Raw genomic sequence first — 115343 nt, 5'->3', positions numbered from 1 at the left:
CCGGTTCTGCGCATCAGCATCCGATATGCCATCAAGCACATTGTAGAAATAGCGCGTATGCGCGTCATATAGGAGCAAAGCGGCCTCTACGGCCGCGCTCCCGGCTGTTGTTGTTTGCATTACAGTCTGTTTTTGTGATGAAATAAATTACCAGGTTTGGATCACCGAAAGAATATTCCCTCCCGGATCCTTGAACCAGGCTTGCGCCACCCGCATCTCCTCGGAGCGCATAATATTGTTCTCATCGGTATGAAGATAAGGATAGCTTTCAAATACAATCCCAGCCTGCTTCAATCCGGCAACGGCCTTCTGTATGTCGGTGACCTGGAAGTTCAAGACGGTAAATGTAGCCGGCTGATGATCGGGCTTGGGATAGATCAGTATCTTTCCCGCGCCACTTAGCTCCAGGTGCAGCATACCCTGGTCTTCCGTTACCGGAACTTTAAGCCGGTCGGCATAAAACGCCCGCGTTCCGGCAATATCATCGGTGGAAAAGCTGCTGAATGCAGCGGTGTTCTCTAGCATCGTCTGTCGTTATTGGCGGTTAAACAAGAGGCAGGGTCCAAACACTCCGGAGCTGTGGGCTGGCCATCAGCAGCAACACTGCCGGTATTCATCGGTAGTGTAAAGGTAGCAGTACTTGCCTGGAACGACAGGGGGCATATCGGTCAAATCGCAGGGGTATTTGCGACATTACGAAAGCTTTAGCATTAGACGGAATCCATACCCCTTCCCGGGTTATGCCTTTCCGTAGATGTTGTAGTAGTTATAATCGGTCATCGGCGCATCGGTCAGGTCCAGGTTACGGCCAATAGTAATGACCTGTCCGCGATGGTAAGTACCATGATTCACAAACTGGATCAGGTATTCGAAGTTGTTGAAATTGCACTCAAACCAGGGACTGGTCACCAGCGTTTTGTCTTGCAGATCCTCTTCCGTCATCTCTTTTATATAAGTAGCTACGGTTGCCGAGTGATCCAGCAATCCCTGGAATGCCGCTTCGGTAGTGGCCTCGGTGTCGAAGGGCTGAAATTCCGTTTTGCTGATCACGGAAAACCAATACTGCTGGGTTTGCAGGATATGTATCAGGGTACGCCTGATGGTAGGGAAGCTGGAAGGCACTTCAGCATCCATCAACGATGCTGGTTTTGTCCTTAGCCAATTGATCAGGGTCGTATTGGCCCAGAAGTTGTAGGCGGCAAAGTTCTTCATCGCATAGGCGATGGCATTTTCCTGCGTTGCGGTAGCTGATTGTTCGGGAAGCATATCGTTTTGTTTTTGATGATACAGCAAAGTAAAGACCTGTTACTGACAACCCTATGGCAGTACTCCGTAAAGAAAATCTTTTTTTCTGAAAATTCCCTGAAACGCGACATCAAATATGCTTTTTACAGGAAACGGGCCCTAAGTTCGGGAGTAGGAAGCCAGCACTCGTCCTGACGTCCCCACCAGCGATAACGGTTCCTGGCGATCCAGCGATACACCGGATCCCGCAACCATGACGGTAAAAAAATGAGGGGATAAAACAGGCGGTACCCACCGTTAAGCTTACCTGCAATACGCAAGGCTGCCGCAGAATATTGCCAGGCTTTGCCTTTTTCGATCAGCACCAGGCTTTCCGGGGATTGAAGTACAGGAAGGCTATATTGCTGCAGGAGCGCCTGTCCCTGTTCCGATTGGAGCGAAGCAAAGCGGAAATAATCGCCGGGATCATGGCGGATGATCAGCTTTACCGCGGCGCTGCAGAGATTGCAGACCCCGTCGAAGAGCACGATCGCTTTTCCTGCTTCCTGCATGGTACTGGATTTAATTAAACATGACCTTCTGCGCTGTTTTTGCCAGCTGCTGCTCCCATTTCCAGGCAGTATCCATCATCGCATCCATATCGTAACCGGGAACCCAGCCCAGTACCTTGCAGGCCTTTTGATTGTCGGCATATACGGCCACAACGTCGCCTTCCCTGCGGCCACCTACCTTGTAATTGAGCTTGCGGCCCGATACTTTTTCAAATGCGCTGATCAGTTCCAATACGCTCACTCCTTCTCCGGTACCCAGGTTAAATATCTCGCAGTCCGAACCCAGGGCATCGGCAATCGATTGTGACATGGCCAGGGTATGTGCGTGGGCTATATCCATCACATGAATATAGTCGCGGATACAGGAGCCATCGCGGGTATCGTAATCACTACCGAATACGGTCATACTGTTGCGTTTGCCGATAGCGGTTTGCGTGATCACGGGCACCAGGTTCTCCGGTGTTTCGTTCAGCTCACCTATCAGCGAAGAAGTATGCGCCCCTACAGGGTTGAAATACCGGAGGAGGATCGCTTTAAAGCCAGGATTGGCTTTCACAAAGTCGGCACAAATCTCTTCACCCATCTGCTTGGTGCGGGCGTAAGGCGATTGGGCAGCCTTCATAGGCTCCTGTTCGGTCACAGGCAAGGTATCGGCATTGCCGTATACGGAGCAGGAAGAAGAAAACACAAAATTATCGACGTCAAATTCTCTTGCGCATTGCAAAATATTGAGCAGAGAAGTGATATTGTTACGAAAATATTCGAGCGGCTTGTTTACCGATTCCGGAACCGACTTATAGGCCGCGAAATGGATAATGCCGGCGATATCCTGGTTTTCCTCAAACACGGCCCTTACATCCTCAAGATGGCAAAGATCCACCATATAGTTCTTCACCGGCTTACCTACAATAGCCGCAACCCCGTTGATGGTCTGCTGGAATCCTCTGGAAAGATTATCGATCGAGATCACTTCATAACCATTGGCGATAAGGTCGACAATGGTATGGCTGCCAATATAGCCGCAACCGCCTGTAACCAGTATTTTCTTCATATCAATTCGGCACGTTTAAACCTCAAAGATACGCCGATCCCTCCAATTTACGTCAGTCCCTTCCACCTGGAACAGATTCTATGCCGGGCCGGCGCAATGGCTGCTGCACAGCACCTATTGTACCTGTTGCGCAGTGATCCACCAGGTCACGCCAGCGGGATCTTTCACGCCACAGGTACGGCCGTAATCCTGGTCCGACAAGGGCATGACTACAGTAGCACCCGCCTGCTGCGCTTTTTCAAAAGAGTTATCGGCATCGGGCACGTAAATAAACAGGCCGGCGGCTTCGGCCTTCCATTCATCCACGGCATCGGCGCACATGATCACACTGTTGCCTATTCTTAGCTGGGCATGCATGATCAGCGTCTCATTTTCCGGCCTCCGGTGTTCGCGTTCCACCGCCGCGTCAAATACCTGCCGGGCAAAGTCAAGAAAACGGGTCGCACCATCGACGATCAGGTAAGGTGTTACCGTCTGGGTTGTTGGTTCATTGCTCATTTTTCGTTATTGTTTATATGGCAAAAATAGAGGGTTTCCATTGAGAAAAATTGGAGAAATGCGACATGATTCAGGGCAATACCAGGGCGGTAGTGTCCGTACATTTTCCTTTAAAGAAAAAGCCGGGATGATGCCCTGAAAAAGCCTTAAAATCGTATATGAAATGGGATTGATCGGCATAGCCGCAGGCATAAGCCACTTCGGTAAGCGAACGCCCGCTGCCGGCTGTACGTAAGGCCTCCTGGAAGCGAAGGATGCGCAGGTATTTTTTGGGACTAAAACCCGAAGCCTGCTTGAATTGCCGCTCAAACTGGCGCACGGAAAGGAACTGTTCACCGGCCAGCTGTGCTACCCGGCAAGGCGTACAGCCCTTCTGCAACGACCGGATCAATGCCGGCATATGATCTGCGCCGTCCGGCTTACGCCGGCTCACCCTGGCTTCCAGGAAGCGCACAATATGCTGCAAGCGCTGCCTGTTGCCGGCAGCAGTGATCATTTGAGCTTCCAGGTCACGCCCTTCAATCCCCAGAAGGGCGTCGAGCGACACCATTTCGTCGGATACCAGGCTTGCCGGCAGACCAAACAAGGCCGGTAAAGCAAATGGGTAAAGGTATGCGCCAAAGATGCCGAAGCTCCCGGCAATGCTGAACCGGCGGCTCTTGCCCGATTGCCCATGTATACCACTATTGAAGGAAGGAAGACTGCCTTTGGCCGTCAGCTCGTCGAAACAGCCCCGGTAATGGAACAGCAGCTCGGTACAACCGTCAGCCATCGAGCGGTAAACAAAAGGCTGTTCGCGCGTACCCCCTCCCTCCATGATCCAGAAAAACCGGACATAGGCACTTAAGGAGGCGGGCGGCGGCAATGTTTCGTAACGCATACCGCTTAGCTTAAGGCGATCTTCATCAGGATGTCGGTCTGCTTATCCTCACCCAGGTAAAACGCATGTGTATCAAAAGGCGCCAGGCCCAGCTTACGATAAAAAGCTATGGCAGCTTCGTTGTGCTCCCAAACGCCCAGCCATAGCAGGTTATGGCCTTGCTCCTTAGCCAGTGCAAAGGCTTTATCCATCAGCAGGCGGCCGAGTCCCAGGCCTTTATGGTCTTTAGCAATATAGATCCGTTCCACTTCAAGGCTGCTGTCGCCCAGCGCTTCAGTTTGTGCCGCGCCGGTATTCACTTTGAGATAGCCGGCAAGGGTTCCCTCGACCAGGATGAAGAAAAAAGCCGAGCCCGGAACCGCCAACTCCTGCTGCAGCCGGGCGGCAGTCAGATTCCCGTCGAGATACCGCTGCATATTTTCGGGCGTATTGCTGGCGGCAAAAGTGTCCAGGAAGGTACTGATGCTGATGCGTAACAAATCGTCCAGATCTTCCGGCGTCACCGCACGGATCACAGGCGCTGAGAGGGACATAGGTTTTTTTATTGGTCCCTGTAAAAATAAGCTTTCATGGATAAATCCGGGTGCTTAATGATTATTAAGCTGTCTTAATGCCTGTTGGATATGACGCTCGTCGTGCGCCACCACAAAGCGGAACACATCGCCCAGCTTGAGCTTAATCCAGCGCGCGATAGAAATGGGGATACGCACTTTGTCCATATCAATCTCCTGTGCTTTACGCAAACAGGCCAGGAGGGTCTCCTGCTGCCCTATGAAGGTAGCGACCACTGTAGCGGCATCCAGTTCCGGAGCAGGCCGGTGATCCTTGGGCGCTTTATATTTTTTTACCCCGGGCTCCATCATGCGGGTAAAATAATCGCCCAGCCAGGTGCTCGTAAAGGTATCTTTGGTGGCCGGTGCAGCTTGCCGCAACCCTTTTTCAATTGCCGGCAGGTAATAGCGGCCGTAGCTATTCAGGTGTTCCAGGCATTGCGCAATGCTCCATCCGCCGTCCTGCCTCTGCTGCAGCAAACGTTTTGTTTCGAGATTTTGCAGCTGTGCGGTAGTGGTCAGTAAATGTTGCTCAACGCGCTGTTCCAGGCGCTGTAGCAGCGCTGTCTTTTTAGTCGGTTTCATAAAAGCTAATTGTACGATACAGGGCAAAGGTCAGCTACCTGAGATCGTACATTCTTGGTAAAAACCAAGATTTTTTCAGATGCGGATGCTATTGAGCAGTTTGCTGAAATTGGAGGGATCGATGCCCAGGTAATTGGCCAGGTACCGGTGCGGCACCAATTGCAGGATGTGGGGACTGCGTTCCAGCAGCTTCCTGAATTTATCGGCCGATGAATAGCATTGCACCTCGGCCAGTCGCTCCAGCAGCCCCGATAAAGCTGCCGCCAGACCAATGCGCACCATATTTGCCACGGACAGGCTCGATTGCATCAGCTGTGCCACATCCCGGTACGAAGCCCTTAGAAAAGCGGAAGCAGTGAGTGTTTCATAAGCATAGCGTGATGGCTGATGCAGCATCATGGCATCCAGCACGCCGCCAAAAGACGGCGCATAGGTAAAGACAAGCGTCGCTTCCCTGCCTTCATCATCAAAATAATAAACGCGTTGCACCCCCTCCGTCACAAAATACAGGTACGGCTCCTGTCCGCCGATGCGCGTGAGCACTTCCTTACGTCCGGCACGAAAGGGTTGCCACAGACCGGCAAACGCCGCCCAATCATTTGCCGGTAAAGGATAAACCGCATCGGTAAGCGCCTTCAGGCGCGCCAGATCCTCTTCCATACAGGTTCAGGATTCTTCTTCGAAATAGATCTTATAAAATTTACGGCCGTCATCATCCATCCCCTGCTCGATCAGCTCACGGTCGCCATGGATATAAATATGAAAATTCTTATCCAGCTTTAATACACTCTTGAAAATACGCTCTTGTTTCTTCACGGCCATAGGCGAAATGTCAAAACGGTCGGAGAGCTGCAGATCGTGATCCTGGCGATAACTCTCATCGTAGGTATTGAACGATTGTATGATGCCTTTGTCCTGGAATACGGCCTCCACAAAATCTTCCTTATCGAAAGTCTCATTATGCTTGAAATAATTGACCGACCGGTTAAGAAAATCGATCTGGTCGGCCTTTGACACTTCGAAGTCTTCGGCCAGCTGTTTGGTCACATAGTTCTTGGCAATGCTAAGGAAATCTTTGGTATTATGGTAGTCGTTGCTGATGGGTGTAATGTTGAGAAAGTTATCCTTCCAGTATTGGGCATCGCCCGAGCGCTGTGCATCGATCATACACAAGCGATAGCCTTCTTCCCGTTCGTCGTCGAAGATAAGACAGCCCTTTTCCAGCTTATTGACATTGATACCGTCTTCATGACGAATCTTAAAATCGTCGCTGGCAGCATCGATCTTCAGGAAGGTATCTTTATTTTCCGATTTAAAAATGCCGATGGCTCTTACAGTCCGTTCTTCCATTATCAGGTCGGTGAAATAGCAGACGCATAGCTCGCCGGCGCTCACCTTGGGATGTACCGATTGTTCGTACAGGTGCTTGGCAATCTCTATGGACTGCTGATGTAGTGCTTCCGGCCGGTCAAATATCTTGGTCACATAAGTATACACCTCGTTCAACGAGAGATCGGTAGGGTGGCTGAACCGGTACAGCTCGCTGGTATTGAACGGATGAATGAAATATTTCAGCAGAATAGTCGGCGTATATTCATCTTCAAATTGCACCGGGTCCTTCGACAAATGCATCCCGTCGTCGGTAAGTTTGTTACCCACTTTATGCACGGCAATACTCTTGATGCCGACGTTTTCGTAATCGATCATGCGCGAAAAATAGGAAATGGAAAGGGCAACAAAAATAAGGCAAAACCAGCAATAAGCTTGCGCTCCATCAGGGTACCAGGCTGTGCCGGTATGAAAAAAATTGCCCGGAGAGCGGTTCTCCGGGCAATTGGTTATTTATTCAGCTTATCGTGCTTACGCGCCGATCAGCTCTACGCTCCTGTTCACAAAATCGGTAAGGTCGGCGCCGGTAAGCATTCCCTGCGATAGCAGGGCCAGGTCGAAGGCCTGGCGCGCCAGGCGGCTCCGGATCTCGCTGTCGGTTTCTTCCAGCATCCTGCGGATGAGCTTATGATTGCCGTTCACCGATACTTTGTAGTTATCGGGAAGGTTACCATAGAAGCCCATCATGCCGCCGCCGCCAGTACGGGCCATATCTTTCATCCGGCGCATGAACTCATCCATGGTTACGGTTACCGGCAACTCATCGGGATGCAGGCCCGTCACTTCCACGTTCATCGAGGATTTGTTGATCGCTTTTTCAAACAATTCTTTTACTTCTTTGCTCTGGTCTTCGCTCAATACACTCTCTATCTTCTCATCTTTACCAATCAGGTTATCGACCACATCGGCATCAACGCGCTTCAGGGAAGTCTTTTCGAGCTTCTGCTCCAGCTGCGAGATAAAGTGATTATCAATGGGCGAATTCATTTCCAGCACATCATAACCTTTCTTCTCAGCGGTATGGATAAAAGTATGCTGCTTGCCGGCATCGGTACTGTACAGGTACACCACCGTATCGTTCTTATCGGTTTGCAGGCCTTGTACTTTTTCCTTGTATTCGGGCAGCGTAAAAAATTCCTTCTGTACGTTCGTCAACAGCACAAAGTCTTTGGCGCGATCGTAGAATTTCTCGTCGGTGATCATGCCATATTTTACAAACAAGCCGATGTCGCTCCACTTCTCCTCGTAAGCCTTACGATCTGCTTTGAACAGCTCATTCAGCTTATCGGCCACCTTCCTGGTAATATAATTGTTGATCTTTTTCACATTACCATCGGCTTGCAGGAAGCTGCGGGATACATTCAATGGAATATCGGGGCTGTCGATCACACCATGCAGCAGCATCAGGAACTCGGGTACAATGTCCTTTACCTCGTCGGTAATAAATACCTGGCGGCTGAACAGCTTGATCTTGTTGCGTTGCAGCTCAAAGTCGTTCTTTACTTTAGGAAAGTACAGCACACCCGTCAGGTTGAAGGGATAGTCCACGTTCAGATGGATCCAGAACAAAGGCTCCTCTGACATGGGGTACAGCTCGCGATAGAAGTTCAGATAATCTTCATCCTTCAGTTCTGAAGGCGCTTTGGTCCATATGGGTGCCGTATTGTTGATGATGTCGTCAACCTCTGTTTCTTTGAACTTCGGTTTGCCTTCCTCATCTTCTCCATCGGGCTCTCTTTCGGTGCGGGTACCAAACTTAATGGGTACGGGCAGGAAACGGCAATATTTATCGAGAATGCTCCGCAAACGGTATTCATCCAGGAACTCTTCCGACTCTTCATTGATGTGTAGGATAATATCGGTGCCCCTTTCGGTACGGTCGCCATCGACGATCTCAAATTCAGTACTGCCATCACAGATCCAGCGGGCCGGCTCAGCACCTTCCTGGTACGACAGGGTGTTGATCTCTACTTTGTGGGCAACCATAAAGGCAGAGTAGAAGCCCAGGCCGAATTTACCAATGATCTCATTGGCATCTTTGGCTTCCTTGAACTTCTCCATAAATTCCGTAGCGCCCGAGAAAGCTACCTGGTTAATGTATTTCTTGATCTCTTCAGCAGTCATACCGATACCACGGTCGCTGATGGTTATGGTCTTCTGATCCTTGTCCAGCTTCACTTCGACAAATAATTCGCCGGCGTCGCCCTTCAGCTCGCCCATCGAAGCCAGACGCTTCAGCTTTTGGGTAGCATCTACCGCATTAGACACCAGTTCACGGAGGAAGATCTCGTTGTCGGAGTACAAGAACTTTTTAATGATCGGAAAAATGTTTTCCGTGTGTATGGATATATTTCCTTTTTCCTGCATAAGGCTTATAATTTTAAAAGATTTACTTACCGGAGATTAAGTACAAAGGTTATTCCAAAGACCGGCAAATTGCCAAATTGACATTTTCTATTCCGTTTACGTGACGGGGGCGTCCTTTTTTCAGTATCAGCCTTGGTATATCCTGACAATAAATCTCTCGCCTTTCATATCTACAACTATTTACACTGAAAAATAAAATAAATATAAAAAATGCCCTGACCCTTACCTAAGGTCATAGGCTATGTTTGCAGAAAGACAATACAAACAGGAATGAAAACCTATTCTGTAGCCCGATTAGCCGCGCTGGCCGGCGTAAGTGTGCGCACCTTGCACCTCTACGATCAGATCGATTTGCTGAAACCCGCCGCACGCTCCGGGGCAGGCTACCGGAGCTACGGCGAGCCCGAGCTGCTTCGCCTGCAGCAAATCCTTTTTTACAAAGAGCTCGGCCTTTCGCTGCAGGAGATCGCCGCTGTGCTGGACAACCCTGATTTTGATTTGATTCTGGCCCTGGAAGGACACAAAGCAGCTTTGCAGCAAAAGCAGCGGCAGCTGGACACTCTGCTGATAACCGTTGAAAAAACCATTACGAACCTTAAAGAAAAGCGACAAATGAAACACGAAGAATTGTATGAGGGCCTCGGCCGCGAAGAAGCACAGGCATACCGCCGGCAGGCGATAACCCAATATGGCCAGCATGCCGTAGAGCGCTCGGAGCAAGCCCTGCTGCAAAGGGCACCCGAAGCGCTGGCATCGCTTAAAGCGGAGCAACTGGCCATTGCAGCGCGCTTGCGCAGCCTGCAGGACACGGATCCCGAAAGCGGGACTGTACAAGAAGCGATCGCCTTACATTACCGTAATATACGTCGGTTCTGGGGCACGGATGGCGATCCCGATACCCAAGCTGAAGCCTATAAAGGGCTTGCCGATCTGTACCTGAACGATGACCGTTTTCTGCAAACTGACGGCAGGCCACAACCGGCCTTCGCCGCCTTTATGAAGCAGGCCATGCACTATTTTGTCCGGCAGCAACTGTAGGGCCACCGCGTTCTTTATTTTCAAGACCCGTCGCTTTGCTGCATTGGGAAATTCTTGCCGGTTTGAACGCCGCCCTTTATTAGCAAATTATTAATTGGCCTGGTTAAACGAAAGCCATAACTGCCGATCAAAGTAGTAAATCAGGAACATTATGAAAAAGGTAATGATAGCGCTCCTGCTACTGGGAGCAACAGCGATGAGCAAAGAGGCAACAGCACAGATCAACGTGAGCATCAATATCGGCAGCCAACCGGGCTGGGGACCTACCGGTTACAACCATGCCGATTACTATTATCTCCCCGACATCAACTGCTATTATGATGTGGGCAGATCGCAGTTCATCTACCCCAACGGCAGCAGCTGGGCATATGCCCAAAGCCTTCCCGGAAGGTACCGGAATGTGAATCTTTACAATACTTATAAAGTGGTGGTGAACCGGCCCGATCCCTACCGTTACAACCGTGATGACATCAGCCGATACGCACGATACAAGGGAGTACATAACCAGCCGGTGATCCGCGATAGCCGCGACAGCCGGTATTATGCGAGCAAAGGACATCCGATGCACAGCCAATGGGAGAAGAACCGTGGCGGTGTGGATGCAGGTCCCCGGGGAGACAGGGGTCGCCATTACGGACGCCGGTAAGCATAGGAACACAGTAACAAAAAACAAAGACGAATAAGGACCAATAGCGAGGAGTAGAGGTGTAGCGAAAGGAGCCGTTCCGTAATGGGACGGCTCTTTATTTTAAAAGAAAACAGTAAAGATGTAAACGATTTAAGGCTTAACTTTGTTAAGGTATTTACTTATGGACCTGATCTCGAAATTCACTAAGGAAATTACCCTGGTTAACTTGGCGTTCAAACAATTCCTGCAGGCTAAGTTGCGCGAGAACAATATCGATCTCACGTTTGAAATGATGCAGATATTGTATTGCCTCTGGGGCAAGGATGGCATCAACCAGCAGGAGATTGCCAATGTTACGGCCAAGGACAAGGCCAGCGTGACCTACGTGCTGGACAACCTGGTCAAACGCGACCTGGTATACCGCCAGGAAGGTATAGACCGGCGCAACAAGATCATTTACCTGACACCCGGTGGAAAGGCCATGAAGAAAAAAGTGCAGCCCTGGATCCGCTCGCTGAACCATACAGCCAAACAAAATGTGGCTATAGAGCAGCTGGAGGACCTGATAAGGGTAATGACCCGCATACGGAAAAACCTGGATGTAACCTGATATTTTTTTATATAATTAGTATAGTTCTATACTGTTTACAATTTATCCTATTCGTTTTCGATCACTTTCAAATATTGGTTGTATGAAACCTGAAATACTGGTATTTACCGCTTTTACCGAAACGTCCCGCAATGCCTTACAATACGCCTGCGCCATGGCAAAAGACCGGGATTATTCTCTGGTGCTGACCCATACTTACGATCCCCCGCTCAATTATGCCGCCGACGCCCTTGCTTTTTCCAGCATTCACCTTAGTATGGAGCATACCGAAGAGAAGCTGAAGGCAGAGGCCGACTGGGCCAGGGAGCAATACCCCGGTCTGCAGATTGCCGCCAAGCTCACCTTCGGCAACCCGGTCGATTGCCTTAACGAGTTGCTGGGCGAGTACCATATCGATTTCCTCATAGTGGGCGCTCCGCAGAGCCAGGGCGAATTCTGGGGATGGAACGACGTATTTGTCGACATCATCAACCAGCTTCCGATACCGGTGCTCATCATACCGCGCTCCGTAACCTACCAGGGCATTACCCATATCGGCTTTGCCAGCGATTACGCCAATCCCCTGCAGCAGCAACAGCTGGATTTTATTAAACGTGTGCTGGATGCCGGTCCCGCGCAGCTGCACATTATCCATGTGAGCGTACCGGATAAAAGGAACGATCAGAAAAGACAGGAACACCGCAATATTCTGGAACAGCGGCTACGGGATTATAGCCCTGTCTACGCTTCTATTGAGAATACCGATGTTGTCGCTACTATTATTCGATATATCCGCGCTCACGATATACAGCTATTGATCGTGATCCCGCACCGCCACGGTATCTGGTACAGCATTTTTAACCAGCGGCATAGCCGCAGGCTTACCCGCATCAACCACCTTCCGATCCTGGCGCTACACGACTAAGCACCCAACTTCGGAGTTGTTGTAAGCAGTCTTTTACAATAAACCGGAAAAAATTTATTGACTATCCGGATAAAGGAAACAAAGTTTTGCACGTCTATAAATACTAGCTGACACGCTTTGCTTTAACAGCATTTTTATTTGGTGTTGTTATCTTTTTCTTTTTTGCTCCGCCAAAAAAGAAAGAAAAAAGGCGGCAAAAAACAATGCTCCGCTGTTTTTTTGTGGCCAGCGCACCCAGGCTTAAAAACAGATATCAACTTTAATGCAGCATTGCCGGACAGATAACCATATATCAACATTTTAATAATTAACCAAAAGGATCATTTTTTCATTGCGCCTATTTGGGAACTGGTTTCCTATATACGGACAGACACTAAAATTTTTTTTCATCTTTCTAAGATTTGCTTTATCTCTGCCGTCCTAATAGGTGGGGATAAAGCATATTTGTATTTTCACTATCGTGGTTATTTAGACGCAGATGATCCTGTGTTGCTATTTTGAAGATGGGAAACGGACAGACACAACTACAAGACATTGAAAAGCAGCAGATAAATGAAGCGGGTATCTTATAATAAGAAAGGGGCATGGATAATAGGACTGATATTACTGGTTTCCTGCAGTAAAGCAAACAACAGGGAAATGACCCTGATCAGGGATTGCACCGGAACCTATCTTCGTTTTGACGGAAAAGATTACCATGTATGCAATATCACCAGGACAAACGGCTACCCGGACAGCGCCACGGTAAAGGTTTCTTTTAAAATGACACGCGATTGCAGTGAAACACCCGGCGCAATATGCACGATGGACCATGAAAATGAAGGCTGGGTAACCATAACAGATATAAAATAACAAAGCCAGGGACTCACATTTTTTGATGGCGTTAGACGAACAGAGATTACATATTGTAATTGAAGGATGTATCATGGGCAAGCCTGCGATGCAAAAGGAGTTCTATTATGCCTGGTACAATACGCTGATGAAAGTGGCGATCCGCTACGCCGGCAACCGCGAGGATGCGGAACAATGGGTCCACGACGGGTTCATTAAGATCTTTGCGCACCTGAAACACTTCCGGAACGAGGGTTCCTTTGAAGGTTGGATCAAAAAGATCATGACGCGTATCTGTATCGATCAGCTGCGCAGCAGTAACGCCCTGAAGTTTGAAGTGGACAACAATACCATTTATAGCAATTATGAACTGCCGACGCATGAGGGGTTCATTGATAATGAAGTGCTGCAGAAATTCTCGGCCCGCGACGTACTCCACCTGCTCAATATATTACCCGAAAAACAAAAAGTAGTGTTCAACCTTCATGTTTTCGAAGGTTATAACCATAAAGAGATCGCAGAAATGCTGCGTATTACAGAAAATCATTCTTATTGGTTGCTGCACCAGGCCCGGAAAACCCTCAGGGAACGATGCAGCAACATAACCTCTAATCAAACGAGCGTATGAATCCCAGCGAACTGGAACACCGGATGCGGGAAGTACTGGACGAACAGGAATATGTTCCCCGCGACGCCGCATGGGAACAATTGAAGCAGGAATTGCATCCCGGGGCCAATGCTTCCCGGAGCCTGTTCCTGTTCCCTGCCTGGAAAGCTGCAGCCGCGGTGGCCCTGGTACTGGCGACGGCCTTCCTGGTTTATTTCCTGCAACCCCATACGCAACCTGATGTTCCCGCTACCGTAGCGCACAAAACAACCGTACCGCCGGCAACGCAAAATAATTCAATACTTCAAAAAACAGGGCCTTCACGAGCCATCGCATCGCCGGGAAAAAGCATGATCGCCGCGTCCCGGCCTGTGGGCCCTGCGAAGACGGTGATACCTTCATCACCTCAGCCGGTTGTTGCCCCGGCATACGAAAACGAGCAGCCGGCAACAACGCAGGAAGCAGTGAAAGAAGTAATGCCTTCCTCTCCTGCGCCGTCTGCAATGCTTGCCGGCAGCCAGCAAAGAACAGTAAGAAGCAATGATCATTCTTTTCCCGCATACGCAGCACCCTCCCCGACTACGAGGGAAGAAAGGCTGAAGCTGGGTATCGCCGCTAATGTAGGCAAACCTAATCTCGGCAATTTCGGCTATAACGTGGGCCTTGTCGCCCGCCGGCAGCTTGGCGAGCGATTCTTTGCGGAAGCGACAGTAGCCCTGGCCTCTACCCAGGTAAACTATTCGGAGCGGGTCCCCGGCGGCGACAAGACAGGCGCCGGTGTAGGTAACGGCGACGGAGGGCTTAGTGCCATTAACGGCATGGGCGTCGAGGCCCGTTATGTCAACAATATCCTGGCTATCGGCGTGGCGCCGGCTATTGGCGTGAAAGCAACCCGTAATATTTCGGTTTCTGTGGGCGGCGATCTGTACAAGAGCCTGAACCGCACACTAGCTTTGCAGCAGGACAAGAACCAAAGCGCGGAAAGCTACAGTAATGTTTCCCCCGATAAAAATGTGAGCGACTGGGATGCCGGTATCAAAGCGCAGCTGGATTATCGCGTATGGCGCAAACTCTCGCTCAACATGCAATACCGGCAAGGCCTTACCCCTTTTATCGAGGCAAATGGAAAGTCCATTACCAATTCTGCCTTTAACCTGGGGCTGAAATATTATATCGGGCACTAAGGAGTGGCGCCGGTGCTATCAGGCGACGGCGGGTGCGGTCGCGCCGGCCTTTCCAACTCATCAAAGGATTTTAAAAATGCCTTTTCCTGCTCCGGCGACGAATGAAACCCGCAACTGGTGATCTCAGCTGCCCTGTTGCCATCAGGCAATACAAAAGCACTTACCAGGGCAATGCCGATTGTGGCAAAAAATAACGGTTTCATATCCCCAAGATACTATTTCTGCAATCACCATCGCCGTTTCTTCTTATCTTCGCGGCGCTTTTTGGTTTCTTCCACTGAAGAATTAAAAGGGAACCCCGTTCAAACCGGGGGCTGTTCCCGCAACTGTAAAGTCCGTAAACGCATGTCAACAAGCCACTGTCTGCAGGAAGATGGGAAGGCGATATGTAATGGGCTGAGCCAGGAGACCTGCCGGTAAGCATATTGTATTTGGTTTTCGGAGAAAAAACGTAAATGCAGCTGCTTCCTTCCCGGGTAAGTTCCCTGCAATTCATTTTCCGTTATTGTTTATCGTTTAAATCCTGGAAAGGAGATGAAAAAATGTTTACTGGGCATAGCGGCCTTATGCTGTGCACAAGCGCTCACGGCGCAAACCAAGAATTTTGATCTTTATGTGATCGCAGAAGGTAATTTCGGAACCCCCAACGGCGACGTCTATAAGGTTTCCCGTACGTCGCCGGCATCGATCAATGCCTCGGGGCCACTGTACCAAACAGCCAACAGCACCGTAGGCATCGATGTGCTGCAGGATTTCGAGGTCTTTGGCAACAAAGCGGTGCTCTGCGGCAAAGGCGCTGCGCCGGTCAAGCTGGCGATCGCCGCCTACCCCTCTTTCGACAGCATCAAGACCTTCACCACTATCGGCGGTATCCAATGCGTAGGGAAAGCCAGCGATACCAAAGGCTATATAAGCCCCGCCAACGGCGGGCTGCAGTTGCTCGATCTTACCAGCAACAGCCTGAGTCCGGTGAACGATCCTTCTTCGCTGATCGGCTCCTATGCCAGCTATATGGTGCAGGCCAATGGCTTTATGTATGTGGCCATGAACAACAGGCTGATCAAAGTGGATACCTTGACCAGTACCGCTACGGCTGCGATACTGCCCAATATAGGCGCCATTGCCGGCATGCAATACGATGCCGTAAGCAATTGCATATGGTTGCTGGGCAAAGTTTCGGGCACTTCGGCGCTGGTAAAGCTGGAACCTGCCAACGGCGACCTGCTGCAACCGCCCGTAATGCTGACCGGTGTAAGCAATGCCGCACAGCTGCGTCTCTCGCAGCAAAAGCTGTACTTCCTCTCGGGCAAAAGCGTACATATCTATAACATCGCTGCGCCCGTGATACCGACCACCGCTGTATATACCAGCCAGCTGAGCGGCAGTACCTTCTCTTTTGCCTATGGCAAGTCCTTTACGGTAGACCCGGCCACCGGCGACTTTGCGCTGGCCAGCGCGACCAATTTTGCCAGCCCTTCGATCTACGAAGTAGTAGATGGCGCCACCTTCCAGAGGTTGGATAGTGGCAGCGTGAACGGCCGCATCGCCAACGAGCTCATCCTTCGTACCTATGGCGTACCACAGCCCGATACCCTGCCCCTGCCCAACGTTTATGCCGCCTGCGATACTACGCTCACGCCTCCTGTAGCCCATGCCGGCGGCAATGTGATCACCGGTATTACTACCGACCCGCTCAGCTACGATCAGCAAGGCGACTATACGGTGACCTGGACCTTTATCAACGGCTACGACACTGCAGTACATACCCAATTGGTAATCATTGACGACACCACCGCTCCCATTCCGGCTATCGCTACACTGCCTGCTTTGCAGGGCAACTGCCCCTATACCCTTATACCGCCGGTTGCAGCCGACAACTGCGCCGGCGCTATCACCGGCACTACCGACTCCCTGCTGTTCACTACTGCAGGCAGCTATACCGTTACCTGGCGTTACAACGACGGGCACGGCAATACCAGCACCCAAACCCAGCAATTGACGGTACAGTGTACTACGGGTATCGACGATAAGGACGCGCCATTACCTTTTGCCCTTTACCCCAATCCGGCCAGGGCTGCGGTAACATTGCACCTTTCAGCCGGTGGCCGCTATGTGAATTGCGAGATGGTGCTGAGCGATGTGCTGGGTCGTACAATCGGTGTTCAGCCGATTAAGGCCGGCGATAACCGCATCAGCCTGGCTAACTGTATGCCCGGCATCTATTTTATCGCCCTCAAAAAAGATGGCGTGCAGCAGGGACAAACCCAAAAGATCGTGGTGCAATAAGCTTCATCCTGAATCCGGCATATAAGAAAGAAGGCTACCCAAATGTTAGGGTAGCCTTCTTTCTTATATGCGTGTATCGTTTATTATTTATGCCTGCGGACCGGCGCCACCGGGCGCACGGCCCTGGCCCTTCGGCTTGGACTTCTTGTAATATTTACCACCGCCGCTACCCTTTTTCCCGGCTTTGTCACCACCCGGCTTCGACTGGCTGTGACTGCCGGCGCCTTGAGGGCGTGGCCGCGGTGCATGATAGGCGGGCCCTTTCCCCAGGCTTTCGGGCAAGGGTACCTGCTCTATTTCCCTGCCGATCAGCTTTTCAATCGAATGAAAACGGCGCAGGTCTTTTTCATTAACAAAGGTAATGGCGGTACCGGTGCTGGCCGCTCTTGCCGTACGCCCGATGCGGTGCACGTAATCTTCAGGATCGGGTGGCACATCGTAATTGACCACGAGATCGATGCCTTCCACGTGAATACCTCTCGACAACACATCGGTCCCTACCAGCACATCGATCTTCTGGTTTTTGAAGTCCAGCATCAGTTTCTCCCGCTCTTCCTGTACCAGGTCGGAGTGGAAGGCCCTGGCGTTGATCTTTGCCCGGCGAAATTCGCCTTCAAGCCTTTTCACCTTTTCTTTGCTGGAAGAGAAAATGATCACCGATTTGTATTGTCCTTCCAGCAGCACCTGCAGCAGCAGCTTGTGCTTCTGCTCATCGTGCGCCATATAGGCCAACTGGCGAATACCTTCGGCGGGCTTGGATATGGCGATATTGATCTGCAGGGGATCTTTCTGGATCTGCTGTGTCAGCTTCCGGATGCGGGGTGGCATGGTGGCGCTGAAGCAAAGGGTCTGCCGCTCTTTGGGCAAGGTACTCACAATCTTGATAATATCCTCGTAAAAACCCATATCGAGCATGCGGTCGGCTTCGTCCAGCACCAGGTGCTCGATCTTGGAAAAGTCCATACCGCCCATCTGCATCTGGGCGATCAGGCGACCCGGGGTAGCGATAATAATATCGGCGCCCTTGGTGAGCGCCTGCTTTTGCTGTACCCAGCTTTGTCCGCTGCCGCCGCCATATACCGCAAGCGACTTTACGTTGAGGTAATAGCCCATAGCCTCTACCTGGTGATCGATCTGTATGGCCAGCTCACGGGTGGGTACCAGGATAAGCGTATTGATCCCATCGGCAGGCAGCTGCAGTATTTTGTGCAGCAGTGGCAGCATAAAGGCTGCGGTTTTGCCGGTACCGGTCTGGGCACAGGCGATCAGGTCTTTGCCCTCCAGGATAAGCGGAATGGCTTGTTCTTGTATAGGGGTAGGTGTACGGTAACCCATGGCATGGATGCCATCCAGTACATCGTCGTCTAGCTGAAAATCTTCAAATGTCAAAATATAAACTGAATTTTAATTAATTGTGCCTGAAAAGGCATCTTGTTACATTCAGGGCCCGAAATTAGACTAATTATTTCATTCCCGGCTGTTCATGGCTTTTTCCGGCGCTTCTATGGCCCAAAATAAGCTATCCTGCCCATATTCCGAAACGCTGCATACCTTATTTGAGCCATTCATACCAATGTCGTTTGGTTATGCCTTTTTCAAAGGAAAAAGCCATGCCGTTAACCCCTAAGGACGCTAAGTTGTACGCAAAGGGCGCCTACAATTGAAAAATCTTTTTTAGTCCCTTTCCCCACCGGCGAGGATAATGGGCAACAGTACCAGTAACAATTTCCACAGCACCTTCGGGGAGGCCGGAACCAATCTGTTGATAATGAATCCCAGCCTTCCCTGGTACATTTTTTGCCTTTAATAAGGATAAAAGAGAAGTATATTCTTCCCTACCAAAACCAAAAACAAATGCATATGAAAAAGCTCGTGCTCATCGCCGCAATAGGCATATTGGCTAATACGGCGGCAAAATCGCAGGAAAACCAGCAGCAACCCCAGCAAAAAGATCAGAACAAGACGGAGATGCAAAAAGATGATATGAAAAAAGAGAAAAAAGACAGCACCCGGAAAATGAAAAAGGACAAGAAACAGGACCATGACAAAATGAATCATGACAAAATGGATCATTCTGGTCACAACAATAACAGCGATACAGCCCGTACCCGCTAATAAGCCATTATTTAACCGATACAAACCGCTCCTCCTATGACACAGCTCCTGCATTGTACGCTATACTATTCGACCATAGGCGAATCGTTCAACATTTACGAACGCAATACCGACCCCAACCTCGTACGGACGCAGGCGCTTGTCCATTTCGGGGTGAATAAGTATGCTTGCGTGCCCGCAATGGGTGGCACTGATACGGACATAGACCCGCACTACGAAGAAGTGACCCGCTTAATGATACCGCATGGGGTCAAAGGGGGCGGCCCTTTTTACAGTTCCGACACCTTATGCATTATTGTGAATGGAAAAAACCAGATCCTGAAGCTTGGCGGGCAATACCGGTTTGGCATCAGGATGTATCGCGACCTGGACAACCCGGAGCAGTTCTCGGTTATCTTCAAGGACAACGAGTTTACGGCCCCGCCCCATTGGGTCAGCTTTTAAGCTATTCAGCCCCTACGGCTTCCATATATATACCCGGAGTAAAAAAAACGGCGGGCGCGAAAATATTATCGCGCCCGCCGTTTTCATAAAGGTCAGGTATATTACAGTTTGGCTGTCTGTATACGCAATATTTTGCGGTTCTTCTTCTGAACGCGCATTTTTTCCGGCACCAATTTCAGTATCTCGTCCATCAGTGTCTGTAACACGGTCAGCCGTACAAAGTGGTCGTTGGTTACCAGGGAGATCTCGCGTACGGGCTCCTCGCCGTCGAAGTAACGGACGTTCTCGCTTTGGTCTTCGGTAAATTCGAATGTAGCCAGTTCGGGCAGTACGGTCATACCGCCATTCTTATCCACCATTTTACGCAGGGTTTCCACGTTACCCGATTCGTATTGATAGGGCCGGCTTTCCTGCAGCTTCTCTACATGCTCGCTGCAGAGATTGATGATCTGGTTGCGCAGGCAATTGCCTTCGTTGAGCATCCAGATGCGTTTCATATCGATATCGTCGGGCGTAACAGTCCTTTTTTTCAGGGCCTTTTCTTCTTTACCGAAATAAGCAACCAGGGATTCGTAGAAAAGGGGATATTCTTTAATATGATTGTCTTCCAGCGGGGTGCTCAGCAAACCACAGTCGATCTCATCATCTTTAAGTTTACGGATAATATCCTTTGTTTGCATTTCAGTAACTACCAGCCGCAGCTCGGGATGTGCTTTGGCATGGTTTTCGAGCAATTGCGGCAGGATGAAGGGCGCCAGCGTGGGAATAATACCGATCCTGAAGCTACCGGCAACCGTGCCCTGACGGTGTTGGATCAGCTCCTGGATCTTTGCCGCCTCGGCCAGGATCACCTTGGCCTGCTTGACAATCTCCTCCCCTACTTCGGTGGTAGCGATCGGGTGCTTGTTGCGGTCGAAGAGCCTTACGTTCAGCTCCTCTTCCAGTTTATGTATCTGCATACTCAAAGTAGGCTGCGTCACGAAGCTCTTTTCGGCCGCGGCAACGAAGCTTTTATAGGTAGCAACAGATACAACATATTCTAATTGGGTGATTGTCATATAATCTGTGATTTTTTCGAGAAAACAAAGATAATAGATTGTAGCTTTGCGCGTTTTAAAAATTTATTTAATTACGAATGATAGCGAAAGCACTGGAGGTGATCCAAGGGATGATCGGCATGGAAATAGATCAGTCCCGGTCGCCCGCCGGCAACTGGCTGCGGCCAAGGCTCGAAGCCGCCGAAAGAGGTAAAGTAAAGCTGTCGGTGCTCATCCGGCGGGAGATGTGCAACCCCTTCGGCAATATCCATGGCGGCATGATGTCGCTGATCGTTGATGAATGCATCGGATGGGCTATCGTATCGCTGGAAGCACCATCGCACTATACCAGTGTATCGCTGAATCTCGACTTCCTTTACGCCGCCGCAGAGGGTGAAAGGATCACGGCAGAGGCGGAGATCGTGAGACATGGAAAAAAAATTATTCATGCTACGGTACAGGTTATCAACGAAAAGGGTATCTTACTCTGCAAAGCCAGCAGCAATCTGGTCGCGACAGGTATGAAGATCAAGGAACCATCATAATTATTATCACAGAAGACACTAATCAGAAGACCTACAGAATTTAATGCTTAACGGAAAAAAAATTGTCGTTGTCCTTCCTGCGTACAATGCGGCGCTTACCCTTGAACGCACTTACAATGAAATACCCTTCGATATCGTAGACGAAGTGGTGCTTGTAGACGACCACAGCAAGGACAACACGGCCGACGAAGGCCGCCGGCTGGGGATCAAACATGTGATCCGCCATGAAGAGAATAAAGGCTATGGCGGCAACCAAAAGACCTGTTACAACAAAGCGCTCGAGTTGGGCGCCGACATTGTGATTATGCTGCATCCCGATTACCAGTACACACCCAAGCTGATCCCTTCCATGTGCCATATCATCGCCGGTGGCTTGTATCCTGTCGTGCTGGGATCCCGCATCCTGGGCAAAGGGGCACGCAAAGGCGGTATGCCGATGTACAAATATATCTTCAACCGTTTCCTCACGCTTTTTGAAAATATCCTGATCGGCCAAAAGCTGAGCGAGTACCATACCGGTTACCGGGCTTTCTCCGGCGAAGTGTTGCGCAACATCAATTTCAACGCCAATAACGACGATTTTGTATTTGACAATGAAATGCTTTCGCAGATCTTTATGAAAGGCTATGAGATCGCCGAGATCACCTGCCCTACCAAATATTTTGAGGAAGCATCCAGCATTAACTTCAGCCGGAGTATGAAATACGGCCGGGGCGTATTGCGTGTATCGCTGCAGCACCGGATGCAGCTGTGGAAGCTGGCCAAATACAAGATCTATCAATAGCCTGACCTTAAGCCCGTTTGCCCGATGCGTTTTGCTCTTTCCCTTCTTTTGCTATACTTGCTGCCCGCCACGCTGCATGCCCAGGAAAACAAGGCATGGAGCGGCTTCGGAGTCGAAAGCAATGTAATGATCGGCAAGATGATACGGCACAGCGCCCGGTTTACAGGCCCCCTGCCCGGTCATTCCTATTCCATGGAGCTCAACTTCGTCAAGCAGACCTATGGGCAAAAAGACTGGCAGCAGCGCCGTAACTATCCGCTGATAGGTGTAGGACTTTACTACAACAACTATAACATGCCGGATGTTTATGGCCAGGCGATCGGCATTTTTCCCAACATCCAGCTACCGCTTATCCGCAGGGGACGTTTTGAATGGACCTTGAGGGCAGGCATGGGCATATGCTATTATACCAAGCCTTATGAGCGCCTGCCTTCGCCCAATACAGAAAACGTAGCCATTGGCGGGCACTGGAACAATATAAGCCCGTTCTCGACCGATGTCCGGTGGCGGCTCGACGACCATTGGGACCTGCAGGCCGGCGCCAATTTTTCGCATGTGTCCAACGCAGCCTTCCAGCAGCCCAACCTGGGGATCAATATGTACGGCGCCCATATCGGGCTGCGTTATTTCCCCGTAACCGCCAACCCGGTTAAGCTACGACGCGAGCTGACGCCGCTGAAAAACCGTTGGCTGGTGCAGGCCCGCGCCAGCATTGCTTTTATCGAAGCTATGCCCGCCGACGGGCCGCTTAATCCTGTATACATGGGCGCGCTTTACCTAAGCAGGCGCTACTGGAGCAAGAACAAAGTATATGCCGGCTTCGACTATTACTACAATACGGCCAAATACGCCAGGCTAAAAAGCATCGAGCATTTTGAGGGCTCGGAGTACAGCCATTCTACCCAGGCGGCCGTATTCCTGGGTAACGAGTTCCTGCTCGGGCGAGTCGGCATCCTGATCCAGGCGGGCTATTACCTGCACCGCATGGATGAGCAGAACCAAAAGATCTACGAAAAACTGGGGGGTAACTTCTATTTTCTTAAAAAAGAGAAAGGGCCGGTAAAGGAAGCCTTCTTTTCTGCTATTCTTAAAACCCATGGGACCACTGCCGAGCTTTTTGAAATGGGCGTGGGTATCGGCCTTTAAGACATTGAACCCTTTTGTTCCTGTAATTGTATAGCATCCGTGAATCTCAACGATAAATTAACTGCGATCGTTCCCCGGCTCAGCCCGGTGCCTGGCGCCGGTCCCCTGGATGCGAACACCGTGCTCCAGGCACATGAGCTGCCCGCCACCATATCGGTAAGGCTTAATCCGCATAAGCCCTCCGCAGCATTTAAAGAGCATACCGTTGTGCCCTGGCTGCCGGACACGGGGCGCTATCTCGACCACCGGCCGGTATTTACGCTGGACCCGCTGTTCCATAGCGGCGCCTACTATGTGCAGGAGGCCTCTTCCATGTTTGTAGGACAAGCCTTTCAACACCTCGTACACCGTAATGCGCCGCTGCGTGTGCTGGACCTTTGCGCTGCTCCGGGTGGCAAAAGCACCTTGCTGGCCTCTCTGATGCAGCACGACGACCTCCTGATCGCCAACGAGGTGATACAGCCCCGCGCAGCGATCCTTGCAGAGAACCTGACCCGGTGGGGGCAAATGAATACCTGGGTATCCAACAACGATCCTAAGGACTTTGCACGCCTTAACGGGTACTTTGATTTGATACTGATCGACGCGCCCTGCACAGGCTCGGGCCTGTGGCGCAAAGATGCTGAAGCTATAAACGAGTGGTCGGTTGAGCATGTGAAGCTCTGCAGCGAAAGGCAGAAGCGCATAGTGGCCGACGCGTTGCCGGCCCTGAAGGAGGGCGGTATTTTATTCTATGCCACCTGCTCCTACTCCGCCGAAGAAAATGAAGATATCTGCGACTGGCTTTGCGATAACCTGTCCCTGGAATCGTTGCCGGTACCTGTAGCCGATTCATGGCATATCACAGCTACCCGCTCAGCCCGTCACCAGGCCTTTGGCTATCGTTTTTATCCCTGGCAACTGAAAGGAGAAGGCTTTTTTCTCGCTGCCTTTCGTAAGCAAACGGCTACGACGGAAGCGCCCCGCAGGGAAAAACAAAAAAACAAAGGACAGATGCAAGGAAAAAGCAAGGATGAGACTGCCCGCTGGCAAGCCTTCCTGGATCACGATTTCCGCGCTATTGAACGCAACGGCGAGTACTACGGCGTTGCATCGACGCATACGGCCGACCTGGAATTACTGCAAACGATGCTGCGGATCAGGAAAACCGGCACAGCCCTGGGCAAGATCGCCGGCAAGGACGCGATCCCCGATCATGAGCTGGCGCTGAGCATACATTTATCGCCCGCAGTGGCACGACTTCCCCTGGGCAGGGAAGAAGCCCTGCTCTTTCTTAAAAAGGAAGAGATACGGAAAGATAATCCTTCCAAGGGCTGGCAGGTGGCCACCTACGAAGGATGGGGACTGGGCTGGGGCAAATGGCTGCCCAACCGTATGAACAATTACTTTCCCAAGAACTGGCGCATCCGTATGGACATTAAGTAAGCACCCAGCTACACATAAAACACCTTAAGCCGGTCCGGAGCGCATTCACCATCCAGACGGCTGTGCATTCCAGCCGTAAGATCAGCATTCGCTTAACCCGAGCGGGATATTGATCGCGAGGCCGCCGTCGGCAGTCTCTTTGTATTTGGTATTCATATCCAGCGCTGTTTCCCACATGGTCTTCACGACGGCATCCAGCGATACCCTCGCCTGGTAGGGATTGCTTTGGAGGGCCAGCTGCGCCGCTGTAATAGCCTTGATCGCTCCCATGGTATTCCGTTCGATGCAGGGCACCTGCACCAGGCCAGCTACCGGATCGCAGGTAAGCCCGAGGTGGTGTTCCATGGCTATTTCCGAAGCCATCAGGCATTGCCTTACGCTACCGCCCATACATTCGGTGAGCGCTGCCGCGGCCATGGCCGACGATACGCCGATCTCGGCCTGGCAGCCGCCCATAGCAGCGGAAATGGTAGCGCCTTTCTTGAAAATGCTGCCGATCTCGGATGCGCACAGCAGGAACTGGATGATCTTATTCTCGTCGTGGCCATCGCAAAAGGCGACGTAGTATTGCAACACGGCGGGTATTACACCGGCTGCACCATTGGTAGGCGCTGTTACCACCCGGCTGAAAGAGGCGTTTTCTTCGTTAACGGCCAGGGCAAAGCAGCTTACCCAATCCAGGATATACTTGAAATCGCTGCCGCCTTCCCGCAACGCCTGCAGCCACTCTTCGTAATTATCATATGGCCTGCCTTTCATCAGGCGCTTATTGAGTGGTGCGGCCCTGCGTGAAACATCAAGACCGCCCGGCAACTTGCCTTCCCGGTGACAACCGCGGTAAATGCAATCCTTCATGGTATGCCATATGCGCATAAGCCCGGTCCGGGTATCCTGCTCCGGCCGCCAGGCGATCTCATTTTCCATGACCACCTCCGAGATGCTGAGCCCTGTTTTGATGCACCAATGCAACAGGTCCTGGGCATTATCGATGGGAAAATACAAGTCGGCCGAACCGGCCCCGCCATGCTGATCGCCTTCCTTTTCCACAAAACCTCCGCCGATGGAATAATAGGTCTCGGCTATGGAATTGCCATCGGTAAAGGTGCAAAGAAAGGTAAGCGCGTTGGGATGATAAGGCAACGATTCTTTCATCAGGAATTCGATATCTTCCTGCGGATTAAACGATATCCGGTGACTGCCATCGAGCAGCATCAACCGGTCGCGGTTCATCAACGCGATCGTGCTGTCTATCTTATTCACATCAAACGTAACCGGGTCTTCGCCGCAAAGACCAAGCATCACAGCAACATCGGTACCGTGTCCATGACCGGTCTTGGCCAGCGAACCATACAGCAGCACTTTTACCTGAGTCACCTGCTCCAGGCTATATTGCCGTTTAAGGCTGTCGAGGAATTGAAGAGCAGCCTTCCAGGGTCCCAGTGTATGCGAGCTGCTGGGGCCCACACCGATCTTGAAGATATCGAATACGGAAATACGTTCGTTGCTTTGCACAAAAATGGCTTAAGGAAATAAAAAAAGAGCGGCTGAAACCGCTCTTCAAAATTACGTCATAAATCGGGAAAACAATCCGGTCCCTGTAAAGCTTAGCTTTACCGCAACAGCACCTTATCTACGTTGTACACAAGCCCGTTCTGCTCGGCTACGGGCGTAGCCAGCATCGATTTGAATCCGTGCTGGTCTTTCACCATAACCTTCCCGCTTTCGATAACGAACGAGAGCTTGCCCGGAGGACCGATGGTCGGCATAAAAAACTCTCCTCCCGCTTCTTTGATCTTTTGCTGCAGATCGGTCAAAGGCCAGTTGCCTGCCACCACATGATAGCTTAGCACTTTTTGCAGCGAATCCATCATTTCCGGTTTCAGCCAGTTATCGACCGTGCCTGCAGGCAGGATAGCAAAGGCCCGGTTGGCCGGTGCAAATAAGGTCATCGGGCCAGGCCCTTCCATTGTTTCAGCGAGCCGCGCAGCATTGATCGCTTTTACCAGGGTAGCATACTCGGGCGACATGTCGACCAGGTATTTCATGATGGTAGGCGGCATTTTTTCCTTCAGCACGCTTTGCGCATGAGCCCGGACAGAGGTCCCGCACAATAGCGCGGCGAAGATCCAAATGAATATACGTTTCATAAACAGTAGCTTATTTATGCATCAAACAGCTAATTGGCGAAAGAGGTTGCCTTTTAGTACTTTTTTAACACGTTTATAGTTCCAATTTTACAACTGCACTGCCATAAGGTTGTCAGCGATCCGCCGGTATTTTGTATCCTACCAAAAACTATTTCTTCAATGGAACAGATCATCAGCAAGGGCCTTCCTATCAGCTACAATCGTTACGGAGACGGCCCGGTCACTTTATTATTCGTGCACGGCGCTTTTATCGACCAAACGTACTGGGTACAGCAGGTCGCTTGTTTTGCTCCCCGGTATACGGTAGTGACCATGGACCTGGCGGGCCACGGCGCATCGGGCAGGGAAAGGGAACAATGGGACATCAGGGATATGGCCGATGATGTGGTGAACCTGATCAAAGCGCTGAAATTGCAGCAGGTGATCCTGATCGGTCATTCGCTGGGCGCCGACATCATCCTACTTGCCGCTACCAGCTATCCCGATCCTGTGACCGGCTTCATAGTGATCGACAACTTTAAGAATGTGGCCACGCCGCTACCTCCGGAATATGAAAGCCAGGTAGAAGGCATTATTGCGCAATCAAAGCAGGACTTCGCCGGCACCAACGAACGATATGCACGCATGGTGCTCGTTACACCTGCTACCCCGCAATGGATCACCGATAAAATTGTGGCGGCTTACCGTAACGCCTACGAGCCTATGGGCCAGCAAACGCTACCGCAATTCTTTACTATGGATAAGATCGAAAGGGAAAGAGTGCCCCGCTTAGCGCCGGTGTTGCACCTGGTCAACGTCAATTATATGCCCACCAACAGGGAGCCGCTTGAGCAACATGCGGTAAACGGCTACAACCTGGTAGAAATAGAAGGCACATCGCATTATCCTATGCTGGAACATCCCGACGCGCTGAATCACGCGCTGGAGCAAATCATTGAAGAGATCAAGACGCAGTAAGCTTAGCGGTCGCCCGCCGGCTGCTCCCTGCGGAACAAGCCGAGCAGGAGCCAGGATACCAGGTAGGTGACTATACTTAAAGTAATGGCCAGCACGGCGCCGCCCAGGAAGAAGGCGATACCGGCTTCTTTGAATTGCTGCAGCGAAATATCCCGCCAGCGGAAGCTGAGATCGTGATAGCCCAACAACCATTTGCCGGTATAAACACTCAGCGCCCAGAAAACAGGAGTGAAGGGGAAGATGCTGATATTGGCGGCCAGCAGGAATAAGGCTTTGTTGAGCCGGAAATAGATCGCCAGCGGGATGCCGATGGCCAATTGGAACCCCCATACGGGAAAGATACCCATAAAGACACCGAAAGCAATACTGGCTGCCTTGCGTTGGTTGCTCTCTTCACGGCGCACCACGATTTGCTGCCATAGCGCCGCCCATCCTTTTCTGCTCGTAAGCTTTACCACCAGGTTGCGTGGATGGATCCACAACAGGGCGGTAAATGTGAGAAAAGTATTGAGAATGCTGATGCGGGTAAAATCCTTGAAAGGCCTGAAGTGACTGATCCGTTCGCCGGCCGGCGGGTAATATACCGATACCGGCACGCTGATGACCGGAACGCCTTTCCAGGCAATACGGACGGGCGTTTCGATCTCGAACTCATATTTGCGGGTAAAGAATTTCATCTTGCGCATCGGCGCCAGGGGGTACAGCCGGTAGCCCGATTGTGTATCGGGTAACCGGATGCCGGTCTCGACCCAGAACCAGAAATTGGAGAAGCGGTTGCCAAAGCTGCTCTTTCCCGGTATATGCGCCTGGTCCATATTGCGTGCGCCAATGATAAGGCAACCCGGGCGTTGCTCAATCGCCTCCAGGAAGGTGGGCAGGTCATGCGCATAGTGCTGCCCGTCGCTGTCGATAGAGATCGCATAACGGTAATGCTGCTGCAACGCATAACGGAATCCCTGCCTGAGCGCATTGCCCTTGCCACGGTTGGGCGTATAGCTGATCTGGTGAATGAAAGGGAAACGTTCCAGTATTTGCCCTGTCCCATCGGTCGAGCCATCGTTGACCACGATGATCTGGTGAGTATAGGCCGCTACCGAGCGAATGACGGCTTCCAGTGTTTGTGCATTATTGTAGGTAGGGATCAATACACAGGCTGCCAGGTTCCTGAAGCGGCTTTCATGAGAGGGCAATGGTGTGTCGGGCATCTGTAGCATCGGGCTGCAAAGATTATTTCTTTTTTTTTTGCAGCGAAATGAAAATTTTATTTACCTTTGCCACCCCAACACAAACCCCAGGGAACATTGTTCGGGACGTAGCGCAGCCCGGTAGCGCACTTGCATGGGGTGCAAGGGGTCGCTAGTTCGAATCTAGTCGTCCCGACGAACAAAGAAAAAGCCTTTAGCTTCGTGCTGAAGGTTTTTTTATGCCTAAAACTTCAAATCCCGGATCAAGCGGAAATAGGATCAAGCGGAATTGCTGGGGATGATAAATAGGTAACTGACTATCCGGATAAAGGAAACAAACTTTTGTACGTCTATAAACACTAGCCAGCACGCTTCGATTTACTTGTATTTTTATTGGGTGTCACTATCTTTTTCTTTTTTATTCGCTTCTATGTTCATTGCTTGTTATGGTGCTCATGAGAAAAGTTGCTCCGCCAAAAAAGAAAGAAAAAAGGCGGCAAAAAAAACAATGCTCCGCTGTTTTTTTGTGGCCAGCGCACCCGGGCTTGAAAACAGGTATCGGCTTTAAGGCAGCATTGCCAGGCATAGGGTCATAGATCAACATTTTAATCAACTGTTGTGCGTTCGTATTTTTAAAATTGTTTATCAAATGATTTTCCATTAAATTTATAAGCACCATTTTCGTGTGTTCCAAGCCAAAGCTCGCCATTGTTGTCTTTGTAAATACTGAATAATTTAATGTTTTTTGATTGTTCTTGAACTTGATAGCGTGTAATTTTTGTTCCATCATATTTCCAAACCCCATCACGATACGTTACAAACCACAAATTATTATCGTTGTCTCTTACCGTTGAAAGATACTCATTTAGACCTCTCGTATTCTTTCCATCTAAACTGCCTATGCTTTCGTGCCTTGTATAAAACTGATTGCTTTTTAAAGTTGTGATGTCGTAAATACTATACCGTTTTTCAGTATTGAACCAAAAGTCGCCATTTTTGTCTTCCGTAATTGAACGCACTCCATTTGCCCCTTCATTGCGAAATTCTGTCACATCTTCTTCTGTAATCCACTCGAATGATTTTCCATCGTAACGACACACTCCAACGGGATTTGTGCCAAGCCAAATGTTGCCTTTTCTGTCTTTGCAAATGCTATAAACTTCAAATGGATTGTTAAGTCCGGGTGGGTTTGGAAGTGTCAATTCATAAAGTGTATTTCCGTCAAAGCGGTAAACTTTTTGTTTGTTTTGATGAGGATTTAATAACCACAAATCATTCGCTTCCAGTTTCCACTCATTACTTGGGGTTGCTCTGATATTGGTAAATGAATTTCCGTCAAATTTTGTAATTGTAGAGTTTGGGTTCATACCTGAGAAATAGATGTTTCCCGATTGATCTTCTTTTATATCATCAACTCTCTCTGTATACAAACCGTGTTTTGTTGTATAATTGATCAAAGTTTTACCATCATATTTGTACACTCCTGTTTTCCAACTACCAAACCAATAGTTGTTTTTCTTGTCTTGGTAAATTACCATAATGCTGCTTCCAAGTTTTTTTACAGTGTCGCCCTTTACGTTTGTGTCTTTCAAAGGAACAGAATGGTTTTTCGAATTGGAAGTCTGCCCATTGCACGAAGTCAAAATGGATAGAATACTAAAAATTAAGAGTATTGTTAATTTCATCTCTGTTTGTTTATTGTTTAGTGCTGTCTGTTATAGAATAGCCGATAACGGGTCGCAGCTTGGCGGAGTGGCGGAAATTGAAAGCACAAATCTTCAATTCCGTACTAAAGTTTCAATCGAAGAACTAAACTTGAATGTAGCAGAAAACCGCCATTTAGCTTCGCTGATTTTCAATTTGCCAAGCTGCTGCTGTGCGTTCGTATTTTCAAAATTGTTTATCAAATGTTTTACCGTTGAATTTATAAACACCACCTTCTGCCATTCCAAAAAGCAAGCTTTTGTTTTGGTCTTCATAAATGCTCCAAATCATTTGGGCGTTCAATTTTGAGTCAATTTTGTAGTTCGTCAACGCTTTACCGTCATATTTCCAAGCTCCGGTATCTCGATCTCCAAACCAAATATTGCCTTCCGAATCTTCTTCAATGGCAAAAACGTGTTCAAGCGTACCTGGTTGTGATTTATCTCCTCTTTTTGTGCTTGTGGGATGGATTAAATTATTTTTTTCAGAAAAATTTATGATTGAATTACCTTCCATTAGTAAAACGCCTATTCCATTATTTCCTATCCAAATGCGACCTTTTGAATCTGCCAATACACTTCTGATATGCAACAGCTCATTATCTTTAAGTTTTAAAGTTTTATGGTCAAAAATAGTTACCATTTTACCATCATAGTTGAATATTGCCGCATAAGTTGCCATCCAAACTTTACCGTATTTGTCTTTTGAGATACCCGTAACACCATAAGAATTATCCGGGTTTTCATTTTTAGGTTTTGGAAAAATCAGATAGTTCATGTTCTTTCCGTCAAAACGGTTTATTCCGTCTTCTTCGCCTGCATAAAACCATAAATCCCCAATGGTTTTATGCCATTCATGTTTTGGTTCGTTGGTTTTTGTCGAATAATTAGTAAACGTTCCTTTGTCATACATACTTACTCCTTTTGACGTTCCAATCCACATTTTGCCATTATTGTCTTCCTGAATGGAACGGATTTGATTGTCTGACAAGCCTTCATTGGTTGTAAAGTATTCAAATGACTTTCCATTATACACACTTACACCTTCATTATGACTTCCAAACCAATAATTACCTTTACTGTCTTGAAATATAGCACGTATTCCCGAAATAAATTTCAAGGTGTCGGTTTTTGAAGTCGCTACCAATTCTGGCTTGTTTGTTTCCTTTTCTGTTGATTTATTTTCAAAACAAGAAAAGTTCAGTGTCAATGTGAGTACTAAGAAAATCAATTTCATTCCTTTGTTCTTTCGGGTTTTCATAATATGATGCACAACTCAAAAATAGGCTTCATGAAATTAAATATTTTATAGACCGAAAACGCGGAAAGCTCCCATGCAAGCGTTCCATTCAAATCTCATGACATGATTCAATCAGACATTGGACTTTAATTAAACCATCAATCAAAAAGTTCGAACGTTGACACGTTCTCCCGACGAACAAAGAAAAGCGCAGCATTTTTGCTGGTTTTTTTCATTTGTAAAAGCCCGGCATCTGACTCCGGGCGATATCTCTTATGTAACGCCATCATGGTTTCAGCGCTTATCGAAATATCATCTTCGTCCTTTCGGACAAAACTCAAGGAGCGGCTTTGTTTTCTATATCCCGATAGTCTGTATAAAATAAATACTCCGTGGTCAAATCGTTAGATATGCTTATACTTACAGCCAGGTTCTAAATATTTTGTAATCTTTTAAACATAACCGGATTCAGGAATGTTTTAGTGCGATATGAATAACGAGCCAGGTAAACTCAAAACAGACCGTAGCATTATCTGGCCGCTGCAGCTGCTCAACTTCTTTATGGCAGATATGCAGGCAGGGATAGGACCATTTCTGGGTATTTTCTTATTGGTGCATGGGTGGAAAAGCGGCCATATAGGTACAGTAATGACTATAGGCGGCGTAGCGGGAATGCTGATGACGATACCCGCGGGTGCCATGATCGATGCGACCAAACGTAAGCGGTTGTATGTACTCATCCCCGGCATAGCAACCATCCTGGCATCAGCGATCATCCTCTTTTCCCAGAATTTCTGGATTGTCAGCGTATCACAGATTGCAACTGCTATTGCCGGTGCTGCTATAGGCCCTGCAGTCGTCGGCATTACCCTTGGCATTGTAAAACAGGCGGGCTTTAACCGGCAAAACGGGTATAATCAGGCCTTCAACCACGCCGGTAATGTTGCAGGCGCCGCCTTATCGGGTTACCTGGGCATGAAATTTGGCATGCCGGCAATCTTCTATCTGGCAGCCCTTTTTGGCGCCCTTGCGATCCTGTCTGTATTGATGATTCCCGCTAAAGCCATAGATGACCGGGCGGCACGCGGATTAAAAGAGCATGGCGAGCAGGAAAAGGCAAGCGGGTTCAAAGTGTTGCTGGAATGCAAGCCACTACTGATACTGGCGGCTGCCCTGGCCTGCTTCCATTTAGGCAATGGGGCCATGTTGCCATTATACGGATTGGCCGCTGCCGCAAAGAATACGGGTAATCCAACGATATTTGTATCCTTGACCATCATCATTGCACAAGTGGTGATGATTGTGGTATCCATTATTGCAATGCGTATGGCTGAAAAAAGCGGCTACTGGCTGGTACTGTTCCTTTCTTTTCTGGCACTTCCTGTTCGTGGGCTGATCGCCGCGCATATGATCAACCATATAGGCTTGTACCCTGTGCAGATCCTCGATGGCATTGGTGCAGGCCTGCAGAGCGTGGCCGTTCCTGGCCTGGTTGCCCATATCCTAAATGGTACCGGGCGGGTAAATATTGGCCAGGGCGCTGTGATGACGGTACAAGGCCTGGGGGCATCGTTAAGCCCGGCCATAGGCGGCTGGATCGCAGAGGGATTCGGTTACAATTCTGCCTTCCTTATCCTGGGCGGCTTCGCTATAGTTTCCATTGTAATATGGTTGCTACATGCCCGGACGCTAAAGGGCGCCTGCGGTACCAAATAAATATAGATAACTGAACAAAAACACTTCATAAGATAAATGCACCCATCTGCTGTCTGGATTATTTCATTGCTGTCCATTGCCTGCGTTATTATCCGGCCTTTTAAGATTGCGGAAGCAATCTATGCTGTGTCCGGAGCCCTTGCACTACTTGCCTTTCAGCTGATCAAGCCCGGTGAGGCGTTAACAGGCGTACTGAAAGGATTGGATGTGTATTTTTTCTTAACCGGTATGATGCTGCTTGCAGAGACCGCCCGCGAAGAAAAACTTTTTGATTGGCTGGCCGCCCACGCCACCGTTATGGCTAAAGGATCGCCGGGCAGGTTGTTTTTGCTGATCTACCTGGTGGGTATTGTCGTAACGACCTTTTTGTCCAATGACGCAACCGCTATTGTGTTAACGCCTGCTGTGGCTGCCGCAATAAAGGCGGCTAAAGTACAAAAACCACTACCCTATTTGCTAATTTGTGCATTTATAGCCAATGCGGCTTCCTTCGTACTTCCTATCTCCAATCCGGCCAACCTGGTAATTTACGGCAGTCATATGCCGCCGTTATCGAGCTGGCTTGCCCAGTATAGTTTACCATCTATTGCTTCGATCCTGGTCACCTACATTGCGCTCCGTTTTACCCAAAGGAATAGTCTTAAATCAACAATTAAAACAGACATCGCCATTCCGGAATTAACACATGGTGGTAAAACAGCTTTGACCGGTATCCTTGCAACTGCTATAATCTTGTTGATTTCTTCTGCATTGGATGTAGAATTGGGTTTACCGACGGCCATAACGGGTGTACTTACTTCAGCTATTGTCATTATCAGTTCCAGAAAGAATCCGCTGACCGTTATCAAGGGTGTATCCTGGTCGGTGCTTCCCTTGGTAGCGGGCCTGTTTGTGATCGTTGAATCCCTGGCCCGAACAGGTTTAACGCAACAGCTTACAGCTAAATTGAACAATATCGTCTCCGCATCGGTAACAGGAGCGGTATGGCTAAGCGGCAGTTTGGTTGCCGTGGCTTGTAACCTGATGAATAATTTGCCGGCTGGCCTCATTGCAGGAAACGTTATTCAAGCCGGCCATATTCCTGAAAGGGTTAAAAGCGCCATACTGATCGGGGTTGATCTGGGTCCTAACCTTTCCATAACAGGGTCACTGGCTACTATCCTGTGGCTGGTAGCGCTGAGACGCGAGGGCATCACGATTAGCGCCTGGACTTTTCTAAAACTGGGTAGCGTTATTATGATGATGGCACTTATCGCAGCCTTAGCAACGCTTTGGATATAAATTCCGACACAAGCGTATTCACATACAATACCCTAACCGACCATAAGGCAGGCACCTTCATACACCATTCACCAATAGATCCGGGAATGACATGCACCACACCGGCATTCATCACCCGGCTTATTTGCAATCAACGTCTGAAATAGCAGGGGCATCAAATACCTAAGGTCCGTGCCGCAAAGACAGTGTCAACATTTCCTTATGGCATATTATCAACCCTGTCTTTTTTTTATCATTAATTTTACAGTAAGAACAAATCAAAAAAAAGAGCAGAGCCAGATTGAACCCAGACGAACAAATATATGCTAGTTACAGGCTACCGGTTCCCCAGGAATTTGAAGCGGTGTTTTCGCATTTTTATTTTGCAGAGAACAATTCGGCAGATCCGCTGACCAAAACGTTATTGCCGTCTTTCCAAACCATTATGGTATTTAATTTCGGCGCCAAAGCCATGATGGTCTCCAAACAGAAGACCGAAATTGAAGTGGACAAATGTATCGTGCTTGGCCCCATAAAAGCTGCATTTGAATATATCCTTAGCCCCGGAGCGCAGATATTAGTCGCCAATTTCAAAGACGATGCGTTTTATCGCTTTTTTGGCAAGCCATTCCTTTCCGATCACCTGCCGATGAATCCTGATGAGGCCATGGCGGACAACTGCTTTACCTATTTATGGCATCAATTAAACAAGACTACCATTGTAACAGATAAAGTAAATTGTATTCTCGATTTTTGCAGACCCTATCTGAAGCTGCAAAACAATACTGTTGCTTTGCTGGCCAATTTCAAAGCTGATGTGCTAAATCCGATTAAGTCCGTTGCCGATACCACCGGGCAGAGCGAAAGGAATATCCAATTGATGCACAAAAAATATTTTGGGTATAGTGCCAAAGAGGTCAACCGATACCAACGTTTTATAAAAGCGGTCGGGCTGGTGCAACAGGCTCTTTTATCTCAGCATGCCATTGACTGGTTTGAAATTATAGACGAATGTGGCTATTATGATCAAAGCCAGCTTATCCATGATTTTAAGCATTTCATCAACCTCACTCCTAAAAGCTTCGTGAAGTTTCAGCAGGACATCTGTCAGGCTTCAGCTGAATAGCTGGTTTCGTTTTCTTACAATTTTTCCGCTTACCGTCATTCTACTTTTGTTGTGTCAATTACATAAAACAAAAAGAATGAAACATCTTATTATTTATGCCCATCCGAATGCGGCAAGTTTAAACAATCTCTTTAAGCAGACAGTAGAAGAAACACTCCTGCAGCAAAACCATGAAGTGGTGGTCAGGGATCTGTACCAACTTAATTTCGATCCTGTGTTATCGCTCGAAGACATAGCCGGGCAACACAGCGGGAAGGTTAGCAAAGAAATCGAAAAAGAGCAGGAGTACATTACCTGGGCCGAGGTCATTACTTTTATTTACCCCATATGGTGGACGGGTATGCCCGGCATCATGAAAGGGTACATCGACCGCGTATTCAGCTATGGCTTTGCCTACCGGTACGACCTGGGAGTACAAAAAGGGTTATTAACCGGCAAGTCGGCCTACATCATTAATTCGCACGGAAAATCAAAAACAGAGTATCAGGAAATAGGAATGGATAATGCGTTGCGGCTCACTTCTGATAAAGGTATCTATACTTATTGCGGTTTCGATATTAAGCAACATTTTTTCTTTGACCGTGCAGACAGAGCAACAACAGAGACCGTTGAAACATGGAAAGCTGCAATCATTGATGCCTACACTATAAACGAGCCGGCAGAGCAAGAGAGGCTCTCTAAAAAGGGGTCATTTTTATCATATTAAGCGTAGTCGAAATAACACAAAATTATGTCTCAAGCCTGTTACATTTCGACTCCGCTCAATGTGACAGGCTTGAGACCTTTGGAGACAGCCTCTTTCCATTAACAAGCATTAAAAATCGGACCAATCGCTACCTTCTTTATAGTCCACAACCGGCAAGGGCTTGTGTTTTGATCCAAAAGCAGCAAACAAGCCGGCTACATCCTGGCGCAGCACTAAGATCGCCATATCAATCAAATCCTTCCGGTATCCTTTATGATCAAGCTCCATGACATATCCGGCAGCTATTATGCGCGCTATGATCCCGCCAAGGTCCACTTTCTTTCGCTGAGGGAGCGAAAAGTCCATGACAAAGTCCAGGTCGTTTTGAAACAGCCCGGACGATGTTATCGTCGACTGATGCTGCTGCAGGTAGGCCAAAAGATTCCTCTGCCCGGTTATCTTCATGCCGCGTAATATGGTTTCCGCAATCTGACTGTACAATACGTCGTTGGGACCTTCGAATATCCGGAACGGGCGGCTGTCGATAAGCGCACGACCTGCGAATGCGCTTAACCGGTAACCTTGCGCTCCGGACAGTTGCAACAGTATCTGTGCCGATTCATGCATCAGGTCCGTTACTAATGTTTTCATGCTGTTGGCATCCAGTCCCAAACCAGATGCATCGCAGGCTACACTATTGAACGCACAGGATTTTACACACATGGCGGAACAAATGGTATACGCAGCCTGGATCCGGCTGATCTGGTATTGCACATGATCGTAAGTCAGCAAGCTAAGGCCACCGATGTGCCGCTTTGTGCAATAAGCAACAGCTTCATCCAGCATGCGTTGTATAAAGCCCATCGCCATTCCCGGAAATTGCAGCCGGCTGTTGTGCAAGATATCCAGCATCATCGTGATGCCCGTCGAGCCGCCATGTAATCTTTGCTCCCTGGGTACAGACACGTCTATCTTGCTCAAACCATAAGGCAGCATGTGCAGACCAAGACTGTCGTAATATTTCAACACTTCTGTCCGCTGCTCCTCCTGATTTCCATCGGCAATAAAAAAATCGATATCGCGTGACAGCTCACCGGAAAGGTTCTTTTTCCGGGAAGCTATCAACCAATAGGTGGCATGCCCTGTAAGACCTTGCCAATGCTTTGTACCTGAGATATGGTAATGCGTACCGGTATCGACATGCGCTGTGGCAAGATTAAGCACATCGCTGCCATAATCAGGCTCGGTGAGCATAAACCCACCCATTTGCCCCTCATCCAGGAAACGATGAAAGATATCGGATTTTATTGCTGTGCCGGCATACTTGATCACCGGCTGCAGGAACAGGAACATGTTAATCCCGAAGATCATCGACATCTCCAATGACTCATAGGAAGTGGCAGAGAGCAGCTGCAAGCACTCCTTTATGGCTCCTCCACGGCCACCAGCCTGTTCTGGCATGGATACGGCAAGCGGACGTAGCGCCATAATGCTGTGCAACAGCGCCGGGGGCATCCTTTTTTCTGCCGGAGCCTTTGCACTATTGACCGGATCGTTCATCCAGCACCTGAGTATACCTGTTATACCGGCCAGCAGGCTATCAAGATCAGAGACCGGTTCTGCAAGCATTTCATTTTGATACCTGGTCATACTTTATTGAAGTTTGGTTTGCCAATAGCGGATCCGCTCATTAAGGAGGTTCGCGGTTTCTGTCATTATCTTTGCGGCCATTTCATCCACATGCCTGTTTCGCCAGTTCTCCAGGGGCGTATGCTTCACCCAACGGTTAAATGCTCCCAAGGCAGGCCCACAATGAATCTGAAAATCGGGCCGGCCGGCTTCGTTGCCATTCAGCGCAAGCGCATTGGCGTAACCGAAATACCAGCGGAAGATATAAGCCATTTTTTGTTTCGGGTTGCGCTCCGCGACGGCAATTTCATCCGGTGAATAATACGCTTTCACATCTTCATAAACTTCCTCGAATGACCGTTTAAAATAGCGTTGCTGAATCTGCGAACGGGTATCAGCGTCTATCTCTTCCAGCGAATTATGATTACGATATAGCTCATACAGCTTATTTACTCTTCCCGGGAAAAAAGTCCCCTTACGCAATACCTGCACTTTCGCGCCGATCTCGAACATATCTCCGGCGGGTGCATATTGCGTATCCTGCACCTCGGCTTCCTGCAGCATATCTTTTACCACAGCGCTCATCCCCGATTCCACCGTGCATTGGTTAATGGAACCCGTCAATATAAAATCCGCCCCCATAACAAATGCAGCGGCAGCGGCTTCCGGCGTGCCGATACCGCCTGCGGCGCCAATCCTCACCATTCTCGTATAGCCATGCTGTGTCATCATGTCATCGCGCAGCCGCATAATGCCCGGCAATAAAGTAAAGGCTACGCCACCGTCGGTATGTCCTCCGGAATCTGCTTCTACACAGATATCGTCGGCCATAGGGATCAAGGCTGCCCATGAGACTTCTTCTGCCGTCAGGACACCGACAGCCAGTAGCTGTTTTAATATGGTGGCAGGCGGAGGACTCAAAAAAACAGTGGCCACTTCCGGACGGGATATTTTCGCCATGATCCGCGTCTTCGTTTCTACTACGCCATCTTGTTTCCTCTGAATCCCTTTAACGCGTAGCTGCACCAGCTCGGGTGTAATATTCATGAAGGCGGAGGCCTCAATATTCCGTATACCGTGTTTCATAAACAGCGCTGCGGTCTCTGCCTGCCGCGAGCCATTGAGCAAATTCATCCCGAATGGCTCTCCCTGACCAAGCTTTGCTTTGATCTCAATAATTGCTGATTCTATATCATGAAGTTTCAGTCCTCCGGTACCGAAATAGCTGAGCATACCTGCCTTCCCCATCTTCACCACCAGCTCCCGGGAAGCGATCCCGTGTACCATTGCCCCGGTCACATAGGCATATCTGACACCATAGTCACTCTTAAAAGTCGCTGCGCCTAAAGATTCAGGGGTGACCATTTGCAGACCATTTGCCGTTGCAGCAATTGCCGACCCATGTTGCACTGGCTTATCTGCAGGGACAGGCATCGGGTGCTTTTGAATGTGCACGAGCATTTTCTTAAGCACATCGCCGGGGCCTATCTCGAAAAACTGCATGTCGCCTTTTCCCAGCAGGTAGCTGATGCTTTCATACCATCTTACCTGCCCCACGATCTGTTCCTTTAAAAGCGCAACTATCCGGTTGTCCTGGTAAGGTCGCGCCGTAACGTTCGCGATCACGGGTATCTGCAGGGGCTCAAACGTACAGGTTGCTGCAAATCTTCCGAATGCTTCGGCCGCGTCTTTCATATACCTGGAATGAAAGGCGCCGCTTACATTAAGCGGAAAATAGAGCCTGATATCCTCCGTTTCAAATGCCTGCTGCGCCGAAATAATATCTTCAGTGGGGCCGGTGATCACGATCTGCTCATAGGAATTATGATTGGCGATGTCAATGCCATCATACCCATGCTTATCCAGCACCGCCTTCACCTGATCTATGTTCATGCCTAACAGCGCAGCCATACTGCCTCCCCTGCTGTTACTCATCAGCTCTGCCCTTTTCTTTACCAGCATCAGTCCCGTCTCGAAGGAAAATGCGCCTGCGGCAAATAAGGCTACATACTCGCCAAAGCTGTGCCCCAGCAAGTAGTCGGGTTTGCCTTCGGTGCCGATGCTATCCAGATAGGACAGCGCGCTCACCACATATAAAGCCGGCTGCGTAAACTGTGTTTTATTTAAACACCGGTCCGGATCGCGCAGGCAAAGGCTCACTACATCGTAGCCTAATATGCGGTTTGCAGCTGCGACCAGCCCGGGGTATTTGGGGAAGAGCTGCTCACCCATCCCGCGTATCTGCGACCCCTGTCCGGGAAATAAGAAGACCTTCATATACCGAAACTGAGTTTATAAAAACAATGACTTTCTTCATCTATGCCATATACTTCCATGGCTATTTTATAGGATAGACCCAACTCATCGTTGATGCCCTGTGCAAACGCGTCGATGGGTGAGGACAACCAGGTATGAATATCGAGTTCGCGGGCAATTTTATGGTAGCGATCGATCCCCCTCATCAACATTTCCACACGATCTTCATCGTACCGGATCACTTCAAAGCTGTACTCAGGACTGGCGTTGAATATCGCAGACATGGCTACTTTGGCTATCCCGATAGCATTGCGCTCCAATCCGGGTTTACGCTGGAGCAGCCTCCTGGTGGTCCTTCTTCCCAAAGCGTATACCGTAGCCTTTGAAATGCGCTCCATGGCCTCTGATCCAAACCTGTTTCCGATTTCCTGCAGCATCAGTCCATAGAATGCAGAAGTAGTATTGGAAAGCCCTTGTGCCACCTGGGAAACCGTTTCAGGAAAGAAGTCTGCCACAAGCTCTTCCCAGTTCATATCGGGAAGATATATATCATTTGCTCTGAAATGCTGTAACTCAGCATAAGTTGCGGGCAATTTTGCTATAGATGTTTTCATTAAAGATTCTTTTGAGATTTTATGAGGTTGCGTATTCAAATTGGACATTGTGCTGCCGGGAAGCATACAGCGCTTTACAATGGTCGATAACCGGCCTGAGCAGGTTGCGATCGTTCATAAGCGTTACATGATCTGTAACCGGAAGCTCCGTCTTCCGGAAGTGCAAAAGCTGCTTTTCCCAGGCCGCCCAATAATCTACCTGTTCCAGAGGTACATTATCCTTTTCATTTAGTATAAAGTAAGGAGCCAGCGCACCATAAAAAGATTGCGTGCCGTTGACAAAATAATCACAACGAACAGCGGCAGGATCGATCAGCGGCAATACCTTGTAATCGGCAAATTCCGAAGCGTCCCTTACCTTAAGCCCCTTTGCTACTATAGCATTCAGGTAGGCTACAGGATAGGCAAAGCCACGTTGCTGCGCGCACTGCATCACCTGATCCAGGAAAGCATCGTTGGAGAGGCCAGTGTCCAGTTCCCTGCGATGAATAAGCCTGGCGGTTCTTTCTATCCCTTCTTTCGAAGACGATGACATCAATAACAGGTTTACCGTTTGCAGCAGCATCGTTTTGTAGTCGAGCAGGAATTTACCCATCAATTCCGGAACGTACACTGAATCAATCATGGTAATGGTAGACACCCGTTGCCCCTCCAATTGCAGCTGGCGGGTTGCTTCATAAGCCAACGCACCACCTAGAGAAAATCCACCCAGGTCATAAGGACCTTCCGGCTGTATGGACCGGATCATACGGAGATATTCAGCTGCCATTTCCGGAATACCCCGGATATGCTTTCGTTCCCGGATCCATTGATCGGCGACAATTCCGTAGAATGGCCGCTCACTGGCTTCGGCAAAATACTGGTACCCATCAATACCGTCGCCACCCGGGTGGAACCAAAATACCGGTTTGCCCTTACCGCCTTCGTTGAGCAACAGCATGCTATTTCCTGAGCAATAGCTTTCTTCTTTTGGCGCAACAGTATCGCCCAGCAGCTTTCGCAGACCTTCTTGCTCGTGACCGACTAGGTATGCAACCAGCTCGGCAATTGTCGGATGCTCAAACACCACGCTATTCGTCACCTTAGGCATTACGCTTTTCATCTTCACCAGCAGTCTGCTGATAGCGATGGAATCTACGCCGTAATGGATCAGCATTTCCGTCTCCCGGATTTCCGATACCGGAATCTTCACAAGCCCGGCAATTGTGTGTTTAAAATAGGCAATGGCGCGTGCATCCAGGTTATGATCTGTAGCCGGGCTAAGCGCTTGGTCGTTCTGTGCCGATTCTTCCGGCTCTTTGTGATCAGGATCGAGAGGCCAGAATCGTTTACGCTCAAACGGATAGGTGGGCAAGCTCATCCGCATCGGCTTTTCGTCGCCATATAAACTGCGCCAATCTACGTCTTCGCCTTGTACCCACGCGGCAGCCATCTTTGATAAAAGAGCTGAAGCTCCGGATGCATTTGTCCCAGCCTTTTGCCGGGTACTGCCCAAATAGCCTGTACCACTAAAAGCATCACCGGAAATAAATTCATGTAACGCGGTCCGCAATTGCGACAGGGAATCGACCACCATAGCAAGCCGCTCTTCCATAGCCTCCCTACCGGTCTGCAAGGTATAGGCAAGGCTTGCCATGTCACTGTCTTTTACTTGCTTCTTTTCAATGGCATTGCGCAGATGCTCCGCATACTCGGACAGCCTGCCCCTGTTTTTTGCCGACAAGACCACTACATACTGCCCCGGATCTGCGTCAGGCTTTTGTTTCGGGATGTACTCCTCCAATACGATATGCGCGCTTACGCCACCAAATCCGAACGAGCTTACACCGGCGCGTCTTGGCAATGCTTCGCCGGATGGGCTACACAACGCTTTCCATTCTTCCGTTGCATTGACGACATAAAAAGGTCCGTCATTAAAATCGATGTACGGATTCAACCGTTCGCAATGGAGACTTTTGACCAGCTTTTTATGTTTCATCTGCAACAGCACTTTAGCTACCCCGGCAATACCTGCGGCCACTTCCAGGTGACCGATATTGGCCTTCACGGAACCAATGCCACAGTGTTTTTCACCATTGAAAGTCGTGCTGTTATCTTCGTATAATTGACCAAAAGCTTTCCTCAGCGCGCCAACCTCAATAGGATCTCCCAATTCGGTACCGGTACCGTGCGTTTCGATATAGCCCACCGTACGGGGATCGATGCCCGCCTTGCGGTAGGCGGTATGCAGTAAAGCAGCCTGTGCCTTGGGATTAGGTGATGTCAACGTATTGGCGCGTCCGCCATGATTTTCGGTAGTACTCCTGACTACGGCGTAAATATGATCGCCGTCGCGTTCTGCGTCTTCGAGCCGCTTTAAGAAAACCACGCCGGTGCCCTCGCCCCGCACATACCCCTTGGCCTGATCGGAAAAAGGCCTGCAGACACCATCAGGGCTTAAGGTACCCGCCTCGTCGAGGCTTACAAAAACATCTGGCGACAACAGCGTATTTACGCCTCCGGCCAGCGCTGTATCACAGGCACCGGACCTGATGGCCTCCACGGCCCGGTGAATAGCAACCAATGAACTGGAACAGGCGGTTTCAATAGCTTCGCTGGGCCCATGAATGTCCAGGAAATAGCTAATGCGGTTGGGTCCCATAGAACCGACCATACCCATCAATGAATGGCTTGCAATCGGAACATCTGCCTTTGCCAGCAGCTTGCTGTATTCGTAGCAAAGAACACCCGCAAAAACACCTGTGTTGGAACCAGAGAGTGAATGCGGATCGTACCCGGCATCTTCGATTGCCTTCCAGGCATGCTGCATCAGCAAACGTTGCTGGGGATCCATCTGCAATGCTTCCGCCGGAGATATTTTGAAGAAAAGCGGATCGAACGTTGCCATATCATCCATAAAGCCGCCCCATTTTATCTTTAGTTCAGGGTAATCGCGCCAATCCCACCGATCGGCGGGTATCTCAGCGATACAATGCTTTTCCTCAACCAGGTTATCCCAGAACTGGCCGGCATCTTTTGCCATGGGAAATTGGATACTCAACCCGACTATGGCCACTGCAGACGGATCTTTCTTTTCGCTCGAAGCGAATGGCGCCGGTTGGCTATCTGCCCCTTTCAATGGCTCGTTTCCTTGGGAAACATCAGCCCGTGGATCAGACGGCGCCTTTGAAAAAAAACCGGTATAGTTATCCTGCAGGTAGACACTTAGCGCATTCAGGTTCTGACATCCGAAAATGATATTGGGCGTCAGCTCGATATTAAATGCTTCATTCAGCTCGCTGGTCAATTGCGTTACGATGATCGAATCCAGACCGTATTCATTCAGGTCTGCATGCGGGTCGATCAGGTCCTCACTGAATTTCAATATCTGCGCGACCTTGCCGGTAAGCATTTGGAGCATTTCCACCGGAGCAGTAGCACCATGGCTAACGCTATCAACTCCTGTCCCCGGCAAAGATGGTGCTTCTATGGTGTGACCCGACGTATTAAACGTTGCCGGGTATTCGCCGGACAGGTAAGCGGATAGCTGTTCGATATCGGGATACCGGAAAAATATGGCCGGCGTCAAATCCCAACCGAATTGTTCGTTCAATTCAATGGAAAACTGCGTATACAAAACCGAATCAAAGCCGTATTCATCGAGGTTTTCATCAAGCATTATATGTCGGGCATCCATATTCAGCAAACGGGCAATATTGGCCACCAGTACCTCCTGTATCTGCTTTCGCGGCTTTTCTGTTACCGTACTTCCTGCTTCCGGCACCGGTTGAGCCATTGGCATTACAGTCTTAGCCACCAGGGTATATTCCGCATTCAGCGTGAAAACATCTTTAGAGAAGGGGTAAGTCGGCAGGCTCAAACGACGGGGCTTAGTCCCTGTATATAAAAGCGCCCAGGGTACCGCATAGCCATCTATCCACAATTGAGCCAGGCCACGATAATCGTGCGTGCTAATAGCTGCTACCACCTTTTTGTCTACCGGTACGTTGTCTATCGTGCCGCTACCCGGTTTTACCCTTTTCACCTGGCCTATCCATAAGCCATCTCCCTGCGTTCCCTGTTTCAGGAAACGCTCCAATTTACCGGCCAGCTCGCTAAAAGTATCTGCCAATATGCAAAGGCGCTCTTCCATAGCATTGCGGCCAACCTGGAGCGTATAGGCTACATCCCTAAACATATCTCCGGTATACCTTCCGGATTGAATTGCCTCTAATAACTGCTGCACCTGCACCTTAAGCTGCTCTGCCTTTTTTGCCGACAGAACAAAGATGGCAGGATGACTACGAGAGACATCAGCAACACTTTGGGGCAATCGCTTATCGATGTACTCTTCAAGAATAACGTGGGCATTAACACCGCCAAAGCCAAAAGAGCTTACGCCTGCTCTTCTCGGCAATTCCTTTCCAAGATCATCCCGCAAAGCCTTCCAGGGCTGCGTTTCCCTGACAATAAAGAAGGGACTGCCTTTCAGGTCGATGTATGGGTTAACGGTATCGCAATGTAAGGTCTTGACCAAAGTCCGGTGTTTCATCTGCAGCAATACCTTAATAACACCTGCAATTCCGGCAGCGTACTCGGAATGACCGATATTGGTTTTCAGCGAGCCTAATCCGCAATGCGTCGTATCAACGGCCGTATTACCAGTCTCGCCATACAATTCTTTAAAAGCCGCTTTCAAGGCATCGACCTCGATAGGATCGCCGATCCTGGTGCCGGTGCCATGTGCTTCGATGTAGCCTACTGTGCGGGGATCAATGCCTGCCTTCGAATAGGCCGCTTTCAGCAAAGCGGCTTGTGCCCGCATATTCGGCGCCTGGAGCGAATTGGCCCGCCCGCCATGATTTACTGCCGATCCTTTGATGACGCCGTAAATATGGTCGCCATCGCGCTCTGCAGCATCCAAACGTTTTAACAGAACTACTCCAATGCCTTCACCACGCGCGTAACCATCGGCCTGGTCTGAGAATGTTTTGCTGCGACCAGTCCTCGAAAGCATACCGGCCTTATCGAAGCTGATGTAGGAGGGCAAAGACGAAAGCACTGTTACGCCACCTGCAATGGCCATTTCCGAATCGCCCGACCTGATCTCACGCACTGCGCGGTGAATGGCAACAAGCGAACTGGAACAAGCTGTATCTACCGGCTCACTGGTGCCGTGCAGGTTCAGGAAATAGCTCACGCGGTTAGGTCCGATGCAGGAAATAATACTCGCCTGATGATAGCCCTCTGTTTTGACATTCATCCTGGAAACCCGGGCACTATACTCATGACTTGTAATCCCGGTAAACAACGCTGTATTGCTGCCATAGAAATCCTGCGGTGCATAACCCGCATCTTCCAGCGTCTTCCAGACATGCATCAGCAACAGGCGCTGCTGCGGATCGATATAAGCGGCCTCACCCGGCGAGATATTGAAAAACGCTGCATCAAATGCATTCAGGTCTTTCATAAAGCCACCCCATTTCACAGAAGTCTTGCCTTGTTCAGATACAGCATTACCAAAATGACTTTGCCAGTCCCAACGGTCGGCGGGAATTTCGCTGATACAATCTCTTTCTTCAATCAGGTTTTTCCATAATGCTTCGAGATCTTCCGACATCGCAAAACTGCCGCTAACACCAATAATGGCAATAAGCGAATCCGATGGATCAGCGTCTGGAGGACCTGCGTCTTCCTTCCCATTGGCAATACGTCTTTGTTCCATTTGCAGGGATTCGCCGGGTAATTCCTGATCAGGGGCCTTTGAAGAAAATTTCTCTTCAAAGACAGAAGGCCAACGGTCCAGTAAATGTGCTGCCAATGCACTTAATGTGGCATGCTCAAAAAATAAAGTAGGCGCGAGCTGAAGACCGAAGGCGTCGTTTAGCCTGATCGCAAACTCGGTGTAGGCGATGGAATCGTAACTATATTTGTCCATGCCGGCACCCGGGTCAATATCGGTTGCCGGGACCTTTAACACTGCTGCCGCGTAACCGCACAACGCCCCGGTCAGCCACTGCAGCATATCCTCCTTGATTGCCCGCACGGGATGCCGGTTGCCGGGACGGCCGGTATCTTCAGCAGGCTGCGGTCCGGCTGCACCTGCATCGATCAGATAAGCCGCTAACGCAGCAATCGTATCATATTGAAAAAACAATGTGGGTGCAACTTCTGTTTGGAATGTTTCGTTTAGCCTGAGCGCAAACTCCGTATACAGGATCGAATCAAAGCCGTATTCATCTAACGGCGCTTTGGGATCGATGTCAGCAGCAGACGATTTCAGAATACCCGCTGCCATGTATATGAGCTGCTGTATCAGCTCCTTGATTTGTTCATTTTCGTAGGGATTCATTTTCAGTTCGTTTATTTGTTCAAGAAAACCGGATGCCGGTCTTGTATTTTCTTCCGGATCACACTGAAGTCTTTTGAGCAGTAATTCCCTGTCGCCTTGCATCACCATAACATGATCCTGCTCCGATTGCAGCACGGTGTAAAATGCATTTATGCCTTTTTCCGTCTCCATGGGTACCATTCCTGCATACCGGTATAAAGCGGTAATACCCGTTTCCGTAAGCCGCATGCCGCCATCCTTCCAGAACGGCCAACTGATAGCAATGCATCTTCCGCTTCGCAATCCCTGCGATCGAAGTGTATTGCGATAGCATGCGTATTCGTCCATAAAGTTATTTGCGGCGCTGTAATCGGACTGGCCAATATTGCCGAGTGCACCGCTGGTAGAAGAGAACAGCACAAAAAGATCAAGCTTCATTCCGGCGCTTGCCTCATCCAGATTGATCAGCCCCGCAACCTTTGGCGCCAATACACCTTCCAGCTCGTCCCGTGTTTTGCGAATGATGTAATTATCATTGATGATGCCCGCCGCGTGTACAATGCCATGCAGTCCGCCAAAAGTATCCCTGATCCAATCCATCGTTTCCCTTACGGCGTGGGCATCCGTAACATCAAGCTGCCTGTAGCGTATCGTGTTGCCTTGGGTTCGTAAGGCCTGCAATCGCGCTTCATTTTCCCGGGATAGCGGGCTACGGCCGGAAAGAATGATGGTTGCGCGAGTAGTCCTCCCGGCGATCTCTGTGGCAAAAATCAAGCCCAAGCCGCCTGCGCCGCCGGTAATGAGATAAACACCCTTGTTACGCCACGGATTTTCAACAGATGTTTGTTCCGGTACATATCGCCAGCTTTTCACCCATCGCTTACCGCTCCTGTACCTGACATGGCGATCAGCCGCAGATGCTTTGTTGGCCAAAAGCATCGATAAGAGCTGTTTGCTTTCCGCTTTCGGATATTCAATGATCTGCGTCTGAAACTTAGTGTATTCGGTAGATACGGTTTTCAGCAGGCCACTCAATCCGGCTAAAAGCCGTCCTGGGCCTTCGTGATCAACGACAACCTGCATCAACGTTTTTCCCCGATGGCGCGCGAACAGATCCTGAACAAGTTCCATTAGTTTCCAGCAATAATCGGCGAACCTGTTCTCCATGTCCACCGCTTCACTTTTCAGCGTAAAACGCGTGATATTTTGCCAACGGACGTCTGTATCGTCAGTCGCTGAAGACCTACTGTCGCACAGCACAACAATGTGATTGTCGAATGACTGTACGTCGGCATGGCTCGTCGTTTGCCGTTCTGACCAGAGACTTTCCAATTTACAGACATCATCATCCGGCACAATATCGATCGTTGAGATGGACTCGCGGACCATAATTCTTCCGCTATATCCCTTCATCTGCACACACACTTTTCCGGAAGCATCGCAGAGATCAATATCCAGTAAACCGGCCTTATCCATTACCTTATGTACTATGGCCCATTCTACTTCTCTGCTGGAAGCATATACCTTCACCTCCTGCATGGCAAAGGGCAAGGGGACCATAACAGGCGCACCATTTGCTGCATCCATCGCCAGCCAACCCATGGTCGCCTGCAATGCCGCATCCATATAGCCCGGGTGCAAAGTATATGCAAGCGTTTCCGGGTGCGTGGGCGCACCGGCTTTCAACCTGGCGAAGACCTTGTCTTTATAAACGAAGAGCCGTTCGACCATCTGATGAGATGGCCCATAGTGAAATCCCGCGTCCTCAAGTAAGCTATAAAAATGTTTGCCTTCCAATGGGCCCGGAGCACCATTAACCATGAGCTGAGCTATGTCAGCTACGGGTATTTCAGGCACCTGCGCCAGATAGGCCGTTCCGCAGCTATGTACTTTTTTTTGCTGCAACAGATCTTCCGAAAAAGCCTCATAGTACAGGCTGCCGTTTTCCCTTTGCTCCATGTCTATCTGGAGTGTGGCTGCTTCCTGATCCACGATAAACGGCGACATCCAAACCAGGTTCTTTAAGCAGACCACATCGTTCCCGGACATCTGCGTAGCCAGTAATTGCTGCACACGACTATGTACTAGTTCCATATAGACAACTGCGGGCAGTATCTTCCGGCCGTTAAAAACGTGATCCTCCAGGAAACACTCATTGCCGGTAAAAAGGGATTCCCGCAACGCAGCTGGTGCTGCAGGCTCCTGGTATGAAAAAGATTTCACATAAGCCGGCGCTCCGGTTTCCTGCAACCAATACCTGGCCCGTTGAAAGGGGTAAGCCGGCATAGCGATCCGTTTTACTTCGTCATCGCCGAACAGTAATGACCAGTTGCCGTTGTAACCCTTGGTGTACGAAGCCGCCAGGCGCTCCAGTCTATCGATATAATCGGTGGCCGTGGGTATAGGCAGTATATCGCTACCGTCTATATCCAATAAAATCGGGTCTGAGACCTCCGCTTGCATGACCGGGAGTATCGCTTCTGTTTCCTGCTGCGACTCCAGGGCACGCCGCAGTAAAGCTGATAAGCTTCCCATATTCGCTGCCACAAAAGCTTTGCGGTATTGAAAATGATCTCTTCCCAGAAGCAGCGTATAGCTGATATCTGCAAGATGAGCATGTCTTCCACCAGCATCGACCCATGCCGCCAGCGCCGCTATTTTCTGCTGCAACGCCTCTCTATTTTTTGCCGAAAGACAGATCAGATAAGCAGGTCGTGCCGTCCGTGTCACAGGCTTAGCATAAGGCGCTTCTTCCAGCACAACGTGCGCATTGGTACCGCCAAAGCCAAATGAGCTTACGCCGGCCCTGCGCGGATAAGGATGATCATCCTTATCTAAAACGGGCGCCCAGTCGTGATGCCGGTCAATGATATAGAAAGGGGTATCATTTAGTGAAATGCGACTGTTTAACTTCCCGAAGTGTAATACACCCGGCAGCTTTCGGTATTTCATAGCCAGCAATACCTTTATCATACCCGCTACTCCGGCGGTAGATTCCAGGTGGCCGATGCTTGCCTTTACAGAGCCCACGCCGCAGTAATTGTGTTTCGTACTACCGGGTTGCACCTGCATTGCGAAAGCTTTAACCAGGCCTTCAAATTCAATAGGGTCCCCTTTAGGTGTTCCGGTACCATGCGCTTCTATATGGTTGATTGTCTCTACCGGAATGCCCGCACGCTTTACAGCCATCGCTATGACCTCGGCCTGCGCAGCCGGACTCGGATAAGTAATGGTATACGTCTTTCCGCAATGATTTGCGGCACTTCCACGCAATACCCCATAAATAATATCACCGTCGGCCTGTGCCTTATCCAGCGATTTTAACAGCAAGATGCCCGCCCCCTCGCCACGTACATAGCCATCGGCGCTATCATCAAAACTCTTACAGCTTCCTGTAGGCGACAACATACCTGCCTTCGCAAATGCAATATGCCTGGCCGGCGTAAGCAATAAGCTCACGCCACCTGCTAAAGCCATATCGCATTCACCCACCTGTATAGACTGTGCTGCCATGTGTATGGCCTGCAACGAGCTGGAACAGGCCGTATCGATGGGAACGCTGGGTCCCTTCAGATTATAGTAATAGGATAAGCGGTTCGCTACCAGAGCCGCGGAAGTCCCTGTGCCGTAATGCGCTTCGACTGAACCGCCACGCTCCGCCAGCTCCTTATAATCATAATTGAATACACCGACAAAAACACCTGTATGGGTACCGGAAAGCCTTGAAGGAGGCAGACCCGCATCCTCCAGGCAAGACCAGGTCAATTCCAGCATGATACGCTGTTGTGGATCCATCAGCTCCGCTTCCTTACCGGAGATCTGAAAGAAAGATGCATCGAAACGATCCACATCTTTGATAAAACCGCCCCATTTCCCCGATGAACCATTTCCCGGAAAGGCGTCCTGGTATTGCTTCCAGCGCCACCTTTCCTGTGGTATCTCGGAAATGCCGGATCTTCCATCCATTAAATTCTGCCAGAATTCCTCATAATGCTCCGCTCCCGGAAAGCGGCAAGCCATTCCGATAATTGCTACGGGCTGTTGTACTAAAGGCACTTTTTGGGTGTTCATAGTATTGTGTTTGGAGCAGATGAATAAAAACGGCATTGGCATGCAGCATCAGCCGTCCCTGCTATTGCACGGCGTATGCAGTTTTTCCGCACGTGCAACAACAAGTAAGGCTCATAACAAATACCGACCGTCCGTGTGATTTCACGGCAGTGTATTTCTGCTGCATGACGCAGCCCAATAAGTGAAGATGATTACCGGGCCAGGTATCCTCCATCTACGGAGTAATGGGAGCCGGTAACAAAAGAAGCTTTATCGGAAGATAGCCACAATACCAGTTCGGCAACTTCTTCCGGTTTGCCAACCCGCATTACCGGCTGCAGGCCTTCCACGGCTTTCCGCTGTTCGTCAGAGAGGACGTCGAGGATAGGCGTTTCAATGTAGGCGGGACAAACGGTATTGATCCGGATACCCTTAGTTGCATTCTCCAGTGCGGCGCTTTTGGTAAGCCCGATGATAGCGTGCTTGGAAGCGACATAAGCCGATAAGCCCATTTCCCCGGCCAGACCCAGCACGGATGACATGTTGATGATCACACCCGGTGCATTTTGCTTACCCATAGCTTCCAGCTCATACTTCATACAATAGAAGACACTGTTCAGATTGGTGTCCAGCACTTCTTTCCAGGATTCGACCTCATAGTCGACAACCAGGCTGAGACCACCTGATACGCCGGCATTGTTACAAGCGACATCAATGCGGCCGAAAGTTGAAACAACGTTTTCAATCAGGGAACGGCATTGTTCCGGATCAGAAACATCGGCTTTAAAGAATGCCGCTTCGCCGCCTTTGCTTTGGATTTCCCGGACCACATCCTGTCCGTTTTTTTCATTACGGCCGGAGACCATAACTTTTGCACCGTGCGATGCATACAACAGGGCAATGGATTTGCCAATGCCGGACGTGGCGCCGGTTACGAGCGCCACTTTGCCTTTTAAATAGTTCATAAAATCGGGGTGTTTGGTTTGGTGTTGTTATTACGATTACCGTATAACGCGGACAAACATAGAGAATCGGCAAACACAGCCCTGTAGAAATATAGCCACAAGACGGCTATTAATTAAATGAGGTTTTATAAGAGGAAGATTAGCAGAATGAACTACCTTGCAATTGTAAAATAAAAAGAGCAAATTAATATTTACATAATCAGGATAAAGGCCGCCAGGCATGAAATCCGTCAGTCAATTATGGTCCTGGTATTGTATACTTTTTTCTCGGATGCAGCAGAAGATGATATTGCTTTTGAGCGCCTTCTCTTAACGCTGCCTGTTACGTTTCACGAGGTAGCTTCCCGATATAAAAGATCGAAAAACCGTTGGGCCTTCTTATTGGGTAAATTATTGATCCAGCGCGGTTTTGCGGCGCTTGGCCTATCCGGCAGCTATACTCTCTCCGATCTGGCGTATACGGCGTACAATAAACCATTTATCCCCGGTGGTGTTGTCGACTTCAACATTGCCCACTCAGAATATTGTGTCGTTTGCGCCTTAAGCACAACCTGTAGATTGGGAATAGACATTGAGTGTATTCATCCGGTAGAGACAGATGCCTATTACAGTATCATGACTGATGAGGAACGGCTTGACATAAAACGATCAGACGATAAGCTAACTCATTTCTATCGATACTGGACCGCCAAGGAAAGTGTGCTTAAGGCAAACGGAAAAGGATTAAATATCCCCCTGCAAAGCTTTTCGATAAAAGATAAACAGACTCAGCTGGAGCATACCCATTGGTTCCTAAACGAGATCCCGATACCCGGAAACTACATTTGCCACCTTGCAACAAATGATCAGATGGCAGCCTCAACAATCTCGCTACATAAGGAAGTATTCTGAAGGGCGAATGACCTATAAATGGCAAACCATACTAACCCTCTGTCAGAAAGAACAACTGTCTTCACGGGATCAAGCGAAGAAATGGGAGACGGCCATGCTGCCATCACTCAATTTTTGCTACCGGATAAGGCCCAGCTGTATCGCCACTTTCAGCAGACCAACCGTATTCTTCACATTCAGCTTACGCATCAGATTATTACGGTGGCTCTCCACTGTATGATAGCTGATGAATAGCTTCTCCGCTATTTCGCTGGTAGTATGCTCTTCGGCTATCATACCCAATACTTCCTTTTCCCGCTGCGTCAGCTTCACAGACAAAGCGTTGCCCTGTATCCGGGTCTTAAAGTGAAGAACATTCTGCAACAATTGCTCTTTAAGGACAGGGTCAATATATTCTTCCTTTTTATACACCGTCTCGATAGCTTCTACCAGCGTACCAGGCCCGGCGCCTTTTAGCAGATAGCCGTTACAGCCGTGACGAAGCATATTGGTAACCATAGATGGTGTATCCAGGCTCGTCAACACCAGTATTCGCATGCCAGGATATTGTTTACGAATAAGGGGTAGCAGCTCTTTACCGGACTGATCCGGTAGCATAAGGTCAAGCAGCAGCACATCGGGGCTATAATACTGCAGGCCTTGAAGCAGTTGCGCGGCATTGTTATAAGTGCCATGGATCACTATATGCGGAAAGGGCTGCAGCAAAGTAGTAAGCCCACTGATAACCATGGGATGGTCGTCTACCAACGAAATATTTATGTAGTCCATAAGTTTACTTTAAAGCCTGTCGTGTTCAGGCACACTACGATTCATAGTATTTTATTAGTTGACCGGTCTCTAATAACATGGCCAATGTCATAAAACCAATGTCAGGTTTACAGAGGTACCGTGGGGCTCGCATGCATGAATATCCAGGGCGCCGTTCAATGCTTTCAGTCTTGTTTGTATGCTCTTTAAGCCCATCTTATCCTCGCTTCCGCTCTGGCTTGGGTTAAAGCCTATGCCATCATCTTCCACGGTTATACTCAGCAAACGGTCTACATAATACAGCTGTACCAGTATATTGGCCGCCGACGCATGTTTGATCACGTTCTGCACCAATTCCTGTATCATACGGTATATGCTTATTTCGGTATCGATCGGCAGCTGTATCACATCACCGTCATGCTGAAAATTTACCGGCAATCCGGTCATTTTGGTGATATTGGTGCAAAAGTAACCTACGGCAGGCAACAGGCCCTCTGCCAAAAGGCTGTCGGGCATCAGGTTATGCGCCGTTTGCCGTATATTTTGACTGGTATAGTCGAGCTGCTGCAACAGGTTTTTGTACTCCTCTCCCTGCTTAAAGCCGGGATTCTTTATAGCCAGGGCATCCAGTCCCATTTTTACTATTGAAAGCTGTACCATTACATCGTCATGCAGCTGACGGCCGATACGGCTTCTTTCCTTTTCTTCCCCATCAATAACAGCCTTCAATTGTGCTACCCTTTGCTGCTGCTTGCCCAGGTTGGCCCTTTGCAGTTGCAATCGTTGCTTCTGATAGATAATGACCATAAGAACAGACAAAATAACGCTGCCGGCCGCTATGGCTATGAACCAGGTGTTTTTGGCGCGCAGACGGCTTTGCGCCAGCACCAGCTGTTTATCTTTCTCCGCCGTTCTGTATTTTATCTCCAGCTGGTTCATAATCGCGTCCTTCTCTTTACGAGCCAGGCTGTCTATCAGCGTCAGACGGGTATGTTCAAACGAATAGGCCTTTCTGTAATTGCCGAGGCGCTGGTATAAGTTAGCTAATGTCATATACACGTCCAGCACGGGGGCCGAGGCGTGATCCCGGGAAAGGGACAAACATCGCTCCAGATAAGGAATCGCTTTTTGATCGTTTCCACTGAGATAATAAAGCGCTCCCAGGCCACGCTGAATAGAAAAATTATTGGCAGCGGCGCCCGGAGCCAGCGCTATCGCAGCATCCAGATATTTTTGCGCCATTGCTTTTGAATAATGTTTCCCCCTGAGATACACAACACCCAAATCGCAATACGCCTGTTGGGCGCGCAGCAATTGCTCGCGCTGTAAATATATACGCAGCGCGTAGTTATAGTATTTTATGGCCGAGTCGACATCCTTTTCTTCCTGGGTATTGTTATAGGCCGCAGCTATGTTATGATAGATAGGCGCCATTCTATTGCTATCCTTTCTTTGGATAGCTAAGGCAAGTGATTGCCGCAAGTAGTAAATTGCCTTATTAAAGATACCCATCCGGCTGAAGTTGGCGCCCAGGTTGGCATAAGCATGCCCAAGGGCAGCCGTGTCTATCACTTTTTTCTTGTTGATTATATCCAAAGCTTTAAAAAAATACCAGTTTGCCGAATCATAGTTGTCCAGGGCCATGTACACATTCCCGATATTTGTGTACAGATAGGCATAACGATCACGGAGCGGAGACCTGTCGTAGTATGAAAGCGCTTTGAAAAAATAATGTTTGCTCTTCTGGTATTCCCCCCTGGCATTATAGTAAATATTGCCTAAGGAAAGCAGGGAACGTGCAGTGGAGGTTGGGCTGCCCAGCCGTTGACTGATAGCCAGGGCCTCCCGGGCCATGCCGATAGCACTGTCTGTTGCTTTGTATTGTAACGTTTCGGATGTGGCCAATAAGACAACGATGCGGTCCGAATCGCTTTTCCTGTCGTTGACAATATGTACCCTATCTCTTTGTGCGAAAGCACTACTTGCGACCGTTATCCAAAACCACGGCCATAAGAAATACCTGTAATGCTGATGACAAAACATGGAGCCTGTTTATATTGGTTTCCGCGGCTATAGTATTTAATGTGACGATAACGATATGGGAAACAAAGGTCTTCCGGTCCCAGTCGAAAGGACAACTATAAAACGGTGCTTCAACAGACACGTTTCCAGTATCGCAATCGTCAATATATTTAAATCCCTATTCAATATTACATTTTTTCGGCCGCACCCCAATCTCAATGTTTCTATTGATTTTTGGCGGAATCAATGCATTCCGCTACCAACGCACAGCAGTTAACAGGTTATCTTAGTAGTGAAATATACGTCCCGGATACATATCTTATAATGACATCTCGCCTGCGTGGCTCAGCGTTAAAAACGATACTACTATTGGTTAAACTTCACAAAACAAGCTTAATGAGACAAGGATACATTTTTGGTGTACTCATAGCAGGTCTGCTGGCTTTTAGCGGGTACAGCAGGGCCCAGCCTTATTTCAACCAAACGACCAAATATCTGAAAGCCAACGGTGTATGGGCGTTCGGTGATTCCCTGGGCCTCAATTTTAACCAAGGTGGTACTTTTTTTTCAACGAATGCTTTTCTCAACACCGGCGGCGCCTCTATTGCAGACCCGGTTACGGGCGACCTGATGTTTTATACCAATAACAACGGGGGCACTTTTTGCTGGGATAAGCATAACAATTTAATGCCTAATAGCGGCGGCTTATCCGGAAGCTTCGCACTTCAGGGCACCTGTATCACCCAGGCAAAAAAGGGAAGTACTCAGTATTATACATTTTATTTCGGTATGGGGCCGGGAGGTACTGATTTCAACTTATACTATTCGCTGGTGGACATGAGTCTGAATAGCGGATCAGGCGACATTGTTCCCGGACAGAAAGATATATTGCTGGACGTTTCGTTGGGATCGGGCATGATCGCTTTTCCCGGCGACAACCAGGATATCTGGCTAATGGTGCATGACAATGATTCCTCTATATTCAAGGCTTATCATATAGACCCTGTGACGGGCTTAAATCCCGTACCCGTGCTATCCAATACCAATAGCCACTGGACCGATATTACCTACTGGTTTTCGACACTGGCTGTATCGCCCAATAGGGAAATGCTTGCGTTATCAAACAACTTCCCGATTACGGCATTATTTCTTTATCCCTCGGTAACTTTGTTCAGGTTTAATGCTGCCACAGGTGTGGTATCAGATGAAATGACGGTGGATAACGGCGATATGAGCGCTTATGCGGCGAGCTCGGTTGTTTTTTCTCCCGATAATTCCAAGCTATACAGCATGTATCAATCCTCGGGACCATTAGCATGTGATTTTTTCCAGTACAACGTAAACGTCTATGATTCTGCTACCATTGCTGCCTCGAAATACCTGATATCCCAATCCCCGGCGACACCCAATAGCACGTTTGACTATTCCCCATATAGCTTAATGAAGCTCTATAATGATACGATCTATTTTTACAGGATAGATTCGAATATTATGTGCCGGCTTACGCTTCCCAACCTTCCCGGACCTGCGGCGGGGTTTCAGCCATATGGCATGATCATAGGCGGAGAAGATACTGTGGCAACCGACTGGACTTATGGTATCAACAATAATGTAGCGATATTTCCCGACGTTATCCTGACCTTATTGGATACCACTATTTACTGCAACAACACGCTAACCATTGCGCCTTTGCACCCCGGAGCTGAAAATATTGCCTGGGAAGATGGCAGCACAGCCCACACGAAAACAGTGAACCAGAACGGCACATATTGGGTAAGCTATGCAGGACCGGACGCTACTTATTATGTTGACACGTTTAAAATACGCCTGGTTCCCGTATTACCCACCCAATTGAGCGCCCTGCCCGATTGCGGCACCGGGAACGGCGCCATAGCTGCAACGCCCGTAACCGGAGATACTACAACCTATTTTTATACCTGGCGCAACAGCAGCCACCGGGTACTACGCGGGCCCGTCACATCCCGGAGCGGTGATACGCTTACAGGATTAGCCGCCGGCAATTATTTTCTATCCCGGTCCCAACAGGAGGGCTGCGACACGGTATTTGCCATAACGGTCCTGCTTATCCCCATGCAACAAAACCTGGGTCCCGATTCTGCCATTTGTGAAGGAGCGCCCATACACCTGGATCTGCAGAGCAATGCGCCACCTGGCGCCACCATTCTGTGGAGCAACGGAAGCAACGCCACTTCCATTATGGCTACCGATACGGGCCTGTTTTGGGTAAGCGTAACGTTACAAACCTGTACGGGCGCCGACAGCATTCATATCAGTACAGACCTTTTTTGTGAATGCATGCCCCTTACCCCTACTGCATTTTCCCCTAACGGAGATGGCCTTAACGATATATTTCTACCGGTCATTAAAGGTGGCTGCCCGATACAGCAATATAGCTTAAGCATCTATAACCGCTTCGGCCAGCGTATTTTTACGAGCAACAATGCGCAAAAAGGCTGGGATGGTATGTTTTCGGGACAACCTGCCGAGGTAGGAACCTATATGTATGAACTGCATTATACAGGCGGCACGCAGCGACAGGACCGGTACCGGAAAGGAGACATAATATTGGTCCGCTAGAAATATATTTCGTACAAATTTCATAAGCAGCGCTGTACAGATAGCTTGTATCCATGTAAGGCTATCCCTGTCCCGATATAGGCAGTTTCCATTCTTCATGAGTAATAAAGGGACTGCGACACTTTAAGGCGAATACCTTTGCTCTGGTTGCTATAGCATATACCTAAGCTACAAATGGCCGGCGCATGCCGGCCATTTGTAGCTTAGGTTATCTCCCGCTTATTCGCGATCATGGATCTTCCCGGTTATCAGAACGGGCTGGCATACTCAGGGTTCGTCATCAGCTTTTTATCCGTCAGTGTTTTCAGGAAGGCAACCAATGCTTTTTTATCCGTGGCCGACAATTGCAGACCGCCCGGCAACTGTTGCTGAAAGGAGGCATCCAATGTCGCCGAAGTTTTTACCAGGTTATAATGATCGACTACTTCTTCCAGGGTGCGGAATCTCCCGTCGTGCATATAAGGTGCTGTTATAGCCACATTCCGCAAGGAAGGCACCTTAAACCTGGCTTTGTCCGCAGCATTGCCGGTCACGGTCTGACGCCCTATATCGGTAACGGTCGCATCATCGTCTATCCCGTTGTTCATATACTGGTCGTTCTCAAAATTGGCTCCGCCATGACAATGCTGGCAGTCTGCACCTGAGGCTGCCGGGAAGCCCGGATTGTACTCTGTAAAGAACAGGTAACGCCCCCGCTCTTCCTCGGGCGTCAGGCTTACCGTACCGGCCAGGTAGTCATCGTACCGGGAACTGTTGGAGACGATGGTATTCATAAATTGTTCCAGCGCTTTAGATATCAGGTTGGTATCGATCTGCGCCGTGCCAAAGGCCCGCCGGAATTGTTCCGGGTATATACTGCTGGCTTGCAGCTTGGCCACTACATTGGTAAGCGACTCATCCATTTCAAGCGGGTCCTGTATGGGCTTGAGCGACTGATGGCGTAACAGATGCGCCCGGCCATCCCAGAAAAAAGCATTGGTATTCCAGGCCATATTAAAAACAGACATGGCATTTCTCTTCCCGCGCAATTCCCGTACCCCCAAAGAGAACCTGGCCGTATCGTTAAAGGCGAATTGCTGCATATGGCAGTTGCTGCAGGATTGCGTATTGGTGGCCGACAACATTTTTTCGTAAAACAGCATTCGTCCCAGCTTTACACCCTCGCGGGTAAGCGGATTATCGCCGGCGATCACCGGATCGGGGAAGGCTCCTTTATCAATAATGTACGGTTCGTCGACCGGCTCTGAAGGTGGCGGGTCTTTTGTACAGCTGCTGATAATAATGATGGCAGTCAGCATAGACAATATGGCTATTGCTTTCTTGTTTTTCATAACTTGAATTTTTTATCCCGGACAAAATGATCGTCCGTCAGACTCTTTAAAAAATTGATGAGATCCTCTTTCTCCTTGTCGGTAAGGTGAAGTGGCTGAAGGAACTTGCTCTTGTTGACATGATCTTTCCCCCCGCTGTCGTAATGTGCTACAACTGCTTCCAGGGTCTTCAGGCTACCATCGTGCATGTAGGGCGCCGTAAGGGCGACATTGCGCAATGAGGGCACTTTAAACCTGGCCCTGTCGCCGGGTAAATGGGTAAAGCGCATCCTGCCGCTATCGGCGTAGGTTACATACAGACCATTGTTCTCAAAAGCATAGTTCGTAAAATTGAATCCGCTATGACACTGGCTGCAATTCGCCCTTGTACCGGTAAATAGCCGGTAGCCTCTTTTTTCGCTTTCCGTTAAAGCATCAGGATTACCGGCATAGCTGTAAGCATCGAAAGGGCTGTTGCCGCTGATGAAGCTCCGCTCAAATTGCGCAATGGCACGGGTTAATACAAAGGCGTCAAACGGCCTGCCGTAGGTACGCAGCGCCGCATGCGCATAGCTGGTATCCTGTTTCAGCTTAGCCACTATATCCGGCATGCTTGTATTGAACTCATTGTGCTCCTGGATGGGCACCAGGATCTGCATTTCCAGGGTAGGAACGCCACCGGCGCGTGTAAAATAGGGATGATAGCCAATGTTGGCCAGGGAGGGTGCATTGCTCGTCCCCGGCGCACCATCGTCGCCCGGGCTCAGCGCCAATGAGTCGCTGAACGCCAGCTCCTGTTTATGGCAGGAACCACAACTGATCCTATTGTTAAGCGAAAGCCGGTTATCGTAAAACAATTGCTTCCCCAGAGCCCAGCGCTCCGGGGAAAAACGGTTGTCTTCCGGTTCGGGCATGCCGGGAAAACCCGCAGGGATCCGCATTAAGCTATCCTCCTCAAAGCCAACACCAGCTTTTTTCTCACACCCTCCCAGGAGCAGGACCAGCGCCAGGACTACCCCAATACGATACCCTGACAGGCTATGCCGGCGCATTACTGCAGCACTATTTTCTTACTCCCCATACTTTTTACCCCCTCATAAAACCGGAGGATGTAGGCGCCGCGAGGCAGGGAAGCCAGCGGGAGTACATCGTGTTGCTTCAGTGTGGTAACCAAATGAACCCGGCCCATAAGATCCGTAACCTGCACAGTTTTTACGGTATTGCTACGATCCAGCTGCAATATGGTAAGCTTATCCTTGGCAGGATTGGGGAACACGGCAATGTATTTGTCGATCTTGTTGAGGTCTTCTATGGCTGTGGTACCGCTTGCGGGTTTAAATACGTGGGTCCTGAAATTTTGCAGTACCGTAAGGTCCTCAGCATTGATGCCATGGGCGATGGGACCCGACGATACGTTGATATCCTTTAACGCCTGCGTATAGTCGGCATCCAGATTTATGCTGATGGCGCCTCCGGTACTCACACCGGCCACCATAACGGTTTGCTGAAAATAATTATCATTACCTAGACCATGTAATTCAAAAGTGGTATTGAAGCCGCTACCCGCTTTGCCCTCCAGGGCCACGAAACGGTAGCCTGCCGACCAGCCCCAGTGCATCGAGGGCGTTTGAAAAGAAAGCGGGTGCCCGGCAGGCTGCAGAGAAGGGTCTGCATTATTCACCGGCGTCTCCACACCTATTGAAAACTTGATCCCTTCTACATTGGTGACATTGAATGCACCTAAAGGCTCCGCTATAGCTGCGCTACCTTTTGCCAGTATGTATTTGTCCGGCACGGGCGTCTCCACACCTCCGTCATGAATGATTCTGATGCCGGATATATAATAGTCTACACGTGTAATTTTGAACTCCTGTGAAAGGTTGTTCTGTCCCGTCTGGTTAAAGGCAAAAGCAGAGGAGCCCAGCTTATGTGTGATATTAAGGATTACGTTTTTTTGCGCTTTGGAAATCACTGTAATGAACATCAAAGCCAACAGTAAGCATACGTTTTTCATATCAGAAATGATTTTTGATTGTTTTAAAAAAAGCAGCAAGCGACAATGTCTTGCATACAATAGAACAGCCACTCTACACGGTAGAGTGGTCATTTCGAGTTAACGACCAATAAATCAAATCAGGTAAACGCAGTATAGTATATAAAGCTCCCGTTGTCGGATTTCGGGGGGCGGGCGATAGCTGGTACTACCGCTATGATTCGCAAGCAGGAAGGCAGGATTGAGATACCGGGGAGCAGCAGGCAAAACGGCCTCGGCAAGGGAAAGTTGAAAAGCAATACCCTGGAAGGATTTTCTCTGGTGCTCTTTCTCAAGCTTGATCTCCTTTTTTACGTCCTTGCAACATTCATTTTTTCCCTTGGCTTTCATCCCGCAACGGCCGCACCTATCGTCTTCGAAGCGCGATAAGCTCCAGCCGGCAAACTTTCCCATGCAATAGTGCACATGAACCGTAGCGCCAACAATATTGGCACTATACATGAGCAACATGAGTAAAGTCAGTATTCTTTTCATTTCCCGGCAACGAATATAAATAATTACACAATACAAACTACATAAAAAAATCCTCCGTCGCAGCATCCGGCAAAATACTACATCTTCATGCAGAAATACCTGATCCTGACAACGAAGTCCAATAACAGGCATTTGATTGGCTGGCCCCAGCAGCTCAGTTCATACATAAAAACATACCTGTACAAGCTTCCGGGCGGTCAAAGAGTGACCACAGCGACAATCTCCTCCCTACCCTGATAAGGAATTGCCCCGTCTTTACCAGGAGATATAACCATTCCATCATTTTCACAACACAATAAAATACGTTCTGTATGAACCAGAAATTGCTTTTACACTACTGGAAAGCATGCTTTGCCTGCTTTGTCCTGCTGCATATCGCTGGTATCGTGCATGGTCAAAAAAAGCGGGTATTATTTGTGGGCAATAGCTATACCTACACAAATAACCTGCCGCAAATGGTAAAAAACGTCGCCGCTTCGGCCGGCGACACAGTAGAATGCGATATGAGCGCAGCGGGAGCTGCCGCTTGGTACCAGCATCTTGACTCAACGATTACCGTTTTAGCTACCCTGAGCAAGATACGCCAGGGGGGATGGGACTACGTGGTGCTGCAGGAACAGAGCCAGGCCCCGGCCTATCCTCCCGATCTGTTTTACGAATGGGTATACCCTTATGCCAGGCAATTGGTGGATACGGTAAAGCGGTATAACCCCTGTGCAGAGGTTATTTTTTATATGACCTGGGGCAGGGAAAACGGGGATACGCCATCGATGTGTAACGGTTTCCCCAACTGGCCTTTTTATTGTACCTATCTTACCATGGATAGCGTGATCCGTGCGCGTTACATGCTGATGGCCGACAGCAACAAGGTTACGGTATCTCCTGTAGGGCCCGTATGGCGGTATATAAGGGCGCATTATCCCGGCATAGGACTATACGCCAGCGATGGCAGCCATCCTTCCCTCGCCGGCTCTTACGCCGCAGCCTGTAGCTTTTACACGGCTATCTTCAAAAAACCGGCAGACAGCATCAGGTCCGACTATATGCTATCTCCAACGGATGCCGCCAATATCAGGAACGCCGCTACAAGAATCGCCTACGACAGCATGGGCTTCTGGAGTATAGGCCGTTACGAAACAATAGCCCGCTTTAACCAAAATACCGGCAGTATGCTGTCTGTTAGCTTTACCAATACATCGGTCAATGCGACGCAATACGAATGGGATTTTGGCGATGGACAAACAGCGACTGTAAGTGATCCCAGCCACACTTATGCGACTCCGGGCGTCTATACGGCAAGGCTTGTTGCCACAGGGGCCTCGCAATGCAGCGATACCGCGTATGCCAGAATCAATGTGGGACCGTTAAGCATCTCCGGTCATGATGTAGCAGCGCCATTTACTATTGCACCCAACCCCGCAACTGATATACTGTATATACAGTCTCCTATGTTCACAAGAGAAAATTGCCGCATACAAATACGGAACGGCATAGGCCAGCTTCTCTATGAACGACAGGCTACCCGCGCAACCGTGCAACCGATCGACGTATCGCAGATGAAAAGCGGCGTCTATTTGCTCCAGGTCACCGGCGCTGCCGGAAAGCCGTTCAGCAAAAAAATAACGATACGGTAGGATCAAGACTATTTTTCAGACAGCTTCATTTTTATATCTGTTTGACTATATTCACTATCCGGAAGACATGAAGTGAGCAGCTTATAGGAATACTTATGTCAAAAGAGGTCGTATGTGCCCCGTTAGATTGTCGGAGATACACCCTGCGCTTACCCGGCTTTCTGTTCACCTTTGTAGTGCTGAAGCAAACGAACGAAACAACAGCACATCCGTGGAGCAGCGACCACTATAAAAACGGGCGGAACCGAAAAGCCAGATGAGTAGGAACAAAAATAAATGCTATGTCAGACAACAGTGTTTCCCTGCACAGAGTGCTTAAAGCCTCTCCCGAAAAAGTATACCGCGCCTTCACCGAAGCAGCAGCTATCGCCTCATGGCTGCCTCCTTATGGTTTCGTCTGCACGGTTCATGAAATGAATGTAACTGAAGGCGGCTCATTCAAAATGTCGTTCCAGAACTTCACCACCGGCAACAGCCATTCTTTCGGCGGAAAGTACTTGGAGTTGAAACCAAATGAATCCCTGAAATACACCGACACCTTTGATGATCCCAACCTGCCCGGGGAAATGACTACCAGCGTTTGGCTGAGCAAGAACCTTGCCGGTACCGAAATAAAGATCACGCAAACCGGCATTCCTTCTATGATCCCTGCAGAAATGTGCTATCTGGGCTGGCAGGAGTCGCTGGAAAAGCTTGCCAAGCTGGTTGAGCCCAATATCCCCGACGCTTAATCACTTGAGTGCATGAACCTTAAAAAAGACGAAACCCGCTATCAAAGCGGGTTTTATCTTTATCATTCATCAGGCGCAGCGTGCTTTACCGGGCGCCCTTGCTCCTTTTCCTTACAGCCTGCTTTTGTCTTTCATATAGCGCAGCGCTTTTCTCCGCGTATTGCTCATAGACCTTATCGTCAAAATCTTCCAGCCAGATCCTATCCATTTGTAACTTTCCTTTCACTGGCGTACCCACCAGTTTATCGCGTTCCATATCATAGTCGTTCCAGTTCCCTTCGTAGTCACCGGTGAGCAGGTTGACGCTGGACGAGCCGCTACCGGAATGGACCGCATTGCCGAAAGCGTAATCCTTCATCCCGATCAGGCGCATCCGTTTTGTTTCCTTATCGTACCGGAACTGTGCGGCATAGCCGGAGCGCATAAAGTCTACGAAGAACTCAAAGCCATTGCGCGCCGCACGTATACCTATATTCGGCTCATTATAGTCCATCGGGCTGCTTTGCATAACTTTAAATCCCTGGGACGATAGGCGACAGATCACCAACGCTGTGGCCGGCTCATAATAGACCAGGTCGCCGGCGCCGTCTACATCCAGATCGTTCGTCAGAGTATCCTGGGCAAAGCCGGCTACACACGGCAACATCAGCATGAAAAACAAAAGTGGTTTCATTACCTAAAAATACGGTAATGCAGCAATATTACAGCCGTCATATTGTCCCCTGCTATGAGGAGAACTTTATTTCTTTGTGAAGCTTGTGCTATAGCTGTCTCCATTCTGCCCGGTGATGCGCACCAGATAAACGCCGGGTCTCAGGTCGCTTATGCCAATCGATTGTTGGTTTCCGGCGCCTTTACATGCCACTGTCCGCATACACCTGCCATCGATCGTATAAAGAGCAATATGCGTTACCTTTTCCATGGCTACAAACAGCTTATCTGTCGCCGGATTGGGATAGACCGTTCCCGCCGGAGCAACGCGCCTGCTGCCAATACCAACCGGTGTGCCTTTCTTCAGGCTCAGCTTTACAACATAAGCATCCTGCTCCGGCTCATCGGTGCGGGCCTCGAGCGATGGGAAAGCCAGTTGGCCTATGAAACGGCCGCCGATATAGACCTCGTCGCCTGCGCCGGGAGCGATAACAGATAGCTGCTCGATACCCGTGCCCGCCGACCTGATGCAGGTATCCAATTGCAATTCTTTATCAAACCGGACCACAGCAATATCTGTCTGGCTATTGGTAACAATGCTGCGAAAAAGCTTTTGCTTAATACGGAAGCTATCGATAGCGAAAACACCCAATAACATATTGCCTGCAGCATCCGGCTGAAGACATTTAAAGGTCGAGAGCTTGAAAAGCTGCGTGCCTACGGTATCGGCATAACGTACTGAAGTAAAATGTTGCTGTACCAGGTTGCTATCGACCGATGCGACCAGGATATTGGATTTGAATCCCAGGTTGCCGTGTTCCATTACACTGCCATTTACCGACCAGCTATCGGACCAGGCATTGGCAAAATAAAAACGCTTGTTGACCTTATTATACGCGAGCCCCAGGGGTGGCGCATATTCTGCCACGCTGCTGAATATTTTTTGGGCTGCGGCGACCGACCCATCTGCCCGTAACCTGGCGGCAAAGCTGCTGCGCTCGGCGGCCGTGCCCGAAAGTGTGATGCTTCCAAACCGGATATCGCTCACAAGCGTGCCCAGGATGCAAACATCGCCTTTATCGCCATAAGCAACATCCACCACGCGACTGCGGTCTTCAAGTTCAAACGGCTGTTCAAACATGGACAGTTGCAGCGGATTGCCCGAATAATCCCATTGGAAAAGACTGAGATAGGTAGAATCGGTGCGTAGGATACGCGTGGTGCTGCCAAAGGTAAACGGCGTAAAATCGGTGTTCAGGTCTCCGTACATCTCTGTACCGAGCACTACGCGCTCCCTCAGGGTATCAATATCCCAGCTCAGCGCACCTGCCAGGCCATGAGAGCAGGGAAAGGGCAACCATTGTGTACCCAGCAAGGCGCCGCTGCGGCTGTAACGCAGCAAACCGATAGTAAGACAACGCGAATCGAAACTGGGGGGCGTAAATGTATTGGGCCCTATCGTTAGCGAGGTTGCAGCGGAGAACTGCTGGATATTTATAAGCACCAGCACCTGGTCAAGAGAAGCATCGTAAACAACCTTGTTGATATCGATACCTTCTACCCTATGCTCAAATATAAGTGTGCCGTCGGCAGCATTGCGGCCGGTGAATTTATATTCGTGAAATTCGGTGTCGGCGCCCGCATTCACGACGCCGTGTTCAAAAGTCCATACGGCAGCATTTACGATGGGACTCCCCGGTATATATCCCATAGCCGGAATATCTTCGATACCAAAAAAGGAAACCGGTTTTATCCATGGGGTGGCCTCTTGCGCGTTAAGGAACAGACTGTGCAGACAGGCTGCCAGGAGCATCATTTTTTTCATAAGGGTCTGAATTGATCTTGTATAACAAAATACCGGCTATCGTTATCTAATTGCCGCAAATCCAGACAAGGCAAGAGCGGGAAATGGTTTGCGCAGGGATAGAAATACCGGTTTACAGGTAACCAGTACATGCCGGTAAGCCGTCAGACCCGCTGCAGAAGTGGCTACCCGCAAGTATTGCTGCTGTCAGGTGTAATGAAGAGACCCGCGCCGGGACAATTACAGCCAGGTGGCCATAGCCCATACCGCAAGCGCGGCAATCAATGTGTTGAACGTATTGACCAGGTCGTTGTTGAGATAGTGTTTTCGTTCGAGCGTAGCGCCCAGCAGGGAATCAGCAAGATTGCCCAGCGTACCGGCCAGGATAATGATCCCCATACGGGGACCGAAGCCATGGCCGAGCGCATCGGTCAATGCGATCAGGGCCGATCCGCCGATACCGATCAGCGTGCCCTCCAGGCTCACTACCCCGTCCAATCCCCGGGCTTCGCGTTTCCAACTCAGGATATTGACCGCATGGCGGCCGTAGACCATACCCAGCTCGGAAGCCAGTGTATCGGCTGTAGCCGACGACAAGGCGCCGGATAGCATAGAGGTATAGAGCGCTTGTTCCTGCGGCGCCAGGCAGGCCAACATACCAGCCAGCGCGGCCACGCCACCATTAGCCAGTACCTGGCCGGCCTTACGTCGCTCCTGGTGCCTTCCTTTATGCTCCAGTACCGCTTTAACCTTTTTCTTATGTCCGGTAGCCCAGGTAGCCAGTATAAAAAAGACGGCCAGCGACAATAAGCCCGTAAGCCCACCGCCCATATAGATCGCAAGACCGACAACGAATGCAGCGGCGCCTGCAGCTACCGTTAGCTTGCGCAGCTTAACAGCGGCAAAAGCACCGGCCGTCAGTACGGCTACAGCGACAAGAAGAGACCATTGCAAATGCATGACATAAAGATAACCGACTATCCCGATATAGGAAACAGTAGCCAAATTCGTCTTGATAACGGCTGCCGAGCCCGTCGAAGCACCATTTATAGTTGTCCTTTCGGACAGGCCCAAGGACCGGAGATTGTTTTGTTTCCTATATCGAGATAGTCATTTAAAGATAAACAATAAGCCGGTGTCCGCTACTGCAGCAATCCGTTGGCATCGGCGCTGAGCACCTCGCTCATATAGTCGAAAAAAGGTCGCATGTGCCTGAAGGTAAGACTGGCCTCCTCTGCAAAAGAAGACGACAGCACTTCGGCATCTGTAAAGGGCCGGCGCAAAAGAAACTGCTTGTAGCGCAGCAGGTCTATAGCCTCGTGGGCAGGATCGAAGCCCTGGGGCGCCTTCTTCAGCTGCTCGCCCTGCAAGGCGCCGAATACGGCCTTGAAGTTGCGGCTGTTCAATATCTTTTTCACCGGCGCCGGATCAAAAGCAAGCTCTTCACGGATGCGTTTCAGGTCGGCATTATCCGGCCCCCAGAAGCCACCGCCGATGAAGCTGTTGCCCGGTTCGATATGGAAGTAATAGCCGCCCCTGCGATAGCGGGTAGCACGGCGGAAGCCACCGCCCCAATGCGCTTTATAGGGTGTTTTGTCCTTGGAGAAACGGGTATCGCGGTAGATCCGTTGCAGGGCGCTTTTACCCGAAGGGGTTTCGATCTGGTCGTGACCGTTCAATTGCTCCAGCAGGGCGCCGGCGAAGGCCTCTATATGGGCTTGCTCTTCCAGGAACTGTTCTTTATGGGCATTGAACCAATCCCGGTCGTTGTGCTCCTTCAGACGAGTCAGGAATTCGAGGCTGGAACCGGGGATCACCGGCCATTGATGTGCTTTACGGGGCATATAAAATCACTTGTGCCGGCAAAGATAGTTTTGTAGCGATTTCGCCGGCATCGATATTTTCTTATCACAGATTATTTATTGTTCCCGATCCTGACCGAGATCAGCGCATTGTTCACAGTGGTCTGTTTCGTAGCTGTAGCGGCTCCGGAAAAGGTATCGTCGACGATAGCATTCACCGCGATATTGAGCTGGCTTACAAAATCGGCATAAGAAGCCGGCACATCGCGATGCAGGTACAGCAGGAGCAAACCCAGCACCGTGTGCCGCAGCTGACTTTTCATCAGCCCGATACTATCAGCAGGCAACAATCCCTGGCTCATACAATAATGCCAATCCTCTTCGCATACATTATCGAGCGAATGCCGGATAAGTGCCAGCACTTGCTTTTTGTTGGTTGCATTGCCGATCTTTTCGATAAAGAACAATTCGAAGATACCGGGATATTGGATAAAGAAGTCGGCATAGGCCCGCACCGAAGCCTTTAGCCGCCTGATCCCTTTTTCCTTCCGCTGCACCGATTGCAGCACCTGGCTTTTACACTCTTCGTAAAAATCCTGCACGCATAAAAAGATAAGCTCGTTCAGATCCTTGAAATAGCTATACAATGTTGCATAGGAATAACCGGCCCTTTCGGCAATACTCCGCACACTAATGCTCCTGAGCCCTTCAGCCTTCAGCAACTCCCGGGCTGCATCCAGAAAGTAACCTCTCATGCGCTGCTCCTGTATTTCTTTATTTTTCATACCAAACAAAATTAACGACTGCAAATATAATTAACATCGTTAAAATAATACACAAACGTTAAAAAAATAACGATGCGCCCAATTTCCGGATTGTCGTATCTTTCCGGAGCATCTCCGCAGCCCTATGAATGTCAAACAAGAATATACCTGCTACAGTATTCTTTTCCTGGTTTTCGTATTCGTCATTCCCTATAGCTTTATCCAGACCATCTCCCGGCTATCCAACAGCTGGAGCCAGGCCAGCCTGTTCCTGGCTATCACCGGCTGGATCGTGGCCCTGCTGATCGCCTTTCGCCGGAAGACGCTGCTGCAAAACAATCGTTCGGCTCCTGTAGCACGGGGTTTGCGCCTGCTTTTGGCGGCCTTGAATGTGCTCACGTTTGCTGTATCAACTTTAATCATCATCATCTGTATCTTCGCAAGTTTCCTCGATGGCAGGCCGCCAGGCCTCCATTAGCGACATCTGCCGGCACAACAACTTGCCGGTTTAGTGATAAAAAGTAATCTTTGCAGCTTTTAGGGCGCATATGCAGAAAAATCTATTTATTGCCTTCGAAGGCATCGACGGCAGCGGCAAAAGCACGCAGGTGCAATTACTGGCCGGAAAGCTCCGGGAGCAGGGACATAAGGTGTATACCACCTTCGAACCTACCGACAGCAAGATCGGCAAAATGATCCGCGATATTTTTGCTCATAAGGAGCCGGCCGACCACAGGACCATAGCCGCCCTTTTTGTTGCCGACCGCCTGGATCATTTGCTGCATCCGGAAAATGGCTTGCTCAAAAAGCTGGCAGAAGGCTATACGGTCATCACCGACCGTTATTACTTCTCTTCTTACGCCTACCATGGCACCCATATGTCTATGGATTGGGTGATCGCCGCCAATGCGCTCTGCGCCGACCTGCTGCGCCCCGACCTGAATATTTACATCGATATGCCGCCCGAAGCCAGTATGGAACGGATCAGCAAAGGCAGGAACAGTACAGAGCTATACGAAACCCTGGACAATCTGAAGCAGGTAAGGGACAAATACCTTGAAGCATTTGGGAAGGAAAAAGACCGGGAAAAGATTTTCATCACAGATGGCAACCGGCCGGCCGAAGCAGTAGCAGAAGATGTTCTGGCCGCTGTAAACCACTTGGCAGGCGTCGCGTTGACATAGGATCAGAGCACGCCGGAGTACACCCTGGTTTCATAATGGATCGTAATACAGCCATCTTCCTGATAACCGTCGAATAAGATCCTGAGATCGGCCAGCATGGCTTCATAGCCTTCTTCGCCGGCTGCCGGCATATAAGAAGACGACAACAACCGTCCTTCGAGCCCTTCATAGTCGAAGACCTGCTGATTGGAAAAAGTGTCGCGCCTTACAGGCTGCGGTTGGAAAAAAGCTTCAATTTGCTCCGGACCCACATTGCGGTGATTCAGGCTCACATACTGCCGGCCATGCTTACGGATAAGTGCTTCGTAAGCCTTTTCGAAATCCGTTCCGACCAGGCGTTCATTCCAGATCAGCGCTACCGGACCGCCGGGTTTCAGTATCCTCTTCCATTCGGGCCGCGCCTTCTCGGCATCGACCCAGTGAAATGCCTGGGCGCAGACGATCATATCGACGCTGCCGGTATCCAGCCCTGTGTCTTCTGCTGTACTGCCAACGGCCGAAAAGCCGGGATAACCCGCCAGGAGTGCTACAGCCTGTTCCCGCATGGCCTGGTTGGGCTCTACAGCCACCACCCTGTAACCGGCTTCCAGAAACAAAAGACTGGAAATACCTGTGCCCGCGCCGATGTCGGCCACCAGGAGGTCTTTGCCCTGCCCATAGGCCTCTTGCAGCCGGATGACCAGCTCAGCCGGATAGGAAGGCCGGTAACGCACGTAATTATCGACACGATTGCTGAATCTTTGTGTGGGATCTACGGACATATCAAAAGGTATTGTACGGCAATATTAATATCTTATCTCCTGAAAGAAGGCAGGATATTGTTAATTTGCGGCCGCAAACCAATATAACCCGGACTGACGGCGTTTTCTCCCTATGGAACAGCAGGAACTGATCCCCCATCTTTTCAGGAACGAGTATCGTAAAATTGTATCGGTATTGTGCCGGTTGTTTGGCATTGCTCATATCGAGGTCGCCGAAGACCTTACGAGCGATACGTTCCTTCTGGCCGCGGAGACCTGGGGCATCCGCGGCGTACCGGAGAATCCGGCAGCCTGGCTCTATTTTGTCGCCAAGAACAAAGCGATCAATTATCTGAAGCGAAACGACTTGTTCCGGCAAAAGATAGCCCCTCAGCTCGCAGCGGAGGGAGCGGCAGAAGAAATGTCCATCGACCTTTCCGAACAGCATATTGAAGACAGCCAATTGCAGATGATGTTTGCCATATGCCAGCCTGCTATTGGCCAGGAAGCACAGATAGGCCTGGCCTTGCGTATTCTCTGCGGCTTCGGCATCGAGGAGATTGCCGATGCCTTTCTCTCCAGCAAAGAGACCATCAACAAGCGGCTGTTCCGGGCCAAAGAGAAGCTGAGAACAGAAGAGGTAAAGATCGCCCTGCCCGGCCCTACCGCCATAGGCCAACGCATGGATACCGTACTGACTACACTCTACCTGTTGTTTAACGAAGGCTATTTTTCCCAATCGCAGAACACCCAGCTACGTAAGGATTTTTGCTGGGAAGCCATGCGGCTGGTGCGGCTCCTGCTCGACAACCCACTCACCAACCGGCCCGAGGTTAATGCCCTGTTTTCCCTGATGTGCTTTCATGCTTCCCGTTTTGAGTCCAGGGTCGATGCATCGGGCGAGATCGTACTGTACGAGGAGCAGGACGAGCAAAACTGGAACCAGGAGCTCATTGCCCAGGGCAATTATTACCTTAACCTGGCGGCAACGGGCGCCAGCGTTACCCGCTACCACCTGGAAGCCGGCATTGCCTTCTGGCATACGATCAAAACGGACCTGGGCGGTAAATGGGAGCAGATATTGCAGCTGTACAACCACCTGCTCAGCATTCACTACAGCCCGGTAGCGGCACTCAACCGCACCTATGCGCTGGCGCGTGCACGGGGCAATGCAACGGCCATTGCCGAAGCGGAGCAGCTACAGCTGGACGACAATCACCTCTATCACCTGCTACTGGGTGAGCTGTATAAGGATACCGATGCAGTGCGATCGATCGGCCACCTGGAACAGGCGCTGGCGCTGGCCCGTTCGGCGCCGGAGCAACGGCTGATCGCCACAAAGATCGCTGCCCTGCGTACCGCGGGCTAAGTCCCGTTAATTTTCCCTGCACTTCCGGGTTTTACCATACCGTCAACCATATCGTTCCTGATTTGTTCTTATGGACAAACCGATGCGTTATGGCAAGACCAATCTGGACCGGCACCATTGCCTTTGGGCTGGTCAATATACCCGTTAAGCTGTTCAGCGCTATATCGGAGTCTTCCCTTGACCTAGATATGCTGGACAAGAAAGACAAAAGCCATATCCGCTACAAGCGGGTGAACGAGAATACGGGCAAAGAAGTCGCCTGGAGCAATATTGTAAAGGGCTATAAGGTCGACGGCAATTACGTGGTCCTTGAAGACAAAGACTTTGAGCAGGCCTCAGCTGAAAAGACCAAACGCATCGAGATCACTTCTTTTATACAGGAGGAGGAGATAGATCCCATCTATTACAACACCACTTATTATCTCGAGCCGGATGCAAAGGATGCCAAACCTTACGCCTTGCTGCGCAGCGCTATGCAAAAAGCCGGCGTGGTAGGCATGGGTACCTTTGTGATGCGGAATAAGGAGCAGCTCTGCGTGATCAAAGTACTGGAAAGAGCCCTGGTGCTCAGCAAGCTGCACTTTGAAGAGGAGATCAGGCCATTGGATGACTACAAATTCCCGGCGGCCTCCCTGAAGCTGAATCCGGCAGAGCTGAAAATGGCCTCGGCGCTGATCGACAGTATGAAAGGCCCCTTCGACATCAGCGCCTATAAGAACGAATACACCGCACAGCTGCTGAAATTCATCCGGAATAAGGCAAAAGGCAAAAAAGCAACGCCGGTCAAAGCCAAGGTGAAGGTACCAGAGGAGGTATCGAGCCTGCTTGAGCAACTGAAAGCCAGCCTAAGCGAAGGACCCTCAGGACCAAAAGCCAAGAAAGCTGCCCCCCGCAAAAAGGCGCCTGTTACCAAACGCCGGAGAAAAACCGCATAAACACCTGCTCCGGGATCCGTTCTTTAAATCGATGCTATGACCTTACGCGCTTATAACCAGAAACGTTCTTTTCAAAAGACATCGGAACCCAAAGGCCAGAAACATAAGAGCAGCAGCGCGCTACACTTTGTGATACAGCAGCACGATGCCTCCCACATGCACTACGACTTTCGCCTCGAGATGGAAGGCGTATTGAAAAGTTGGGCGGTGCCTAAAGGGCCTTCGCTGGACCCTGAAGTAAAGCGGTTGGCCATGATGGTGGAGGATCACCCCTACAGCTATAAAGATTTTGAAGGCATTATACCGGAAGGCAATTATGGCGCCGGCACTGTGATCGTTTGGGACGAGGGTACATACGAACCCCTGGAGGAGCCCGGCTCCCGGCTCAAAGGCGAGCGCTTGTTGTTACGCATGCTGAAAACAGGATCGCTCAAGTTCCGCATGCAAGGCAAAAAACTGAAGGGGGAGTTTGCCCTGGTCAAGACAAAAGGTATGGGCGACAATGCCTGGTTGCTGATCAAGCACCGCGACCGTTATGCCAGCGAAAAGGATGTTACTTTGAAAAACAAATCGGTTCAATCGGGCAAAACATTGGCCAAAGTAGAAGCGACCTCCCAAAATATATGGACTTCTTCACCGAAGAAGGCCACAGCCGGGCGGAAGCCGGCAAAAAAAGCAGCAGCAGCAAAAAAAGCGCCTGAAAAAAAGGTAACGACAAAAAAGGCGGCAACAAAAAAAGCGCCGGCGAAAAGGAAAGGCAAAGTCAGTGAAGCAGATGTAGACCCGGCTGCAAAGGCCGATGTCAACGCACTTTGGGGCCAGGGCACCAAGGCTTCCTTTCCCAAAAACCTGCAGCCTATGCTGGCCACCCTGGTTGACGAACCCTTCGACAATGAGCAATGGGAATTTGAAGTAAAATGGGATGGCTACCGCGCCTTGGCGCTCATGAATAAAAAAACGACCGCGCTCCGGTCCCGCAACAATAAATCTTTTGACGAAAAATTTTACCCGGTATACGAAGCCATCCGGAGCTGGGGTATACATGCCGTAGTCGATGGCGAGATCGTGGTCGTAAAGGATAACGGCCTGTCTGACTTTGGCGCCCTGCAGAACTGGCGTAGCGAGGCCGATGGTACGCTGCTGTATTACGTTTTCGATCTGCTGTGGCTGGATGGCCGCCTGCTCACCGGCCTTCCCCTCGATGACCGCAAAGTGATCCTGCAGACACTGATGCCTGAAGAGGGGATTATCCAGATGGGTATTACCGTCAAGGGCAGGGGTATCGATTTTTTCCGCTCGGCAGGTGCGCTGGGATTGGAAGGCATCATAGCCAAACGCTCCGACAGTCTTTATCTTCCCGGTGAGCGTAGCCGCGACTGGCTTAAGATCAAGGCACAGCGCCGCCAGGAAGTGATTATTGCGGGCTATACCCGGAACGACGATACACCCAAGTTGTTCAGTGCGCTGCTGCTGGGCATATTCGATGGCGACCAGTTGCATTATGCCGGCAAAGTAGGCACAGGATTCAACGATAAGCTGCAACGCGAAATGATGCGCCAGTTCAAGCCCTTGGTCCTGAAGGAAAGCCCGTTTGATCATCTACCCGATTATAACAAGCCTTCCCGGTTCCGGCCCGATCCGCCGCATGCCACCGTTACCTGGCTTGAGCCCCGGTTGGTTTGCGAGATCAATTTTACCGAGATCACCGAAGACGGGGTATTCCGTCATCCCTCCTTTATCGCCATGCGCAACGATAAGCAGGCAAAAGAAGTCGTTATGGAAAAAGAAGCCAATACCCGCAAAGTGGTTAAAAAGAGCGCCGCCAAACGCGGGCAAAGTAAGTCAATTGTCAAAGCGCCGGCGAAAGGGCAACGTAAGACCTTGCTGAACCCTTCGGAGGAAAACCAGGTACGCAGCATAGAAGGCAATGAGCTCAAGCTGACGCACCTGAGCAAGCTGTACTGGCCTGATGACAAGCTCAGTAAGCGGGATATGCTCAATTACTATTACCAGATGGCGCCTTATATCCTGCCCTACCTTAAGAACAGACCCTTATCGCTTAACCGGTTCCCTAACGGCATTAAGGGCAAAAGCTTTTACCAGAAAGATGTCAGCAAGAGCATTCCCGGCTGGGCGCGCACTTTTCCCTATCGCACCGCAGATGAAGACCGGGATAAAGAATACCTGGTAGGCGGCGACGAGACCGGCTTACTCTATATGGCCAACCTTGGTACTATAGAAATGAACCCCTGGAACAGCTGTATCGAAAGCCCGGAACAGCCCGACTGGTGCGCACTGGATATCGATCCCGATAAAAGCAACACTTTTGATCAGGTGATCGAAGTAGCGCAAGCGATCCATGGCGTGCTGGAGCAGCTAAAGATCGAAGGCTATTGTAAAACTTCCGGCTCTACCGGAATACATATCTATATCCCGTTAGGCGCTCAATATTCCTACGACCAGAGCCAGCTGCTGGCCAGATTTATCGCAACACAAGTACAGCTACAACTCAAAACCTTTACCAGCATCGAGCGCATGACCCGCAACCGTAAAGGCAAGATCTATATCGACTACCTGCAAAACCGGCCACAAGCGACATTAGCAGCGCCCTATTCCCTGCGCCCCAAACCGGGCGCAACCGTGTCCATGCCACTGGCATGGCATGAAGTAAAGAAGGGGCTTAAAATGAAAGACTTTACACTCAAAAACGTACCCCGCCTGATCAAAGAAAGGGGAGACCTGTTTAAGCCTGTATTGGGAAAAGGCATCAACCTTAAGAAGATAGATCTGCCGGAATAAAGAAGCTACAGCGCTATGCCCTCAACCGTAATCGCACATATCGCTTACAACGAAGCGAAACAGGTACTGACCATAAAGTTCCTGTCCGGTGCGGTATATGCCTATTACGATGTGCCCGCTGAACTCTATGGGCGCATGACCAGGGCTAAATCCAAAGGAAAATTCCTGAACAGGCATATCAAGGACCATTACGCATTTGAAAAACTGGATGAAGATTAATTGAGCCGCATACCGGCAGCGACCAGGGTGTCGAGCGTATCCCGCTCTGTTGCTTCATCTGGCTCCGGGAGAATAAATTGTCTGTTCATTTGCATAGGACCAAGCCCGTCGCGTAGCAGTTCGGTCATGCGTTCCCGGCCATCCAGCGCAATTGCCTTCAGGTCTTTACCATGAAGAGCGTCGCCCTCCTGCTCCTGGTCAAAAATATAGATCACAAAGCTTTTGAAGAGGATATGATCTTCCTGTGCAAACAGGATTCTTGCTTCAGCGTTGAGCACGAAAGCAGGTTTATTCAGCAAGGGGTCAACGATCAGTTCGTAGTTATAATCCGTTTCCATAGCAGTACGTTGTCCCGAGCAGTTGCCCTGTATCGTTAGCTCGATCACGCCGGCTTCTTTTCGTAGCAATTCCATAAATAGCGGGATTGAGTAGGTTAATAGAATGGGTTAATGCTATATAAGATCATTCTTTATCCTCCTCAGGGGCTTTTTGTTCGGCGTTCTCCGCAGGACGATTCGGCAGCGATCCACTTTCTTCTTTACCAGCGCTGTTATTGTCGCCATTCTCCGGGTATTCTTTATTGTAGCGCCGGGTCTCGTCTTCCTTATGCTCTATTTCCTCCGGTATTTTTTTATCCTTGTCCATGATCGGTTTTGATTTTATGGTTTTTAAATTGGCTATTGCATATTCAGCTTGGAAGTGTCCGTAGTGCCGGGTGGCGCAATACTCCTGCGGCTGATGCTATCCCTGGCCGTATCGGCAGGCGCTTGGAAAGTATCAGGCAAGGGTGGCGCCTGCTGTTGCTCTTTGTCGATCCTGGGACCGCTGGCGCTATCGTTACTTTCGTAATGGCTTACCGAATCGGAGGCATTGCAAGCCTGCAGTAGCAAGGCCGCGCTTAGCGTCAGTATCCTGCTGATTATGCTTTGAGACGCTTTCATTTCTTTTATGCATTTATAAGTTATCTTTTAAAAGCCTTGCTATGGCTACATTCCCGGCAACTTAAGTCCCGATGCCACCAGGCGTTTCATCAATAGTTCCTGGAAAGCCATTTTTGTATCCATAAATCCATGCGCCGCGATCCACAGGTTAAGCATCACTTTGTAGCCATCGGGATCCAGAGAAGAGATGCCAATTCTGCGTGCAGGCTCGTGAAGGATATTGCCGGCCGCATCGATGGCAGCTTCCATTTGTTTTTTCACTTCATCGTATGGGATGCTGTTGTTGAACTTAAGCTCTATATCCAGCCGGCGGTTACCAGAAATACTTACATTAATGATCACCTCGTTGGACAGCTTACTGTTTGGGATCACTACTGTCCGGTTATCGTAAGTCGTCATTAGCGTATAGAAGATCCGGATCGCCGTAACCGTGCCCTCATTACCCTGGGCAATAATATTGTCGCCTACCTGGAACGGCTTCAGGAAAAGGATGAGCACGCCGCTGGCAAAATTCTGAAGCGTTCCGGATAGTGCCAGGCCCGCAGCAACACCCATAGAGGCCAGCACAGCAGCGAAAATAGTCATAGTGATGCCGGCGATCTGCATAAAGACCAGCAGCAACAGGAACCGCAGCACAATCAGGATTATGCTCGTAAGAAAAGGCCTGAGCGAAGCATTGACATTTCTCCGTTCCATCGCGCGCGACAAATAGCGCCCCGCCAACTTAATGAGCCATAATCCTACGAAGAGCACCAGTAAGGCCAGCAATATAGACGGGCCTTTCAGTATGATCCAGTCGTAGACCCTGTTGAGCCATTTCTCTGCATCCATGTATCGGGTAACGATTTGGTTATTGGTCTTTACACAACAGCCCCCTTCCGCTTTTGTTTTTTACGGCTTCCTGCTTTAACAGGACAGCAACGTGCGTGATCTTTACTTATCCCTATTTAAACATTGTTTAACATGACCTTTTCATCCTTTGCCCACTCTGCCTGTTAGGCTAGCATTGATACTTAACATACCCATCGTTAACCATTAAACCATGTTGAAATGGCCAGGTATTCCCAAAAAGCCGGCGAGAAAGTAGAAAAGGCAATGCATGAGATGCATGAAGGCAAACTGAAAAGCGGGGGTTCAGGTAAAAAGGTAACCAGTCGCAAACAAGCTGTAGCCATAGGCCTTTCCGAAGCCCGTGAGGCCGGCGCCAAAGTGCCCAAAAAAGCGGGTACTAAAAAGAAAACAGCTACGAAGAAAGAAGCAGCGCCAAAGAAGGCGGCCCCAAAGAAAACAGCTGCTAAAAAAGCCGCCCCGAAGAAAAAGACGGCAGCCAGGAAGAAAAGTCCGGCGAAGAAAAAGAGTGCTCTTAAGAAAACAGCAGCAAAAAAGACCGCTGCCCGCAAGCAAAAATAAAACAGGTAAGAAATCAACTGATCTTGTACGAATAAAGAGGACGCTAAGCCCTCTTTATTCGTCTCTATATGCTTAGTCTAGCCTATCAGAAGCTTGTCGTTCGAGGCGCCAACAAATTGTAGTACCCTTACCGCATGCGATCCATTAAGACCGCTGTCGTCCCTCTCTTTTTGAAAAGCCTTGAAAGAAGGTGTGTTCAGCACCTCCTGCTGAATCTGCTCATCGCGGTAGGTAGAAAAATGCAGGAAAGTGACGCCGTCTTCCATAACAGAAATATGGTACCAGAAAGCGGTGGCGTCCATTTTTCTGAAATCTACCAGGAAACGCTGTATATTCTGTTTGTTCTGCAGGGCGAATTCTGGCTTTACGGTATACGTTACTTGTACTGTGATCATCGGTTATTGATTTTATTTGTTTTCAGAATAGCGCGTTATAGCGCCTGTTACCCTGATATGACAAGTGGAATCCAAAATTCAGGACAAAAGCCGGAAATATTTTTTTCATTCCGGAATTTAATTTGGGGGTAATATGGCGCTCATTTATGGAAAACCTTTGAAATATGGCCTCATCGCCTTATTTTTGCCGCCCCACTCGGGATGTAGCGCAGCCCGGTAGCGCGCGTCGTTCGGGACGACGAGGTCGCAGGTTCGAATCCTGTCATCCCGACAACGAAAAGTCTTTAGCTCTGCTAAAGACTTTTTTTATGGCTGACAGTGACGTCAAATTTATTTGAAAGGAACGGGCAGCCATAAAAAACGGCACGAAGTGCAGGCTTTTCGTTGTATCCTCCCCATTCCCGGATCATGTAAATAATCCTGTCATCCCGACAAAAGAAATAAAGCTCTCCGCAATGCGGAGGGCTTTTTCTTTTGACACGAATGGCAGAAAACTTGTTTTCGAATAGAAGGGACAAAAGAAAAAGCAGCGTAGCAAGCTTTATTTCTTTTGGACTTCCACCTTTAGGATCATTGTAAATAATCCTGTCATCCCGACTTGAGAGGACAAAATGGAAGCAATTCCATTTTGTCCTTTTTTATTTCCGCCTATTTTGCTCTCTATCTGGTAGATATATTGCACAAACTCATTAACCCTTCCGGTTCGAAGCCTGTTGTTTTCAAAATGCAATTTTTCCGGGAACATCGAACCAATTACTGCCCGCTTCTTTTCCATATCGGCCCCTGTTTAATTCCTCCTCGAAAAACATTTGCATTGCGGGCCGAAATTTTGCTTTTCTCCTGAGCCATGAGGAACCGTCGATAGGTGACCAATTTAGAATCTATTATTACAGCACTTACGAAACCTTAAAAGCCTGGACGGCGCTCTTTTCAAGTTTACTTCCGGACCATTACCAGGAATTAGATCAGGATAGTATGCGTTACTAAAGCTTCTATTCCTACCCGACAGCAAAACCCAAGGCGTCAATATTAACGCTACTTATGGTACTCAAAGGGTAAAGCGAATTTTCTACCTTTACAAAATGCGCAAACAACTCTTAAAGCTCATTGCAAAAAATGTTACGCTTTCTGATACCGACAGAGAATTGTGCGAACAATACTTTGAACCTGTCCTTTTTCCTAAGAACCGAGTGATTGAAGAAGAAGGAAAGATTCCAAAGTATCTGTATTTTATTGTAGTCGGTTTTGTAAGGCTCTTTCACTATAACGATAAAGGCGATGAAATCACAACACACATCAACTGTCCGCCCGGCTTTATCACATCATACTCTAATTTTATCAACCAAGCCAAATCCAACGAAAATGTAGAATGTGTCACCGAATGCGAACTGCTTAGAATTACAAAAAAGGATTTAGACCTGCTCACCCAACAAAGCGCTGCATTCAAAGATTTCAGCATCTCTATTTTTCAGCAATCCATTACCTACAACGAAAACCGCTCAAAAGAATTGGCGGCACTTACAGCCGAACAACGATACAAAAAATTGATTGCAAATTATCCCGAAATTCTTCACAACGTTCCGGTGCAATATATCGCTTCTTTTCTTGGCATGAAACCCGAAAGCCTGAGCAGAATCAGGCGGCAAATGATTAACTAACATTTGTTAAGCAGTTTCGCTCTTTATAATTTCAACTTTGTGCCATCATTTAAAATATCAATTCGAATGGCACAGAAAAATTTAGCTCTCGTCACCGGTGCAAACGGACACCTTGGTAATAATCTAATAAGATTATTGATTGAAAAAGGCATTCCTGTTCGGGCATCGGTTCGCAACATCAAAAACAAAAAACCATTTGCAGGCTTGAATTGCGAAGTGGTGCAAGCCGACATCACCGATAAACAATCCTTGGTGAATGCCTTGCAAAATGTGGAAACCTTTTACGCGGTTGGTGCTGCTTTTAAACTTTGGGCAAAAGAGCCCCAAAAAGAAATCTATGAAGTAAACTTGTCGGGAACAAAAAACATGATTGAAGCCGCGGCGGAAGCGGGCGTAATACGGATGGTGTATGTGAGTTCTGTTGCTGCGCTTAATTATTCCACGCTTCCGACAAAAGAAGATTACGGATACAATCCCGACCGCAGGGATATGTATTACAACTCGAAAAACGACGGTGAAAAACTGGCATTTGAGTTGGCAAAAAAACACAACATAGAATTGGTGGCTGTATTGCCATCGGCAATGATTGGCAGCACAGCATTTGCGCCATTAAACGTATCATACAACATCATAGATTTGATTCTGAAAAAGCAAATACCAGTTGAAACCAACATCACGCTGAACTGGATTGATGTAAAAGACGTTGCCGAAGGTTGTTATCTGGCGGCAACAAAAGGTAGAGTTGGCGAACGCTATATTCTGGCAAATGAGAAATGCACCTCTATCAAGCAGACCACAAAAATTGCTCAGGAGTTATTTCCGGAACTAAAGATAAAACTGCCAACAACTGTACCCAAACCAATATTGTTTGCAATTGCCTGGTTGATGGAGGCCGGCAGTAAGATTAGCGGAAAGGCACCTTTGCTAAGCACCAAGGACATTGCCATGTTTTCAGGTCTGCAGCAGGATTTTGACATCTCAAAGGCAAGAACAGAATTGGGTTTCAGCCCTAAAAATCCAACACAAGCCGTAAAAGAAGCGATGCAATATTTACGCGAAAACAGGGATCGGTTGGGCTGATGACATAACCATTAACGTGTTGCGCATCGGTAGTGCTGCTCACATGGGCCCCACCGGCCGCAAAATCTTTTGGTTGATTGGCAGAAACGAAGTTACAAAACGCCTTCGTCCCTTCTTTATCCCGGGACATCAACCTTGCCCCTATCCATGCTAGCGGAAGATGACAGCGCTAAAAAGCTATCCTCTTTTGACGGCTTCGTCGCTATAGCCTTTTGCACTTATTCAATCTTTAGTACGTTAGCGACATTGCCGCTCTATTTCCGGCCCAAATCTGCTAACGGAGCAATACTAGCTTTTGATAGGCCTTCGCGGTGATCCCTCTAGCCGTTTTGGCATCCAGGCGGTAAAAATAGACGCCCTTCACCAGAGGTACGCCACCTTCGCCCAGGCCGTCCCAGGTTATTTCCGTGCGATTGCCCGATGTGGTCAGGTGCTGCTTAATTACCTTAACCAACTGCCCGGATCCCGAATAGATGGCCAGACTTACATCCATATTTTCATTTTCCAGGTTATGCTGGAATACGAAATGGGTGATGTTGGTCATCGGATTGGGATAGTTGTAGAGGTCGCTGATAAAGCCTTTGTCCTTGTTCTTCACCTCAAAAACCACCGTTCCTTCCCCGGAGTTGTTATACACATCCCACGCCTTTACACGGATGGTGTGCATGCCGTCGGGGAGATTCCGTAACGGAAAATTGCGGATATAGCCCGTCCGGTAGTCATCGGACCCGGTACCGAAATAAGCGCTGACGGGCATCGGATTCTGTACATCATCGTCCAGTATGGCCACCATATTATGGCCGATGGAGCTTCCGGAGATGTTGAAGCCGTTGTCGTCGTATAGCTTTACAAAGAGTGTAGGATTGGGGCCGGTTACGCCACCGTTCCTGAATTTATCATCGTCTATAAAGGGTTGTACAATAGGCGCATCATTGTCTTCGCCCGCCTTATCATTGTAGCCGCCCACCGTATAGCCACTGTCGATGCCTGCGGCATCGGTTACATCGCTGTTGGCATAGTAGCTCACCTTACCTTTACCATAGGCGTAATTGATATCCTTGGGTGCAATAAACCTGGCCCTAAAGCGGCCGCTGGTCACTGTGCCCTGTATTTTAGCAATAACATTGGTCTGTAAGGGAAAGCTGGACGTGGCTTTCGGATCAGGGTTTACCGTCTGCACCTTGCGCATCTTGTCATAGATCGTTACATATACAGTACCGTTGAAGTTGTCCAGCACATTATCGTTCTGGTCTTTCACAAAGCCGCTGATAACGTACCGGCCCAGGGCTTTGATCGTGTCTGTATCGAAGGCGCTGCCGTCGTATTCCGCCTGGAGCTTTTCAGTGACCACTTTGTGCACGGGCAGGGCAATGTAGAGGGCAGGGTCGCCTAGTACGGCATATTTATGGTTGTTCTCCGGATCACTTATAAAGGTAGCCTTCCCCTTGCGCAGGGCCTCACCCAGGTTGCGCCATTTTCCTTGTGCGTCTTTGCTAAACTGTGCATGAGTATAAGCGCCATTCAGGCTCTTATTGGGCCCAGGGTATACTACCTGCGTAGTGGTGATCATAGCGATAGCGCCATTCTCCGCGCTTATGGTCAGCTTGGCTCCGGCCGAACGCTGCCCGGGATCATCGAAGCGGCCGAAATCGCAGGTCGCTGTAACCATTACAGGTAGCTTATCTTTATTCTTCCAGGCATTATAATCTTCGGAGGTAAGGATGGCTTCGTGGGCCCAGCGTTCGGGACTGCCATGACCCGTATAGCAGGCCAGCAGGGTACCCACGCTGATCTGGGCATCTGTAGCCTGGTTAGCGGCGGGGTAACGGGGACCTGCCGGTGTGCTCACCTCACTTAAGGCATCACAATATATCTTGTAGACATTGTACACGTTGGCCGAGTCGTAAAAGTAATGGTTCACTGTTTCGCAGTCGTCGAGGTGGTTCATCCTATCATTGTTCTCAGTCGCATTATTGTCATGATCATCGGCAATATAGGTGACTACATTTCTCCAGGGGCCGAAAGAGGCGGGGCTCGTATAGTGTTTTACCTTGTTCACATAGTCCCGGGCTTCCTGCACGGTATAAGCCGGTATCCTTCCGGTGCCCACGTCTACGATATGAAGCATTGGGAACAATAGCGGATCGGCATTAATATCATCATTTTCATCCAGCAATGCGAAGAAGTCATCGGACGCGTACGCTTTGCTGCCTGATGTGCTATTGTACGTTTCGTAGGTGGGTACAAAATTGGTGTTGAAGCCGAGACGATCCTTATAGTCATAAGAAGCCGCACCCATAAAAAGGACATTCCGTATCATATCACTACCATCGCTTTGTGCACGATTGTAAAACATACGGATAAAGTTGCGGATGCCGCCAATATCCTGACTACCCGAAGAAAATTCATTATAGATCTGATCCAGGGGCACTACAGCCACGGATATTCCGTCTTTCTGCCGATGAAAACCGCCCAGCTCTTCAGCTGCCGGTCTGAACTCGCCTGGCGTTACGATGAGAAAGTCGATCTGTCCCATGCCGTGCAGGTCCTGATTGGCCAGGTTACCTATAGCGACGGGCGTGCTGAACTGGCTGCCATCGTAGGCAATAAATTCCTTGAGGCTTTTGCCGGCCCGTGAAAAAGTGTAATGACCACTTCCGGCGCTGCCCTCCAGGTTAACCGGCGAGAGTGGATTGGTTATGTCCCATACTTTCAGGTTAGCGGGGGCATTCTGTAACGTATAAGATGCATTTTCGCCCGCCGGCAGGCTGGCACTTTCCCAGGACCTGAACGCGAATTGGGGGCCAGTGAATACCGGCTGCCTGCGGTAGTTGAACCGTACATAATCGATATAGGCAGCGCCGGTGCCTTGGGGAACATACTGGAACCTTAAGGAGACAGGGCCGCCACTACCCGGCGCATTTACCGAATCGGATGCCGTTTCGGAGGAAACGAGGATATCATCATCCGGCGCTTTGCCCAGTTTGAATGTTCTAACGGCCACATTGTTGAAGCTCATGGTGAGATTATTGCCGCTGGCTGTATTGATATTGGCTACATTGGATCTGACCCTGATCTTGCCAATAGCCGGCCCCAGGTTCACAGTCAGGTTTTGTGCGGGATTGGTGGTCCCTATAGTGTTCATCTTATAACCCCACCACATTTTACCTATAGAGCCCAGGTTAAAGCTATCGCTGTCGATCAGGTAGTAGTCGTCGAAGGCAGAAACATTGAGCGTGGCGGGAGCTGTAGCCGCTTCGCTGGCAATACGTTTACCCGGGCCAAGATCGAAATTCACGAAATAATAGCTCCGGTTCTCATAATAGTTACTGGTATGATCAAAGCTCCGGTTCACCGAATCTTTGCTCCAGAGGGTAGGACCATTGGCATAGAACAACACATAATCGCCGGGGGCAAAGCTGTGCCCGGTGCTTTGCACCAAAACGGCATTTTCGATCAGGTCGTCGGGTTGGTCGTCGGTTACTTTTTCAGGCAGTACGGTACCACCATTACCGTAGACGCGGATATTGGCAGGATCGATGCCCGCCGGATTAATACCCATGCTCTGCAGAAAATTGTAGTCGATCTTGTAAATACCCCTGGCAGGAACGGCGATCTTGTACCAGGTTCCTGAGGCCAGCACCGAATGCGGCACATCCGTAGGCTTTTGAGCAATGTTGTTTGAACCGTCGTCTGTCTCGGTCACTTCCAGGTCGAAGGAAACCAGGCGTTCGGTTCGTCCGTCAACGATACGGTATACCGGTATCTGCACAAAAGCGATCGTGCGCTTACGCTCCTTACCGGTAAAGATGTCCGGCTCAAAGCTGCCGGTTCTACGGGCGCCGGCCGGCAAACCCGCTATAGGCTCCGTCTGTATATTGATCAGCTTTACTACCGGCGTGCTGTTGTATTGCAGCAGGAGCTTCTCCGACACCACACCCTTAGTGGTATTGTAATCATTAACTGTATGGTGCGATATCACTACTTTTTGTTGCGCAAACAGACAAAAGAGCACAGTGCCCAATAGCCAAAAACATAGGACAAATTTCATCATTACGAAAAATTTAAGATAGTAATTTCAATCCTGGGTATTATACAACGTAAAATACCGGACTGTAGTATGGCGAAAAGTCTATCCGCAAAAACATCAATGAAAATCCTGGCATTACAGACCGCGCGGAATTTACTCCGGGACCCTTCGACTAATGGAGGCGTTTGAGCAAAAGGCCTTGACAGAGGGCGATAAAGGGCTCTAATGCAAAATGAACCTGAGGCGCCTGCATGATTACGATTGTAAGGAGCCGACCAATATAGACAGCGCCATGCGGCAACTGTTCGACCTGCGCCTGCGGGCGCGCAATGGACATGATATGATCCAGCTATCCCGGCTTAAATCAAAAACCCGCTCCAGTAGCGGGTTCTATATGCTTTAGCTGACCGGATCGGGTATTTGCGACATGGCGGTATGCTATGTTCCGTTAGCCCGTTATTGTTGCGGATTAAAGATGTAAAAGATCATTGTTCCTTCTGTTGCCTGGTAGCATGTGGCGCTATAGTCCTTTGATCTTTATTCGTTTCAATTTTAATGATGAATAACCTTTACCGCTTTGGAAAGTTTGCTTATTTGTTTGAATATATTTCATAAGCGTTTGTTTATTTACGTCACCCAACAATACTATTGGCTCCTTCTTGTCGTCTTCAGACTCAGCTATACCGGCTAAAATGAATTGTTGCTTTGAAATCCATATGACTTCTTCAATCTTTTGCGAACTTGTTCCGAAGAAAATTCTATTCCAATATTTTGTTTTGAGGTCGCACAGCAATATTGCTTGATCTATATCCGGGCTTGCTTTATAATAATCCCTTTTCTTTTCAAGGCTTAATTGATAGCTATAGATGTCAATAAATTTCAAGCTGTCAACCGAATAAGTAATGACAGGTTTATAAACGGCTAAGAAATCTTTTAATGACCCGAAGTCCTGCGCATAATTGTTGTCGAAGTGTAAAGTGTCGACGAGTTCAAAATCTGACAAACTAAAATGGTTAAAACTGTTTGTCCATTGTTTCAGTTCCTTGTCAAAATATTTTTTGCATTGTAACAGGTTTGGGTTTTGCCCAAAAGCCAGATGTCCGAAAAAAAGAAAGTATAGAATTGAAAAGTGTTTCATGTCAAGCTATAAATAATTGTGGTGTGTCAATTGCTATTGCTACTCACTGTTGGCGGCTTCCGTTCGGGTGGAAAAGCCTGCAGGAACCTTCACAACTGAACGCTAATCCGCCTGAGGCCAAACTGTCATCCCGGCCTGAATGTGGTGAATAGCTAATGTCTTTATTTTACTGCTTTATACCTGCGTTCCAAGGTAGTTCTTTGTACCCTTTTTCATTAAATCTGGTGTAGACTTCGTTAACGTCATATAAAACATCGCTATTAGCGTTCCGCGCGCTCAGGTATGTATCCCATGCCTCTCTGGATCCAAATATTTTTTCGACATTGCTGTCCGGCACAATCACAAAATAAGAATTGTTCATTGCGCTGCTTTGATGCGCACAGTGTCCATAGATAATCCCATTGCTGACATTAATTTCACATACCTGCATTTGAGAAACGTGCAGATCAGTATCAACGCTAACCGGTTTCTTAAAATCCAAGGCCCAGGCCGGCCAGTTTGCAATTGGAGTCCAAAGACGATATGGCTTTATCAACGGTAATACATCAATGTCTTCTGTGTGACTTGTTTTATAAAAATCATCTACTCCTGAATTGCATGACAGCATCACGAAGATTAATAAAATGAAATAGCGCATGGGTAACCAATATTTAATGTTAAACACAGTCCTTGTAACCGAAGGGCATCGCACCTATTCATTGCTGGAAAAAGGACAAGCTACCTTAGTATAGCGCGCATTGAGAGACGGCTCAGCTGTACCCGATGGATATGAGCGGTCTTCTTCACCTAAGTGGTCAGGCTAGCGTTTTTGTTTCAGCATTGTGTTATCAGGGTCTGCTGTAAATTTATGGCAAATCTCAAAATCTCCTAAACAATGGCTTCAAAAAACAAGTGCTACCGGCATTGGATTACAAGTGGTCATCGTTTTTTTTGCCGGAGCACATTGACGCAATAATGCATGCAGCAACGATTTTGATCCACAGAAAAAGCATCATAAATAATCATATTAAGTTTATGATAACTTTTATAAATCATCCACGCAATGGTTAGAAAATCCGCTCCCGGTTATCTTCTGTAACCGACAGTATTTGAAAAAAGTGCTGCTACTTATTTATGGTAAATATTTTCTGATCCGGCAGGCATACAAATCCAGAGGGAAACCCTTAGGAATATAATGATGGTGGATCGACAACTTTGCAATGTGCAATAATAATCCATACTGGCATAGTCGTCAGTGGAAACCTCAACCGCGCCGGGCCACAAGCGATAGACTAGCCGTCAATTCACGCCTAAGGGTTTCCCCTTAGATTAACAGTATTTGATCAATACTTCGGTGTGATGATTAATTTTACACGCAATACAACCAGACGTCATGCTCGTTCTCAACCTGCAAAAAGCCGTGCGCTATATCCGTATCAGCAACCTCTTGCTGTTACTGATACTGCTGTTCAGCATGCCAGCCAGGGGTCAGCAACAATATGTAAAAGATCTGGAACAAAATGTCTATCACCTCAATAACGAGTTTAAATACGACGAATCGATCACAACGATCCGGAATTTCCTGGCAACAGCAAAGAGCAACGACGACCGCTACTATGGGTTCCTTTTTCTCTCGTTCACCTACAGAAGGCTCTTTGATGATCTTGTTGCCTTACGCTACCTGGACACGGCGTTGGCCTATGGCCTGAACACTGCGAGAAGGGATTATTATCAGCATAACATTGCCTGTCAGAAATCGATGATTCTTTTCAACCTTCAGCATTATGAGGCCGCTGACAGCATCATGAAGGTCGTGGCCAATAGCAACTACAAGGACCTAAGCGTGTCTGACCAGGCAAAAATTTTCGTGCAGGAGGGCTATATATCTTTTCGCAACAAAAATTACAGCGCGGCAGAAGAAAAGTACCAGAAAGCCATTAAGCAAATCAAGACTGCCAGTCCCTGTGACCTCCCCCTTATCTATGGCAGGCAGATCCAGCTGTATGCTGCTATGCGCCAACCCGGCAGGATGGATACGTCATTCCGGCTCGCCATTAAAGCAGCCGACGATTGTGAGATAGCCAAATCCAAATTGTTTGCGCATGAAATGATGGTCCAGGCCTATTACGCCATGGGTGATTATAAAAATGCTTACTTGTACCTGAGGAAACTGGAAGCGCTGACGCGTCAATATGATACCAGGGCGCATCTGGAAAAAATGACTGCACTCGACAAAAAATACCAGACAAAAGAAAAGGAAACAAAGCTGCTGCTCCAGGAGAAACAAATTCAAGAAAAGAACTTTTTTATTGTCCTGCTTACGGGATCATTTATTGTTATCATAATACTTGGATTAACCGGTTTTCTGGTGCGGCGCCAACACCGGCTGAAAAGGGAAAAGTTGCTGCACACACAGTTTACGGGACAGCTTTTAAAAAATATAGAGCAAGAGCGTGGTCGCATTGCTGGTGAATTGCATGACGGCATAACCCACGATCTGCTGACGTTAAAAAACACCCTTCAGAACGGCATTGACCCCTCGGAGGAAAAGATAGACAGGATCATCAATGATATCAGGCAAATAAGCAGAAACCTGCACCCGGTTATGCTCGACAAGATAGGCCTGAAGCCAAGTATAGAGAATCTTTGCGAACGATATATGCGGGACGAGCGGCTGTTTGTGATGACGGAAATAGACTATGAAAAACAACTGAGCCCCGGGGGCGAGCTGCAACTCTACCGCATTGTCCAGGAGGCGCTCACCAATATAGAAAAGTATGCCTGTGCGCATGCCGCCAAGATAGCTGTGGCACCACAAGACCATATACTGCTTGTTTCCATAAAAGATAATGGCAAAGGATTTGATGTATCTGAAACGCTATCAAATGGCCATGCCTTTGGCTTGTACAGCATTATAGAGCGAAGCAAGGCACTGGGAGGCGAAGCCAGGATTACCTCGGGCGACAGCGGCACCACTATTCACATTGAAATCCCCATACAACATGGCTAACGTGATTATCGCAGATGACCACCCGTTCACATTGATCGGCACAAAGACTTTTGTTGAGTCGCTTGGGTACCCGGTTATTGATCTTTGTAACAATGGCATTTCGGCCTTCAATAGTATTATGAGTAACCGGCCCGGCATCGCCATCCTTGACATGAGCATGCCCGGTATGAATGGCATAGAGATACTGGAAAAATTGCAACAGCAAAGGTCAGTTACAAAGGTCGTTCTGCTGACGATGCACAAGGAGGTGTCCATCTTTACGCATGCACAAAAACTGGGTGCAAAAGGTTATGTATTAAAAGAGTTTGCGACCCACGAATTGGAAAACTGTCTTATGGCTATTCAAAAAGGGGAATGCTGGTTTAGCCCGGAGCTCACCAGGATGCTGGTCATGGACAATACCGCAACGCCGGAAGATGATAAAATATCCACGCTCACGTTTACCGAAAAAAAGATACTGGAACTGGTAGCGGCACAGTACACCTCCAAAGAAATAGGAAGTTTATTGTTTATCAGTGAGAAAACAGTGGAAACGCATCGAAGGAACATTATTCAGAAACTATCGCTGCCCCAGGAAAAAAATGCACTGCTGCTATGGGCTGTGAATAATTTTGGCACAAAGTGATTTGTATATTTCACAGACCATATTGTATATATGCATCTATCGGCACAGGTAAAGCATACAGGGCCGGCGGGCATACAAAGAGCTATAGCGCAGCTGTTGTCTCACTAATCAAGCTTTTCAATATGCTATAGGTATAGCTGATATGATTTCCGACGCTCGTCTGCATTTTATTGTAGTAACACAATCGATCTCGTCGGGTATTACTACACTTTACGGCGATCGGTGATCGCGATATTAATTTAGTAAGATAAATATCACCGTTACTTAATTTAATATGAAGTACATCAATGCCAACATTTTTAATTCTGAGCAGGATGGATATTATGCGCCGGGGAATGGCATTTATTATCCAGGGTATCTTTCCTGATGCTGCCTTAGTTTATGCAGATACCCATCAACAATGCTTGCAAGTACTGGGCAAACAAAAGGTAGCGCTGATGATCTGCGACGGGAAGATCGGCGAACGGCATAACCTGGACCTGATCCGGCAAGCCCGCTTACTACAGCCCGGCATGAAGACAATGATGTTGTTGGAGGAGAATATGATTGACTGTTGCATCCCGAAAAAGGCACCCATTGATCGTATACAGGAAGCGATCTTAGAAATGATCCCGTCGGCCGGGGCTTTTCCCGGCAATATTTAATTGCTTTTTGAGAGCGTAAAAAAATAAGGTTGGTTGCTATAGCTTGTCAGACAGGCTATCAAAAACAGGGTTATCTGTAAATAATCCATGCGCGCCTACTATAGAATACTATTGAGCTTTCCGAGTTCAGGCATTGAGATAGTACGGAGCTTATTGGCGAAAAAAAAGAGCGTTCCTATTTTTGTCTTCATTTCGCTTATTCCTACCAATAAGGAATTACGGCTCTTTACTTCGGGAAGGAACAAATTGCATACTATTTTCCATTAATAAAATCGTCAGATCCCCCGTCTTTACAATCCAGGAGGATTATAAAGACAAATAAAGATAGTTTCGTTGGTTCATTGGTTAGAGAAAGCAGTCCCCCTGTAATTGGGGGGCTGCTCCACCGCAATCATGACAAACGATAATGAGCCTGGCAGCTACGCCCCGGCGCCTGGCCTGTTTCCATGAAAACCGGGGAATAATCCCCGCATAACGGTAGTGAGCATTTTGCTTGCTGCCGTTTTATAGCGACCGGCTCAATACCAAATAAAAATGAAAACGAATTACAACAAGCTCGCGGGACGGGATACTGCCCGTTTGGTGGCGATCAGTGATGCCGTATTCGGCGTAGCTATGACTTTGCTGGTGCTGGAGATCAAAGTGCCTGAGGTGAAAGGAAGCGAAAAAGATCTGGCGCTGACATTCTTAGCCTTAATGCCAAAGTTCCTGGTTTATTTTCTCAGCTTCCTTACTGCCGGCATCTTTTGGATGGGGCACTCTGCGCAATATAAATTCATAGAAAAGAGCGACAGGAACCTAAACTGGATTAATCTTTTGTTTCTCTTGTTCGTATCCATTTTGCCTTTTACTACTGCTTTCCTGGGAGACTATATCCATTATAAACTTTCGATTGGTATATACTGGCTCAATATTTTCTTGTTGGGATTGATGCTCTATGTGAACTGGCGCTATGCAGAAAGGCACAATTTTATAGAAGCGGAGGATAAGGTTGCTATTTCCAGGGCCATAAAAAAGAGAATCGCCGTTGCGCAAATGCTCTACCTGTCCGGAACATTACTTTGTCTCGTTCATCCTTATCTGGGTATTGCCGTCATCATAGGCATACAGCTTAATTATGCGTTTGCTTTCCTGAATAACCGGAAACCGGTAAATGAATCAGAAAGCGTAGATAATGCTTCTTTATCGTAATTCAAAAGACCAAGGAATTACCCTTCCACAACAAAAAAACGGTCACCAAATGGTCTTGCATAAAATGCAAAAGGCGCACCTGTTACGGTGCGCCCTGCCATTGAACCAATCTATGCTGGTTACTGGTCCGGCATAGATATGTCCATACTAATTTTCCCTGATCACTTTATAGCAATGCAGCGCTGTGCCTTTCCTGACGCGGATGAGATACATAGCCGATGCCAGTTGATCCACATGAATACGGTACGACAGATTGCCGCCTTCTATAGGAACGGCCATCTTCTGTCCCAGTGTGTTCACCAGGTCCACAACCGCCGATTCATAGCCGGCAGGAAGAAGTACCTGCACCACATCTTTCGTAGCGGTGGGGAATACCTTGATCTCTCCGTCACCGTTGCAACTGGTATAAGCCGATTGTACGGCCGTGCTGCTACGCTTGCCATCCCGGTCTACCTGCTGCACGCGGTAATAGCCTAGTCCTTTAAGCGGATGGGCGTCATTTGCTGTGTACTCCCGGGTCTCATGGCTGTTCACAGCACCCGCCACCCGTGCGATCTCTTTGAATAAGCGGCCGTCCGCACTACGTTCTACCTGGAAGTAATCGTTGTTCTGCTCCATTGCAGTGCTCCAGGCGATACGCACAGCACAACCTTCTGCTTTTACCGCAAAGGCGCTGAACTGCACCGGCAGCGGCGTACTGAGGCTGCCGATAGCAATAGCGGTGATATTACCCCCTACCGGTATCGTACCGCTCAGGATGCTGCCTTCCGTATTACCTGTGGCTGTGGCATTGCCGCTCAGGTCGATCCACTGACTGCCATTCCAGCCGGCCAGTCTCAGGTCGGAAGCACTGGCGAAGCCGCCGATATCGGGTATAGATACGGTTACGGCAATACCGTCATCGCTGCCGCTGACAGGTACCCAGTCCCAGAAGCCGGCTTCACTGACGGAGACCAGCGGCGCGGCCACAGTGGTAATACTGTGCGTGCTGCCATCGGATGGGTCGGTAACCGTACCCGGATTACCCGTAAACCATGCTGTACTGATCTCTGCTATGGCGGCAGGTGCCGTAATAGCAAGCGTCCGGATATCGGTAGCGCTGCCTACCGGGAAGATAAAGGCAGTAGTGCCGCTTTTGCTTACATAACCGTCCACATGTTGGGCATCGGTAGTGCCGTTGGTATAGGTTGCACCGGCAGCAAAATGCAGGGCTCCGGTCTGGGCACTACTCCTCACCGTAGTAGTGATACCATTGCTGAACTGCAGGTTGCCGGCTATATTGATGCCCTGGGTGTTGGTAATGGCCATAGTATTACCCGCACCGATGTTGAATTGTGTATTGAAGAACAAAGGTGCTACGGTACCACTAATGGTATTGCTGCCTGCTGCCAGGAAGAGATCTAAGCTGTTGCTGGAAGTCCAGCCGCCGCTGTTTTGCAGCAGGGTATTGCCATGCTCATAAGTGGCATTATTGGACAGACTCACGCTGCCGTCGGCCAGCACCACGGTGCCCCCTGGCGAATAGTCGCTGTTGTAGCCGCCATCGAGCACATAAGGTGCATTACCACCACCATAAGTAGTGTTCTGCGCCTGTGCCGATGCTGCTATAGCAGTGAAGACGGTGAAAATTAAAAGTCGTTTCATGTTAGCTGTTTTTAAATGAATAGATGTGGGTTAAGCCTTACTTACCGGCCACTTTCGAACTGCCTTCGATCTCTTTGATGCCCATCATCTGTTCCATTTGTTTTACACGCTCCATGAGTTGAGCGGTCACAGCTTCGTTACTCTTTAACTTTTGGTTCTCCGCTTTCAGCGTTTTAATTTGTGTATTTTGATCATCTATCTGTGCCTGTTGCTCCTGGATGGCCTTAGTGAGTACAGGAATTAGTTCTGTATAAGAAACAGCCAGGGTTTTATCTGCATCTTTACCTTCAGTTACAACAGAAGGAAGCACTTTCCGGATTTCCTGGGCAATGAACCCGATCTCATGACGGTTGTATACACTTTCACTGATGCTGTTCTTCTTCTCATACTCTACAGGACGCAATGCCATTACCGTAGAAAGGCCGTGCTGTGTATTGCTGATATTGCGTTTCAGACGGGCATCGGAAGTGAGCACCACGCCACCTGCACGTACGTTGGCAGAAGCATTAATATCGCCGGCTACATCTAATTTGTAATTGGGTGTCGCAATACCAAGGCCGAGTGTACCGGCCAGATTCGCATTCACACCATAGTAATTATTCCACCTTCTGTCTGCCCGGCCAAGATTCAAGCCATTCACGCCGGGAACTACATGATCTCCAAAGACCCAGTTCCCCAGTCCGGTTATATCGAAAGTGAAAGAGCTGTCATTAGGAGTAATCATGTCGTATCCCGGCGTCATGTTAGCGTCCACCATATTGGAGTCTCCATTATCCATTAAACGCAACCCACCGTAGGCTCCGAAATCTGCGCTGCGGATATCTAATTGGGCGCTAGGATTATTAGTTCCTATACCCATCTTACCATTAGGTAAGATTCTTACTTTTTCGGTACCATTGGTACGGATCGCCAGAGGCTGCGCATCGGTAGTGCCGATATAATTGGTTGCAGGGCTCGTGCCGGTATTACCGCTAAGTGCCCAACTGGGTGTGGCCGGTGTTGCAGACAATACACCACCGGCAAGGTTCAAACCTGTACCTACGCTCACATTGCCGATATCGCCGGTAGCATTGCGACCCGTGATGGCAGTGGGCGTTCCGCTGCTGCCGGTTACCCTTGCCGTGCCTTCTACATGAAGTGTTTGTTGCGGAAAATTGGTAGCAATACCAATATTTCCGGTACTCTGCACACGCATGCGTTCTGTTGCATTGGTACGAATTATCAGGGGTTGTCCATCGGCAGTACCTATATAATTAATAGTAGGGTTACTGCCTGTATTACCGGCAAGGTCCCAACCTGGTGTGGCCGGTGTTGCAGACAATACACCACCGGTGAGGCTCAGGCCCGTGCCGATACCTACATTGCCGATATCACCGGTAGCATTGCGACCCGTGATGGTAGTGGGTGTGCCGATGCTGCCGGTAATACGCATGGTACCGGAGAGGTTCGCATTCACACCATAGTAATTACTCCACCTTCTGTCTGCCCGGCCAAGATTCAAGCCATTCACGCCGGGAATTACATGATCTCCAAAGACCCAGTTCCCCAGTCCGGCTATATCGAAAGTGAAAGAGCTGTCATTAGGAGTAATCATGTCGTATCCCGGCGTCATGTTAGCGTCCACCATATTGGAGTCTCCATTATCCATTAAACGCAACCCACCGTAGGCTCCAAAATCTGCGCTGCGGATATCTAATTGGGCGCTGGGCGTACTGGTGCCTATGCCTACATTGCCATTGCTTTGAATACGCATCAGCTCTGTGCCATCGCCGTTACTGCCACCTGCAAGAAAGCGGTGGGCTGCACTAGGGTTATTGTCAATATGATAATTTAAAGCTGCAGCACCGATGCCAAAACCGTATGTAGCCGTATCGGTACCGTTGTCCCAAAGGCGGATCTTGGAACCGGTAGTGGATGCAAAAGAAAGTGGGGCACGGGGAGTACCATCACCGATGCCCACTCTTCCGATGGTATCGACACGTACACGCTCTAGAGCATTCGTACGCACGATTAGGGATTGATTGTCTGTAGTACCGATGAAATTGGTTGCAGGATTGGTACCGGCATTACCAACAGTACTCCACACATTGGTGGGGTTGGTTGCGGTCCAGACCGGCGCGGCTGGCGTACCGGTATTGACCTGCAATTGGTTGGCAGTGGTATTGTAGATCATCAAAGCCTTGGCCGGAAGGCTTATAGCATCACGTTGCGCAGTAGTAAGCCGCGGAGGCAATATACCCTTATTGTTACCGGTACCGCCGGTCACTTCCAGCATAGCGCTGCCATCCGGGGCGCCCGTACCTCCTATTTTGGTTTGGGCCTTTGTTTGAAGTGTTGCAGCCAGCATGGCGCCTGACAGCAAGATGTAATACTTCTTCATAAAAAAGAGTTATTTGGTTCAGCCGAAATTGGCAACACAAAGGTGGATCTTTAGCGAAAAGCCATTTGTATCAATACGATAGCATTTTCTGTATTAGGGCACCGGCATTTTGATCTCTTATTGTTACGCACTTTTTTTGTATTATTAATAAAGACAAGGATGTATTAACTTTGACAATAGTCTACGATCCGGCTCTATATCTTTGCCCTAACCAATGCATCAGCTCGTTTACAGAAAAACCATATTCTTGCTTATAGCGCTTTTTGTGGCATTTAAGGCAGATGCGGCTATAGCAGACTATAGTGTAACCCACTATACCAATGAAAATGGCCTGCCGCAAAATAGTGTAAGGGGAATTGAGCTGGATAAAAATGGTTTTCTCTGGATAGCAACAGAAGCCGGTCTTGTCCGTTTCGACGGGCAGCGTTTTAAAGTATATGACCGGAACCATTACCCGGCAATGCGCTCCAACCGCATTTTTACCATATGGCTCAATCTTACCGGAAGGATTTGTTTCCGGGTTGAGTTTGGTCGTACTTCCGGCGACTATACTTTTGACGAACGTGGCCAGATACAACGATATCCCTATCAGCCCTATAGCGGGAAAACCGCGCAATTTAAGAATAACCGTTTCAGGATATGGCAGGACACGGTATTCTACGAAGCCAGGGGAAGAATCCTTTGGAAGACCGGCGTAACCGGGCTCAGGCATCAGGGACTCCACTACTGGGGACAGATGAATGGGAAATGTTACTACCGGAATGACCAGGATGAGATATGGAGCATAGATTCGGTCAGAAATAAAGTGCAGGTCCATATAAAAGGGCTACCCCTCTGCCGGAAATCCGATGTAATCCACGCCGGATCGACTTATGATCTGTACAAACAGAACGACACCTTATATATTAGAGTGGATAAAGGTATTTACCAGATTTGTGAACGTAGCAAGGGGGAGCTGGAAGCGCTATTGGTATTGAAGACAGACATCCCTGATATACACATTTATCGCTATTATCCGCAATTAAACCTGCAGCTGATCGGGACATTTACCCACGGTCTTTACCTGATCCGCAATAAACAATTTACAACCTGCAAACATCTTAATGGCTTTGGTAATTATTATCCCCAAGTGCCCTTTGGGGATTCGGGGGTATTAACAGACAGGGGCATTGTGTATCCCACATCATCACGTTTTGATTATCCTTTTAAAAATCCTATTACCTACCGCGGGATGCTTCTGGATCGCGCCGGGAACTACTGGATAAACAGGACGCTTCTTGATAGTTTCCAGATTGTAAAGCTCGACAGCAAGCTTCATGTAGTAAAAAGCCTGTCTTCGGCTTATACGGCTGGTTGCTTCAGGGAGATGCCCGATGGCCGCATATGGATGACCTCCTTTCAAGGTAAGCATCTGGGCTATATAGACAAGGATTCTCTAATGTGGTTGCCTCGCTTATGGGGAGAAAAATTAGTACAGACCTTCTTGCCGCAAGACAATGAAACATTCTGGCTCGGCGGGGTAAACATCCTGGCAAAGCTGAGTCTGAAAACCAGGCAGCTATTGCATTACAAGAGCCTCGAAAATTTTACTATAGAAACGCTTTACCTCGACAAGTACAAGGTACTGTGGATAGGTACGACGGGTAACGGCTTCTTTGCGCTAAAACAGGATAGCATATACAAGCTGCCTTTGGATAAAAATGCGGGGCTAAAAGATGTTCATACTTTTATGGAAGATAAAAGTGGTTTTATATGGATGAGTACGAACAATGGTTTATTCCGATGTAAAAAGAATGATCTTGACCAATTTATTGCAGGTAAGACGCAAGAGGTATACTACCAATGTTTCAAAAAAGACTCGGGATTTAATACCAATGAATTTAATGGTAGCTGCACGCCTTCAGGCATCAGTTTAGGGAATGGGAAGTTCTCTTTACCATCTCTTGACGGCCTGGTGCAGTATTATCCCGACAGTATTAAGGAGGGTTTACCGGACAACAAAATATTTATCGACAAGTTCCTGGTCGATGGCAAAGAACAGGACATAAGCCGCGACCTGTCCCTGCCCCCTTCTTTCCAGCACATTGAAATTGAAGTGGTTTCCCCTTTTTTCGGTTTAGCAGACAATCAACAACTGGAGTATAATGTAAAAGGGCTGGATCATAACTGGTACCCGGTGAACAATGAAAATAAAATTGTACTGAACCAATTCCCGTATGGTGACTACAAATTGCAGATCAGAAAGCAGGCAGGCTTCGGACTCAATAGCTTTATCGCCACATCGCTACACTTTAATGTCACACCTTTTTTCTACCAGACCTGGTATTTTAAACTTGGCCTGATCCTTTTGGCAGGCTTGCTTGTTTTTCTTTTTGTAAAAATCCGCTACGCTTACCTGATGAAACGCAACAGAGCACTCGAAGAGGTAGTTGCCCAACGCACTGCTCATCTGGATAACGCCAACAGGCTTAAAGAAAAGATGCTGATGATGGTAGGACACGACCTGCAATCGCCCTTGCACTTTCTGGGTCATTTGTCAAAAATAAATGCTGAGGCCGTCACGTTGAAGCACCAGGAGCGAATAGAAGAGGTGAGCCGGCATATCGACAGTACCACAAAGAAAATAACCACCTTTATTGAAGAGTTCAGCCTTTGGGCGCGTGTCCAGGATGAAACCTTCAACCTCAGAAAAACTGAATTCCGGATATCTACCCTTATAGCTGATCTGCAACAATTTTCAAAAGACATCTTACAGTTCCACGGCAATACGCTTGAATGTAACATAGACCATGATTACGCCCTGCATACCAATATGGAATTATTGAAAGCAGTGCTGCGCAATCTTATAGACAATGCTAACAAGCATACCAAAAATGGCCTTATCAGCGTAAACTGCACCAATAGGAATAATACCTGTGTCATCACAATAGCGGATAACGGCGAGGGAATTTCAGCAAACGGGTTGCAGAGCATCAATGACCTGATCTATAAAGCCAAGCATACTACCCTGATTGAGCCGGCCAATGGAAGGCTCGGCTACCAGTTTATTGCCGACTTTGCCAACCGGTTGCAGGCCGACATAAACATTTCCAGTGAAAGGGGTAAGGGCACTACCGTTTGCATAAGCGGGATAACTATTGGCGCCGTTCCGCATCATCAGGAGCAATAGCTTACTTTAAGCCGTGTGCAGCAGCCAGCTCTATCAATTCTCTGCGCTGCTTGATATTCAACTTTTCATAAATGCGCTGTTTCATGGTATTGACAGTACCATATTGTATGTTCAGCATTTCACTTATTTCCCTTTGGGAAAAATCCTGTATAATATACATAGCTACCTGAAACTCCCTGGAGCTAAGCCTCTCTATAGGGTTCGCTGTTTTTTCACCCAGCACATTCTGAACCAGTGCATCGGCAAGCTTGCTGCTCACATACTTTTTGCCAGCCATAACGGTGTCAATCGCTTGCCTGATTTCTTCCTTGGATGCATCTTTTTTTAAATACCCTTTTGCTCCCAGTTCAATCGCACGCGTACCAAAAAAGGCTTCGTCATTCACCGATAAGATCAACACTTTTGTTTGAGAATGAACATTCCTAAGCTGTTGTAACAGCGCGTTACTATCGGTATCCGGCATTACCATATCCAACAGGAGCAGGTCATAGTTGTTATGCTTCATCCGGCTTAACACACTCTCCCCATCAAAAGCTTCATCAATAATATACCCGGGAAAGGCATCTCCAAGCATTATACGCAATCCGAAACGGACGATCTCGTGATCATCTGCAAGCAAGATTCTTTTCATTGAAAGGGGGCGTTTGGCTAAGCAAAGATATTGATCAAAAACGGGTACAATGGTTTTTTCGCAAAATATAGTTAGGCAGCGCACCAACGCGTGACCATATTCCTATGACTGCACAGGTGGATGTTTGCCATTGAAGGTCCGCTACAACCAAGATTTTCTGAAGAGAAGAGATGGGGAAAGTTGTCTTTGCTTGTTACTTCGGGATCATCCGTATCGTTCTTAACCACCTTTCAACCAATTGCTCCCAGTCAGCTATAGGGAGTTCGGTCCAATCCGGAATTTTTTGTGCCGATTCATTCAGTCCGAATGCGTGTCCGCCTTCCGCATATATATGGTATTCGGCAAGAACACCCGCCTTCTTTAACGCAATATAATAAACCAATGAATTTTGAATGCTATCAACCGGATCATTACCTGCCTGCAATATAAACATAGGCGGCGTATGGCTGTCAACCGGCAGTGTCCTGTTCAATTCATAGGGCTTACTGGTATGAAAAGTCATATGACCCGGGTACATCACAATTCCGAAATCTGGTCTGCAATCCATCGCGTCTATCTCATCGGTTACCGCATAAGCCCGCTTCCTGTAATTGGTACCGACGTCGGCAACTAAATGCCCGCCCGCAGAAAATCCCATCACGCCTATTTTATTGGGGTCAATATGCCATTCTTTGGCCCGTGCCCGTACCAACCCCATTGCCCTTTGTGCATCCTGCAAAGCCAGGGGCTTTACAGGGTCTTTCTCACAATGGCAATCTTTATCGTAATGCGGTCCCGAAGCCGGCACTCTGTATTTCAACAGTATACCGGTTACGCCTATCGACGCCAGCCATTTGCATATTTCCGATCCTTCGAGATCAATGGCAAGCTTATTGTATCCGCCACCGGGAAATACAATGACTGCCACTGCCGTATTTTTTCCTTTAGGAGAAAATACGGTGATCGTCGGATGGGAAACATTGCTAACCATTCCATCATTGTAGGTTTCCGTGCCTTTTATCAATCCGGAATCAGGAACGGATTTTGACCAGATAGGTATTTCTTTGCCTGCGACGAAAGGAATGGCTGTTTTAGGTTGGCGGCTTTCATTTTCCCGCGTTTGTGTATGCGGCTCCTTCTGCTTGCAGGAAAGCACAGGGATGCCAATCAGTGACACCAATGCAATGCATCGTAGTGTGGCTTTACTTTTCAATGGTTCCATTCGATATGAAGATGAAGATAGCCAATTATTTATTATGAATTTGAACACTATGAACAACCGCGTCATAATCTATTGGGAAGCCTCTTGACCACTAATGCCGCAATGTTTACCTGTATTATTCGGGAAGTCATACTAAATCCATAATGACCATTCACGCAAAATCATATCGCATTTTCCAAAGATTATATCTTTTAAGATCATAATTTTAGGTATTATACCATATACCGCACCAATACTCCTCTAAAAATGAAACGTAAATATCACATCATTATATTGCTGGCAACCTGTCTCCAATATTCCGCTTGCGGACAAGTTACGTCCTCCAGCCCACCTGCGCAGGATAGCGTTCGCACAAGCACCATAGTGGAACCGGAAGGCTACATTAACGATTTTGAATCGCTGTTTTCAGAAGTAGAAGCCGTAGAACTAGACAGCCTTATTGTAGACTTCCAGCAACGTACCACCAACCAAATAGCTATAGCAACTTTGGGGCCATCTCAATGTAGTAAAGAGGATTTTGAAGATTACTCACTACGACTGGCAAACACCTGGGGTGTGGGACAGAAAGAAAAAAATAACGGCATCTTAATTGCGATTTCCAAAGCGTTCCGGCAAATACGGATCCATAATGGGAAAGGGATAGAAACCATATTAAGTGGTGAAGAAACCAGGCAAATCGTTGATGATTATTTTATTCCTGAATTCAAAGAAGGGAATTATTTTGAAGGAACAAAAAAAGGGCTTCTTGCCCTGATAAAACGATTGGAAGAAAAGCAAAATAAACAGTAGACAGTACATTTTTGAAAATAATACAAAGTGACTATCCCGGCATAGCAAACGAAGCCCGCCGGTCCTTGAACCCGTCTGGGGATCGCTATAAAATGGCGCCCCGATGCGCACAACGACTACCGCCGGAGCAGACCTGAGCAGCGCTTTTGAACAGCTCGCTCCGGCTACTTTTATCTCGATCATGATTAGCTCACGCACGCGGCGCCCGCTCCTGCTCTGCCAGGTCTTTAATGCTATCTTTTCTTTTCATTACCAGCCTGCACTTACGTAAAAATGTCCCAATGTTCCCCACTTCCGTGCCAGTCGCGGGCCGTGAACCATCCTAATTTTGTGTAATAATAAAAACGATAGCAATGTCAAAAACAATTTTTATTACCGGGGCTTCACGTGGCTTTGGTAAATTATGGGCCGGGGCATTATTGCAAAGAGGCGACAAAGTAGTAGCGACTGCACGCAATTTGAGCGCACTGGACGACCTGGTAGCCCAATATGGCGACAACATCTTGCCGCTACAGCTCGACGTTAACGACAGGTCGGCCGGCTTTGCGGCAATAGCCAAAGCAAAAGAACATTTTGGAAGCATTGATGTGCTCATCAATAATGCAGGCTATGGCCTGTTTGGTACTATAGAAGAAGCCACAGAAAAAGATGCGCGCGATCAAATGGAAACAAATTTCTTTGGTCTGCTATGGCTGTCACAGGCAGTATTGCCCATTATGCGTGCACAGGGACACGGTCATATTATCCAGCTTTCAAGCGTATTGGGGTTGATCAGCAGACCGGTGCTGGGCTTGTATGCTGCTTCTAAATTTGCCGTGGAAGGCCTGAGCGAGTCGCTTGCTGCCGAAGTAAAAGGCTTTGGTATCAAGGTTTCCCTTATCGAGCCGGCCGGTTTCGATACGGAATGGGGCGGCTCTTCTGCAACGCGTACCGCTGCTATTGCCGCCTACGATGAAGTGAAAGCCAGTTACGAGGCAGGAATACCGCCCGATTTCAGGGGAGTAGCCGGCGGCACCATCGCAGCGCTGCTGAAGCTGATTGACAGCGAAAACCCTCCGTTGCGCTTATTGCTGGGTAAGTATGCCCATCTGCTGGTTAAAAGGGAGTATGAAAACCGGAATGCCGTGTGGGACGGCTGGCTGGAAACAACATTGGCAGCGCAAGGCAAATAATCCCTTATATTGTACCTATGACCGGCGTCCCGATCAGGCTGCTGTTCATGTTTAATTCTTAAGTTATGCAGCATTTTAAAAGTCTGGCCGACCTCCACCGCATTAATGGCCTGCCCATGCCGGAGCATCCGCTGTTCAGCGTTTACAGATGCCCTAAGACAACCACACTGGGTGAAAATCCCTTTACCGCTGATGTTTACATCATCGGGTTTAAAAAGCTGGAATCCGGGGTCATTATGTATGGACGTACCCAATACGACCACGAAAACGGCTGTATGCTATTTGCCCGGCCAAGGCAGATCATGGCGTTCAAAAACCTGGAATACCATGAAGATTCATTTATTATCTTCATCCATGAGGATTTTTTAAACGGCCACTTCCTGCATCAAGAGATCAACAAATATGCCTTTTTCGATTACGAGACAAACGAGGCCCTGCATCTTTCGCCCCGCGAGGAGCAAATCATGTGGGACCTTTTTTTTAAGATAGATGCGGAGTACCGGACTAACAACGACGAGTACAGCCGTAACATTATGCTGTCGCATGTTGATGCCATGTTGCGGTATTCACAGCGCTTTTATAAGCGACAGTTTATAGGCCGTACCCAGCTGTCCGGCATCACCGTATCAAAGTTTAATGAGGCGCTGGCTGCTTACTTCAAGACCGGGTTTGCCGAAGGCTTACCCAATGTAACGATATTGGCTGCGCAGCTCCATTTGTCCCCCCGTTACCTTAGCGACCTGCTGAAACAGGAAACCGGCAAAACCGCTATCGAGTTAATCCATATTTTTTTAATTAAAGAAGCCAAGAATCGCCTCAGAAGCGACGTTCAGCGCGTATCAGAAATCGCTTATGAACTTGGTTTTGACGATCCATCCTACTTTTCAAGGCTTTTTAAAAAAGAAACGGGGGTAACGCCTAACCAGTTTAAGAAGCGTTTGCTTAATTAATATTAAAAGACATGAAAACATCACAAATAGCCAGGGAAGTAACCCAACTCATTCGTGAGAGACAAAACAGGCAGGCAAAAGATACCTTCTATTCAAATAACATCGTCAGCATAGAAGCGAATGGTGATAAACGGGAAGGCATAGAAGCCCTGTACCAAAAAAGCATTGATTGGGCCACCCAGGTCCTGGAAGTGCATTCCGTTTCGGTTTCCGATCCACAAGTAGCGGCAGATCACTTCTCCTTAAATATCAAAATGGACATTAGCTATAAAAATGGTTACAGAGCCGTTATGGACGAGATTGCGGTATACGAGGTGAACGATGGCAAAATCGTTCTGGAACAATTTTTCTACAGGCCCTAAAAGCGTATCGTGTATAAAAAGGACCTATAGGTGTACCGATCGGGCGACAACGAAATATTATGGCAACGCAAAGGACTTTCGTTGTTATCTTACTCACCGCGCCACAGCATACGACCCCGTCCCCTATCTACAGCCACCGGCGATCTTATACGCACAACGCCTTCCGCCATCCAGCACATGCTCGGTACGCCGCACATCGGCTTGCAACACGTCGCGGAATATCTGGATCTCGTTGCTGCAAAAATGCTGGCAAGCCGCCGCCGCTGCACATATGGGGCAATGATCTTCTATTAGCAGGTAACCGTCGCCCTCTTTTTCATAACGCGCCATATAGCCTTCTTTATCCCGCATCTCGGTTAATGCTTTTACCCTGCTTTCAAGATCGGGCAAACTATCCAATGCAGCCTTATAGCGCAACCTGGCATCCTGGGCGGTGGATGCTATTACCGCATGGATACCTTCTTCGCCAAACAGCGCCTTGATCTTCTCAATCAGCTTGACGGCAGTCTCTGCATGTGCATCGGGAAAAAGGGCATGCCCCGCTTCGGTAAGCGTCCATACCTGTTTGGGGCGGCCACGTCCTGCAATTACCTCCGAGGAGACTACATACCCCTCTCTGGCCAGCCTGATCAGGTTAAACCGCGCCCCTTCGTTGGTTACTGACATTTCTTTGGCCAGCTGCGTCAATAGCAGTGCACCTTTTCGCTTTAAAATGCCGAGGGCCTTTTCATGCTCTACAATTGAATTCATCTGATGACAAAATTAAGCAACACGATGTGCTTTTGATTATTGGCTATACATCTATCTATGCTCTTTGGGCAAATATTGTTTCGTATTACAAGCGAGACTTTATCCCATAGCTCCTCTATAATGGCTCGCTGATTTTTCTTTTTAATGCAAATATACAAAGTGTTTATTTTGTAAAATAGATTTTGCCTGTAGCTTTGCCGGCAGAAACAATTGTTCGTCCATTGCCCTTCTTCAATAGAGCCTTTCGGACAGACACCTGCAGCATTATTTAAACCGAGGTATATGAGCATCGCAAAAAATAAAGACGCCGGGGCCGGCTGGCATGAGCTATTTTCAGGGAACAATAAATACAAAGCCATCGTGCTGGCGGTAGCGGTGCTGCTGAATGTGTGCAACATTTATATTACAGCCACGATACTGCCCACTATCGTCAAAGAAATCGGCGGGCTTAAATTCTATTCATGGAATACCTCCATTTTTGAGATCGCCTCCATTGTGGGCGCTGTATATTCTGCAAAGCTGTTCGCAGCTGCCGGTCCCGGCAAAGCCTACCGCCTGGCGTTATTGCTGTTCATGGCGGGATCGGCGGTATGCGCTGCTTCACCAGGCATGGCGGTATTGCTTATGGGAAGGCTTATCCAGGGCTTGGGTGGTGGCCTGCTTTTCGCACTGTCTTATGCCATGATCCGCATTATCTTCGAAGAGCGCCTCTGGGCCAGGGTCATGGCGCTTATCTCCGCCATGTGGGGTATCGGTGCTTTTGTAGGGCCTTTCGTTGGCGGGCTTTTTGCGGAATACGGCAGCTGGCGGTTGGCCTTCGTAAGCGTTATTGTGCTTACAGCAGGCTTGCTTTTGCTCACACACTATACCCTGCCCCGAAAGTATGATAACGGAAAGAGCCTGCCGGTTTCCATATCGAAGCTGGTATTGCTGGTGCTGGTGGTGCTGATGGTTTCCATCGGCAGCATTTATGAAGAACCGGCAGCCAACCTCGTATTTACCGGCATAGCGGTATTGTTCCTGACCGCGTTGGTCATTGCCGAAAAACGCAAAGGCATAAGACTATTACCCACCGGAGCTTACAGCCTGCGTACCGCGCTGGGAACGGCATACATCGTAATGGTCTTGTTCTCTCTTATCGCAGCCGTAGAAATATTTATTCCCTATTTCCTGCAGATCATATATGGTTATTCACCGCTGCAATCCGGCTATCTTGCGGTACTGATCGCGATAGGCTGGAGTCTGTCTTCGATGATCTTTGCCGGTATTGCAGCACGGCATCTCGGGAAGCTAACGGTAATCGCTGCGTTCTTCCTGATAGCCGCACTCTATGGACTTACTTTAATCGCGCACGAAAATGCCTCTCATCTGGAAACAGCAATACTCTGCGCCGCACTGCTCCTTATCGGCACAGGCCTCGGACTGGTTTGGCCTCACCTTTCGGTACGTATACTTTCATCGGCGCCCAAAGGCGAAGAAGAGCTTACCTCTGCATCCATTACGATTGTACAATTAATTACCATGACCCTTGGCGCTGCTTTCGGTGGCCTGGTGGTAAACCATGCAGGGATGACGCATCCCGGAGGATTGGAGGGGGCAAAATCGGCGTCTGTAGCTCTATATCATTTCTTCATGAAATTCCCGATGCTGGTGCTCTTACTGCTCGTGATCAGCAAAAGTTTCCGCAGCAACCTGTTCAGGTCTGCAGGAAAGTAACACCAGACAGAGAGCTTCTGAGCGCTGCGTGCAGCCGTGACTACGCTATTTATATTTCGCACGAAAGGACATGCAGCAAAGCTTGCTTTGCAGCATGATCAGGCACCCTTACCGGCGGCAACGATATGATGGCCCTGGCTTTTGCCGGAATTTGCCCCCTAATTTGTCATTTCTACCCCGGGCCGGATACCTGAATGAATGTCATCTTTGCACTATCAATGCCATTCAAAACCAAAATACAAATAGTGCTATGAAAAATCTGCACAGAACAAACAGCCTCCTTCAGGCAACAGTCCTGATCCTGATCACTATGATGACAGTACCCCGGTCGAACGCGCAACAAAGCAAACCTTCCGGCAGCGGTTACGCACCTGTCAACGGAGCCAAAGTTTATTATGAGGTATATGGGGAAGGCAAGCCCATCGTATTGCTGCATGGCGCCTTCATGACCATTGGTACCAACTGGGGTCAATTGATCCCTGAGCTATCCAAAACCAGGAAAGTGATTGCCGTTGAATTGCAGGGGCATGGCCATACACCCTTTTCCGACAGGAAACTATCCTATACTACTTTAGCCAGTGATGTTGAAGGTGTAATGGATTATCTGAAAATAGACAGCGCCGATGTTGCCGGGTATAGCTTTGGCGGCGCCGTGGCCTACCAGTTTGCGATACGAAGTCCCAGGCGCTTAAGAAAATTAGTGATCATTTCTGCTACTTACAAAAGCAGTGGTTGGCTACCTGAAATAAACAAGGCTTTTAAAACAATGAAGCCCGAATTGTTTGCACACACACCCATGAAAGCCGCTTACGATGCCGTGGCGCCGGATAAAACAAAATGGACAAAGTTCCTAGAGCAAATGATCGCTTCGGCAGCAACGCCATTTGACATGGGCGACGCCAATATTTCGAAGATTACAGCGCCTGTGCTCATCATATCCGGTGACAATGACGGACTGGATAAGATCGAGCTGATAAAAACCTACCAATTGCTGGGGGGCGCGGTGAGCGCCGATATGGGCGCAATGCCCCAATCGCAACTGGCCATCGTCCCGGCACAGGGGCATGTAAGCCTGATGATGCAGACGGCAATGATCCTGGGCTATCTCAACAACTTTCTGAAATAACCGTTATATTATCTTACGTACAGCTTTTATCCCGACCACAAAAAGCAAATAAGATGAGAAAAATAATTGTTTTGTCCATGATTACGATGGACGGTGTGATGCAGGCGCCCGGCGGCCCTGGGGAAGATACATCAGGCGGCTTTCAATATGGCGGCTGGACGGCGCCTTACGGCGATGAGGTCTTTGGCAGGATCGTGCAGGAAGAGCTAAAGCCGGCTGCCTATCTCCTGGGTAGAAAAACGTTTGATATCTTTGAATCCTACTGGCCTCACCATGCCGGTTTCTGGCCGGGTATTAATGATGGCGACAAATATGTATTGTCTCAGACCAGGGAACAATCGGATTGGGGCAATACCGTTTTTCTCAAAAGCCTGGCAGATATTGAAAAGCTTAAGCATTCCGATGGCGCCGATATCCAGGTCTGGGGCAGCAGTGCACTGATCCATCTGCTGCTTCAGCATGACCTCGTAGACGAGTTGCGACTCAAAATCTATCCTTTGATCCTTGGCGAAGGAAAAAAGCTGTTTGAAAACGGAATAGTCCCCGCAGCGTTCATTTTAGTAGAGAGCTTAGCCACACCAAGCGGCGTGATCATAGCCCATTACAAACGGGCCGGAGCAGTGACTACGGGCGACGTTACCGTTTAATATACCTGTTGATGGCGCTGACATTCAGATCCTTCCGGGATGGGTGTAGCCACTTATATTTCGCTATTTCCTGACCACGATTATCTTCAGCAGATTGGACTGTGTCGATCCATCGGCAAGCCAAATGGTTTTCCCATTTTTCCAGTAAGTAGCCGAGGGCGATTTGCCCGGCGCAACATTCTCTGTGGAGCCGCCAACATATACGTCGCTGCCGGCTATGGCAATGCTATAGGCATAGGTGCTCTTGGCGCCGGAAGCCACCACAACGGGATCGCCGTTCTTCCAGTATTGGGCCACCAGGCTATTGCTGCCATCGGTGCTTACGCCCAGCCCTGCAACATACACATCGCTCCCGGATACTGCGATGGAAAAAACGCGTTCGGTTCTGGCATTGATCGATACCGGCGTACCAAGGTTTTTGGAATAGTATGTCTTTACATCCCCGCCCGGCACCGATAGCGACCACATAAGATAGAGATCCTGGCCTGATACTGCCAGCGCTGTTTTATCGGTATATCGGGTTGAATCGTTCAACTCGATGAGGGTCCCGTTCTTCCACACAACCGTTGGATTACTGTAAGAATATAACCGGCTGCGGGTTCCTATAACATAAACATCATGACCTATTACGGCTATATTATTGGCAGAAGCGCTTGTGCTTTCATCTGTGAAAGCCACTGCTTTCCCATTTTTCCAATACTTCGCGATATAGGCAATACCTCCCGGTCCTTGTTCCCGTCCGGCCACATAAACATCACCGTCCTTTATAAAAATCCCATTTGCAAAAGCGTTGGCAGTACCATCCGTCAGGTCCACCGGAACGCCGTTCTTCCAGTATTTTGCCACAGCAATACCGTTGGCATTATCTCCGTAGCCCGAAATATAAACGTCATTGCCCGAGATCGTAATATCGCTGGCCACATCGCCGGATTCAAGCGGCGTACTCATTCCGTCTTTCCAGAATCTTGCCCGGAAACCTTCATGCCCCACCGCGTAAACCGTTACATCGGGTTGCGGCTCCGGATCGCTTTCTTTCTTTTTGCTGCAGCTATTGATAAGCAGCAGCAGTGTCAGCAATAAAATACAGGTATTGGCTATTTGGCGCATCTTTATCGGTACTGGGTGAGAATAAACAGGGTTATGCTATGAATCATGTATCCGGCCGGCAGACACAATCGGGTGTAAAGTTATAGAATACCGGCAATAGGCATGGGCTTACTCAAATCCTTAACGTTTCCATCAGGCGCAGAAAGGAGCCACTGCAGAAAAAATGCAGTGCCGTTCCGGAAATTTGGTAAAGAAAATTTCGTTAACCGTTAACCAATAACAATTTCATTCATCTCATGAAAAAGACAAACATTGCTGCCAAGCATCTCGATCTGAAAAAGAAAACGATCGTAGCCTTACAAACGAATATGATCATGGGCGGCGGCCCGATCTCCACATCCTGCATCTGCCCGCCACCCGAGCCCATCTGGACAGAATCATGCCCCAATACGGTCGCCTGTTTTTCTGCCAATGACCGTTCGCTCTGCTGCGTTTAAGGCAAGGGGAGTAAACCTTACGACAAAAATGACGCTTCAAGCCTGTTTACATTTGTGTACGCTGCACAATGTGACAGGCTTGACGCTTTTTGGTGACGGCTCTTCGGGCCGCCATTGCCTGCATAGGTTGATAGGGATTCCAATACCATCCGGCAACTTCCCGGATGCCAAAGCGATGTGCGGCCAAGACCTTTCGCTCCCCGGCTGTATTACACTTTAAGAGATCCTTCATTCGCAAGCTGCACAAGCGATTCAGGATGACAATGACGAGTTTAGGGTTACGTTAGCCCAAACCATAAACATACCATTGTCATGCCGACTTCAGCGGCTAACGACATGCCTTTTTCCTTAAATGCTTAACTAAATGACATTGGATAGTTCATTTACACTTTATCAGCCTATCACCTTATTTTTTATTTCAAAACCCTTACATTCGCAGCGATAAGTTCTTTCTTTATTTCTTTATCAACCGGAATGGGTTACGCTTAGCTGTGTATTAAAAGGGAATCGTGTGCAAATCACGAACTGTCGCGCAACTGTAAGTAACATACAAAGGTTTTTATCAAATATTAGATCCACTGTCCCCCAATGCCGGGATGGGAAGGATGATAAAAAACCGTTACAAGTCAGGAGACCTGCCTTTTCCGAATTGACGATGCTTTCGCGATATGAAGCTTATAGTCAGGTATGATACGTTTGGTATTGGTACAACAGCTCCTCCCCGTTGCCCTATCATTTTAAGGATCCCGCTATCACAGAACTATTCTTCTCCTGCGTTCTGTCGTATCTGCCGGTCCGCGTATGCTTTCCTGTACCCATTTCTTTCCCACCGCAGCATTGTGAAGTTTAGCGAAGCGCTTTTGACAATGATTTTTAACCATTTAAAAAGTTGAAGCACGCATGCGTACACACAACCTCGGCTATCCGCGAATTGGTAGCAACAGAGCGCTGAAAAAGGCCTCGGAAGCCTATTGGGCCGGAAAGGCAACAGCAGAAGAATTACTGCTCACTGGAAAAACAATCCGCTATGACAATTGGAAGATCCAGCAGGACGCCGGCATCGATCTCATTCCCGTAAACGACTTCTCGTTCTACGATCAGGTGCTCGACATGAGCTTTATGCTGGGCGCCATACCGCGCCGCTATCATCCCCTGATGGAAAAAGAAAGGCTACCGGATATCGATTTGCTTTTTGCCATGGCAAGGGGCTACCAAAAAGAGGGATACGATATTACAGCAATGGAAATGACCAAATGGTTCGACACCAATTATCATTACATCGTTCCCGAATTTACGGCCCATCAGCGTTTCAGCCTGCTCTCCCATAAGGCACTCAATGAATTCCTGGAAGCAAAGCATAAAAAGATCAATGCAAAACCGGTGCTTTTGGGCCCCATCTCCTATTTGTTACTGGGAAAAGAAAAAGAAGCGGGCTTTCACCGCCTGGAACTGATCGAAAATCTGCTACCGGTATATCTCGAATTGATACAAACGCTGGATAATGCGGGCGCGCACTATATCCAGCTGGACGAACCCTGCCTGGCTCTGAATCTTGACGAGGCCACACGCAGCATTTACCTGGATACCTATAAGCAGATCAGGGCCAGATTCCCCCACCTGCACATTATACTGGCCAATTACTTCGAATGCTATGGCGAAAACCTGGCAACGGCATTGCAATTACCAGTACAGACATTGCACCTGGACCTCGTACGTTGTCCTGCACAGCTGGGCGATATACTGGAAGCGTATCACAAGGATTCCAAGCTGCATCTTTCACTCGGACTTGTAGACGGCCGCAATATCTGGAAGAATAATTTTGATCAATCCCTGGCGCTGATCGATACGGCGATAGCCAAAGTAGGCGAAGAAAAGCTATGGATAGCGCCATCCTGCTCTTTATTGCACAGCCCCTGCGACCTCGACCTGGAAACAAATGAAGCGGTACTCCAACCGGAAGTGAGGCAATGGATGGCATTCGCCAGGCAAAAGCTGGCCGAAGTAGTTACGCTGAAGAAGCTGGCCTCGGCAGAGACAGACGATGCAACCCGTGCAGCATGGGAAAGCAACCGTGCTGCGGTAGCCGGCAAGCTTAGCTCGGCGCTCATCCACAATCCATTAGTAAAGCAGCGCGTACAGGCCATTACAGACCGTGATGCCCGGAGAGCCAATACGTTTGCGATAAGAAAGGAAAAGCAACAGCAGGCGCTTCATTTGCCTTTGTTCCCCACAACGACCATAGGCTCTTTCCCACAGACCAAAGAAGTACGCGCCTGGAGAGCGCAGTTTAAGAAAGGGGATCTGTCTGCCGCGCAATACGAAGCCTTACTGCAGGAAGAAACAGAAAGATCTATCCGCTGGCAGGAAGAAACCGGCATCGATGTCCTGGTTCATGGGGAGTTTGAACGCAACGACATGGTGGAGTATTTCGGCGAGCAATTATCCGGCTTTGCCTTTACGCAGAATGGCTGGGTACAGAGCTATGGCAGCCGCTGCGTCAAACCGCCCGTTATTTATGGCGATGTATCCAGGACGGTGCCGATGACGGTAAAATGGAGCGCATTTGCACAATCCCTTACCGGTAAGCCGGTCAAAGGGATGCTTACCGGACCGGTAACCATACTCCAATGGTCCTTCGTAAGAAACGACCAGCCCCGTTCTGCAACCTGTAACCAGATAGCCCTGGCGATACGTGATGAGGTCGCCGACCTGGAAGCAGCCGGATTAAAAGTGATACAGATCGACGAGCCCGCCATTCGCGAAGGCTTGCCCTTAAGAAGAGAAAACTGGGACGACTATCTTAAATGGGCGGTCAATGCGTTCCGCATTTCGGCCGGCGGCGTGAAAGACGAAACGCAGATACATACACATATGTGCTATTCGGAGTTTAACGATATTATCGAACATATTGCCGATATGGACGCCGATGTGATCACGATCGAATGCTCCCGTTCCCAAATGGAATTGCTGGACGCTTTCGCAGCCTTCCGGTATCCCAACGACATAGGCCCGGGCGTGTACGATATCCATTCGCCAAGAGTGCCTACCCAAGCGGAAATGGTGGACCTGCTGGAAAAAGCGCAGGCCGTTATTCCTGCCGGTCAATTATGGGTCAATCCCGATTGTGGTTTAAAGACCAGGCACTGGGAGGAAACGAAAATGGCCCTGGTTGAAATGGTAAATGCCGCCAAAGCCATGCGCCTGCTGGTAAACGCGGCACAGCCTTCCTGAAGCTGATCCGTCCGGCTTCTTAATATATCGTAAAGCGCTCCACATAAAGGAGCGCTTTATATATTGGCACAAGGCCGGGATGAATATACCTCCCGGCCTCTTCATAAGATCCGGGTTACGAAATCAAGGACCGGCGCTGGCCGCTAGTTGTACCTCCTATAAACAAACAGCTTGTTCAACGGGTATTGCAGCCTTCCAGCGTCCATTCATACAGCTGCTGCATAATGGGCAATAGCGCCTTACCCCTTTCGGAGAGGCGGTACTCTACCCGGGGCGGCAGCTCTTTATACTCTTCCCGTATAATGATACCGTCTTCTTCCAGCTCTTTAAGAGAGGTCGTCAGCACTTTCCGGGAGATGAGACCAATAACGGCGGCAAGCTGCCCGAAACGGGCGGTCCTGTCCCGCAGCATCCATATGATAATGGGCTTCCATTTGGTTCCCAGCACCGCCATACAGCGGTGCATGGCGCATTCGTTCAACCTGAACTGATCGCTTTTTGTGGTTACCTCCGGGTTACTTGTATTTACCATAATAGTTACAAAAGTAAACTATAATTGGTTACTTTGCGAAACTAAATTTGGAATAATGAATTTCGCACCTCTTTTTGCACCTTTTCAGTACAAAAATCTGAAGCTGAAAAATCGGTTTGTTATGGCGC

The 115343-nt window shown here is 48.8% G+C and carries 102 protein-coding genes, 2 tRNA genes and 2 riboswitches (2 of these 106 cut by a window edge); of the genes, 51 read left to right on the top strand and 53 right to left on the bottom strand.

Annotated features, from left to right (window positions below; genetic code table 11):
• The 12 genes from DZK30_RS05360 to htpG all read right to left on the bottom strand — a co-directional run.
• Positions 1-120, bottom strand: the 5' portion of a protein-coding gene (locus DZK30_RS05360) for a DinB family protein (RefSeq protein WP_118973034.1). 387 nt of this gene lie to the left of the window's left edge; only the first 120 of its 507 coding nucleotides appear in the window; its start codon is at positions 118-120; the stop codon falls past the left edge of the window.
• Positions 121-147: 27 nt separating this feature from the next.
• Positions 148-525 carry a VOC family protein gene (locus DZK30_RS05355; protein ID WP_118973033.1) on the bottom strand — a complete coding sequence of 126 codons (378 nt, stop codon included), beginning with the start codon at positions 523-525 and terminating at the stop codon, positions 148-150.
• A 213-nt stretch (positions 526-738) separates the two neighbouring features.
• Positions 739-1266 (bottom strand): DinB family protein, encoded by a 528-nt coding sequence (locus tag DZK30_RS05350; protein ID WP_118973032.1) that lies wholly within the window; start codon positions 1264-1266, stop codon positions 739-741.
• Positions 1267-1388: 122 nt separating this feature from the next.
• Positions 1389-1796, bottom strand: coding sequence for a thiol-disulfide oxidoreductase DCC family protein (locus tag DZK30_RS05345; protein ID WP_118973031.1), 408 nt, complete (start codon positions 1794-1796; stop codon positions 1389-1391).
• 10 nt (positions 1797-1806) lie between these two features.
• The gene (gene galE, locus DZK30_RS05340) at positions 1807-2847 is read right to left on the bottom strand and encodes a UDP-glucose 4-epimerase GalE (protein ID WP_118973030.1); all 1041 of its coding nucleotides are present in this window, start codon (positions 2845-2847) and stop codon (positions 1807-1809) included.
• A gap of 114 nt (positions 2848-2961) precedes the next feature.
• On the bottom strand, positions 2962-3345 hold the full coding sequence (locus tag DZK30_RS05335) for a VOC family protein (RefSeq protein ID WP_118973029.1): 384 nt from the start codon (positions 3343-3345) through the stop codon (positions 2962-2964).
• A 70-nt stretch (positions 3346-3415) separates the two neighbouring features.
• Entirely contained in the window at positions 3416-4225 is an 810-nt protein-coding gene (locus DZK30_RS05330; RefSeq protein ID WP_118973028.1) for a helix-turn-helix domain-containing protein, read from the bottom strand.
• A 5-nt stretch (positions 4226-4230) separates the two neighbouring features.
• Entirely contained in the window at positions 4231-4758 is a 528-nt protein-coding gene (locus tag DZK30_RS05325) for a GNAT family N-acetyltransferase (RefSeq protein ID WP_118973027.1), read from the bottom strand.
• Positions 4759-4812: 54 nt separating this feature from the next.
• Complete coding sequence (locus tag DZK30_RS05320) at positions 4813-5361, bottom strand: DinB family protein (RefSeq protein WP_118973026.1); 549 nt, start codon at positions 5359-5361, stop codon at positions 4813-4815.
• Positions 5362-5436: 75 nt separating this feature from the next.
• Positions 5437-6021: a Crp/Fnr family transcriptional regulator gene (locus DZK30_RS05315; RefSeq protein ID WP_118973025.1), complete on the bottom strand. Its 585-nt coding sequence runs from the start codon at positions 6019-6021 to the stop codon at positions 5437-5439.
• Positions 6022-6027: 6 nt separating this feature from the next.
• Positions 6028-7068 carry a nucleoid-associated protein gene (locus DZK30_RS05310; protein WP_118973024.1) on the bottom strand — a complete coding sequence of 347 codons (1041 nt, stop codon included), beginning with the start codon at positions 7066-7068 and terminating at the stop codon, positions 6028-6030.
• Between the two features lie 153 nt (positions 7069-7221).
• The gene (htpG, locus tag DZK30_RS05305) at positions 7222-9117 is read right to left on the bottom strand and encodes a molecular chaperone HtpG (protein WP_118973023.1); all 1896 of its coding nucleotides are present in this window, start codon (positions 9115-9117) and stop codon (positions 7222-7224) included.
• Positions 9118-9387: 270 nt separating this feature from the next.
• Between htpG and DZK30_RS05300 the strand changes: the two genes are divergently transcribed.
• The 7 genes from DZK30_RS05300 to DZK30_RS05270 all read left to right on the top strand — a co-directional run bounded on the left by DZK30_RS05300 (position 9388) and on the right by DZK30_RS05270 (position 14919).
• Positions 9388-10155, top strand: coding sequence for a MerR family transcriptional regulator (locus tag DZK30_RS05300; protein WP_118973022.1), 768 nt, complete (start codon positions 9388-9390; stop codon positions 10153-10155).
• 151 nt (positions 10156-10306) lie between these two features.
• Positions 10307-10801 (top strand): hypothetical protein, encoded by a 495-nt coding sequence (locus DZK30_RS05295; RefSeq protein ID WP_118973021.1) that lies wholly within the window; start codon positions 10307-10309, stop codon positions 10799-10801.
• Positions 10802-10964: 163 nt separating this feature from the next.
• A complete protein-coding gene (locus DZK30_RS05290; protein ID WP_118973020.1) occupies positions 10965-11393 on the top strand; it encodes a MarR family winged helix-turn-helix transcriptional regulator in 429 nt (142 codons plus the stop codon).
• An 82-nt stretch (positions 11394-11475) separates the two neighbouring features.
• Complete coding sequence (locus tag DZK30_RS05285; protein WP_118973019.1) at positions 11476-12297, top strand: universal stress protein; 822 nt, start codon at positions 11476-11478, stop codon at positions 12295-12297.
• A gap of 552 nt (positions 12298-12849) precedes the next feature.
• Positions 12850-13149 carry a hypothetical protein gene (locus tag DZK30_RS05280; RefSeq protein WP_118973018.1) on the top strand — a complete coding sequence of 100 codons (300 nt, stop codon included), beginning with the start codon at positions 12850-12852 and terminating at the stop codon, positions 13147-13149.
• Positions 13150-13222: 73 nt separating this feature from the next.
• The gene (locus DZK30_RS05275; RefSeq protein WP_162902856.1) at positions 13223-13756 is read left to right on the top strand and encodes an RNA polymerase sigma factor; all 534 of its coding nucleotides are present in this window, start codon (positions 13223-13225) and stop codon (positions 13754-13756) included.
• Positions 13753-14919 carry an outer membrane beta-barrel protein gene (locus DZK30_RS05270; protein ID WP_118973016.1) on the top strand — a complete coding sequence of 389 codons (1167 nt, stop codon included), beginning with the start codon at positions 13753-13755 and terminating at the stop codon, positions 14917-14919. Before DZK30_RS05275 ends, DZK30_RS05270 begins: the two co-directional genes overlap by 4 nt.
• Here the strand turns inward: DZK30_RS05270 and DZK30_RS25670 are convergent.
• Positions 14916-15122, bottom strand: a complete 207-nt coding sequence (locus tag DZK30_RS25670; protein WP_162902855.1) for a hypothetical protein — start codon at positions 15120-15122, stop codon at positions 14916-14918. The genes DZK30_RS05270 and DZK30_RS25670 overlap by 4 nt on opposite strands.
• Positions 15123-15167: 45 nt before the next feature.
• Positions 15168-15351, top strand: a riboswitch (cobalamin riboswitch).
• A gap of 102 nt (positions 15352-15453) precedes the next feature.
• On the opposite strand from DZK30_RS25670, the gene DZK30_RS05265 reads away from it, so the two are divergent.
• A complete protein-coding gene (locus DZK30_RS05265) occupies positions 15454-17205 on the top strand; it encodes a T9SS type A sorting domain-containing protein (RefSeq protein ID WP_118973015.1) in 1752 nt (583 codons plus the stop codon).
• A gap of 87 nt (positions 17206-17292) precedes the next feature.
• Here DZK30_RS05265 and DZK30_RS05260 read toward each other — a convergent pair whose 3' ends face one another.
• Positions 17293-18594 (bottom strand): DEAD/DEAH box helicase, encoded by a 1302-nt coding sequence (locus DZK30_RS05260; RefSeq protein WP_205529363.1) that lies wholly within the window; start codon positions 18592-18594, stop codon positions 17293-17295.
• Between the two features lie 471 nt (positions 18595-19065).
• Between DZK30_RS05260 and DZK30_RS05255 the strand changes: the two genes are divergently transcribed.
• Together DZK30_RS05255 and DZK30_RS05250 are read left to right on the top strand one after the other, a co-directional pair.
• Positions 19066-19320 carry a hypothetical protein gene (locus tag DZK30_RS05255; protein WP_162902854.1) on the top strand — a complete coding sequence of 85 codons (255 nt, stop codon included), beginning with the start codon at positions 19066-19068 and terminating at the stop codon, positions 19318-19320.
• Between the two features lie 36 nt (positions 19321-19356).
• Entirely contained in the window at positions 19357-19764 is a 408-nt protein-coding gene (locus tag DZK30_RS05250; protein ID WP_118973013.1) for a hypothetical protein, read from the top strand.
• Positions 19765-19865: 101 nt separating this feature from the next.
• Here DZK30_RS05250 and DZK30_RS05245 read toward each other — a convergent pair whose 3' ends face one another.
• Positions 19866-20822 carry a hydrogen peroxide-inducible genes activator gene (locus DZK30_RS05245; protein WP_118973012.1) on the bottom strand — a complete coding sequence of 319 codons (957 nt, stop codon included), beginning with the start codon at positions 20820-20822 and terminating at the stop codon, positions 19866-19868.
• A 77-nt stretch (positions 20823-20899) separates the two neighbouring features.
• Here DZK30_RS05245 and DZK30_RS05240 point away from each other — a divergent pair, with 77 nt between their 5' ends.
• From DZK30_RS05240 to DZK30_RS05225, 4 genes are read left to right on the top strand one after another with little or no spacing between them, the layout of a single operon-like run.
• On the top strand, positions 20900-21346 hold the full coding sequence (locus tag DZK30_RS05240) for a PaaI family thioesterase (protein WP_118973011.1): 447 nt from the start codon (positions 20900-20902) through the stop codon (positions 21344-21346).
• A 43-nt stretch (positions 21347-21389) separates the two neighbouring features.
• On the top strand, positions 21390-22130 hold the full coding sequence (locus tag DZK30_RS05235; protein ID WP_118973010.1) for a glycosyltransferase family 2 protein: 741 nt from the start codon (positions 21390-21392) through the stop codon (positions 22128-22130).
• Between the two features lie 24 nt (positions 22131-22154).
• Complete coding sequence (locus DZK30_RS05230; protein ID WP_118973009.1) at positions 22155-23276, top strand: acyloxyacyl hydrolase; 1122 nt, start codon at positions 22155-22157, stop codon at positions 23274-23276.
• Positions 23277-23315: 39 nt separating this feature from the next.
• Complete coding sequence (locus DZK30_RS05225; RefSeq protein WP_118973008.1) at positions 23316-24701, top strand: methyltransferase RsmF C-terminal domain-like protein; 1386 nt, start codon at positions 23316-23318, stop codon at positions 24699-24701.
• Positions 24702-24782: 81 nt separating this feature from the next.
• Here DZK30_RS05225 and DZK30_RS05220 read toward each other — a convergent pair whose 3' ends face one another.
• Positions 24783-26213, bottom strand: coding sequence for an L-serine ammonia-lyase (locus tag DZK30_RS05220; protein WP_118973007.1), 1431 nt, complete (start codon positions 26211-26213; stop codon positions 24783-24785).
• 98 nt (positions 26214-26311) lie between these two features.
• Positions 26312-26848 (bottom strand): fasciclin domain-containing protein, encoded by a 537-nt coding sequence (locus tag DZK30_RS05215; protein ID WP_118973006.1) that lies wholly within the window; start codon positions 26846-26848, stop codon positions 26312-26314.
• A 159-nt stretch (positions 26849-27007) separates the two neighbouring features.
• Between DZK30_RS05215 and DZK30_RS05210 the strand changes: the two genes are divergently transcribed.
• Entirely contained in the window at positions 27008-27805 is a 798-nt protein-coding gene (locus tag DZK30_RS05210; protein WP_118973005.1) for an alpha/beta fold hydrolase, read from the top strand.
• Positions 27806-27807: 2 nt separating this feature from the next.
• On the opposite strand, the gene DZK30_RS05205 is transcribed toward DZK30_RS05210, so the two are convergent.
• On the bottom strand, positions 27808-29019 hold the full coding sequence (locus DZK30_RS05205; RefSeq protein WP_240432860.1) for a DUF2062 domain-containing protein: 1212 nt from the start codon (positions 29017-29019) through the stop codon (positions 27808-27810).
• Between the two features lie 92 nt (positions 29020-29111).
• On the opposite strand from DZK30_RS05205, the gene DZK30_RS05200 reads away from it, so the two are divergent.
• Positions 29112-29185: transfer RNA gene (locus DZK30_RS05200), tRNA-Pro, on the top strand.
• Between the two features lie 436 nt (positions 29186-29621).
• On the opposite strand, the gene DZK30_RS05195 is transcribed toward DZK30_RS05200, so the two are convergent.
• Positions 29622-30581, bottom strand: coding sequence for a ligand-binding sensor domain-containing protein (locus tag DZK30_RS05195; RefSeq protein WP_162902853.1), 960 nt, complete (start codon positions 30579-30581; stop codon positions 29622-29624).
• Between the two features lie 298 nt (positions 30582-30879).
• Entirely contained in the window at positions 30880-31929 is a 1050-nt protein-coding gene (locus tag DZK30_RS05190; protein WP_118973402.1) for a ligand-binding sensor domain-containing protein, read from the bottom strand.
• A 492-nt stretch (positions 31930-32421) separates the two neighbouring features.
• Between DZK30_RS05190 and DZK30_RS05185 the strand changes: the two genes are divergently transcribed.
• The 4 genes from DZK30_RS05185 to DZK30_RS05170 all read left to right on the top strand — a co-directional run bounded on the left by DZK30_RS05185 (position 32422) and on the right by DZK30_RS05170 (position 36740).
• Positions 32422-33648: an MFS transporter gene (locus tag DZK30_RS05185; protein WP_118973003.1), complete on the top strand. Its 1227-nt coding sequence runs from the start codon at positions 32422-32424 to the stop codon at positions 33646-33648.
• 36 nt (positions 33649-33684) lie between these two features.
• Positions 33685-34929, top strand: coding sequence for an arsenic transporter (locus DZK30_RS05180; protein ID WP_118973002.1), 1245 nt, complete (start codon positions 33685-33687; stop codon positions 34927-34929).
• Positions 34930-35413: 484 nt separating this feature from the next.
• A complete protein-coding gene (locus DZK30_RS05175) occupies positions 35414-36034 on the top strand; it encodes a helix-turn-helix transcriptional regulator (RefSeq protein WP_240432859.1) in 621 nt (206 codons plus the stop codon).
• A 76-nt stretch (positions 36035-36110) separates the two neighbouring features.
• Positions 36111-36740 (top strand): NAD(P)H-dependent oxidoreductase, encoded by a 630-nt coding sequence (locus tag DZK30_RS05170; RefSeq protein ID WP_118973000.1) that lies wholly within the window; start codon positions 36111-36113, stop codon positions 36738-36740.
• 108 nt (positions 36741-36848) lie between these two features.
• On the opposite strand, the gene DZK30_RS05165 is transcribed toward DZK30_RS05170, so the two are convergent.
• The 5 genes from DZK30_RS05165 to DZK30_RS05145 form a co-directional block, all read right to left on the bottom strand.
• Positions 36849-38369, bottom strand: a complete 1521-nt coding sequence (locus DZK30_RS05165) for an acyl-CoA dehydrogenase family protein (protein ID WP_118972999.1) — start codon at positions 38367-38369, stop codon at positions 36849-36851.
• A gap of 3 nt (positions 38370-38372) precedes the next feature.
• The gene (gene fabD, locus DZK30_RS05160; protein WP_118972998.1) at positions 38373-40625 is read right to left on the bottom strand and encodes an ACP S-malonyltransferase; all 2253 of its coding nucleotides are present in this window, start codon (positions 40623-40625) and stop codon (positions 38373-38375) included.
• The gene (locus tag DZK30_RS05155) at positions 40622-41218 is read right to left on the bottom strand and encodes a hypothetical protein (protein WP_162902852.1); all 597 of its coding nucleotides are present in this window, start codon (positions 41216-41218) and stop codon (positions 40622-40624) included. The genes fabD and DZK30_RS05155 overlap by 4 nt, the downstream gene beginning before the upstream one ends.
• A gap of 19 nt (positions 41219-41237) precedes the next feature.
• Positions 41238-51599, bottom strand: coding sequence for an SDR family NAD(P)-dependent oxidoreductase (locus DZK30_RS05150; RefSeq protein ID WP_162902851.1), 10362 nt, complete (start codon positions 51597-51599; stop codon positions 41238-41240).
• A gap of 191 nt (positions 51600-51790) precedes the next feature.
• Complete coding sequence (locus tag DZK30_RS05145; protein WP_118972995.1) at positions 51791-52543, bottom strand: SDR family NAD(P)-dependent oxidoreductase; 753 nt, start codon at positions 52541-52543, stop codon at positions 51791-51793.
• A gap of 240 nt (positions 52544-52783) precedes the next feature.
• Here DZK30_RS05145 and DZK30_RS05140 point away from each other — a divergent pair, with 240 nt between their 5' ends.
• Positions 52784-53434: a 4'-phosphopantetheinyl transferase family protein gene (locus DZK30_RS05140; RefSeq protein WP_118972994.1), complete on the top strand. Its 651-nt coding sequence runs from the start codon at positions 52784-52786 to the stop codon at positions 53432-53434.
• A 117-nt stretch (positions 53435-53551) separates the two neighbouring features.
• Here DZK30_RS05140 and DZK30_RS05135 read toward each other — a convergent pair whose 3' ends face one another.
• Together DZK30_RS05135 and DZK30_RS05130 are read right to left on the bottom strand one after the other, a co-directional pair.
• Positions 53552-54202 carry a response regulator gene (locus tag DZK30_RS05135; RefSeq protein ID WP_118972993.1) on the bottom strand — a complete coding sequence of 217 codons (651 nt, stop codon included), beginning with the start codon at positions 54200-54202 and terminating at the stop codon, positions 53552-53554.
• Positions 54203-54289: 87 nt separating this feature from the next.
• Complete coding sequence (locus DZK30_RS05130) at positions 54290-56086, bottom strand: tetratricopeptide repeat-containing sensor histidine kinase (protein WP_162902850.1); 1797 nt, start codon at positions 56084-56086, stop codon at positions 54290-54292.
• A 513-nt stretch (positions 56087-56599) separates the two neighbouring features.
• Here DZK30_RS05130 and DZK30_RS05125 point away from each other — a divergent pair.
• On the top strand, positions 56600-58801 hold the full coding sequence (locus tag DZK30_RS05125) for a gliding motility-associated C-terminal domain-containing protein (protein WP_162902849.1): 2202 nt from the start codon (positions 56600-56602) through the stop codon (positions 58799-58801).
• A 248-nt stretch (positions 58802-59049) separates the two neighbouring features.
• Here DZK30_RS05125 and DZK30_RS05120 read toward each other — a convergent pair whose 3' ends face one another.
• From DZK30_RS05120 to DZK30_RS05105, 4 genes are all read right to left on the bottom strand, one after another.
• Positions 59050-60132: a cytochrome-c peroxidase gene (locus DZK30_RS05120; protein ID WP_118972990.1), complete on the bottom strand. Its 1083-nt coding sequence runs from the start codon at positions 60130-60132 to the stop codon at positions 59050-59052.
• On the bottom strand, positions 60129-61163 hold the full coding sequence (locus DZK30_RS05115) for a cytochrome-c peroxidase (protein WP_118972989.1): 1035 nt from the start codon (positions 61161-61163) through the stop codon (positions 60129-60131). Before DZK30_RS05115 ends, DZK30_RS05120 begins: the two co-directional genes overlap by 4 nt.
• Entirely contained in the window at positions 61163-62125 is a 963-nt protein-coding gene (locus tag DZK30_RS05110; RefSeq protein WP_162902848.1) for an MbnP family protein, read from the bottom strand. Before DZK30_RS05110 ends, DZK30_RS05115 begins: the two co-directional genes overlap by 1 nt.
• Positions 62126-62239: 114 nt before the next feature.
• Complete coding sequence (locus tag DZK30_RS05105; protein ID WP_162902847.1) at positions 62240-62638, bottom strand: HYC_CC_PP family protein; 399 nt, start codon at positions 62636-62638, stop codon at positions 62240-62242.
• 311 nt (positions 62639-62949) lie between these two features.
• On the opposite strand from DZK30_RS05105, the gene DZK30_RS05100 reads away from it, so the two are divergent.
• Complete coding sequence (locus DZK30_RS05100) at positions 62950-64272, top strand: PKD domain-containing protein (protein ID WP_118972986.1); 1323 nt, start codon at positions 62950-62952, stop codon at positions 64270-64272.
• 281 nt (positions 64273-64553) lie between these two features.
• Positions 64554-65003 (top strand): SRPBCC family protein, encoded by a 450-nt coding sequence (locus tag DZK30_RS05095; RefSeq protein ID WP_118972985.1) that lies wholly within the window; start codon positions 64554-64556, stop codon positions 65001-65003.
• Between the two features lie 85 nt (positions 65004-65088).
• Here the strand turns inward: DZK30_RS05095 and DZK30_RS05090 are convergent, their stop codons facing one another.
• From DZK30_RS05090 to DZK30_RS05070, 5 genes are all read right to left on the bottom strand, one after another.
• Positions 65089-65676, bottom strand: a complete 588-nt coding sequence (locus tag DZK30_RS05090; RefSeq protein ID WP_162902846.1) for a hypothetical protein — start codon at positions 65674-65676, stop codon at positions 65089-65091.
• A 66-nt stretch (positions 65677-65742) separates the two neighbouring features.
• Positions 65743-67479 (bottom strand): T9SS type A sorting domain-containing protein, encoded by a 1737-nt coding sequence (locus DZK30_RS05085; protein ID WP_118972983.1) that lies wholly within the window; start codon positions 67477-67479, stop codon positions 65743-65745.
• 219 nt (positions 67480-67698) lie between these two features.
• Positions 67699-68463 (bottom strand): DUF92 domain-containing protein, encoded by a 765-nt coding sequence (locus tag DZK30_RS05080; protein WP_205529362.1) that lies wholly within the window; start codon positions 68461-68463, stop codon positions 67699-67701.
• Positions 68464-68600: 137 nt separating this feature from the next.
• Positions 68601-69302 (bottom strand): DUF2461 domain-containing protein, encoded by a 702-nt coding sequence (locus DZK30_RS05075; protein ID WP_118972981.1) that lies wholly within the window; start codon positions 69300-69302, stop codon positions 68601-68603.
• 71 nt (positions 69303-69373) lie between these two features.
• Entirely contained in the window at positions 69374-70045 is a 672-nt protein-coding gene (locus DZK30_RS05070; RefSeq protein WP_118972980.1) for a TetR/AcrR family transcriptional regulator, read from the bottom strand.
• Between the two features lie 124 nt (positions 70046-70169).
• Between DZK30_RS05070 and DZK30_RS05065 the strand changes: the two genes are divergently transcribed.
• Both DZK30_RS05065 and tmk read left to right on the top strand, forming a co-directional pair.
• Positions 70170-70502, top strand: coding sequence for a hypothetical protein (locus DZK30_RS05065; RefSeq protein WP_118972979.1), 333 nt, complete (start codon positions 70170-70172; stop codon positions 70500-70502).
• A 70-nt stretch (positions 70503-70572) separates the two neighbouring features.
• The gene (gene tmk / locus DZK30_RS05060; protein WP_118972978.1) at positions 70573-71208 is read left to right on the top strand and encodes a dTMP kinase; all 636 of its coding nucleotides are present in this window, start codon (positions 70573-70575) and stop codon (positions 71206-71208) included.
• Between the two features lie 2 nt (positions 71209-71210).
• On the opposite strand, the gene DZK30_RS05055 is transcribed toward tmk, so the two are convergent.
• Positions 71211-71969, bottom strand: coding sequence for a class I SAM-dependent methyltransferase (locus DZK30_RS05055; RefSeq protein WP_118972977.1), 759 nt, complete (start codon positions 71967-71969; stop codon positions 71211-71213).
• 112 nt (positions 71970-72081) lie between these two features.
• On the opposite strand from DZK30_RS05055, the gene DZK30_RS05050 reads away from it, so the two are divergent.
• From DZK30_RS05050 to DZK30_RS05035, 4 genes are all read left to right on the top strand, one after another.
• Positions 72082-73317, top strand: a complete 1236-nt coding sequence (locus DZK30_RS05050) for an RNA polymerase sigma factor (RefSeq protein WP_118972976.1) — start codon at positions 72082-72084, stop codon at positions 73315-73317.
• Between the two features lie 89 nt (positions 73318-73406).
• Positions 73407-74252, top strand: coding sequence for a non-homologous end joining protein Ku (gene ku / locus DZK30_RS05045; protein WP_118972975.1), 846 nt, complete (start codon positions 73407-73409; stop codon positions 74250-74252).
• 36 nt (positions 74253-74288) lie between these two features.
• The gene (ligD, locus tag DZK30_RS05040; RefSeq protein WP_118972974.1) at positions 74289-77051 is read left to right on the top strand and encodes a DNA ligase D; all 2763 of its coding nucleotides are present in this window, start codon (positions 74289-74291) and stop codon (positions 77049-77051) included.
• Positions 77052-77066: 15 nt separating this feature from the next.
• The gene (locus tag DZK30_RS05035) at positions 77067-77270 is read left to right on the top strand and encodes a KTSC domain-containing protein (protein ID WP_118972973.1); all 204 of its coding nucleotides are present in this window, start codon (positions 77067-77069) and stop codon (positions 77268-77270) included.
• Here the strand turns inward: DZK30_RS05035 and DZK30_RS05030 are convergent.
• Genes DZK30_RS05030 through DZK30_RS05015 form a run of 4 tightly spaced genes read right to left on the bottom strand, consistent with a single transcriptional unit; the run spans position 77267 to position 79042 of the window.
• Positions 77267-77683 carry a hypothetical protein gene (locus DZK30_RS05030; protein WP_118972972.1) on the bottom strand — a complete coding sequence of 139 codons (417 nt, stop codon included), beginning with the start codon at positions 77681-77683 and terminating at the stop codon, positions 77267-77269. The two genes, DZK30_RS05035 and DZK30_RS05030, sit on opposite strands and share 4 nt — an antisense overlap.
• Positions 77684-77732: 49 nt before the next feature.
• A complete protein-coding gene (locus DZK30_RS05025) occupies positions 77733-77915 on the bottom strand; it encodes a hypothetical protein (protein ID WP_118972971.1) in 183 nt (60 codons plus the stop codon).
• Positions 77916-77947: 32 nt separating this feature from the next.
• A complete protein-coding gene (locus tag DZK30_RS05020) occupies positions 77948-78211 on the bottom strand; it encodes a hypothetical protein (RefSeq protein WP_118972970.1) in 264 nt (87 codons plus the stop codon).
• Between the two features lie 45 nt (positions 78212-78256).
• The gene (locus tag DZK30_RS05015; RefSeq protein WP_118972969.1) at positions 78257-79042 is read right to left on the bottom strand and encodes a mechanosensitive ion channel family protein; all 786 of its coding nucleotides are present in this window, start codon (positions 79040-79042) and stop codon (positions 78257-78259) included.
• Between the two features lie 219 nt (positions 79043-79261).
• Between DZK30_RS05015 and DZK30_RS05010 the strand changes: the two genes are divergently transcribed.
• On the top strand, positions 79262-79621 hold the full coding sequence (locus tag DZK30_RS05010; RefSeq protein WP_118972968.1) for a DUF6496 domain-containing protein: 360 nt from the start codon (positions 79262-79264) through the stop codon (positions 79619-79621).
• Between the two features lie 77 nt (positions 79622-79698).
• On the opposite strand, the gene DZK30_RS05005 is transcribed toward DZK30_RS05010, so the two are convergent.
• Positions 79699-80016, bottom strand: coding sequence for an antibiotic biosynthesis monooxygenase (locus tag DZK30_RS05005; RefSeq protein ID WP_118972967.1), 318 nt, complete (start codon positions 80014-80016; stop codon positions 79699-79701).
• Between the two features lie 197 nt (positions 80017-80213).
• Between DZK30_RS05005 and DZK30_RS05000 the strand changes: the two genes are divergently transcribed.
• Positions 80214-80287: transfer RNA gene (locus tag DZK30_RS05000), tRNA-Pro, on the top strand.
• A 270-nt stretch (positions 80288-80557) separates the two neighbouring features.
• Here DZK30_RS05000 and DZK30_RS04995 read toward each other — a convergent pair.
• Positions 80558-80791 (bottom strand): hypothetical protein, encoded by a 234-nt coding sequence (locus DZK30_RS04995; protein ID WP_118972966.1) that lies wholly within the window; start codon positions 80789-80791, stop codon positions 80558-80560.
• A gap of 307 nt (positions 80792-81098) precedes the next feature.
• Here DZK30_RS04995 and DZK30_RS04990 point away from each other — a divergent pair, with 307 nt between their 5' ends.
• Both DZK30_RS04990 and DZK30_RS04985 read left to right on the top strand, forming a co-directional pair.
• Positions 81099-81674 carry a Crp/Fnr family transcriptional regulator gene (locus DZK30_RS04990; protein WP_118972965.1) on the top strand — a complete coding sequence of 192 codons (576 nt, stop codon included), beginning with the start codon at positions 81099-81101 and terminating at the stop codon, positions 81672-81674.
• A 66-nt stretch (positions 81675-81740) separates the two neighbouring features.
• Positions 81741-82754, top strand: coding sequence for an NAD-dependent epimerase/dehydratase family protein (locus DZK30_RS04985; RefSeq protein ID WP_118972964.1), 1014 nt, complete (start codon positions 81741-81743; stop codon positions 82752-82754).
• A 274-nt stretch (positions 82755-83028) separates the two neighbouring features.
• On the opposite strand, the gene porU is transcribed toward DZK30_RS04985, so the two are convergent.
• Positions 83029-86808: a type IX secretion system sortase PorU gene (gene porU / locus DZK30_RS04980; RefSeq protein ID WP_118972963.1), complete on the bottom strand. Its 3780-nt coding sequence runs from the start codon at positions 86806-86808 to the stop codon at positions 83029-83031.
• 208 nt (positions 86809-87016) lie between these two features.
• On the opposite strand from porU, the gene DZK30_RS25665 reads away from it, so the two are divergent.
• Positions 87017-87187: a hypothetical protein gene (locus DZK30_RS25665; protein WP_162902845.1), complete on the top strand. Its 171-nt coding sequence runs from the start codon at positions 87017-87019 to the stop codon at positions 87185-87187.
• A gap of 117 nt (positions 87188-87304) precedes the next feature.
• Here the strand turns inward: DZK30_RS25665 and DZK30_RS04975 are convergent, their stop codons facing one another.
• Together DZK30_RS04975 and DZK30_RS04970 are read right to left on the bottom strand one after the other, a co-directional pair.
• Positions 87305-87922 (bottom strand): hypothetical protein, encoded by a 618-nt coding sequence (locus DZK30_RS04975; RefSeq protein WP_118972962.1) that lies wholly within the window; start codon positions 87920-87922, stop codon positions 87305-87307.
• A 166-nt stretch (positions 87923-88088) separates the two neighbouring features.
• Positions 88089-88559 carry a hypothetical protein gene (locus DZK30_RS04970; RefSeq protein ID WP_162902844.1) on the bottom strand — a complete coding sequence of 157 codons (471 nt, stop codon included), beginning with the start codon at positions 88557-88559 and terminating at the stop codon, positions 88089-88091.
• Between the two features lie 735 nt (positions 88560-89294).
• On the opposite strand from DZK30_RS04970, the gene DZK30_RS04965 reads away from it, so the two are divergent.
• The 4 genes from DZK30_RS04965 to DZK30_RS04950 all read left to right on the top strand — a co-directional run bounded on the left by DZK30_RS04965 (position 89295) and on the right by DZK30_RS04950 (position 93371).
• Positions 89295-90911 carry a tetratricopeptide repeat-containing sensor histidine kinase gene (locus DZK30_RS04965; protein WP_118972960.1) on the top strand — a complete coding sequence of 539 codons (1617 nt, stop codon included), beginning with the start codon at positions 89295-89297 and terminating at the stop codon, positions 90909-90911.
• Positions 90904-91536 (top strand): response regulator, encoded by a 633-nt coding sequence (locus tag DZK30_RS04960; protein ID WP_118972959.1) that lies wholly within the window; start codon positions 90904-90906, stop codon positions 91534-91536. The genes DZK30_RS04965 and DZK30_RS04960 overlap by 8 nt, the downstream gene beginning before the upstream one ends.
• A gap of 335 nt (positions 91537-91871) precedes the next feature.
• Positions 91872-92180, top strand: a complete 309-nt coding sequence (locus tag DZK30_RS04955) for a response regulator (RefSeq protein WP_205529361.1) — start codon at positions 91872-91874, stop codon at positions 92178-92180.
• A gap of 534 nt (positions 92181-92714) precedes the next feature.
• Entirely contained in the window at positions 92715-93371 is a 657-nt protein-coding gene (locus DZK30_RS04950; RefSeq protein ID WP_118972957.1) for a TMEM175 family protein, read from the top strand.
• Between the two features lie 147 nt (positions 93372-93518).
• On the opposite strand, the gene DZK30_RS04945 is transcribed toward DZK30_RS04950, so the two are convergent.
• Positions 93519-95015 (bottom strand): T9SS type A sorting domain-containing protein, encoded by a 1497-nt coding sequence (locus DZK30_RS04945; RefSeq protein WP_118972956.1) that lies wholly within the window; start codon positions 95013-95015, stop codon positions 93519-93521.
• A gap of 37 nt (positions 95016-95052) precedes the next feature.
• A complete protein-coding gene (locus DZK30_RS04940) occupies positions 95053-97395 on the bottom strand; it encodes a tail fiber domain-containing protein (RefSeq protein WP_118972955.1) in 2343 nt (780 codons plus the stop codon).
• A 247-nt stretch (positions 97396-97642) separates the two neighbouring features.
• Here DZK30_RS04940 and DZK30_RS04935 point away from each other — a divergent pair, with 247 nt between their 5' ends.
• On the top strand, positions 97643-100564 hold the full coding sequence (locus DZK30_RS04935; protein WP_162902842.1) for a ligand-binding sensor domain-containing protein: 2922 nt from the start codon (positions 97643-97645) through the stop codon (positions 100562-100564).
• A gap of 1 nt (position 100565) precedes the next feature.
• Here DZK30_RS04935 and DZK30_RS04930 read toward each other — a convergent pair whose 3' ends face one another.
• The gene (locus DZK30_RS04930; RefSeq protein ID WP_118972953.1) at positions 100566-101195 is read right to left on the bottom strand and encodes a response regulator; all 630 of its coding nucleotides are present in this window, start codon (positions 101193-101195) and stop codon (positions 100566-100568) included.
• Between the two features lie 193 nt (positions 101196-101388).
• Positions 101389-102462, bottom strand: coding sequence for an alpha/beta hydrolase (locus tag DZK30_RS04925; RefSeq protein ID WP_205529360.1), 1074 nt, complete (start codon positions 102460-102462; stop codon positions 101389-101391).
• A gap of 180 nt (positions 102463-102642) precedes the next feature.
• Between DZK30_RS04925 and DZK30_RS04920 the strand changes: the two genes are divergently transcribed.
• The 5 genes from DZK30_RS04920 (at position 102643) to DZK30_RS04905 (ending at position 105669) form a co-directional block, all read left to right on the top strand.
• Positions 102643-103185 carry a TPM domain-containing protein gene (locus tag DZK30_RS04920; RefSeq protein WP_118972951.1) on the top strand — a complete coding sequence of 181 codons (543 nt, stop codon included), beginning with the start codon at positions 102643-102645 and terminating at the stop codon, positions 103183-103185.
• 103 nt (positions 103186-103288) lie between these two features.
• Positions 103289-103456, top strand: coding sequence for a hypothetical protein (locus DZK30_RS25660; RefSeq protein ID WP_162902841.1), 168 nt, complete (start codon positions 103289-103291; stop codon positions 103454-103456).
• An 82-nt stretch (positions 103457-103538) separates the two neighbouring features.
• A complete protein-coding gene (locus tag DZK30_RS04915) occupies positions 103539-104357 on the top strand; it encodes an SDR family NAD(P)-dependent oxidoreductase (RefSeq protein WP_118972950.1) in 819 nt (272 codons plus the stop codon).
• A gap of 65 nt (positions 104358-104422) precedes the next feature.
• Positions 104423-105307 carry a helix-turn-helix domain-containing protein gene (locus tag DZK30_RS04910; protein WP_118972949.1) on the top strand — a complete coding sequence of 295 codons (885 nt, stop codon included), beginning with the start codon at positions 104423-104425 and terminating at the stop codon, positions 105305-105307.
• A gap of 11 nt (positions 105308-105318) precedes the next feature.
• Positions 105319-105669 (top strand): SnoaL-like domain-containing protein, encoded by a 351-nt coding sequence (locus DZK30_RS04905; protein WP_118972948.1) that lies wholly within the window; start codon positions 105319-105321, stop codon positions 105667-105669.
• A gap of 123 nt (positions 105670-105792) precedes the next feature.
• Here DZK30_RS04905 and DZK30_RS04900 read toward each other — a convergent pair whose 3' ends face one another.
• Positions 105793-106419: a helix-turn-helix transcriptional regulator gene (locus tag DZK30_RS04900; RefSeq protein ID WP_118972947.1), complete on the bottom strand. Its 627-nt coding sequence runs from the start codon at positions 106417-106419 to the stop codon at positions 105793-105795.
• Between the two features lie 282 nt (positions 106420-106701).
• On the opposite strand from DZK30_RS04900, the gene DZK30_RS04890 reads away from it, so the two are divergent.
• From DZK30_RS04890 to DZK30_RS04880, 3 genes are all read left to right on the top strand, one after another.
• Complete coding sequence (locus tag DZK30_RS04890) at positions 106702-108135, top strand: MFS transporter (protein ID WP_118972945.1); 1434 nt, start codon at positions 106702-106704, stop codon at positions 108133-108135.
• A gap of 250 nt (positions 108136-108385) precedes the next feature.
• Positions 108386-109261, top strand: a complete 876-nt coding sequence (locus DZK30_RS04885) for an alpha/beta fold hydrolase (RefSeq protein WP_118973401.1) — start codon at positions 108386-108388, stop codon at positions 109259-109261.
• 53 nt (positions 109262-109314) lie between these two features.
• Positions 109315-109908: a dihydrofolate reductase family protein gene (locus tag DZK30_RS04880; protein ID WP_118972944.1), complete on the top strand. Its 594-nt coding sequence runs from the start codon at positions 109315-109317 to the stop codon at positions 109906-109908.
• A 63-nt stretch (positions 109909-109971) separates the two neighbouring features.
• Here the strand turns inward: DZK30_RS04880 and DZK30_RS04875 are convergent, their stop codons facing one another.
• Complete coding sequence (locus DZK30_RS04875) at positions 109972-111015, bottom strand: hypothetical protein (protein WP_118972943.1); 1044 nt, start codon at positions 111013-111015, stop codon at positions 109972-109974.
• A 236-nt stretch (positions 111016-111251) separates the two neighbouring features.
• Between DZK30_RS04875 and DZK30_RS25655 the strand changes: the two genes are divergently transcribed.
• On the top strand, positions 111252-111452 hold the full coding sequence (locus DZK30_RS25655; protein ID WP_162902840.1) for a hypothetical protein: 201 nt from the start codon (positions 111252-111254) through the stop codon (positions 111450-111452).
• 459 nt (positions 111453-111911) lie between these two features.
• Positions 111912-112109: riboswitch (cobalamin riboswitch) on the top strand.
• Between the two features lie 243 nt (positions 112110-112352).
• Entirely contained in the window at positions 112353-114683 is a 2331-nt protein-coding gene (gene metE / locus DZK30_RS04860) for a 5-methyltetrahydropteroyltriglutamate--homocysteine S-methyltransferase (RefSeq protein ID WP_118972940.1), read from the top strand.
• A 175-nt stretch (positions 114684-114858) separates the two neighbouring features.
• On the opposite strand, the gene DZK30_RS04855 is transcribed toward metE, so the two are convergent.
• Positions 114859-115215: a winged helix-turn-helix transcriptional regulator gene (locus DZK30_RS04855; protein ID WP_118972939.1), complete on the bottom strand. Its 357-nt coding sequence runs from the start codon at positions 115213-115215 to the stop codon at positions 114859-114861.
• 55 nt (positions 115216-115270) lie between these two features.
• On the opposite strand from DZK30_RS04855, the gene DZK30_RS04850 reads away from it, so the two are divergent.
• Positions 115271-115343: the 5' portion of an oxidoreductase gene (locus DZK30_RS04850; protein WP_118972938.1), read on the top strand. The gene runs 989 nt beyond the window's last position; only the first 73 of its 1062 coding nucleotides appear in the window; it begins with the start codon at positions 115271-115273; the stop codon falls past the right edge of the window.

Source organism: Taibaiella koreensis (assembly GCF_003545715.1).
GTDB lineage: Bacteria > Bacteroidota > Bacteroidia > Chitinophagales > Chitinophagaceae > Taibaiella > Taibaiella koreensis.
The sequence above is the reverse complement of the archived record's forward strand: the minus strand, read 5'-3'. Positions and strand labels throughout refer to the sequence as shown.

What these genes read in the sequence shown, in the direction of transcription:
- DZK30_RS05355 (WP_118973033.1), bottom strand. Translation starts at nt 525, where the DNA reads ATGCTAGAGAACACCGCTGCATTCAGCAGCTTTTCCACCGATGATATT.
- DZK30_RS05350 (WP_118973032.1), bottom strand. Translation starts at nt 1,266, where the DNA reads ATGCTTCCCGAACAATCAGCTACCGCAACGCAGGAAAATGCCATCGCC.
- DZK30_RS05345 (WP_118973031.1), bottom strand. Translation starts at nt 1,796, where the DNA reads ATGCAGGAAGCAGGAAAAGCGATCGTGCTCTTCGACGGGGTCTGCAAT.
- galE (WP_118973030.1), bottom strand. Translation starts at nt 2,847, where the DNA reads ATGAAGAAAATACTGGTTACAGGCGGTTGCGGCTATATTGGCAGCCAT.
- DZK30_RS05335 (WP_118973029.1), bottom strand. Translation starts at nt 3,345, where the DNA reads ATGAGCAATGAACCAACAACCCAGACGGTAACACCTTACCTGATCGTC.
- DZK30_RS05330 (WP_118973028.1), bottom strand. Translation starts at nt 4,225, where the DNA reads ATGCGTTACGAAACATTGCCGCCGCCCGCCTCCTTAAGTGCCTATGTC.
- DZK30_RS05325 (WP_118973027.1), bottom strand. Translation starts at nt 4,758, where the DNA reads ATGTCCCTCTCAGCGCCTGTGATCCGTGCGGTGACGCCGGAAGATCTG.
- DZK30_RS05320 (WP_118973026.1), bottom strand. Translation starts at nt 5,361, where the DNA reads ATGAAACCGACTAAAAAGACAGCGCTGCTACAGCGCCTGGAACAGCGC.
- DZK30_RS05315 (WP_118973025.1), bottom strand. Translation starts at nt 6,021, where the DNA reads ATGGAAGAGGATCTGGCGCGCCTGAAGGCGCTTACCGATGCGGTTTAT.
- DZK30_RS05310 (WP_118973024.1), bottom strand. Translation starts at nt 7,068, where the DNA reads ATGATCGATTACGAAAACGTCGGCATCAAGAGTATTGCCGTGCATAAA.
- htpG (WP_118973023.1), bottom strand. Translation starts at nt 9,117, where the DNA reads ATGCAGGAAAAAGGAAATATATCCATACACACGGAAAACATTTTTCCG.
- DZK30_RS05300 (WP_118973022.1), top strand. Translation starts at nt 9,388, where the DNA reads ATGAAAACCTATTCTGTAGCCCGATTAGCCGCGCTGGCCGGCGTAAGT.
- DZK30_RS05295 (WP_118973021.1), top strand. Translation starts at nt 10,307, where the DNA reads ATGAAAAAGGTAATGATAGCGCTCCTGCTACTGGGAGCAACAGCGATG.
- DZK30_RS05290 (WP_118973020.1), top strand. Translation starts at nt 10,965, where the DNA reads ATGGACCTGATCTCGAAATTCACTAAGGAAATTACCCTGGTTAACTTG.
- DZK30_RS05285 (WP_118973019.1), top strand. Translation starts at nt 11,476, where the DNA reads ATGAAACCTGAAATACTGGTATTTACCGCTTTTACCGAAACGTCCCGC.
- DZK30_RS05280 (WP_118973018.1), top strand. Translation starts at nt 12,850, where the DNA reads ATGAAGCGGGTATCTTATAATAAGAAAGGGGCATGGATAATAGGACTG.
- DZK30_RS05275 (WP_162902856.1), top strand. Translation starts at nt 13,223, where the DNA reads ATGGGCAAGCCTGCGATGCAAAAGGAGTTCTATTATGCCTGGTACAAT.
- DZK30_RS05270 (WP_118973016.1), top strand. Translation starts at nt 13,753, where the DNA reads ATGAATCCCAGCGAACTGGAACACCGGATGCGGGAAGTACTGGACGAA.
- DZK30_RS25670 (WP_162902855.1), bottom strand. Translation starts at nt 15,122, where the DNA reads ATGAAACCGTTATTTTTTGCCACAATCGGCATTGCCCTGGTAAGTGCT.
- DZK30_RS05265 (WP_118973015.1), top strand. Translation starts at nt 15,454, where the DNA reads ATGAAAAAATGTTTACTGGGCATAGCGGCCTTATGCTGTGCACAAGCG.
- DZK30_RS05255 (WP_162902854.1), top strand. Translation starts at nt 19,066, where the DNA reads ATGAAAAAGCTCGTGCTCATCGCCGCAATAGGCATATTGGCTAATACG.
- DZK30_RS05250 (WP_118973013.1), top strand. Translation starts at nt 19,357, where the DNA reads ATGACACAGCTCCTGCATTGTACGCTATACTATTCGACCATAGGCGAA.
- DZK30_RS05245 (WP_118973012.1), bottom strand. Translation starts at nt 20,822, where the DNA reads ATGACAATCACCCAATTAGAATATGTTGTATCTGTTGCTACCTATAAA.
- DZK30_RS05240 (WP_118973011.1), top strand. Translation starts at nt 20,900, where the DNA reads ATGATAGCGAAAGCACTGGAGGTGATCCAAGGGATGATCGGCATGGAA.
- DZK30_RS05235 (WP_118973010.1), top strand. Translation starts at nt 21,390, where the DNA reads ATGCTTAACGGAAAAAAAATTGTCGTTGTCCTTCCTGCGTACAATGCG.
- DZK30_RS05230 (WP_118973009.1), top strand. Translation starts at nt 22,155, where the DNA reads ATGCGTTTTGCTCTTTCCCTTCTTTTGCTATACTTGCTGCCCGCCACG.
- DZK30_RS05215 (WP_118973006.1), bottom strand. Translation starts at nt 26,848, where the DNA reads ATGAAACGTATATTCATTTGGATCTTCGCCGCGCTATTGTGCGGGACC.
- DZK30_RS05210 (WP_118973005.1), top strand. Translation starts at nt 27,008, where the DNA reads ATGGAACAGATCATCAGCAAGGGCCTTCCTATCAGCTACAATCGTTAC.
- DZK30_RS05205 (WP_240432860.1), bottom strand. Translation starts at nt 29,019, where the DNA reads ATGCTACAGATGCCCGACACACCATTGCCCTCTCATGAAAGCCGCTTC.
- DZK30_RS05190 (WP_118973402.1), bottom strand. Translation starts at nt 31,929, where the DNA reads ATGAAATTGATTTTCTTAGTACTCACATTGACACTGAACTTTTCTTGT.
- DZK30_RS05185 (WP_118973003.1), top strand. Translation starts at nt 32,422, where the DNA reads ATGAATAACGAGCCAGGTAAACTCAAAACAGACCGTAGCATTATCTGG.
- DZK30_RS05180 (WP_118973002.1), top strand. Translation starts at nt 33,685, where the DNA reads ATGCACCCATCTGCTGTCTGGATTATTTCATTGCTGTCCATTGCCTGC.
- DZK30_RS05170 (WP_118973000.1), top strand. Translation starts at nt 36,111, where the DNA reads ATGAAACATCTTATTATTTATGCCCATCCGAATGCGGCAAGTTTAAAC.
- DZK30_RS05165 (WP_118972999.1), bottom strand. Translation starts at nt 38,369, where the DNA reads ATGACCAGGTATCAAAATGAAATGCTTGCAGAACCGGTCTCTGATCTT.
- fabD (WP_118972998.1), bottom strand. Translation starts at nt 40,625, where the DNA reads ATGAAGGTCTTCTTATTTCCCGGACAGGGGTCGCAGATACGCGGGATG.
- DZK30_RS05155 (WP_162902852.1), bottom strand. Translation starts at nt 41,218, where the DNA reads ATGAAAACATCTATAGCAAAATTGCCCGCAACTTATGCTGAGTTACAG.
- DZK30_RS05150 (WP_162902851.1), bottom strand. Translation starts at nt 51,599, where the DNA reads ATGAACACCCAAAAAGTGCCTTTAGTACAACAGCCCGTAGCAATTATC.
- DZK30_RS05145 (WP_118972995.1), bottom strand. Translation starts at nt 52,543, where the DNA reads ATGAACTATTTAAAAGGCAAAGTGGCGCTCGTAACCGGCGCCACGTCC.
- DZK30_RS05140 (WP_118972994.1), top strand. Translation starts at nt 52,784, where the DNA reads ATGGTCCTGGTATTGTATACTTTTTTCTCGGATGCAGCAGAAGATGAT.
- DZK30_RS05135 (WP_118972993.1), bottom strand. Translation starts at nt 54,202, where the DNA reads ATGGACTACATAAATATTTCGTTGGTAGACGACCATCCCATGGTTATC.
- DZK30_RS05125 (WP_162902849.1), top strand. Translation starts at nt 56,600, where the DNA reads ATGAGACAAGGATACATTTTTGGTGTACTCATAGCAGGTCTGCTGGCT.
- DZK30_RS05120 (WP_118972990.1), bottom strand. Translation starts at nt 60,132, where the DNA reads ATGAAAAACAAGAAAGCAATAGCCATATTGTCTATGCTGACTGCCATC.
- DZK30_RS05115 (WP_118972989.1), bottom strand. Translation starts at nt 61,163, where the DNA reads ATGCGCCGGCATAGCCTGTCAGGGTATCGTATTGGGGTAGTCCTGGCG.
- DZK30_RS05110 (WP_162902848.1), bottom strand. Translation starts at nt 62,125, where the DNA reads ATGAAAAACGTATGCTTACTGTTGGCTTTGATGTTCATTACAGTGATT.
- DZK30_RS05105 (WP_162902847.1), bottom strand. Translation starts at nt 62,638, where the DNA reads ATGAAAAGAATACTGACTTTACTCATGTTGCTCATGTATAGTGCCAAT.
- DZK30_RS05100 (WP_118972986.1), top strand. Translation starts at nt 62,950, where the DNA reads ATGAACCAGAAATTGCTTTTACACTACTGGAAAGCATGCTTTGCCTGC.
- DZK30_RS05095 (WP_118972985.1), top strand. Translation starts at nt 64,554, where the DNA reads ATGTCAGACAACAGTGTTTCCCTGCACAGAGTGCTTAAAGCCTCTCCC.
- DZK30_RS05090 (WP_162902846.1), bottom strand. Translation starts at nt 65,676, where the DNA reads ATGAAACCACTTTTGTTTTTCATGCTGATGTTGCCGTGTGTAGCCGGC.
- DZK30_RS05085 (WP_118972983.1), bottom strand. Translation starts at nt 67,479, where the DNA reads ATGAAAAAAATGATGCTCCTGGCAGCCTGTCTGCACAGTCTGTTCCTT.
- DZK30_RS05075 (WP_118972981.1), bottom strand. Translation starts at nt 69,302, where the DNA reads ATGCCCCGTAAAGCACATCAATGGCCGGTGATCCCCGGTTCCAGCCTC.
- DZK30_RS05070 (WP_118972980.1), bottom strand. Translation starts at nt 70,045, where the DNA reads ATGAAAAATAAAGAAATACAGGAGCAGCGCATGAGAGGTTACTTTCTG.
- DZK30_RS05065 (WP_118972979.1), top strand. Translation starts at nt 70,170, where the DNA reads ATGAATGTCAAACAAGAATATACCTGCTACAGTATTCTTTTCCTGGTT.
- tmk (WP_118972978.1), top strand. Translation starts at nt 70,573, where the DNA reads ATGCAGAAAAATCTATTTATTGCCTTCGAAGGCATCGACGGCAGCGGC.
- DZK30_RS05055 (WP_118972977.1), bottom strand. Translation starts at nt 71,969, where the DNA reads ATGTCCGTAGATCCCACACAAAGATTCAGCAATCGTGTCGATAATTAC.
- DZK30_RS05050 (WP_118972976.1), top strand. Translation starts at nt 72,082, where the DNA reads ATGGAACAGCAGGAACTGATCCCCCATCTTTTCAGGAACGAGTATCGT.
- ku (WP_118972975.1), top strand. Translation starts at nt 73,407, where the DNA reads ATGGCAAGACCAATCTGGACCGGCACCATTGCCTTTGGGCTGGTCAAT.
- ligD (WP_118972974.1), top strand. Translation starts at nt 74,289, where the DNA reads ATGACCTTACGCGCTTATAACCAGAAACGTTCTTTTCAAAAGACATCG.
- DZK30_RS05035 (WP_118972973.1), top strand. Translation starts at nt 77,067, where the DNA reads ATGCCCTCAACCGTAATCGCACATATCGCTTACAACGAAGCGAAACAG.
- DZK30_RS05030 (WP_118972972.1), bottom strand. Translation starts at nt 77,683, where the DNA reads ATGGAATTGCTACGAAAAGAAGCCGGCGTGATCGAGCTAACGATACAG.
- DZK30_RS05025 (WP_118972971.1), bottom strand. Translation starts at nt 77,915, where the DNA reads ATGGACAAGGATAAAAAAATACCGGAGGAAATAGAGCATAAGGAAGAC.
- DZK30_RS05020 (WP_118972970.1), bottom strand. Translation starts at nt 78,211, where the DNA reads ATGAAAGCGTCTCAAAGCATAATCAGCAGGATACTGACGCTAAGCGCG.
- DZK30_RS05015 (WP_118972969.1), bottom strand. Translation starts at nt 79,042, where the DNA reads ATGGATGCAGAGAAATGGCTCAACAGGGTCTACGACTGGATCATACTG.
- DZK30_RS05010 (WP_118972968.1), top strand. Translation starts at nt 79,262, where the DNA reads ATGGCCAGGTATTCCCAAAAAGCCGGCGAGAAAGTAGAAAAGGCAATG.
- DZK30_RS05005 (WP_118972967.1), bottom strand. Translation starts at nt 80,016, where the DNA reads ATGATCACAGTACAAGTAACGTATACCGTAAAGCCAGAATTCGCCCTG.
- DZK30_RS04995 (WP_118972966.1), bottom strand. Translation starts at nt 80,791, where the DNA reads ATGGAAAAGAAGCGGGCAGTAATTGGTTCGATGTTCCCGGAAAAATTG.
- DZK30_RS04990 (WP_118972965.1), top strand. Translation starts at nt 81,099, where the DNA reads ATGCGCAAACAACTCTTAAAGCTCATTGCAAAAAATGTTACGCTTTCT.
- DZK30_RS04985 (WP_118972964.1), top strand. Translation starts at nt 81,741, where the DNA reads ATGGCACAGAAAAATTTAGCTCTCGTCACCGGTGCAAACGGACACCTT.
- porU (WP_118972963.1), bottom strand. Translation starts at nt 86,808, where the DNA reads ATGATGAAATTTGTCCTATGTTTTTGGCTATTGGGCACTGTGCTCTTT.
- DZK30_RS25665 (WP_162902845.1), top strand. Translation starts at nt 87,017, where the DNA reads ATGAACCTGAGGCGCCTGCATGATTACGATTGTAAGGAGCCGACCAAT.
- DZK30_RS04975 (WP_118972962.1), bottom strand. Translation starts at nt 87,922, where the DNA reads ATGAAACACTTTTCAATTCTATACTTTCTTTTTTTCGGACATCTGGCT.
- DZK30_RS04970 (WP_162902844.1), bottom strand. Translation starts at nt 88,559, where the DNA reads ATGCGCTATTTCATTTTATTAATCTTCGTGATGCTGTCATGCAATTCA.
- DZK30_RS04965 (WP_118972960.1), top strand. Translation starts at nt 89,295, where the DNA reads ATGCTCGTTCTCAACCTGCAAAAAGCCGTGCGCTATATCCGTATCAGC.
- DZK30_RS04960 (WP_118972959.1), top strand. Translation starts at nt 90,904, where the DNA reads ATGGCTAACGTGATTATCGCAGATGACCACCCGTTCACATTGATCGGC.
- DZK30_RS04955 (WP_205529361.1), top strand. Translation starts at nt 91,872, where the DNA reads ATGGCATTTATTATCCAGGGTATCTTTCCTGATGCTGCCTTAGTTTAT.
- DZK30_RS04950 (WP_118972957.1), top strand. Translation starts at nt 92,715, where the DNA reads ATGAAAACGAATTACAACAAGCTCGCGGGACGGGATACTGCCCGTTTG.
- DZK30_RS04945 (WP_118972956.1), bottom strand. Translation starts at nt 95,015, where the DNA reads ATGAAACGACTTTTAATTTTCACCGTCTTCACTGCTATAGCAGCATCG.
- DZK30_RS04940 (WP_118972955.1), bottom strand. Translation starts at nt 97,395, where the DNA reads ATGAAGAAGTATTACATCTTGCTGTCAGGCGCCATGCTGGCTGCAACA.
- DZK30_RS04930 (WP_118972953.1), bottom strand. Translation starts at nt 101,195, where the DNA reads ATGAAAAGAATCTTGCTTGCAGATGATCACGAGATCGTCCGTTTCGGA.
- DZK30_RS04925 (WP_205529360.1), bottom strand. Translation starts at nt 102,462, where the DNA reads ATGACGCGGTTGTTCATAGTGTTCAAATTCATAATAAATAATTGGCTA.
- DZK30_RS04920 (WP_118972951.1), top strand. Translation starts at nt 102,643, where the DNA reads ATGAAACGTAAATATCACATCATTATATTGCTGGCAACCTGTCTCCAA.
- DZK30_RS25660 (WP_162902841.1), top strand. Translation starts at nt 103,289, where the DNA reads ATGCGCACAACGACTACCGCCGGAGCAGACCTGAGCAGCGCTTTTGAA.
- DZK30_RS04915 (WP_118972950.1), top strand. Translation starts at nt 103,539, where the DNA reads ATGTCAAAAACAATTTTTATTACCGGGGCTTCACGTGGCTTTGGTAAA.
- DZK30_RS04910 (WP_118972949.1), top strand. Translation starts at nt 104,423, where the DNA reads ATGCAGCATTTTAAAAGTCTGGCCGACCTCCACCGCATTAATGGCCTG.
- DZK30_RS04905 (WP_118972948.1), top strand. Translation starts at nt 105,319, where the DNA reads ATGAAAACATCACAAATAGCCAGGGAAGTAACCCAACTCATTCGTGAG.
- DZK30_RS04900 (WP_118972947.1), bottom strand. Translation starts at nt 106,419, where the DNA reads ATGAATTCAATTGTAGAGCATGAAAAGGCCCTCGGCATTTTAAAGCGA.
- DZK30_RS04890 (WP_118972945.1), top strand. Translation starts at nt 106,702, where the DNA reads ATGAGCATCGCAAAAAATAAAGACGCCGGGGCCGGCTGGCATGAGCTA.
- DZK30_RS04885 (WP_118973401.1), top strand. Translation starts at nt 108,386, where the DNA reads ATGAAAAATCTGCACAGAACAAACAGCCTCCTTCAGGCAACAGTCCTG.
- DZK30_RS04880 (WP_118972944.1), top strand. Translation starts at nt 109,315, where the DNA reads ATGAGAAAAATAATTGTTTTGTCCATGATTACGATGGACGGTGTGATG.
- DZK30_RS04875 (WP_118972943.1), bottom strand. Translation starts at nt 111,015, where the DNA reads ATGCGCCAAATAGCCAATACCTGTATTTTATTGCTGACACTGCTGCTG.
- DZK30_RS25655 (WP_162902840.1), top strand. Translation starts at nt 111,252, where the DNA reads ATGAAAAAGACAAACATTGCTGCCAAGCATCTCGATCTGAAAAAGAAA.
- metE (WP_118972940.1), top strand. Translation starts at nt 112,353, where the DNA reads ATGCGTACACACAACCTCGGCTATCCGCGAATTGGTAGCAACAGAGCG.
- DZK30_RS04855 (WP_118972939.1), bottom strand. Translation starts at nt 115,215, where the DNA reads ATGGTAAATACAAGTAACCCGGAGGTAACCACAAAAAGCGATCAGTTC.